Genomic DNA, 115343 nt, shown 5'->3' on the forward strand with positions numbered 1-115343 from the left:
CGCCGAACTGGGTACGCCCGCTCCAGGCAACGATGCGATGGAACTGCGAGACCTGTTCGGGCGTAGAAAAACGCGGTTCGCCGCGCGCCTGCTGGGTGCGGTACTTGCACAGATAATTGGCGCGCCCTTTCAGCAGCGCGCTGCGCAGACCGATGCCCAACGCGGCACGTACGCGCGGCAGATCGCGATGGAACAACTGGTCCTGCAGCGCGCGGGTGCCGGTCGAGATGATGGTCTTGAGCCCGGACAGCAGCACCGGCACCAGATAGGCGTAGGTCTTGCCGGTCCCGGTGCCGGCCTCGGCCAACAGCACATCGCGCTGCTCGAACGCCTCGGCGATGGCGCCGGTCAGGCGCAACTGCGCAGCACGCGGCGCAAACGCATCGAGCTCACGCGCGAGCGCCCCGCCCTCGCTGAGCGCCTCGATGCTGGCAGTGGCAAGTTGGGACATGGGATCGAACGGATGCGGGACACAGAAGCGCGACAGCCTAGCGCGTGCGCAGTGATGCTGCCGGAGTTGCGCTTTATGGATTGCGGACAAGCGCCATTGCGCCAGCAACAGCCACCTACCGTGCCTGCATCACCTCAGACGGCCTGCATAACGCAGCGAGCAGCATTCACATCGGCAGAGGGCAGCGTTGCAACCACCGCTGCGCGGCAGTGACACCAGCCGCACCAAGCGCCGACCGCGCCCGCCTGGCGGTGAGCGCAGTCGGCTTGATTACTGCAATCAGTACCGCTTCACACCAGGCACCGTGCACCCGGCAATCTGCACCTTGGCCGAGGCGGCATTTTCTTTTTCGCCACGGGCAATCCGCGACTGCTCGATGGTGGCCCAGTGACGACGGCACAGCGGGCCGGTCTTGGAACCCAGTTCGATGGCCTGTTTGGCAAAGCGCTCGGCGGCCGGCCAATCGGCTTGCAGCACGGAAATTTCCGCACGCTCCTGCAGCACGGCCGGGTCGCCGGCGACCAGACCCAACGCCTGATCCAGTGCTGCAGCGGCGCCGGCCAAATCGCCAGCCTGGCGCTTGGCCTTGGCGGTCTCGCGCAGATCGTCCACCTGCGGGTCGCGCAGCGGCTGCACCGACAGCTCGGTGTCGTCGACGCCGGCCTCGCGTTCGATCAGCAACAGCCGCTGTGTCGGGGTGGTCGGGTCCACAGGCGCCGGCGGCGGCGGCGCGGGCGGCGCACTGACGCAGGCAGACAGCGCGGCAAGCACGCCGAAAAGGGCAAGGAGGCGGTGCAGTCGGTTCATGAGGTCACTCCAATTCAATGCGCGGGCGGGGGCGAGGCAGGCGCTTGCGCGGGTTCTTCCGGCTTTTTGTCCAGACCGAAGAAGCGGCGCCAGCCACCCCCGCCGGATTGTTCGGCAGGTGCTGCAGGATCGCCGGGCGCGCCTTCGATCGACGGTGCATTGCCGGCACACGGGGCGTAGGCCGGCGTGAACCCGACCACGAACGGGAACTGGCGCGCGCCCGGGCAGCCGGGGTCGGTCACGCCGGTGCCGGCCGCATCCACCCACTGCCAATCCAGGCCCTTGCCGCTGACCTTCAACGGCGCACTCGGCAGCCGCGCGAAGATGCTAGACCACACCCGCATCGCGCCGGTGGCGCCGTACAGGCCGGTCTGCTCGTTCTGGTCGTTGCCCATCCAGATCACCGCCAGATGGTCGCCGGTATAGCCGGCATACCAGCTGTCGCGGCCGTCGTTGGAGGTACCGGTCTTGCCGGCCGGCGAAAGCCGCCCCAGGCCATCGCCCAGCAACTGCCGTGCGGTACCGCCGCTGACCACCTGCTGCAGGGCGATGCTGATCAGGTTGGCAGCCACCGAGTCGCCCTCCTGCGCCGGCGCCGGGGTCTTGTCGTAGCGCTTGAGCAGCTTGCCCTGCGGATCGAGCACACCGCGCACCGCATGCAGCGGCTGGATCTCGCCCCCGGCGGCCAGGAACTGATACAGCTGCGCCATGCCGTACGGGCTCTGATCGGTGGCACCGAGGATCAGCGAGGGATTGGTGTCGGCCTTGATGCCAGCCAGCACCTGGATCAGTTGCGCGATGCGCTCCGGGCCGACCTGCATGCCCACGCGTACCGTGGCCTGGTTGTAGGAATGCGCCAGCGCATCGATCAGCCGCACCGTGCCGTGACTGCGGTTGTCGGAATTGCCCGGCGACCAGGTCTTGCCACGGCTGAGCTGCACCGTCACCGGCGCATCGTCGACCCAGCTGGACAGCGCCCAGCGATCCGGCGAGGCCAATGCCAGCAAATACACGAACGGCTTGAGCAACGAGCCGACCTGCCGCTGCGCCTCGACCGCGCGATTGAAGCCGGGCTTGGCCACATCGCGGCTGCCGACCACCGCCAGCACGTCGCCGTTATGCACGTCGGTGAGCACCAGGCCGGCCTGCAGCGGCGGGCGCTTCTTGTTGTCCAGCCGCTTGATGGTGCCGGTCACTGCGCCTTCGGCGTACGCCTGCGCGGACGGCGACATGCCGGTGAGCACGCTCATGCCGGCGCCTTGCAGCACGCCTTCCGGGTAATCGTGCGCCAGCTGGCGCCGCACCAGATCCACATAGGCCGGGAAGCGGTTGGCGGCGACCAGACCGGGCTCCTTGGGCACGCCCAACGGCTCGGCCAGTGCGCGCTTGTATTCGGCCGCGTCGATCAGGTTGTTTTCGTGCAGTTTGCCCAGCACGAAATTGCGTCGATCCAGCGCCCGTTCCGGGTTGCGTCGCGGGTCGTAGTAGGACGGTCCCTTGACCAGCCCGATCAGCAAGGCGATCTGTTCGGTGGTCATCGAGTTGAGTTCGCGGCCGAACCACAGCTCCGCGCCCGAGGACACGCCATGGATCGCTTGCCCGCCGCGCTGCCCCAGATACACCTGATTGAGATAGGCCTCCAGGATGGTGCGCTTGTCGTAACGCGCCTCCATGATCACCGCATACAGGATTTCGTTGAACTTGCGGGTAACCGTCTGTTCCTTGCCGATACCGAGCAGGCCGCTGCGTGCCAGCTGCTGGGTCAAGGTGCTGGCGCCCTGGCGCACCTGGCCGCCGGAGCGCGCCATGATCCAGGCCGCACGCACCATGCCGCTGAGATCGATGCCGTGGTGGCTGTTGAAGTCGCGGTCCTCGACCGCCTGCAGGCCGGTGACCAGCAGCTCAGGCACTTCTTCCATGCGCACCAGGCGGCGCTCTTCCTGCTTCTGCCCGTACAGCGTGGCGATGCGCGCCGGATCCAGACGCGCGCTTTTCAGCGCCTTGCGGTCGCCGGCATCGCGCAGGCTGGCCACACGCCCACCGGAGAGGCTGACTTCCACGCGCTTCGCGGGCACGCGCCCGTCCACATCGATATAGCCGCGGCTGGCGATGGTGAAGCGACTGCCGTCCTGCTGGTAGGTGCCGGCCAGCTTGGCTTGCCCGTCGTCACGGTACGAGGCTGCATCCAGCTCGGTCTTCAAGGTGGCCGCATCCAGCGCATCGCCGGGCACCAGCACCAACGGCCGCCCGTACACGCGGGTTGGGATCTGCCAACGCAGCTCGCCAAAACGCTGGGTGACCTGCTTGTTCAGATACACCGTGTAGGGAATCAGAAAACCAAGCGCCAGCGCGAATGCCGCAAAGGCCCAGACAATCAGCCTGCGTTGCCAGCGGGAGCCTTGCTCGTTGGTGTCGTCCTCGAAATCGTCGGGAGCGTCGTGGTCGTCGTGGCGTCGGGGCACAGGGATGCGAGAATGTAGAGTCCGGCGAGTCTAGCGCAGCGCTGTGGTGGTTGTGGTCAGCCGGACCCTTTGACTTAAGCTGGAGTTTCAACGCGATGTCGATGTCCCTGGCCGATGCACGCTATCTGTTCAATCGCGTGCTTGGGCTGATCCACCGCAGCGTGGCAAGCATGCGCACACGCGGCTGGCGCGCCACCTGGCAGCGCATTCGCGTGCACACGCAGGCGCCGCCGGTCGCGCTAGGCACGCCGCTGTGGTTGCCGGACCCCGCACCGTTTGCCGCGTTTGCGGTGCCGCATAGCGCCACGCCGCGCGTGACGCTGGTGATTCCGGTCTACGACCACATCGCACACACGCTTGCCTGTTTGCGTGCGCTGGCCGCACATCCACCGCAGCTGGATGTGGAGATTGTGGTGGTGGACGACGGCAGCAGCGATGCCACCGAAGCGCAGCTGCCGCAGGTGCAAGGGCTGCACTACCACCGCCGCGCCAGCAATGGCGGTTTCATCGCCGCCTGCAACGACGGCATCGCACTGGCGCGCGGCGACTACGTGGTGCTGCTCAACAACGACACCATTCCGCAACCCGGCTGGCTGGATCGGCTGATCGACACGTTCGCCCAGCATCCCACCGCCGGCATGGTCGGCGCGCAACTGGTGTATCCGGCCGGACGCCTGCAGGAGTCCGGCGGCGTGGTGTTCGCCGATGGCAGCGCCTGGAGCTATGGCCGCTTCGAATCGGCCGACGATCCGCGTTACGCCTATGTACGTGCGATGGACTATTGCTCGGGCGCGGCGATCGCGCTGCCACGCGCGTTGCTGCAGACGCTGGGCGGGCTGGATCGCCGTTACATGCCGGCGTACTACGAAGACACCGATCTGGCGTTTGCGGTGCGTGCGGCCGGGTATCGGGTGCTGGTGCAGCCGGCCAGTGTGGTGGTGCATGACGAAGGCACCAGCAACGGCACCGACACCCGCACCGGGGTGAAGGCGTATCAGGTCCGCAATCAAGCCGTGTTCGCCGAAAAATGGCTAAAGGCGCTGGCAATGCAGTTGCCGGTCGGCGCCGTGCCTGCGCCTGCGCTGCTGCATCGCAGCCAACGCCAGGTACTGATCCTGGACGAGAGCGTGCCGCAGCCGGACCGCGATTCCGGCTCGTTGCGGCAGTTCAATCTGATCCGCCTGCTGTGCGAAGAAGGCGCGCATGTGGTGTTCGTGCCCACCCGCCGCGAACACGCCGGGCGACACACGCAGGCACTGCAGCAACTGGGTGTGGAAGTCTGGTACGCGCCGTTCCTGGAGGGCATCGGCAGCTGGCTACGCACACATGGCGCGCGCTTTGCGGTGGTGCTGCTGGTACGCCATCACGTTGCGCATGCCTGCCTGCCGTTGTTGAAGCAGTACGCACCACAGGCGCGCACCCTGTTCGACACCGTCGATCTGCATTACCTGCGCGAACGCCGCGGCGCCGAGTTGGCCGGCGATGCCAACCTGTTGCGCGCGGCAGAACGCACCCGCCTGCGCGAACTGGAGATCATGGCCGCTACCGACGTCACGCTGCTGGTCTCGGCGGCCGAACAGACGCAGCTGCAGGCAGACGCACCGCAGATCCGCACCGCCCTGCTCTCCAATCTGCATGAAGTGGCCGGTAACGGTCATCCCTTCGCGCAACGTCACGACCTGGTGTTCGTCGGCGGCTTCCGGCATCCGCCCAATGTGGATGCGGTGCAGTGGTTCATCAGCGCGATCTTTCCGCAAGTACGCGCGCAGTTGCCGGACGTAATCTTCCACTGCATCGGTGCGGATATGCCGGAGGCACTGAAGCTCTTGGCCGACGAGTGTCCGGGCGTGCAATTGCACGGACATGTGCCGGATCTGGTGCCGTATATGGACACTGCGCGCATCGCGGTGGCGCCGTTGCGCTTCGGCGCCGGCGTCAAGGGCAAGATCAATCTGAGCATGGCGCATGGGCAGCCAGTGGTCGGCACTACCTGCGCAGTGGAAGGCATGCATCTGCGCGATGGCGAAGATGTATGCGTAGCGGATAACGCCGACGCCTTCGCCGCTGCGATCGTGCGCCTGTATCAGGATGCAGCGCTGTGGCAGCGACTGGCCGACAACGGTTTGCGCAACGTGGCGCAGCATTTTTCGCTGGATGCCGCGCGTAGCACGGTACGCGCGTTGTTTATCGAGGCTTGAGTTGCCTGCCACTGGCGTGCGTGCCTTGGTACACCCGCGCTGCCAGCGTGGGCCGGGCACATAGCGGGAGTTGGGGGGGGCGAAGCCGCCACTCCCTGCGTGCCGCTCAGGCATCGCGCTCGAGGAAGCGCCGTCAAAATCGGCCTCCACCTCAACGCTGCTCAGCTACCGCCTTGACCCGGCGCGTGAACTCGACCAATTCCGGCAGCCCCGGATCCAGCTGACGCGCCTCGTCCTGCGCGCGCCGCGCGAACGCCGCATCCTCCTGCCCCAGGCGCTCGCTGCCCACCGCAATCCAGCGCTGGGCCAGACGTCGGCGCCCCCCGATCAGCGCCTCGCCGTTCGGTGTGAGTGCCTGCCACGCATCCAGACAACCGCGCGCGGCACGCAGACGGTTGTTGCGCAACTCGTCCTCAAAACAGCGCTGGCTCGCCGGCGCCACCCGTGCAGCGGCCTGCAGCACGCGCGGATCACGCGGTGCCAGCGCCTGCGCTGCTCGCACCGCATCGTAGGCACTGGCGCCAGGAGGGGTCATCCATTGCTGCTGCGCTTCGGCATCTGTCACCCGTTGCAGCAGCGCGCGCAGACGGCGCTCGCGTGCACCACGCGACAAACCGGTTTCGGGACTGCGCTGTGCATCGCGCGCGCGCGCAATCGCCTGTTCTGCCTGCGCGATCGATGCAGCGCCCGGTACCAAGGCGCGCGCCTCCTGCAGCGATTGCAGTGCAGCGTCGAAGTGGAAATCCGCCGCCTGCCGGCTGGCCTGCGCCGCGTATTCGCTCGCGACCTGATCGAGCCCGCGACGCGCCGCGGCGTCGTCTGGCTCGGCCGCCAGCACGGCGTTGAAATCGCGTGCGGCCGGCGCCAGGCGACCACGCCGTAACAAGCCTTCCGCACGTTGACGGCGCTGCTCCAGTACGCGGTGGTAATGGCCTTCGGTCAGCGGTACATCGGCATGTCCGGCGTCGTAGCGCTTGGCAGCGGCCAGCAACATCCCAGCATCGCCGAGCGCATCGCGCGACAGTGCATGGCGGGCCTGCGCCAGCAGATCGGTCAGGGCATCTTCGCGCCCTTCCAAGGCATCGGTGCGGTCCGGCGCCAGGGTCAGGATGCGTTGGTACAACGGCAATGCACTGTCCGGCGTGCCATCCAGGCGTCCTTCTTGCTGCGCGGCCACGGCCTGCGCGAACAGGGCATCCAACCCGGCGCGACGTGCCTGCAACGCGCGCAAGCGCAGCGTGACTGGCGCGATCTGCGCTTGCGGCACTTCCAGCGCAGTCGCCAGCGCCAGTGTGCGTTGCGCTCCGGCGGCGTCCCCGGCCGCAATTGCCGCACGCGCCTGCACCACTGCGGCGGCACCGGTACGCGCCAGTCCGGCACGGGCTTCGCTGCGATCGCTATCCAAGGCGAGCGCGGCAGCAAACAGTTCGCGCGCGCCATTGCCATCGGCGGCACTGAGTTGGCCGCGCGACAAGGCTGCATTGCCCCGTTGCAGCAACTGCTGGATACGCGTATCCGGCCACAGCCAATCGGCCAGCGGCTTGCGCACTACGATCGTGGTCAACAGCAGGCATGCGCACAGCACCAATGCCACGCGCCATAGCACACGGCTGCGCAACGGCGCCCAGAGGCGGGGCGATCTGGCCCAGCGCGGAAGCGGGAGCATGCGGTGGCGTCCATCCTTGGCGCGACCTGACGGGGACGCGTTCACCCCGCTATGGTAGCCGGCCGCTGCGAAGACGATGTGCGCTTCGGGATTCGGGATTCGGGATTCGGGATTCGTCAGGCAAGCACACCTTGCTCGCTGTATGCCGCCTGTTCAAATCGATTGGCGCTGGCGAGGTGTGCGGCACGCCTAGCCGAGTCGCCGTACCTCGCTCACCCCGGGCAAGGCATCCAGCTTGCCAAGCAAGCCGGACAGCTGGTCGTAATCGCTGACCTTCAAACGCAAACGCAGTTGCGCGCGGCCGGTGTCGCGCACGTTGTCGCTGTTGATCTCCAGCACATGCGCGTCTTCCTGCGCGATCAGGTTGGTGATGTCCTTGAGCAGCCAGCGTCGGTCGACCGCGCGCACCTGCACATCCACTTCGTAGCCGCTGCCGGCCTGGCCCCACTCCACCGGCAGCACGCGCTGCGGATGCGCCGCCGCCAGCCGCGACAATGCCGCGCAATCGGTGCGATGCACGGTAATGCCGCGGCCGCGGGTCAGATAGCCGGCGATCGGCTCGCCCGCCACCGGCTGGCAGCAGCGCGCCAGCTGCACCAGCAGATTGCCCACGCCCTGCACGGTGAACTTGGATTTGCCCAGGCCCTCGCGCCGCGCGGTGGGCCGTGGCGGCGCCGGTACCGCAGGCTGCGAGGCGGCGCGCTCGGCTTCCAGCAGCGCACGGCTGACCTGGTTGGGCCCGGTATCGCCCAGTGCCACCTGGATATACAGATCGTCGATGTTTTCGGCGTGGAATTTACGCGTCGCCACACTCAGATCGGAGTGCTGCAGGCCAAGGCGCTTGAGCTCGCGATCCAGCAACTCCTTGCCCGCGTGCACGTTGCGCGCGCGGTCGAGCTTGTGGAACCAGGCGCGCACCTTGTCGCGCGAGCGCCCGCTGGCCAGGAATCCGTTGGACGCCAGCAACCAGTCGCGGCGCGGATCGGCTTCCTTGGCGGTCATGATCTCCACGCGGTCGCCGCTGCGCAGCCGGTAGGTCAGCGGCACGATGCGATCGTTGACGCGTGCGCCGCGGCAGCGATGCCCCACCATGGTGTGCACGTGATAGGCAAAATCCAGCGGCGTGGCGCCTTGCGGCAGATCGATCACCTCGCCCTTGGGCGTCAGCGCATACACGCGGTCTTCGATCAGCTCGGCATCCAGCGCACCGGCCAGCTCGCCGTGGTCGCCCTCCTGCACCTGCTCCAGCAGCTGGCGCATCCACAGGATCTTGCGGTCGAACGCCTTCTCGGCACCCTTGCCGCCCTCTTTGTACTTCCAGTGCGCCGCAACCCCGAGTTCGGCCTGCGCGTGCATCTCGTGGGTACGGATCTGGATTTCGATCGTGCGCCCTTCCGGGCCGAGCACTGCCGTGTGCAGCGAGCGATAGTCGTTGGCCTTGGGCCGGGCGATGTAGTCGTCGAACTCGCTTGGCACCGGTGCCCACAGCGAGTGCACCGCCCCCAGGGCGGCGTAACAGGCGGCCACGTCGTCGACCATCACCCGCACCGCACGGATGTCGTATAGCTGGTCGAACGACAGGCGCTTTTTCTGCATCTTCCGCCAGATGCTGTAGATGTGTTTGGGCCGCCCGCTCACTTCCGCACGCAGGCCCTGCTGGGTCAGCGACGTCGACAAGGTGCGCTTGACCGTTTCGAGATAGCGCTCGCGCGCCACGCGGGTTTCGTCCACCTCGCGGGCGATGCGGCGGTAGGTGTCCGGCTCCAGATGCCGAAACGCCAGGTCTTCCAGCTCCCACTTCACCTGCCAGATGCCCAGCCGGTTGGCCAGCGGGGCGTGGATGTCGCGAGTGAGCTGGGCAAGCGCGCGGCGTTGTTCTTCGCTCAGGCGGTCGGCCACGCGCATGCGCGCCAACTGCCGCGCCAGCAGGATCGGCACCACCCGCAGGTCGTGGATGATGGACAGCAGCAGCCGCCGCAAGCCTTCGCTGTTGCGCCCGGCCTCGCGCCCGGCATGCAGCGCCCAGACCTGGTCGGCCGCATCCAGCCCATCGAGCAAACCTTCGACCACCACACGTCGTTCGGCCGGTTGCCATGGCAGGCTCGCGACCACGCCGCGCAATGCGGGCAGATCGAACAACAATGCAGCGATCAAGGTAGCCTCATCGGCCGCCAGCAACGCCAGCGCATCCAGCGTGTCGGCAAGCAGCGCCCACGGCACGGCATCGGCTTGCGCTGGCGGCACGTTCTGCCAGGCCTGCGCCAATGCATCGCGCAAGGCGGGCGCGATCGACGCAATGGCAGGACGCTGCAGCACGGCATGCAGGCGGTCGAATGAGGAACTGGTCACAGCGGTGGACACGGGCGTGGGCAACAACAATGGTCTGACAGCTACGGTAACGTGCGCGTCACCTTCTCCACAACGCGCAATCGCAGCGCAGCCACGGAAATCCGGTGCCTTCGCGCTTATGCCCGGTTCACCCGCCAACGCCTTGATTCGCAACCCCTCTGTGCGGAATCCGACGCGGTTGCGCCCACGAAATCAGCTTCGTCGACGGCTTTTTACATGCCCTTTACAATTCAGCCAAACCGGCTGCCTATGCTCCCTTGGCGTGGTCGCTGCCCAGTGCTGCGGCAACGTCATTCCAACCAACTGCGAGGTAGCCGATGAAGACCTGGAAGAAGCCTGTCGTTCGTGAAGTCAATTGTGGCGCCGAGATCAACTGCTACGTCTCCGGCGAATTCTGAGCGCACCTGCCGCCCTTCCTCCCGATGCATGACCGGCAGTCGCCGGCAGATAGGTAACAGTTCTCCATGCGCATCATCGTTCTGGGATCGGCGGCCGGCGGTGGGCACCCGCAGTGGAATTGCCACACCCCCGCGAGTCAACGGGCGTGGCAACAAACAGACGGTGCCCAACGTCGTACCCAGGCCAGTATCGCCGTCAGCGCCGACGGCCAACGCTGGGTGCTGATCAATGCTTCACCCGATTTCCGTCAACAAATTCTCGCAACGCCTGCACTTTGGCCGCAGCACGGTCTGCGCCATTCGCCGATCGAAGCGGTGCTGCTGACCAGCGGCGAGATCGACCATATCGCAGGGCTGCTGTCGATGCGAGAGAGCCAGGCGTTCTCGCTGCATGCCAGCAGTCGTGTGCTGGATCTGCTTGCGCAAAACCCTATCTTCGATGCGGTCAATCCGCAGTATGTGCAGCGTCAGCCATTCGCGCTCGACACGCCGTTGTCGCTGCTGGGCCTGCAGCTCACGCCATTTTCGGTGCCCGGCAAGGTGCCATTGTTCATGGAATCGCGCAGCGGTGGCGACCTGGCCGGCTCCAACGAAGAAACCCTCGGGTTGACCATCGATGATGGCCAGCACCGCGTGCATTACATTCCCGGCTGCGCGGCGATGACCGATGCCTTGCGCGCGCGCCTTCAAGGCGCCGAACTGGTGTTCTTCGACGGCACGCTGTGGCGCGACGACGAGATGGTGCAACTGGGCATCAGCCGGAAGACCGGCCAGCGCATGGGCCACATGAGCATCGACGGCCCAGACGGCAGCATTGCCGCTTTCGCCCCGCTGGAGGTGGCGCGCAAGATCTTCATCCATCTCAACACCACCAATCCCGTGCTCGACATCCACTCGCCGGAGTACGCCAGCGCGCGTGCCAGCGGCTGGGACGTCGCGCACGACGGCCTGGAGATCACCCTGTGACCGCCCTGCTCACCCCGGACCAGTTGGAAGCGGACCTGCGCGCCATCGGCGCACGTCTGTACCACGACCAGCATCCATTCCACGCGCTGCTGCACGACGGCAAGCTCGATCGCGGCCAGGTCCAGGCCTGGGCGCTGAACCGCTTCGAATACCAGCGCTGCATTCCATTGAAAGACGCCGCGATTCTGGCGCGCATGGAAGATCCGGCGCTGCGGCGGATCTGGCGTCAACGCATTCTCGATCACGACGGCAACAGCCCCAGCGATGGGGGCATCACGCGCTGGCTGCACCTGACCGACGCGCTGGGCCTGGATCGCACACTGGTTGAATCCGGGCGCGCACTGCTCCCCGGCACGCGCTTCGCGGTGCAGGCCTACCTGCAGTTCGTGCGCGAAAAAAGCCTGCTCGAAGCGATCGCCTCCTCGCTGACCGAGTTGTTCGCCCCCAACATCATCGGCCGGCGTGTGGCTGGCATGCTCAAGCACTACGAGTTCGTCTCGCCCGAGGCGCTGGCCTACTTCGAGCATCGCCTGACCGAAGCGCCGCGCGATTCGGATTTTGCGCTCGACTACGTCAAGGAGCACGCCACTACCGTCGAGAAGCAGGAACTGGTCAAGGCCGCGTTGTATTTCAAGTGTTCGGTGTTGTGGGCGCAGCTGGATGCCTTGCACGTGGCCTACGTCACCCCTGGCATCGTGTGGCCGGATGCGTTCGTGCCCGAGCGCGACGCAAGCCGAGCAGCTGCGTGAGCAGCATCACCCGCGACAGCCAGCCAGCCCTGCGCGCGGGCGTGCGCCTGCAGCACGACCGCGCACGCGACCAGTGGGTGCTGCTGGCGCCCGAGCGCGTGGTCGAGCTGGACGAGATCGCGCTGGTGGTGGCGCAGCGTTACGACGGCGTGCGTTCGCTGGCGCAGATCGCGCAGGAACTGGCTGCCGAATTCGACGCCGACGCGGCAGACATCGAGATCGATGTGATCGAACTCACCAACACCCTGCATCAGAAGCGTTTGCTGCGGCTATGACCGTCGCCCCGCCGCCACTGTCCGTGTTGCTGGAGCTGACCCATCGCTGCCCGTTGGCGTGCCCGTATTGCTCCAACCCGATCGCACTGGCAGCGCTGCGCGAGGAAATGGACACCGCCGGCTGGCGCTCGTTGCTGCAGCAGGCCGCCGACATGGGCGTGCTGCAGGCGCATTTTTCCGGTGGCGAACCGATGCTGCGCAAGGACCTGCCCGAGCTGGTGGCGCATGCGCGCGCGCTCGGGCTGTACAGCAATCTGATCACCTCCGGCGTGGCCGGCGGCGAGCCGATGCTGGATCGATTGCAGGCTGCCGGACTGGAACACGTGCAGTTGAGCGTGCAGGACGTCGACCCGGCCGGCGCCGACCGCATCGCCGGCTATCGCAACAGCTTGTCGAAGAAGCGCGACTTCGCTGCCGCCGTGCGTGCGCGCGGCCTGCCGCTGACGCTCAACGCGGTGCTGCACCGTCATAACGCCGAGCGCGTGCCGGGCATGATTGCGCTGGCGCTGGAATGGCAGGCAGAGCGCATCGAAGTGGCGCACACCCAGTACTACGGTTGGGGTCTGCGCAATCGCGCCGCGCTGATGCCCAGCCGCGAGCAACTGATGGCCACCATTACTGCGGTGGAAACCGCACGCCGCGAGCTTGGCGACCGCCTGGCGATCGACTTCGTCACCCCCGATTACTACGCCCGCCAGCCCAAACCCTGCATGGGCGGCTGGGGCCAGCGCTTCGTCAATATCTCCCCGCGCGGCGATGTGCTGCCCTGCCATGCGGCCGAAACCATCGAGGGCATGCGCTTCGACAATCTGCGCGAGCGCTCGCTGGCCGACATCTGGAACAACGGCGAGGCGTTCGTGCGCTTCCGCGGCACGGCGTGGATGCCCGAGGTGTGCCAGGGCTGCCCCAAGCGCGAGATCGACTGGGGCGGCTGCCGTTGCCAGGCCCTGGCGCTGGCCGGCGATGCGGCCACGCTGGACCCCGTGTGCGAACGCTCGCCGGTACATGCCGAGGTGCGCGCGACCGCCGAACGCGAGGCCGCTGCGCCCGCACCTGAGTTTGTCTACCGCCGTCCCGAACGCGCTGCGCGCGCGACTGTAGCGACGGTAGACGAGGAGTAATTCACAGCAGCTTGGGCCTTTTTGCGCATCTGCCTGCCACCTCTCCATGCGGCGTGAAAAGGCCTGGAGCTTGTGGAGGCGAACACCAGCAGCGCGCGCCGTAGGCCAGGCTGCACGATGCGCTCCAGCGTCTACACTAGCGGCCTCTTCGTCTTCCGGATCGCCTCCATGTCGCTCGCGCGCCGCATTCCCCTGCTGGTCTGCCTGACCTTCGCGTTGACCGCTCTCCCGGCCCTGGCGCAGCGCGCCGTGCAAGGCGATCTGCAATCGCAGATGAGCGCCGAGCAGTTCAAGGCAGCCGGCCTGGACAAGCTCAATGCCAGCGAGTTGGCCGCGCTCAACGACTGGCTGCAAGGCAAGGTCGCCAAGGAAGCGGCCGTGGTGGTCGAACAAGCCAAGGAAGCCGGCCGCCAGGAAGTGATCGTCAAGAACCGCGGCTTCTTCGATTTCGGCAGCAAGGAGCCGATCGAAAGCACGATCGTTGGCGAGTTCAAGGGCTTCTCCAAGGGTCGCGTGTACACCCTGGCCAATGGTCAGGACTGGGAACAGACCGACGCCGCCAGCTTGGCCGGCGTTCGCAAGGATGCGCCCAAGGTCAAGATCAAGCCCGGCCTGGTCGGCGTGTGGTATCTGCAGATCGAGGGCTACAACACGCCTGCCAAGGTGCGCCGGGTCAAGTAAACGCGGCTGACTTACGACAACGCCGTCTTGTCCAAACAGGCTTGCGGCTACAAACACGGTCCACCGACAAACAGGCGCTACCCCGGTTGGGGAGCGCCTGTCCTGTTTGCGCATTGAAGTCCGCACAGACACCTCCAAAACCGCCTGTTTCGCGCTTGAGTGCGTCAACAAGATCGATCCAACCCGACTGATCCATTGACATCGTTGTCACCAACTCCTACACAGGCCCGTACTCGCCACGGCATCGGACGATCGGCGAACCCTTGAGGATTGAATGTGGCTGCGACCTCGCGCTCTGCTCACGCTGCTGTCTTGCCCGCTTGCCCCGCTGCCACCGGCTTCATCGCCGCCGATGTCGGTGGCACGCATGTGCGTGTCGGCCACGTGGCGTATGCGGGCAACGCAGCGATCGAGCTGTCGCACTACCGCACTTATCGCGGCAGCGAGCACGCCAGTCTGGAGGCGATCCTCGGCGACTTTCTGCAGCAGGTGCGTGGTGTCGATGCGGTGGTGATCGCCAGTGCCGGTGTCGCACTGGACGATGGCAGCTTCATCAGCAACAACCTGCCGTGGACGATTTCGCCAAGCCAGGTGCGTCACGCGCTTGCAGTGCGCAGCGTGCATCTGGTCAACGATTTCGAAGCGGTCGCCTACGCCGCGCCACAGATGCAACAACGCGCCGTGCTGCAGCTCAGCGGGCCGACACCACGGCATGCGCGGGCTGCAGGCCCGATCCTGGTGGTCGGTCCCGGCACCGGGCTTGGCGCGGCGGTGTGGATCGATGCCAAGCCTCGTCCGATCGTGCTCGCCACCGAAGCTGGCCAGGTCGCGTTGGCCAGCACCGACGAGAGGGAGCTGCAACTGCTGCGGATTCTGCTGCGCGGCCAGCCCTATCTGCCCCTTGAGCATGTGTTGTCCGGCCCCGGTCTGCTCAATCTCTACAACGCCGTGTGCGCACTGCACGCGGTGCCGCCACGCCATCGCCTGCCTGCCGCGATCACGCATGCAGCGCTGCACGAAGACGATGCGGTGGCGCTCGAGTGCCTGCACTGCTTTTGCGCATTGCTGGGCAGCGCGGTCGGCGATATGGCGCTGGCCTACAGCGCTGCCGGCGGCATCTATCTGGCCGGCGGGATCCTGCCGACGATCGGGCAGTTTCTGGCCAACAGCACTTTTCGCGAACGTTTTTTAGCCAAGGGAAACATGCGTGCGCTGCTCGAGCGCATCCCGGTCAAGCTGGTCGAGCACGGGCAGCTGGGCGTGCTCGGCGCGGCCAACTGGTATCTGCAACAACACGTCCACGTGTCGTAAGCGATTCACCACGCGTTTGTGCTCCCCGCAAGACGCGCGACATCAAGACCCGCATCCGGCGAGCTGTCGCTCGCCGTCCATCCCTGTGCGTGATGAGGAGAGACATCATGAAATACAGCACCACCCTGCTGTCCAGCGCGATCGCATTGTCGTTGGCATTCGCGGCGCAAGCCCAGGACAACGGTGACCCGCAAGCCACCGACCTGGACGCCGTGCAAGTCGTCGGCATCCGCGCGAGCCTGGAAAAATCGCTCGACACCAAGCGCAATAACACCGGTATATCCGAAGCGATCACCGCCGAAGACATCGGCAAGTTTCCCAGCACCAATGTGGCCGAAGCGCTGTCGCAGATTCCCGGCGTGACCCTGGACCGCCGCTTTGGCCAGGGCGAACGGGTCAGCATCGACGGCACCGACCCCAGCCTCAATCTGTCGTTCCTGGACGGGCATCCGGTGGCGCAGGCGATCTGGTTGTACGGCGAGCAGCCCAGCCGCGGATTCGATTACACCTTGCTGGCACCGCAGATTCTGGGGCGTGTGGAAATTCTCAAATCCTCCGAAGCGCGTCTGACCGAAGGCAGCCTGGGCGGCACCGTGTTGATGCACACACGGCAACCGCTCGATCTGGAGGTCAACGAGGTCGCCGCCTCCATCGGCTACAGCTACAGCGCGCAAGCCAGCCAGGGCAACCCGAATGCGGCACTGCTCTACAGCTGGAAAAACGCCGCCGACACCTTCGGCATCGCGGTGTCGGCGCAGCATTACGAAGAACGCGTCGACCGCCGCGGCATGGAAGTGTTCGGCTACGCGCCGGCCAGCAGCTTCGCCAATGCGGCAGGCGACGTACCTGCCGACGCGGACGTGCCCAATTCGATCAATGCGGCCTGGTTTCAGCAGGATCGCGAACGCGACAGCGCGGTGGTCAACCTGCAACTCAAGCCCAGCGACGCGCTGGAGTTCAACCTCAGCGGCCTGTACATCAACGAGAACTTCGACAACTACAACCAGTCGATGTACAGCTTTCTGACCTGGAATCCCGGCACGGTGGCGGCAGTGGATCAACTCGGCGGGCTGCGCAATGGCGTGGTAACCAGCGGGCATTCCAGCGCCAATGCCGACCCGCTCGGCGGCACGGTGATCTACGACAACAACGTGCGCGAATCGGAAGTGACCACCAAGGGCCTGGACCTGCGCGGCGCATTTCGCGGCGACGGCTGGGGCTTGAACGGGCAGCTCGGCCAGAGCAGGTCGGAGAACAAGGACCTGTCGCAATACTTCATCGAGCCGTTCTACAACGGTGGCTTCAGTTGGGATACGCAGCGTGGCATTCGCTTCGACGATCCGGCGCGCGCGCGCGACCCGGCCAACTGGGGATCGGCGGGTGGCTGGTTCGGCAATAACGGCATCTTTTCGACCGAAAGCAAAGACACCTATGGTCAACTGGATCTCGCTGTGCAGTTCGATAGCGTGTTCAATCAGTTGCTGCTGGGCCTGCGCCACGGCAAGCACGAGGAACGCTTCGCGCTCAATGTCTATGGCGGCGTCACGCCTGGCACGCTGGCCGATGTGGGCACGATCGGGCTGACCGATCTGCAGGACTTCTATCCCGATCATGGGCAGCATGTGCAGGCAGGTCGCAACAATGTGCTGAACTGGATCCGCAACAGCCCGGTGGACTACGGCGCGCCGGACCCATCCAGTTATCTCAACAACACCTGGGCGCTGCAGCAGACCAATGATGCGGCGTACGCGCAGTTGAATTTCTCCGGCGGCGGTCTGCGCGGCAACCTCGGGCTTCGCTATGTGGACTCCAAGACCGAAGGCAGCGGCTTTGTCTACAGCGGCACGCCGTCGCTGCTGAATGCCGACAGCCTGTGGCAGACCCGCACGCGCAAGCAAGACTTCCTGCTGCCTTCGCTCACGCTGGCCTACGAGGCTGCAGACGACTGGGTGTTTCGCTTCGCTGCGGCCAAGGTGATCGCCTGGGCGCCGTACAACCAAATGGTCAACAACAGCTTCCTCAACGACACCACGCTGACCGGCAGCGGCGGCAATGCGGAACTGTCGCCGTACGAATCGTGGAATTTCAACCTGTCGGCCGAGTACTACTTCGCGCAGCAGTCGGTGGTGGCATGGTCGGTGTTCTACAAGAAGATCGACAACTACATCGACACCAGCGCCAGCGTGGAGCGCCAATACAACGCGCTGCGCGACACCGCCCCGCAGAGCTGGGCGCAACTGGTCGGCAGCAATGGCTGCAGCGCAGATGGCTACTGCGATTACAGCATCCAGCGGCCACGCAATGCCGGCGACGGCAAGGTCAAGGGATTCAATATCGCGTTCCAGCAACCGTTTGGCGACAGCGGCTTTGGCCTGACCACCAATTACACCTACGCCAATGGCGAAAACAACACCGGCGATGCGCTGCCTTACCAATCGCGCAACAGCGTTGCCTTCAGCCCGTACTACGAGAAAGGCCCGCTCAATGCACGGCTGACCTACAACTGGCGCGACAGCTACCTGGCAGGCGGCTACGTGGCCGGTGCGGCACCGGCAAGCGTGGATGACTACGCCGAACTCGGTGCGAGTGTCGGCTATGCGTTCAGCCCGAACTGGTCGCTGCAAGTGGATGCGCAGAACCTGTTGGACGAGGAGTACCTGCAGTATCTCGGCGACAAGCAACATCTGGCCGGCCGCTACAAGAGCGGGTGCCGCTATATGGCGAGCCTGCATATGAAGTTCTGACGGCATGACCAAAGCCCGGGCGCAGCGTCAGCAAGCTGCGCCCGGGCAGCATGGACCAATCCACGCGGCGGGCTCCAGGTATGCCGCTCGCACCTGTCTGACAAGCGCTCAGCAGGTTTCTAGAGGCGTCATGTGGCTGTCTGCGCTAGCCGCTCCGATGCGATCTGTCGGAGCGGCCAGTGGATGTCGATCCGCATGGATCAGCGCGTCTGGTGATCGCCTCGACCCAGGCGGATCCGGCACCATTCAACCGCGCAACGCAGCCACCCGCTGCGACAACTTTTTCGCAGACACGCCCGACTTGGCACCCAGCTCCTGCGCGAACACCGAGACCCGCAACTCTTCCAGATCCCAGCGCAGCGACTCCCACTCCGGGCGCTGCTGCAAGCCACGTGCGGCCGCATCGCCCAGCGCATCCACGAACGGTTTGAGTTCGAGCATGCGGGTCTGGTCGCGAGCCGGATCGCGCTTGGCCCGCTCGGTGCGCAGGATCATCGCCTTGAGATAACGCGGATAGTTGGCCAGCGCCTCGGCCGGGGTCTCGCGCAGGAAGCCGGCATGCACCAACGCGCGCAACTGCTGCTCCATATCATCCAGATTGCCGCGCGCCCAGCCCATCAACGGCGCTTCCAGCAAGGGCTTGAGTTCGGCCACGGCACCGAGAATGCTTTCGGCCAGTGTCAACCGCTCCATCGCCTCGCCGAACAGGCGCTTGGTCGCATCGTCGCGGCGTTGCGCAAATGCACCCGCGTCGCGAATCGCGCCCAAACCGTCCGCCAACACCGCATTGAGCGCGGCATCGACAAGATCGCCGCGCAGCCGCTCCTGCGACTCGATCGCCGCGTACAACAACCCGGTTTTGGGCGACACCGGCAGCTGCTTGCGCGCCTGCTTGATCTTGTCGGCAAGCGCGATTTCCAGCAGCCGGCGCACGCCGCGCGGATGCGCCTGGGCCGCTTCGTTGCGGTCGGCAAAGATACGCAGCGCTGCGTCGTCGCCCTGATCCACCAACGCCGGATACGCCGGCACACCGGCCTCGCCCGACACCTGTTCGGGGATCGGGGTGGCCGGGAAATCGCGCAAGCCCTCGGCAGCCAGGGCGCGGCCCGCACGTGCGGCAAACGCCTGCCCCGCACGCTCGCCAAAGCGTGCGCGCAACCCGTCCAGATCGCGCGACTCGGCCAGCACCTTGCCGTCGTCATCGCGCAGGCGCAGGTTCATCAGCAGATGCGTGTCCAGCGCCTCTTCGTCGAAATCCAGCGCCGCCACCTGCGTGCCGGTGGCCTTGCTCAGAAAGCGCGCCAGCTCGCCACGGATATCGTCGGCCGAGGCAATGCTGTAGGCCTCGTAGAACGCGCGCCCGAAATCCGGCGCCGGCACATAGTTGCGGCGCTGCGCCTTGGGCAGGCTGCGAATCAATGCCGATGCCTTGTCCGCAACAAAACCCGGCGCCAGCCACGACAGCCGCGTCGGATCCAGCGCATTGAGCAGATGCAACGGCACATCCAGGGTGACGCCGTCATCGATGGCCCCCGGCTCGAAGCGGTAATGCAACGGCAGCCGCGCATCGCCCAGCGGGAAATACTTCGGAAACCGGTCGGCCTCGCTGCCTTCGCCCGGCAGCAGATCGTTCAACGACCAATGCAGGCTGCGGCGTTTGTCCGGCGGCAAGGTTTTCCACCACGCATCCAGGCCGCTGGCCGAATGCAGTTCCGACGGAATGCGATCCAGATACCAACGTGCCTGCCACTCTTCGTCGGCCACGATGCCGGCGCGACGCAACTTGGCTTCTTCTTCGCGCGCCTGCTCCAGCACCTTGAGGTTGTCTGCCACGAACGCCGCACGCGTATTGATTTCGCCCGTTACCAGGCCCTGACGCACGAACAGGTCGTGCGCCGCGGCCGGGTCGATCTTGCCGAAATGCACCGGCTTTTTCGGCGCCAGTACCAGCCCGAACAGGCTGATCTGCTCGGAGGCGACCACCTGCCCCTGCGCACGCGACCAATGTGGGTCGAAATGCTTGCGCGCCAATAGATGCGGCAACTCGGTAATCGCCCAATCCGGCTCGATCGCGGCATTGGTCATGCCCCACACTTTTTGCGTGTCCAGCAGTGTGGCGGCCAGAATCCACGGCGGCGGTTTGCGCGCCAACGCCGAGCCGGGGAACGGCACGAACCGGCGTTGCCGCGCGGCGAGAAAATCGCCTTTTTCGGTGCGATGGCCGATCTGCGTCGGCAGGCCGGCCAACAGTGCGCGATGCAAGGCCTGATACGCCGCAGCGCGTTCGCGCTCGCTGGTGCGTGCCGATACTTCAGCGGCCTCGGCCTGCTTGTTCGCAGCTGCAGAGGTGGTGCGTGCAGGTGGCGCACTTGGCTCCGGCCTGCCTTCGCGCGCCAGACGCGCGGCGCGATGCAACTGCCCGCGCGTGGGCCGGTTGGCATTGTGGCCATCCTCGCGCGGCGGTGCGCTGGCACCGGCCAGCAGCGGCGCCATCATCACCCCGGCCGGCTCTTCGCTCCAACCGAGTTCTTCGCACAACAGGCGTAACTGCCGATGCAGTTCGCGCCACTCGCGCATGCGCAAAAAACCCAGAAAATGTCGATTGCACCAATCGCGCAATTTGGACTGGGTAAGCTCTTCATGCACCTGCCGGTACGCCTCCCACAAGCGCAGGATGCCGACGAATTCCGAGCGCGCATCGGCAAACAGCGCATGTGCGTTGTCGGCGGCCTCGCGCGCTTCGGGCGGGCGCTCGCGCGGATCCTGGATGCCCAGGAAGGAGGCAATGACGATCATCTCGCGCAGGCAGCCGTGCTGCTGCGCGGCCACCAGCATGCGCGCCAGTTTGACGTCCACCGGCAGGCGCGCCATCTGGCGGCCGGTAGCAGTCAGGCGGCGCTCGCCATCGATTGCGCCCAGCTCCAGCAGTTGCTGCCAGCCGTCGGCCACTGCACGCTCGTCAGGCGCTTCCAGAAACGGAAAATCCTCGATCCGCCCCAGGCCCAGTTGCAGCATGCGCAGGATCACGCCCGACAACGACGCGCGCCGGATCTCCGGGTCGGTGAACGCCGGCCGGGCGGCAAAGTCGGCTTCGGCATACAGGCGGTAGCAGATGCCCTCGGCGATGCGCCCGCACCGGCCCATGCGCTGGTTGGCGCTGGCCTGCGAAATCGGCTCGATATGCAGCCGGTCCAGCTTCTGACGCGGGCTGTAGCGCTTGATGCGCGCAAAACCGGGGTCCACCACATAGCGGATGCGCGGCACCGTCAGCGAGGTCTCGGCCACATTGGTCGCCAGCACCAGGCGTCGACGCGGGCCCGGATTGAACACCCGGTCCTGATCCTGCGCAGACAGCCGCGCGTACAACGGCACCACTTCGGTCTCGCGGTACTTGCGCCGCTCCAGCGACTGATGCGCATCGCGGATCTCGCGCTCCCCCGGCAGGAACATCAGCACATCGCCACGCGGGTCGATGCGGGTGATCTCATCGATCGCCGCCACGATCGCATCGTTGACGGTGCGCTCGCCATCGCGGCCGTTGCCTTGCTCGCCGTCGCTGTCATCGCCGGCCTCGCCTTCGAGCGGGCGGTAACGCACCTCCACCGGAAAAGTGCGGCCTTCCACATTGATCACCGGCGCATCGTCGAAATGCCGCGCGAAGCGCTCGGTATCGATGGTGGCCGAAGTCACGATCAACTTGAGGTCGGAGCGCTTTTGCAGCAGCTGCTTGAGATAGCCGAGCAGGAAGTCGATGTTGAGGCTGCGCTCGTGCGCCTCGTCCACGATGATGGTGTCGTAGGCCGACAACCAACGGTCGCTGGCGATCTCCGCCAGCAGGATGCCGTCGGTCATGAACTTGATCCGCGAATCTTCGCCAACCCGGTCGGTGAAGCGCACCTGGAAGCCCACCGTGGTGCCCAACGGCGTCTTCAACTCCTCGGCCACGCGTGCAGCCACCGTACGTGCGGCGATCCGGCGCGGCTGGGTGCAGCCGATCATGCCGGCCGCCCCGCGCCCGGCCGCCAGACACAGCTTGGGCAGCTGGGTGGTCTTGCCCGAGCCGGTTTCGCCGGCAATGACCACCACTTGATGATCGCGGATCAACGCGATGATGCGCTCGGCCTCGCGCGCGATCGGCAGTTGCGTGTCCAGCGTGATGGCGGGCTGCTGCTCGGCGCGCGCCTTGCGCTGCGCCTGCGACGCCGCCAGCGCTTGCTCGAAGGCCTGACGCAGCTGCACGTTGCCGGGTTTGCCTTGCCAGCGCGACCACAGGCCTAGCAAGCGGCCCCGGTCGCGGCTCATGCCGCCATCGACGGCGCTACGGCGCTCGCGCAAGGTGGTGGCCAGGTCGGTATCGATAGCGCTCATTGATGAAAAAATGTGAAAGATTGAATGACGAGTGATCCTTTAGAGTGACTATTGTGACCCGATATCTGTTCCCTCAGGAGGACCATTCCCATGTCCAAGAAAAAGAACGCCAACAAGCCCGTCGTCATCATTGACGGACCAGACGCCTTACCGGTTGCCGCCGCATCGGCCCCGCACATCGATATCGGGATCAAGGACGGCGATCGCAAGAAGATCTCCGACGGTCTGGCCCGCTACATGGCTGACGCCTTCACCTTGTATCTGAAGACCCACAACTTCCATTGGAACGTCACCGGGTCGATGTTCAACTCGCTGCACACCATGTTCGAAACCCAGTACACCGAGCAGTGGGCCGCACTGGACGAAGTGGCCGAGCGCATCCGCGCCCTGGGCTACAACGCGCCGGGCTCCTACAGCGAGTTCGTTGCCCTGACCTCGATCCCGGAAGAGCAGGGATTGAGCGACAGCGCCGACTGGCGCGAGATGGTGCGACAGCTGGTCAGCGGCAACGAAGCGGTCTGCCGCACCGCACGCAAGGTGTTGGGCACCGCCGACGACGCCGGCGACGACCCGACCGTGGACCTGCTGACCCAGCGCCTGCAGACCCACGAAAAGTACGCGTGGATGCTGCGTTCCTTGTTGCAGTAAACCCTTCGGGCTTCGCCCCCTGCGGGTTTGCCCAAGGTTGCGCCGTTGGCGAAACCTTGGGCCCCTGCTCAATTGCCTGCCACACCCCGCGCCTTCGGCGCGCCCCCTGACTCAGGGGGCTATTGTTGGTCGGGTTCTCGGTGAGGGAGCTCTTGGTGGACGAGTTAGGCAGCGCTCAGTTCGGGTATTCGTCTCTGCCGCGTGATCAGCATGGACCCTCAGGCAGCAAGCCCCTCTCCCCGGGAGAGGGTTGGGGTGAGGGTAAGGAGCGAAGCCCAACTGGCCCAGCTCCACGTTCGGCCTTCTGCAATCTCCCGCGCAGCACGCCCCACACCCAGCGACTCGCATCAGCAGTCGTAGGCGCCATCACATCGCGGCGATTCCTGACCCGTCATCGCGCACCATCGCCGGCATGAGACCAACCAGCGCTTGACCCGCGCGGTATCCTAGACCGATGTCTTCCCCCGCCCACGAACTGCTCAGCCGCGTCTTCGGTTACGACGACTTCCGCGGTCCTCAACAGGCCATCGTCGAACACGTTGCCGCGGGTAACGATGCCCTGGTGCTGATGCCCACCGGTGGCGGCAAGTCGTTGTGCTACCAGGTGCCTGCGCTGTTGCGCGATGGCATCGGCATCGTGGTCTCGCCGCTGATCGCACTGATGCAGGATCAGGTCGACGCCTTGCGTCAGCTCGGCGTGCGTGCCGAATTCCTCAACTCCACGCTGGATGCGGAAAACACCCAGAGGGTCGAGCGCGCCTTGCTCTCGGGCGATCTGGATCTGCTCTACGTCGCGCCAGAGCGCTTGCTGACGCCGCGCTTCCTGTCCTTGCTGGAGCGCAGCCGCATCGCGCTGTTCGCCATCGACGAGGCGCATTGCGTCTCGCAATGGGGCCACGACTTCCGCCCCGAATACCGCCAGCTCACCGTGCTGCACGAGCGCTGGCCGCACATCCCGCGCATGGCTTTGACCGCCACCGCCGATCCACCGACCCAGCGCGAGATCGCAGAACGCCTGGATCTGGTCGACGCGCGCCACTTCGTCAGCTCCTTCGACCGCCCCAACATCCGCTACACCGTGGTGCAGAAGGACAACGCGCGCAAGCAATTGCAGGAATTCCTGGGACGTCATCGCGGCTCGGCCGGCATTGTCTACGCCATGTCGCGGCGCAAGGTCGAAGAAACCGCGCAGCAGCTGTGCGCGCAAGGCTTCAACGCCCTGCCCTACCACGCCGGTTTGCCGGCCGAGGTGCGTGCGGAAAACCAGCGCCGCTTCCTGCGCGAAGACGGCATCATCATGACCGCCACCATCGCCTTCGGCATGGGCATCGACAAGCCCGACGTGCGCTTCGTGGCGCATGTGGATCTGCCCAAATCGCTGGAAGGCTACTACCAGGAAACCGGCCGCGCCGGCCGCGATGGCGACCCGGCCGAAGCCTGGCTCTGCTACGGCCTGGGCGACATGGTGCTGCTCAAGCAGATGATCGAACAGGGCGAAGCGGCCGAGGAGCGCAAGCGCCTGGAGCGCGCCAAGCTCGATCACCTGCTGGGCTATTGCGAATCGATGCAATGCCGTCGCCAGGTGCTGCTGGCCGGCTTCGGCGAGACCTATCCCAAGCCCTGCGGCAACTGCGACAACTGCCTCACCCCGGCGGCCGCCTGGGATGCCACGGTGGCTTCGCAAAAAGCGCTCAGTTGCGTGTACCGCAGCGGGCAGCGCTTCGGTGTAGGCCACCTGCTCGACATCCTGCGCGGCAGCGAGAACGAGCGCATCAAGCAGCTCGGCCACCACCAGTTGAGCACCTACGGCATCGGCCGCGACCTGGACGAGCGCACCTGGCGCGGCGTGTTCCGTCAGTTGGTGGCCGCCAGCCTGCTGGAGGTCGACAGCGAAGGCCATGGCGGTCTGCGCCTGACCGACGCCAGCCGCCAGGTACTCAAGGGCGAGCGCCAGGTCATGATGCGCCGCGAGAACCCGGCTGCCGGACGCGAGCGGGAGCGCGGCACGCAACGCACCGGCCTGCCGGTGCAGCCGCAGGATTTGAGCTTGTTCAACGCCTTACGCGGCTTGCGCGCAGAGCTGGCCAAGGAACAGAACGTGCCGGCGTTTGTGATCTTCCACGACAGCACGCTGCGCAACATCGCCGAACAACGCCCCACCAGCATCGATGCGTTGTCGCATATCGGCGGCATCGGTGGCGGCAAGCTGGCCCGCTACGGGGCGCAGCTGATCGAGATCGTGCGCGAACAAGGCTGATGCAACGGCGTGTGTCATCGGCATACCAACGCCGGCACAAAAATCCGCAAGATCGACAGCGCGCATTCAATCAGCCGTTGCTAGTTTCACAAGGCGATCTGGCACGCGCTGTCAGTCCCTCATGTAGAGTCCACTCGATGAAACGCAGCCTGCTTCTCCTGGCCACTCTGTTTGCCGCTGGCGGCGTGCTCGCCCAGGCAGGCGACGGCAGCGCCGAGCCGGTCACGGCGCGCTCGCTCGATCTGAGCATTCCGCAGGCACCGGTGCAGTACCGCTCCGATCCCGAGGTCCCCACCGATCCGCCAGGCACCTTTTACGGCGACAAAAGCGGTCCCCAGCCTGCGTTGAGCCGACCCAGTGCCGCCGCCATCGCCGCCGAACGCGCCGAGCAATGCCAGGGCAAGCTGCATGGCGCAGTCGAAACCGGCATGGGCTACGCCAGCCGCGGCGGCAACAGCAACTGGCAAGCGGTCAATCTGAATTCCTGCAAGACCTATTACGACGACGACGGCAAGGCGCACCAGATTGGCGTCAGCATCAGTGTCGGACGTGGCGAAGGCCCGATTTTCGGCCCGCGTTATGGGCCTGGCGGCTACGGTCCCGGCCCGTTCGGCTGGTAACTATACGGCCCCGTCTGCGTTGACGGAGGGTTCACCCCTGCATCGCTGAGAATGCGGCTTGCCTTACGAGACGCGCTCATGTCACAGAACAAGGAACGGCCGGTTGTCTTCGTCGTCGAAGACGGCGATGGCACCCGACAACTCAGCTGCCTTGTGCTGGAGAGCTATGGGTTCACCTGCCGCAGTGCAGGCTCGGTCGAAGAAGCGCTGACCCTGATCGAAAGTGACCCGCGCATCGACGTGCTGTTTTCCGATATCCACTTCCCCGGCGGCCTGACCGGCGTGGATCTGGCGGTCAAGACCGCGCAGGCGCCGTACAAGCTTCCGGTATTGCTCACCTCCGGCCTGGCGGTGGAGTACGTGGAAGAGATCCTGCCGGACGGCGTGGCCTTCCTGGAAAAGCCTTACACCCCCGAGCAATTGTTGACCGCCATCCGCAGCGTGATGGCCAAACACCGGGTGCTTCCCACCCCGGTGGCCTGACGTCGGCCGCCGCCACTGGACGGCGGCCCACAATCCCGGTATGAAATGCCAGCCGTCGCGCCATGCGCCGGTCACGGGGATTGATCAACACACGCGTGTGCCTAAGGATGCGGCGCCATCGCCCGCCTGGCACGCTCGTGCTTTCACGCCAGGGGAAAACATGAAACATCTAGTGACCGCAGCCATCACCATGGTTGCGTTGAGCGGCTGCGCGACGGTACTGAACGATGCGACCCAGCCGATCCGCATCGATACCAAGACCGCCGACGGGCAGACCATTTCCGGCGCGGATTGCGCCATCAGCAACGACAAGGGGCGCTTGACCCTGAAGTCCGGCCAGACCGCGCAGGTGCACCGCTCCTCGCACGATCTGGATGTCACCTGCGTATTGCCTGGTCAGCGCGATGCGTCCGGCCGCTCCATCTCGCGCGCCAACATGGGCATCTGGGGCAACATCCTGATCGGCGGTGCCATCGGCGCCATCGTCGATCACAGCAAGGGCACGGGTTACACCTATCCGAGCTGGATCCAGCTGGTGTTCGGGCAGACGCTGAGCTTCGACCGCCATCGCGAAGACCGCGGCCAGCCATTGCAGGGCGAAAATGCGCAAGGCGTTGTGGTTGCAGCGAACGCCGGTGCGAACGGCAACGCCCACAGCGGAGCCGTCACTTCGCCGCTCGCCACAGAGCTTGCTGCACCGGCGCAGACACATGCTGCAGCACCGCCCGCCGCTGCCTCTGCGTCCACCGCCTCACCCGCACGTGCAGCGATGTCGACCGAGTCGGTGGTGGCACGCGCACAAGGCATCAGCACCGGCTTGAGTTGCGGGCAGGTGCAGGCCAACAGCGCCACGCGCTTCAGCGCTACCTGCAGCAGCGGCAGCACGGTGCAGATCGACTGCTCCGGCTTTCGCTGCACACCCACCTTCCGCTGACGGCACAGGCTGCGCTCCGTGGCGAGCGCAGCCTTGGCGCTGCATGACCTTGGCGCTGCATGTTTGTGTGCGAGCATCGTTCGCCGACGTATCCAGACGCTGCAGGGTCTGCTTGCCGAGCTGCGTCAGACAGTTCGATTAGGCACCAACAGCCATACGTCCATCGCACGACTGGGCACAACTGCAGCACGCAGAAAAACGTCCTGGCCCCACGCATACGTCGTATTTCACGCGATCAAGCACGCCGCTCGCTAGGCTGGTTCGAATGCAGCGCTTTGCTGCCAAAGAACTCAGGAGATCCCCATGGGCGACAACTCGTTTCTGTCACCGGCTTTCATCATCTTGGTCGTTGCGATCATCGGCGTGGTTTTCTGGCTGGTGACGCGTGCCAAGAAAAAGCGCAACAAGAAGTAAGCGACCCGGGCATCGGTTCGAAGGCAGCGAGTCGTCGCATTGCCTGCAGGTTGCCGCCAGCGTTGAACGCAAGCGGCACACTCAAAAACGCTCGCCCGCCGGCAGGTAGCGCCATTCGCCGATCGCCAGTTTGCCCAGCGAGATGCGGCCCACGCGCAAGCGCCGGATGCTCACCACGTCCAGCGCGACTTCCTTGCACATGAAGCGCAGTTGCCCGGGCTGCACATGTTTGATCGCAAAGCGCAGCCGCTCTTCGTTCTGCCAACTCACCTTGCACGGCGACAGGCTGCGCTGCTGATAGACCAGGCCATGCGCAAGCCGCGCCATGCCGTAGGGGCGCAGCTCGCCGCTGACTTCCACCAGGAATTCCTGCTCGATGGAGGTTGCATCGGCGCTGAGCCTGCGTAGCACGCGGCCATCCTGGCTCAGGACCAGCAAACCGCTGGCCTCGTCTTCCAGCGGCAACGGCGCGCTCAGACGCAGGAAATGCCGTTTCAGGACGCGCACGTTGGCCTGATCCAGACTGCTGCGCGCGGCCGGCACGGCCAACCCCAACGCGGCCTCGGCCGTCATTCCAGCAGGCTTGTGCAGCAGCAACGTGGCTGGCTCGGCAGGCGCAAGCACCGCATCGGCTGCCAGCGTCACCTGCGGCGCGGTGGTCAATGTCTGCGGCTCCTCGACCACCACACCGTCCACGCTGACCCAGCCGCCTTCGATGTACTGCTGGGCCTCGCCACGCGAGCAGCCGAACAGCGCAGCAACGCATTTGTCGAGACGGATCGGTTCGGACATCGGACGAGCTCAGCATCAGGGCACGGCAGTGTACGTGCTGGGTCCGTGGATGCGCGAGGTTGGCCTCACTGGCGCGGCGCTGAGGCTCTACCAGCAACTGGCGGTCCGTCGGCATCCATGTGAACGCCAACGAATCAGCGCCGTCACTGGGGTAGCCATGCAGGCTTCGCCCGGCACGTTGCTGCCATCGCGCTTCTGCCGCGCCCGACAAAATGGGAAACTGGGCGCTCACACAGGAGATTGCAGATGTTCATCAAATTCGGCACAACCCGGATCCGCCTTGCCCATATCTCCGTCGTCAACGACCCGTTCAACGCCGGCGAGAGCTTCGGTTCGTATTGCCACTCGGTGCGGGTCGGCCTGATCTCCGGCGACGAGGTGTTCGCACGCTTCAACAACGAGGCCGATGCCGAACAGCTTTACGCCAACGTCCTTGCCGCGCTGGAGAGTTGAGCGCAAGACAACACCCATCGCGCCATGCTTGCTGCGCGCGACGGCGCGATGCATCAGTGGCTCGCTAAAAAGTAGCCGGTACAGGCCGGCTCGCGATGTGCACGGGCAGGCTGCTCTGCTGCCCAACATCAACCGAATCGCTCGCGGCATTGATGCATGCGCAGCAATCCTGCGGTTCTCATCCGCCCATACCGCACACGTCAGCGAACTCGACCATTCGTCAGTTCCAATCGTTGGCTGTGCGCGCTGCGTTATCCACTTCAGCGCGTCGGTAAAACGTCGGAAAATCGTCCTGCCATTGGCACGCTTCGATCCAGCAATGACGCATTAAACAAGGCGCTTTTTGTGGGATGTCAGGCAACGGCGGACAGCTGTCGGGAAATTTCTTCCACGTCATGAATCCGTCATAAGCATTTCCAAATACAAGCCTTTAGCTCCTCACTCTCCGGCCGCTAGCTGGGCAAGACGCTTGAGTGGATGCACCCCGCATTCACTGAGCCCTTCAGCTGCACAACCTGGATGCGGTGATGAACCAATATCTGCAACACCTCAATGTCGGCCGCCGCTTGGGCGTGGCCTTCGGCATCTTGATCTTATTGTCCGGCCTGCTTGTGGCAACCGGCCTGGTCACCATGTCCACCGCCCGTCTCGAGTTGGACACCATCGTCAACAACAACATGGAGCGGATCAGACTCTCCACCGACATGCTGGACGCCAACACCAACGTGGCGATCGGCCTGCGCGACATCGTCATGGTGTCTGGCGATGCTGCCAACCGCAGCGCAATGGAGATGATCGAAAGCAACCGCGCCCGTTATAAGGCGGCGCACGATGCGCTGGCGGCCATGCCGAGCACCGACGGCGAAAAGAACGCGCTCAAGCTGGTGCAGGAAAAACGCGACATCTCCGTCAAGTACAACAACCAGATTCTCGAATACGGCATTCATGATCAGAACCAGGAGGCGCAGGCGCTGTTGCAGGGCGCCGCCGCGGTGGCGATGAATGAACAACAAGCCGCCATTCGCGCCAACGCAGCACTGGAAAGCCGCCTCAGCAAACAGGCCTATGCCGCAGCGGTGGCATCGATGCATCGCGGCAAGGTCACGCTCGCCAGTGGCGGCATTGCCGCGTTGGCCATCAGCGCCCTGCTTGCGTGGATGATCACGCGCAGCCTGACCATGCCGCTCAGCCAAGCCACCCGCACTGCCGAGGCCATTGCCGCCGGCAACCTGCAGAACGACGTCCACACCACCGCTACCGATGAAACCGGCCGCCTGTTGCAGGCAATGGACAAGATGCAGTTGCAGCTGCGCAACCTGATCGCCGCGCAGACCGACATGGCCAGGCATCACGACAATGGTCAGATCAGTTTCCGCATCGATGCCTCGGCATTCCCCGGCGATTACGGGCGCATGGCCAACGACACCAATTCGCTGGTCGCCTCGCATGTGGCGGTGCAAAACGATCTGGCCCGCATCATGGGGCGTTACGCCATCGGCGAACTCTCCGAAGACATGCAGCCACTGCCGGGCGAAAAAGCCGCTTTCAGCGACACCATGTCGCAGGTCAAGCTCAATCTGTCGGCGATGAATCACCAGATCAAGCACCTTGCCCAGTCGGCCGCCAATGGCGACTTCACAGCGCGTGGCGATGTCGAGCGTTTCCAATTCGATTTCCGCATCATGGTGGAAAGCCTCAATCATCTGATGTCCACCGCCGATGGCAATCTGCAGTCGCTATCGTCGTTGCTGCAGTCGATCGCCTCTGGCGATCTCACCGCACGCATGAGTGGCGAGTTCCGCGGCGTGTTTGCCCAGATGCGCGACGATGCCAACGCCACCGCCAGCCAGTTGGCGCAGATCGTCGGCAACATCCAGCAATCGGCGGTCTCGATCAACTCGGCTGCCAGTGAAATCGCTGCCGGCAATCAGGACCTGTCGCAGCGCACCGAGCAACAAGCGGCCAACCTGGAAGAGACAGCTGCCTCGATGGAAGAGCTGACGTCCACCGTCAAACAGAATGCAGAGAGCGCACGCGAGGCCAATCAGCTCGCGATCGGCGCCGCACGCGTGGCATCGCAAGGCGGCGAGGTGGTGGGCAAGGTCGTCCAGACCATGACCGGTATCGAAGCTTCGTCCAAAAAGATTGCCGACATCATCAGCGTCATCGATGGCATCGCGTTCCAGACCAATATCCTGGCCTTGAACGCAGCGGTGGAAGCCGCGCGTGCCGGCGAACAGGGACGCGGCTTTGCAGTAGTGGCATCGGAGGTGCGCACGCTCGCACAGCGTTCGTCTGGCGCGGCCAAGGAAATCAAGAGCCTTATCGACGATTCGGTGCAGCGTGTGGCCGAAGGCTCGGCGTTGGTGCACAGCGCTGGCAAGACCATGGGCGATGTGGTGGCCAGCGTGCAACGTGTGACCGACATCATGAGCGAGATCTCTGCGGCCTCGCAGGAGCAGTCCGCCGGCATCGAGCAGGTCAACCAGACCATCACGCATATGGACGAGGCCACCCAGCAAAACGCCGCGCTGGTGGAAGAAGCCACGGCCGCCGCACGCTCGATGGAAGAACAGGCTGTGCAGCTCACCGACGCGGTGGCGATCTTCAAGATCGATGCACGGCAGGCAAGCCAGGCACAGACGCGCGCCGCAGCACCGGTCGCGCATCTGTTGAACAAGGTCCGTAGCGCCTGAGGAATTGGGCGGTGAAATCAACGCCGCCCTCAACAGCGTCGTCGGCGTGGTTCCACTGACGACGCTGGCTGGGGCTTGCATAGATCCGCCCCCGGAATGTCGTCTACGAAAAGCGTCTGGCAAGGCGCTTTTCGTTGTTTCCGACCGTTTAAACCGCGGCCACGCAGATCACGTCCACGACTGCAGGCCTGATCAGCTGCTAGGCGCGCAGCAGCTTGCTATGGCCCTTGCCCTGATGCTCTGGCAGCACGAAGACATCGCCCAGATATGCAACCGTTGCGTAATCGGAAACCACCCGCGCGAACGCCACCTGAGCGCACTCCACAAACCCGCCAAAGCACAGCGAGTTGGCGATGGAGCGCTGCAGCAGCGACAACGGGATGTCCCTGGCCCACGTGGTGTGCTGCGACAGATAGCGGTGGATCATCGGCACATCGAGCTCGGACGTGTCGGTGCTAATGCGCAACGGCGGCATGACAGTGACTCCAGTCATAGGGGGGGGGGGCGTCAGAGTAGCGCAGCATGCGATGGCAGCAGCAACAAGGCGCACAGCACCAGCATGAACACCGCGATCGATGCGTCCAGTACGCGCCATGCGCGCGGATCACGAAAGGCCGGCTGCAGCAAACGCGCACCATATCCCAGGCTGGAGAACCAGGTAACACTGGCAAGGCACGCACCCGACGCAAACGCCCAGCGCAGCTGGCCTGGATAGCGCGCAGACACGCTGCCCAGCAGTACCATCGTGTCGAGATAGACGTGCGCATTGAGAAACGTGAATGCCAGGCAGGTGAGCATCGCGCGCTGCCAAGCCTGCGCGTCGCTTGCTGCCGGTGCCAGTGCTCCCTTGCCGTGCCAGGCCCTGCGTGCAGCCAGGATTCCGTACGCCGCCAGGAACGCAGCGCCGGCATAGCGAAGAACTTGCAGCACGTCCGGCCACTGCTTCACCAACGCACCGATCCCGGCGACGCCCAGCACGATCAGCACGATATCGCCGGCTGCGCAGATCAGCACGATCAGGCCCACATGCTGACGCTTGAGCCCCTGCCGCAACACGAACGCATTTTGTGCCCCGATCGCAATGATGAGACCTGCGCCAGCGATCAAGCCGGCCGCTGCTGCCTGAACGAACATATGCATCTTCCGAGAACCAGGTCTGCATCGTGACCGCAGCGAGCGATTCAGGAAAACTAAATATTCTGTAGGCTAGTTAGAAATTCTAATCCAGCAAGGAGATGCCATGGATCTGCTGCATCCACAGCTGGCGGCGTTCGCAGCCGTTCTGGAAGAAGGCAGCTTCGATGCAGCTGCGTATCGGCTGTCGGTCACTCCCTCGGCCATCTCGCAGCGCATCAAGGCACTCGAAGACCGGCTTGGCCAGGTACTGGTGATACGAAAAGCACCCTGCCGCCCCACCCCGGCGGGTGAACGCCTGTTACGTCGGGCAAGACCGATGCAGGTACTCGAAGCCGAGGCAATGGCCGACTTCCTGCCCGGCGACGGCGCAGCTGGACATCCACGCACCATTGCCATCGCCGTCAACGACGATTCACTGCAGACCTGGTTCCTGGCTGCACTGGCGTCCTTGCATCAAACGCATGGGTTTCTCTTCGACGTCCATGTGGACGACCAGGACCACACCCTGGAATTGTTGCGTGCGGGCACCGTGCTTGGCGCCGTCACCTCGGAGCGCAAGCCGCTGCAAGGCTGCAATGTCGACGCATTGGGTGTGATGCGTTACCACGCCATCGCATCGGCCGCCTTCGTTGCAAGGTATTTCGCGCAGGGTTTCAACGCTACGGCGCTGACGCGTGCGCCGATGCTGGTCTTCAACCGAAAAGACACGCTGCAAGCCCGCTTCGTCCGCCGCATCACGCGCGCGCAGGTGGCGCCACCGGTGCACTATCTCCCCACCTCCACCGGCTTCGTCGAAGCTGCAGCGCGTGGACTTGGATGGTGTCTGGCCCCGGACTCGATGGTCGTTCCGGCAGTCCGGGACAAGCAGGTGGTCATCATCGATCCCACGCGCTGGCTCGATTTGCCGCTGTACTGGCAACGCGCGGCAGTGCGCTCAAGCGCCTTGCACCATCTCGGCCAGGCACTGAGTAAGGCGGCAGCTGCCAGTTTGCTGGGCGGCAGGCAGTAGCTTTTGCTGTCGCGTGCACCCGCACGATGCCTCGATCCGGCAAAGCGTTATTCACTCGCTTTGGCTGACCTCGGCAATTTTCAAAAGCGCGGACTAGCCGGCGCTTGTCTGCTGCAGCAGCGCCAATGCGGCCTGCAGATCACGCAAGTGGAAGGGCTTCTGCAAACCGTGCCGATGCTGGAATTTCTCGGGGATGCCACCCACAGAATAACCAGTCACGAAAATATACGGCACTCCGCGGGCATCCAGTTCCTCGGCGATCGGAAAGGAATAGCTGCCGCCAAGATTGACGTCCAGCAACGCCAGATCAAGATTCCCCTTCTGCACTTCCTCAAGCCCCGCATCCACGTCTCCCACCGTCGCCGCGATCTCGTATCCCAGTTCGATCAAGCAGTCTTCCAGCAGCATGGCAACCACGGATTCGTCTTCGACCAACAAGACGCGCCCGGTCACGTGTGCGCCTCGACCAGCTCGGCCGGCAGCGGCATGCAGACACGGAACGAAACGCCCGCAGGGTCGAAAACGAGTTCGACATCGCCCTTGAGGTCGTGCTTCAAACCACGCTCCAGCAATCGGGAGCCGAAGCCTTTTCGCGTTGGTGGGCGGACGGCCGGCCCGCCGCGCTCCTGCCAGACCAGTTCGAGCTGCGCGTCTGCATCCTGCATTCTGCGTTCCCACGCGATCAGCACGCTGCCTTCCGGAACAGACAGGGCGCCGTGCTTGAGCGCGTTGGTACACAGCTCGTGCAGCGCCATCGATAGTGCCAACGCCCGCCGAGGATCGAGCCGACATGATTGGCCCTGCAGCGCGAAGCGCACGCCATCGTGCGATTCATACAGTGCGGCAGCATCGCGGGTCAGCTCGAGGATATCGGCACTGACCCAGTTCTCGCGGGTAAGCGTGTCATGGGCTCTGGAGAGCGCCAGCAGACGCGCATCGATCTTTTCTTGCGCATCCGCAAGGCTGGTCGCGTTATTGAACGACTGGCGAGCCAGCGACTGCACCATGATCAGCGAATTGTTGACGCGATGATTGAGCTCGTTGATCAACAACTGCAGGTGCTGCTCATGCTGCTTGTGTTCGGTGATGTCACGCGTGGCGCCAGCGATCGCCTCCACCTCGCCATCAGGCCCGAAGACCGGTGTAAAGATGTACTCGTACACACGCAGGCCCTTGGTGGTATGCGGAAACGGCACCTCGCCTCGCAGCGGCTGGCCGGTCGCCTTCACCTGCTCGATTTCGGTATCGTGCATTGCCGCATGCCAGGGCTCGTAGCCAATTTCAAGGCAGGTCTTGAGGTGCGCCTCTTCCCAGCGCATCCCCCACATCGTCAACAATGCCTCGTTGGCGTAGATAAAACGATGCTGGATATCGAACACGTACAGAAGGTCCGGAGTCGCTTGTAACAGCGCCTTGTAGATACGCGATTTCGCGGCGTCTTCCTGCTGGTCGGCCATCACGTCATGGACTCCGGATTCGACCCGCACAATAAACCGCTAACCGTGAACAAAAAATCATGCGGCCGCCACTGCAACGTTGACTGGATGGGCCGTGTGGCGATGTGGAATCCAGGAATCCGGGAATCCATGCAGTGTCTCTTTCAGCGGTATAGCGTCAATAAAAAGGCGCTCAGGACATTCAAACCCCAGGCCTCGACCGGATGCCAGAACTCCTTGGCAGGACCATGCGGCAATAGCGCGCTGTCGCCGTGCAACGCCGACCCTGCTAGCCTCTCCGCTTCCGTTGTTACAGCCTGATCCGTCATGAAAAAAGCCGTAGTTCTGTTGTCCGGTGGCATGGATTCCGCCGCCGTCGTCGCGCTCGCGCAGGAACAGGGCTTTGCCGTGCACGCCCTAAGCGTGCGCTACGGCCAGCGCCACACCTCCGAACTGGACGCGGCCGCACGTGTGGCCACCGCGCAAGGCGTCATCGCCCACAAGGTGGTCGACGTGGACCTGCGCAGCATCGGCGGCTCGGCGCTCACCGCCGACATCGACGTGCCCGATGCCGGCGGCGACGGCATTCCGGTTACCTATGTGCCTGCGCGCAACACCATCATGCTGTCGCTCGCGTTGGGCTGGGCCGAGGTGATCGGCGCCGACGACCTGTTCTGCGGCGTCAACGCGGTGGACTATTCGGGCTATCCCGACTGCCGGCCCGAGTTCGTCCGCGCCTTCGAAGTGCTGGCAAATCTGGCCACCAAGGCGGGCGTGGAAGGCGCCGGCCTGCGCGTGCATGCGCCGCTGCAGTTCCTCAGCAAGGCCGATATCGTCCGCGAAGGCGTGCGCCTGGGCGTGGACTTCGGCCTCACCGTCTCCTGCTACCGCGCCGACGCCGACGGACGCGCCTGCGGCCACTGCGACGCCTGCCGCCTACGCGCCGCCGGCTTCGCCGACGCCGGCATCCCCGACCCCACCCACTACGCCATTTCGTCTTGACGCCGGTGTAGGGTAGAATGCGCACCCCGGCGCACTGCCGGGACAGTGGGCCGTTAGCTCAGTCGGTAGAGCAGAAGACTTTTAATCTTTTGGTCGATGGTTCGAATCCATCACGGCCCACCAATCAAATCAGTCACTTGAAGAGCGCCTAAGGCGCTTTTTTTGTGCCTCCGGAAAACTAAACCGGTTCCGTGTCTAGCGCCGGCCGCATGCATCGCGCATCCGCGCGAGGATCAACAGGCGAACTCATGGTTTGTCGCCATTCAAGCCGCAGACAAGGTCCTTCAAGCCATCAAAACCTGAAACACCGACAGGTCCGGTCATACGAATATCTCAGCCGACGCCCCTGCGCCCATGCAGTGCAGGCCTCGGCAGCGATCAGCCAGGGCCACATCAAACGCGAATTCACAAGCCGCACCACGTTTCCTATCGTTGCTGGCTCAACGACACGCGAGCGCAACGCCATGACCAACATCGACAAAGCCGGAACGTTTCTCCTGGGTGACCGTCAGGTCACCCGCGTCGGCTACGGCGCAATGCAGCTTGCCGGCCCTGGCGTGTTCGGCCCGCCCAAGGATCGCGATGCGGCGTTGGCGGTGCTGCGCGACGCCATTGCGCTGGGCGTCAACCATATCGATACCAGCGATTTCTACGGGCCGCACATCACCAATCAGCTGATCCGCGAAGCACTGCATCCGTATCCGCACGATCTGACCATCGTCACCAAGATCGGTGGAGCGCGTGGCACGGATGGAGCGTGGCTGCCGGCTTATTCATCGCAGGAGCTGGTCAAGGCCGTGCATGACAACTTGCGCAACCTGGGCCTGGACGCGCTGGACGTGGTCAACCTGCGCGTGATGTTCAAGGCCCAGGAGCCGGCAGAAGGCTCCATTGCCGAGCAGTTGGAGACCTTGGTCAAACTGCAGCGCGATGGCCTGGTGCGGCATATCGGCATCAGCAACGTCACTGCAACGCAAGTGGCCGAGGCGCGCGCCATCACCGACATCGTCTGTGTCCAGAACATGTACAACATCGCGCATCGACACGACGATGAAATTATCGACGCGCTCGCACGCGACGGCATCGCTTACGTGCCGTTCTTCCCGCTTGGCGGCTTCTCGCCGTTGCAATCGTCCACGCTTGCCGCTGTTGCCGAGCGCCTGGCCGCAACCCCGATGCAGGTGGCACTGGCATGGCTGCTGCAGCGCTCACCCAACATCCTGCTGATTCCGGGGACGTCGTCGGTGGCGCATCTGCGCGCGAATCTATTTGCAGCAGAGCTGAAACTTCCGGCCGATGCCGTCGACGAGTTGAACCAGATCGCGGCGTAAAAACGCGGGCGATTGCGTCTTGGCAAGCGGCGCCTGACAACCGGGCTTCAGCGCCCTGGTTCGTCGTTCCACAGCAACTTGTGCAACTGCATCTGGAACCGCACTGGCAGACGATCGGCAACGATCCAGTCTGCCAGCTGCCGAGGCGTCACTTCGCTTTTGCTGGGCGAAAACCACACCGTGCAGCGACGGTCCAGCGCATGCGCGGCGACAATCTCGCGCGACCATTCGTAATCGGCGCGGCTGCAGATCACGAATTTGATCTGGTCGCGCGCGGTCAGTAATGGCAGGTTGTCCCAGCGGTTGCGCTGTTCTTCGCCGGAGGCGGGCGTCTTGATGTCCACCACGCGCGAGACGCGTGGATCGACTGCGGATACATCCAGTGCACCAGAGGTCTCCAGCGAGACATCAAGGCCGGCGTCGCACAGTTTCTGCAGCAGCACCAGGCAGCGCTTCTGCGCCAACGGCTCGCCGCCGGTCACGCAGACGTGGCGCACGCCGTGGCTGGAAACCTCGGCGACGATCGCATCGATATCGTGCCACTCACCGCCATGGAAGGCGTAAGCGGTGTCGCAGTAGTGGCAGCGCAGCGGGCAGCCGGTCAGGCGCACGAATACGGTCGGCCAACCGGCAGCCTCGGCCTCGCCTTGCAACGACAAAAAGATTTCGGTGATCTTCAATCGCGGCAATGGCGATTGGACGATCTCGCTGGGGACGGCGGCGGCGTTCATAGGCAAAGTATGCGCCGCGCCCGAAGGCGCCGACGCGCGGGCTCAGCGCAGTTGCTGGCCGAGACGGATGGACTGCAGGCGTTCCTGGGCGACACGCGCCGCATCGGAGCCGGGATACTGCGAGACAACCTGCTGCAAGGTCTGCTGGGCTTCGTCGTTCTTGCCTTCGCCATACTGCGACAGGCCGAGCTTCAACAAGCCGCCAGCGGCCTTGTCATGCGTGGGATAGCGGCCGACGAGATCGCGAAACTGCGCCTCGGCCAGCTGAAAATTTCGGGTGGCGTAATAGCTTTCGCCCAACCAATACAACGCATTGGGGGTGTAAACGCCGTTCGGATAGAGCTCCAGAAAGCTCAGGAACAGTTGCGACGCATCGTCGTACTTGCCGTTCTTCAACGCATCGAACGCCACGTTGTAAGCCGTGCGTTCTTCGTTACTGACGGTCAGCGTGCCGGAGTCGCCATGCACACTGGGCGGCTTCTCGGAAGTTGCCGCCGCTGCAGGCCGCGCGGCCGGAGCCGGGGCTGGGGTGACGCTGCCGGCAGCCGGTGGCAATGGCGGCGTTGTTGCACCACCTGCACCTTCCAACCGATTCAGACGCCCGTCCAGGTCCAGATACTGGTCCTTGGACTGTTGTTTGAGTTGTTCGTTGTCGTGCTGCAGCTGTTCCACCGTCGCTCGCAATCCCTGCAGGTCAGAACGCGCCTGCTGTAGCTGATTGAGAAGATCGTTGTTGGCCTGACTGTTGGCCTGCTGCTGCTCGAGAACGGCAACACGATCAGCGAGACTGGCTCGCTGCGCGTAAGCCGGCGCGGCGACCACAAGGGCCGCCGCGACGAACAGAGATGTCACTCGAAAGCGCATCGCTTCTTACTGAGCCGTGTACACGATTTCGACGCGACGGTTCTGCGACCAGCAGCTTTCGCTGGTTTCGGTGCAGACCGGACGCTCTTCACCGTAGCTGACGACGGTCAGCTGGCTGGCGGAACCGCCAGCAGCCTGCAGCGACGAGGACACGGCATTGCCGCGACGCTCGCCCAGGCCCATGTTGTACTCACGCGAGCCGCGCTCGTCGGCATTACCCTGCAGGGTGATGCGCGAGGAAGGACGGTCACGCAGGTACTTGGCGTGGCAAGCCATGATGGCCTGGAATTCCGGCTTCAGGGAGTCCTGATCCAGATCGAAGTAGACAACGCGCTGGCGCAGGCAGGCATCGGTATCCAGGTCGCCCGGGCCGTACAGGCCTGAGGTTGCCGGGCCGGTGGGAACGGAGGAACCGGTGGTGGTGTCGGTCGGAGCAGGCGGAGTTTCCTTCACCTTTTTCGAGCAACCAGCCAGCACGGCAACAGACAGCAGGGAGACAAGCAAGACGCGGGTGGACTTGTTCATGGGATACCTATGGTGGCTCCTGGGCCAATGGGGTTTAACGCAGCGAAATATTAACATTAATGCGCGGTTCGGTAAGGCCCCCATGCGGGTTCTCTTACATCACCATCGGCCAGGACCAGACGCTGGCGGACCCGAGCGTCGGAAGAGACGGCATACAGCACGCCCCGGCCACCCTCGCGAGCGGCGTACAGAATCATGCTGGCGTTGGGCGCGAAGCTCGGGGATTCGTCCAGCGAACCCGGCGAGATCGTGCTCCAGCTGGGCGAACCCAGGCTGCGATCCATCATGGCGATACGGTAGGTATTGCCGCTGCCCTGCGCCACGGCGACCTTCTTGCCGTCGAACGAGACGCTGGCAGTGGCGTTGTAATTGCCCTGGAAGGTCACGCGGTTGGCGCTACCGCCGCTTGCAGCCACCTGATAAATCTGCGGGCGACCGCCGCGATCGGAGGTGAAGTAGATGCTGCCGCCATCCGGCGCCCAGGTCGGCTCGGTGTCGATGCCGAAGTGGTTGGTCAGCTGGGTTAGCTGCTTGCTGCCCAGATCCATCACGTAGATCTCCGGGTTGCCGCTGCGCGACAGCGCCAGCGCAAGGCGACGGCCATCGGGCGAGAACGAGGGTGCACCATTGATGCCGCGGAAGCTGGAGACCAGTTCACGCGCACCAGTGGAGATGTCCTGCAGATAGATCGACGAATTGCCGCGCTCGAAGCTCACATAGGCCAGCTTCTTGCCGTCCGGGCTCCAGTTCGGCGACAGCAACGGCTCGGCAGAACGCACGATGGTCTGCGGGTTGTAGCCATCGGAATCGGCCACCATCAGCGCAAAACGCATCGAACCGCCGCTACCGCTGGCAGTGACATAGGCAATGCGGGTCCAGAACGCGCCACGCACGCCGGTGATCTTTTCGTAGATCGCATCGGCCATCTGATGCGAGACATCGCGCATCGCATTGGCGCGTGCGGTCATCGCCAGGCCAAGCAGGCGTTCGCCCTTGGCCACGTCGAACAGTTCGTACTCGACGCGGTAAGCGCCTTCGCCGGCATCCATCACGCGGCCGACCACGATGTAGTTCTGCTTGAGCGTGCGCCAGGTCTGGAACTGCACCTCGGTCCCGCGGGTCGGCTTTTCGACGATCTGCGCGGCCGGCAAGGTCCGGAACTGACCGGAGCGGTCAAGATCGGCGCCAACCACGGCCGCCACATCGGTCTGCGGCGCGGTGCCGGAGCCTTGGTAAGCCATCGGAATGACAGCGATCGGCGTAGCCGAAGCGCTACCGCCGACGATATCGATAGTGAGCCCCTGCTGCTGCGCGAGAGCACTCAGCGGAAGCAACAAGGCGGTCAGGGCAGCTAACCAACGCAGCGGTTTTTTCATGGACGGCTCGGATCGGGCAGGAAAAGTGTGCAAGAGATACCAATCAACGAGTGAACATACTCGCAATCGTGAACGAGACAGCGTGAAAGTGGAGCGAGTGGCCGCAGACAGCACGACACCTCTGTATTGCCAACCGACCGCTCGTCCAGACCGGCCGTTACTGATCCTGCGCAGTGAACACAAAGGTCAGATTGCGCTGGAACACCGATTCGTAGCCGCGATACGGCAGCGGCTGTGCGCTCAACACGGCGGCCTCGATCGAGCGTTGGCCGGCCTCGTCGTACGGGCAGCCCGGCGCGACCTTGGCTTCCATCACCTGCCCGCCCGGCAATTGGCGGATGTTGATGGTGCATTTCTGACCCGGCGGCACCGACGGCGGGCGCACCCACTGCCCCAACACCTTCTGCTGGATGGCCGCAGCGTACTTGGCCGACAGATCGGTATTGGTACCGCCCTGCCCTGCCGTCGGCTGTGCGGTGGCAGCGGCGGCCGAAGATGCCTGTTGCGCACGTGCAGCGGCCACCTGGCGCAGCTTCTGCTCGGCCAGCGCAGCTTCCTTGGTGGCCTGTTCGCGCTGCCGGCGGATATCGGCAATCTTCTTCTGGCGTTCGGCATCTTCGGCCTGCTGTGCGGCAGCCTGCTTCTTCTTGGCGTCGGCCTCTTCCTGCTGCTTGGCCAGGCGCAGCTTCTGCTCGGCCTCTTCCTGGCGTTTGCGCTCGGTGAGGTCGATCTGCTCCTGGCGACGCTTGGCTTCCTGTTCCTGCTTGGCCTTTTCCGCCGACAGCGCGAGTGCGTCGACGCGCTCCTGATCGACCTTGTCCGGCTGGGCCACGCGCTCCTGTGCCTGCGCCTGTTGCGGCGTGGGCGCATCCTGCGGGCGTGGCTCGGGGATCGGCTGCGGTGGCGGCACGCTTTCTTCCGGCGCCGGTTCGGGCACCGGTGCAGGCGGCGGCGTCTCCACCGGGGTCGCCTTCAACGCCTGCCGCGCAACGCGCGCTTCGGCTGCGGACACGTCCAGCGAGGCTTCCATGCTGGGATCGCCAGCGGCCGGTTCTACCGAACGTTCGGGTGACCACAGCCAGCCGGCGATGAACACCAGCGCGACCAGCACATGCACGACCAGGGCCAAAGCGACCGGTCGGAACCAGCCATCCTCGCGCGCGGTCTGGGTGGGGAGTGCGTCAGCGTGCATCGCTACCTGCAGCACCGCCAGAGTCGGAAATCAGGCCGACCTTTTCGACCTTGGCCTGCTTGAGCACGTCGATGGCGTCCATGATCTTCTGATACGGCGCGGCGCGATCGCCGGCCACCACCACGCGTGCCTCTTTGTCCTGGGCCACGATGGCGGCCAGCTGCGCCTGCAGCGCGGCCACGTCCATCGCCTGCGGCTTGCCCTTGGGCAACTGCAGTGCGAGCTGGCCGTCGGCGGCAACCACCACCACGATCGGGTCCTGCTTGCTCTCCAGCGCCTTGGCGCGCGAGCTCGGCAGGTTGACGTCGGTGCTCAGGGTCAACAGCGGCGCGGTCACCATGAAGATGATCAACAGCACCAGCATCACGTCGATGTACGGCACGACGTTGATGTCGGATTTGAGCTTGCGCTTCTTACGGCGGGAAATACTGGAAATCATCGCGACACGTTCCTATTTAATCCCCCGCACATGGATGTGCGGGCTCTTGCGAGGGACTCGCCCATCCGATCCCTCGCACATGCGTGTGCGCACTGTCGCGAGGGCCTTGCCCATCCTGTCCCCGCACACGAAGGTGCGCGCGTCTGCGAGGCACTCGCATGCAAGCCGGCTGTTGCGAGGCAGCGGCATCACTCGTCGGCGCCGGCCTGGCGCTGCAGGATCGAGCTGAACTCGTCGGCGAAGGTTTCGTAACGCACCGACAGCCGTTCCACGCGGGTGGTGAAGCGGTTGTAGGCCCACACCGCCGGAATCGCCACGAACAGGCCGATGGCGGTGGCGAACAAGGCTTCGGAAATACCCGGTGCCACGGCAGCGATACCGGCCTGCTCGCCGCTGCTGACCATGTCGTGCATGGTCACCATGATGCCGAACACGGTGCCGACCAGACCCACATACGGCGCGGTGGAGCCGATATTGGCCAGCAATTCGAGATTGCGCTCGAGCTGGTCGACCTCGCGGGTGAAGGCGGTGCGCATGGCGCGCTGGGCGCCTTCCAGCTGCACCCGGCCATCCAGGCGACGGCGATCGCGCAGGCGCGAAAATTCGCGGAAGCCGCTTTCGAACATCGACTCCAGACCGCCGACGGTGCGGTTGCGATCGGTGGCCGAGGCATAGAGCTTGGCCAGATCGGCGCCGGACCAGAAGCGGTTTTCGAACTCGTCCGCCTCGCGGTTGGCCTGCTTGAAGGCGCGCGCCTTGCGGAAAATGATCACCCAGCTGATGAACGAGCCGATCAGCAGCAACAGCACGATGATCTTGACCGGGATGCTCGCCCGCAGGATCAACTCGACATAGTTGATGCCGCTGTTGTGCGCCACGCTGGCGGTCTGTGCCGCAGCGGCGGCAACGTCCTGCGGTAGTGCTTCCACTACCGTGTCCTGCAGGGCCAGGAGCAATGCAATCGACATCCGTTTGTTCCTCAGTCTTCTGATTCTGTGGTTTCTAAAGCTTTCAACACATCGTAGAGCGCATCGTCCATCCCGCGCGGACGGAAGTCGCTGGCACCGAGTGCGGCAATGCGCACCTGCGCGGTCAGCAGCACTTCACCCTCGCGACGCACCGACTGCGCGAACAGCAGGCTGGCACGTTTGCATCTGAGCAACACCGCCGACACCGACAGCGCGTCGTCGAGCCGGGCCGGTTTGAGGAAATCCAGTTGCATCGAGCGGACCGCGAACACCAGATCGTGCTGCTGGCGCAGGCGTTCCTGCCCGTAACCGGCCGCGCGCATCCACTCCGTGCGCGCACGCTCCATGAAGGCGACGTAGCGCGCGTGGTAGACCACCCCACCTGCGTCGGTATCTTCCCAATACACGCGTGTCGGCCAACTGAATCGGGGATCAACCGACATCCTCGTCCTCCACGAACAGGTCCGGTGCCGGCGCGGCCTTGGGCTTGAGCCCGAGGTGGCGATAGGCCTTGTTGGTCGCCATGCGCCCGCGCGCGGTACGGATCAGAAAGCCCTGCTGGATCAGATAGGGCTCGATCACGTCTTCCAGGGTGCCACGTTCTTCCGACAGCGAGGCGGCCAGCGATTCCACCCCGACCGGGCCGCCGTCGAAGTGATCGACGATCACCCGCAGCATGCGCCGGTCGAGCTCGTCAAAACCTTCCGGGTCGACCTTGAGCATCTGCATCGCTGCCTGCGCCACCGGCAGATCGATATGACCGGACGCCTTGACCTGGGCGAAGTCGCGCACCCGCCGCAGCAGCCGATTGGCGATGCGCGGGGTGCCGCGCGCGCGGCGTGCGATCTCGGCGGCGCCATCGGGCGTGCAGTCGATGCCCAGGATTGCGGCAGAGCGGATCACGATGCGGGTCAGCTCTTCCGGCGAATAGAACTCCAGCCGCTGCACGATGCCGAAGCGGTCGCGCAATGGCGCGGTCAGCAGGCCGGCACGGGTGGTGGCACCGATCAGGGTGAACGGCGGCAGGTCGATCTTGATCGAGCGCGCGGCCGGGCCGTCGCCGATCATGATGTCGATCTGGAAATCTTCCATCGCCGGATACAGCACTTCTTCCACCACCGGCGAGAGCCGGTGGATCTCGTCGATGAACAGCACGTCGTGCGGTTGCAGGTTGGTCAGCAGCGCGGCCAGATCACCGGCTTTTTCGATCACCGGGCCGGAGGTCGAACGCAGGCTCACCCCGAGCTCGTTGGCGATGACATGACTGAGCGTGGTCTTGCCCAGGCCCGGCGGGCCGAAGATCAACACGTGATCCATCGCTTCGCCACGCGCCTTGGCCGCCTGGATGTAGATATCCATCTGCTCGCGCACCGGCTGCTGGCCGAGATAATCGGCAAGTCGCTTGGGGCGGATGCTCGCATCGGCGGCATCGTCTTCGCGGGTGGCGCTGCTGGCGATGATGCGGTCCATTGAAAAGCCGGGAATGGGGAATCGAGAATGGGGAATCGAGCGGACAATAGTAGCGGTTACCGGCACGGCTGGTGCCCTTTTCAGCCGCCGCCGAGTGTCTCGGGCTGGCGCAGGCCGTTGCTTTTCCTATTCCCCATTCCCGCCTCCCGATTCCCAAGGCCGCGACGCTGTCGCGGCCTCAGATCTCGACCTGCGCGCCCAACTCCACCAACCGGTTGCCGGGGATGCGGAAGAAACCTGTCGCCGGGGCGGCGTTGCGATGCATCAGCGCGAACAACTTGTCGCGCCAGATCGGCATGCCGCGGTTGGCGCTGGCCACGATGGTCTCGCGGCTGGCGAAGAAGGTGGTGTCCATCGGGTCGAAATGGATGCCGCCCTGGTCGCAGGAACGCATCAATGCCAGCGGCACGTCGGGGGTTTCCATGAAGCCGAAGCGCACGTAGACGCGATAGAACTCGTCGCCGATCGATTCGATCTGCAGGCGCTTGTCGGCCGGCGCATACGGAATCGGCAAGGTATCGACGTTGAGGAAGATGTTGCGCTCGTGCAGCACCTTGTTGTGCTTGAGGTTGTGCATCAGCGCATGCGGCACGACCATCGGGTCGGCGGTGAGGAACACCGCCATGCCCGGCACGCGCGCCGGCGGGGCCAGCATCAGGCCCGGCAAAAAGCTGTCGATGCGGATACCGTCCTTGCGGATTTCCTCGCGCAGCAGCGCACGGCCACGGCGCCAGGTGCGCATCAGGGTGAACACCACGATGCCCAGCGCCAGCGGGAACCAGGCGCCCTGCAGCAACTTGGCGCCGTTGGCGATGACGAAGGCCAGCTCGATGATGAAGAACACCACGCACAGCGGCAGCACCCAGTTGCGCCAGCGCGGCCACAACGAGCGCGCCACCAGCGCCAGCAGCAAGGTGTCGATCAACATGGTCATCGACACCGAGATGCCGTAGGCCACCGCCAGATTGGTGGAGCTGCGGAAGATCAGCACCAGCGCGATCACCATCACCATCAACAGCCAGTTGATGCCGGGCACATAGATCTGCCCGATGGTGGTGCGCGAGGTGTGCTTGATCAGCATGCGCGGGATGTAGCCCAGCTGCATCGCCTGGCGCGCCACCGAATACGCACCGGTGATCACCGCCTGCGAGGCGATCACCGCCGCCAGCGTGGCCAGGATGATCATCGGATACAGCGCCCAGCCCGGCACAGCCTCGAAGAATGGGTTCTTCAGCGCCGACGGATGATTGAGCACCAGCGCGCCCTGGCCCAGGTAATTGAGCAGCAGCATCGGCAGGACGAAGAAATACCAGCCGTGGCGGATCGGCTTGGCGCCGAAGTGGCCCATGTCCGCATACAAGGCTTCGCCACCGGTCACGGCCAGCACCACGGCGCCGAGAATGAACACCCCGTGCCAGCCATGCTCCATGAAGAAGCGGATCGCCCACCACGGGTTGAAGGCCTTCATCACTTCCGGCGCATCGACGATGTTCCAGATGCCGATCGCCCCCAGCGACAGAAACCACAGGCAGGTGATCGGGCCGAACACCTTGCCGACCTTTTCGGTACCGAAGCGCTGCACCATGAACACCACCAGCAGCACCACCACGGTGATCGGCACGATGAAGGGATGCAGGCTGGGCGCGGCGATTTCCAGGCCCTCCACTGCGCCCATCACCGAGATGGCCGGGGTGATCACGCCATCGCCGAAGAACAGCGAGGCGCCGAAGATGCCCAGGATGCCGACCACATACGCCGAGCGCGACCCGTTGCGCATGGTGCGCTGGGTCAGCGCCATCAGCGCCATGATGCCGCCCTCGCCCTCGTTGTCGGCGCGCATGATGATGGTGACGTACTTTAGCGTCACCGTGACCATCAGCGCCCAGAACGCCAGCGACAGCACGCCCAGCACGGTGTCGTGATCGCTGGTCAGCCCGTAGTGCGGCGAGAACGCCTCCTTGAGGGTGTACAGCGGACTGGTGCCGATATCGCCGAAGACGACGCCGATGGCGCCGATGACCAAGGCCATATGGCTATTGGCAGGCGCATGGCCGTGGCCAGCTGCGGGAGTGGGGGTCTGGGACATGAAGTGGGCAGGGTATCGCCAAGTGGCGTGAAGGAGAGGAAGACAGCGCAGCCTAGCGGAGCGCGGCCTGGAGGGCCTTGCGAATGACCGTGGCGACTTCGTCGCCTTCTGCCCCGGCCTCGCGTGCCATGCGTGCGGCCTCGGCCGGCTTGTAACCCAGTTGCTGCAAGGCCACCGTGGCTTCGGACACCGCATCCGGGCCGAGCTGGCCGGTGATCGGCGCACCGCTGCTGAAGTCGGCGGCGCGGTCGCGCAGCTCCACCACCATGCGCTCGGCGGTTTTCTTGCCGATGCCGGGGATGCGGGTCAGCGCGGTGATGTCGCCGCTGGTGATCAGGCGGGCGAACTCGTCCACGCTGACCCCGGACAACACCGCCAGCGCGATCTTGGCGCCGATGCCGGTGACCTTCTGCACGTCGCGGAACAGCCTGCGCTCGCCTTCGCGCAGGAACCCGTACAGCGACACGCTGTCTTCCTTCTGCGCGTAGTGGGTGAACAGGATCACGTCGCGCCCGACATCGGGCAGGTCGTAGAAGGTGCTCATCGGCGCCTCCAGCTCATACCCCACCCCGCCCACATCGATCACCAGCCACGGCGGCTGCTTGTAGGCCAGGATCCCGCGCAGGCGGCCGATCATTGGGCACCGCCTTGGCGGTGCCGGGAATCGGGAATCGGGAATCGGGAATCGCAAGAGCGCTCGCTGCCCTGGACTCTGCTGTTGCTATTCCCGATTCCCGATTCCCGATTCCCGATTCTCATTTCTTGCGGCTCCAGGCCTGTTGGGTATTGACGCCCAGGCGTTGCGCGGTGGCGCGCACGTGGGCGTGAGTGATGGCCACTGCCAGTGCGTCGGCGGCGTCGGGCTGCAGCTTGCCTTTCAGGTTGAGCATGATGCCGACCATGTGCTGGACCTGCACCTTGTCCGCCCCGCCCTTGCCGACCAGCGCCAGCTTGATCTCGGTGGCAGCGTACTCGTGTACCGGCAGGTCGCGCAGCACGACCGCGCAGATCGCCGCACCGCGCGCGTGGCCGAGCTTGAGCGCCGAGTCGGCACTCTTGCCCATGAAGACCTTTTCGATCGCCACTTCCTGCGGCCGGTAGGTGTCGATCACCTCGCCCAGCCCGTGCAGCAGGCGCTTGAGCCGCTGCGCAAAGTCGCCCTCGCCCAGCAGCACCAGCGGCGCGTGATAGACATGCCGGCTGCGACCGCTCTCGTCGATGTCGATGACGCCAACCCCGGTGCGCTGGGAGCCGGGGTCGATGCCCAGGATGCGGGTCATCGAGGGGCCGGGAATTGGGAGTCGGGAATCGGGAATGGGTAACGCGGCCTCCTGGCGTGCTCGACGCTGCCGAGCAATGCAGGATGCGGCTGTTTCGATTCCCGATTCTCCATTCCCAATTCCCGGCGCTTACGCGCCGAGCGCCGCTTGATCGACGTTCGAATACACGTCCTGCACGTCGTCCAGGTCTTCGAGCATGTCGAGCAGCTTGCGGACCTGCACGGCGGTGTCGCCGTCGACGGCGATGTCGTTTTCGGCGCGGAAGGTGATCTCCGCATGCACCGGCTCCAGGCCGGCGGCGGCGAGCGCCTGCTTGACCTGAGCAAAGGCGTCCGGGGCAGTCAGCACGTCGATGGCGCCGTCTTCCGGGTAGACCACCACGTCGTCGGCGCCGGCTTCGATCGCCGCGTCGGTGAGGGTGTCCTCGTCGGTGCCGGCCGCAAAGCTGAGCACGCCCAGGCGCTTGAACATGAAGGCCACCGAGCCGTCGGTGCCCATGTTGCCGCCGCACTTGCTGAAGGCATGGCGCACGTCGGCCACCGCGCGCACGCGGTTGTCGGTCAGGCAGTCCACGATCACCGCCACGCCGCCGGGGGCGTAACCCTCGTAGCGCACTTCCTCGTATTCCACGCCTTCCAGCTCGCCGGTGGCTTTCTTGATGGCGCGCTCGATCACGTCCTTGGACATGTTCGCCGACAAGCCCTTGTCCACCGCCACGCGCAGGCGCGGGTTGTTGGACGGATCGCCACCGCCGCCGCGCGCGGCCACGCTGATCTCGCGGATGATCTTGGTGAACATCTTGCCGCGTTTGGCGTCGGAGGCGTTCTTGCGGCCTTCGATGGAGGGGCCTCTACCCATGGGTGATTCCAGACTGGCTTGGATGACAGGGCGCGGATTTTACCTGATTGCTCGCCCGCACCGGGGCGGCAGCGTTCAGTGGCGGACTCAGTGGCGAAATCGGCCGGTCCGCAGGAAGCTCAGCGCCTGCTGCGCGGCCTCGGGCGAGCGCAACACACCGCTATGGCTGGCGGGCACCACGCAATGGTCGCGCAGCCCGGGCAGGCGGGTTTCGGCCAACGCCACGGTGCCGTCCGAGCCGCCGTCCAGCGGCGCCAGCCAGCGCCCGACCCCACGCGCCACATTGCCGGCGACCTGACCGATCTCGGCCTCGCCCTCCCATTGCACAAACCCTTGCTGCAGCAAGCTCGCGCTACGCCCCAACGCCCACTGCCCGCCACGTTGGGCCAGGCCGCGCGCGGCGGCGCTGCCGCATAACGGCGAGCCCAGACAGACCACGCGGCGTACCGGCAGCTCGGGCGCGGCGCGCAGGGCCTGCAACGCCATCAGCCCGCCCAGGCTGTGACAGACCAGCAGTTGCGCGCCGGTCGTCTGCAGGCGTTCGATCAGCTGCGGTACCGCATGCGCGGGGCCGCCGAGCACGCTGGCGTAGCCGAACAGCGCAGGCGCCAGGCCCTCTGCACGCAGGCGACGCGCGAGCGGCAGCAGCCAGTGCGCGGTATTCCAGATGCCGTGCACCAGCAGCACGTCGGCGGTGGCGGTGGTCGGTGCAGTGCGCGCAGTGCGTCTGGATGCAGCTGGAAATGCAGAGGAACTGCTGGGCATCAGCAAGGTTTCCAGGACGTGGCGCGCGATCGCCGGGCTGCTGCGGACGGCGCCTGCATGCGCTCAGTCGGCCGCGACGATCGGCTTGCGGCGCAGGATGTGCTCGCGATCGACAATCTTGCCGACCGGGAAGTCGTACTCCCCGACTTTCTCGAATCCGTAGCGGGCGTAAAAGCGTTGCGCGCCGAAATTTTCCGACCACACGCCGATCCACAGCGTGCGTGGGCCGTTGCGTTCAAGCCATTCCATCGTGGTTTCGAACAGGCGGCTGCCCCAGCCGCTGTTCTGGTAGTCCTTCAGCAGATACAGCCGCTTGAGCTCTCCATCGCCGGGGCGCACGTCTTCATGCGGCAGCCCGCACGGCCCGGCGGCGGCATGGCCGACCAGCAGGTTGTCCATCTCCAGCAGCCAGATCGCGTAGTCCGGATGCGCCAGCACGATGCGCGCGCGCTCGACCGCATAGGTCTCTTCGAGAAAACCGCGCAGGTCTTCTTCCGGATACAGATGCCCGAAGGTTTCGGTAAAGGTTTGCGCGGCCAGCAGCGATAACGCTTCGGCATCGTCCGGTGTGGCGCGGCGGATGCGGGTCATGCGGAGCCTCTCGTGCCATGTGGACATGGCAGCTTCTCGCATGCAGATGCGCTACCGCAAGCGGGGATTGGGGATTGGGGATTGGGGATTGGGGATTGGGGGATTGGGGGAATCGGGAATCGGGAATCGGGAAGCGGGAAGCGGGAAGCGGGAAGCGGGAAGCATCTGCGATGCGTGGATTCCGCGTGTGCAGGATTCGGCGTGGGCGCTGACGGGTTCAACCAAGCGCGCACGACCGGCTCCGCATGGCACCGCGCAGGAAAGATAAACACTGCGAGGGATGGCTATCTACTTGCGGAGCTCAGGCGCGCTTGGGACGGATCTACAGGACGCACTGCCGCCGGTGATCGGCGGCGGCTGGACGGCGGTGCCCCGTGCGCAACACCCAGCCCTGGCGCTAACGGTTCCACCAAAGCGCGCAGCGCTGGCTGCGCTGGGCGCCTTGTACAGATGACCACGCACACGGCATGGCCATCTGCTAGCCCAGGTCAGACCTGCTTCGGCCGCACCTGCACGTGCACTTCGGCCAGCTGCTCGGCCGGGATCGGCGACGGGGCGTCGGTCATCAGATCCTGCGCGCCAGTGGTCTTGGGGAACGGGATCACGTCGCGGATCGATTCGGTGCCGGCCATCAATGCAGCAATGCGGTCGATGCCGAAGGCGATGCCGCCGTGCGGCGGTGCGCCGTAGTTCAGCGCATCCAGCAGGAAGCCGAACTTGGCGCGCGCTTCGTCGGCGCCGATGCCAAGCAGCTCGAACACCGCGCTCTGCATGTCCGGGCGATGGATACGGATCGAGCCGCCGCCGATTTCATTGCCGTTGAGCACCATGTCGTAACCGCGCGAGACCGCCGTGCGTGCGTTGGCGCGCAGGTCGGCGATGTCGTCCACGGCCGGTGCGGTGAAGGGGTGATGCAGGGCCACGTAGCGCTGCGCCTCCTCGTCCCATTCGAACATCGGGAAGTCGGTGACCCACAGCGGCGCCCAGGTGTCGGCGACCAGCTTGAAATCCTTGCCGGCCTTCAGACGCAATGCACCCATGAAATCGGACACGGTGCTGTAGCCGCCGGCACCGAAGAACACGATGTCGCCGTTGCCGGCACCGACGTGCGCGAGCAGCGCAGCAAACGCCTCTTCGGAGAAGAACTTGGCGATCGGCGAGCTGACTTCGCCGGTTTCCGACAGCTTGATGTAGGCCAGGCCCTTGGCGCCGTATTTGGCGGCGTGCGCGGCGTACTCGTCGATCTGCTTGCGCGACAGCGCGGCACCGCCGGGGATACGCAGCGCGGCCACGCGGCCGTCGGCATCGTTGGCGGCGGCGGTGAACACCGGGAATTCGCTGGACTCGACCAGCTCGGCCACGTCGACCAATTCCAGCGCGATGCGCAGGTCCGGCTTGTCCGAGCCGTAGCGACGCATCGCCTCGGCCCAGGTCATGCGCGGGAACTGCGCGGCCAGATCGACGTCCACCACTTCCTTGAAGATGGCGCGGATCATGTCTTCGACAAAATCCTGCACGTCGCGCTCGCGCACGAAGGCGAACTCCATGTCGAGCTGGGTGAATTCCAGCTGGCGATCGGCACGCAGCGCTTCGTCGCGGAAGCAGCGCGCGATCTGGTAGTAACGGTCGAAGCCGGCCACCATCAGGATCTGCTTGAACAGCTGCGGGCTCTGCGGCAAGGCGTAGAACTCGCCCGGATGCATGCGCGCCGGCACCAGGAAGTCGCGTGCGCCTTCCGGGGTGGCCTTGGTCAGGATCGGGGTCTCGATGTCCTGGAAATCGCGCGCATCCAGATGCCGGCGCAGCGCCTGCACCAGCTTGATGCGGGTGCGCTGCATGCGCTGCATCTCCGGGCGGCGCAGGTCCAGATAGCGGTACTTCAGGCGGGTTTCTTCGCCCGGATTTTCGTGCGCGTGGAACGGCAGCGGCGCGGCCTTGTTGAGGATGGTGATACGCGTGGCGATCACTTCGACCTTGCCGCTGCGCAGCTTGTCGTTGACCGCATGCCGCGCACGCACCACGCCTTCGACCTGCAGCACGTCCTCGTAGCCCAGGCTGGCGGCCACCGGGAACACCTCGGCGTTCTCGGGTTCCACCGTCACCTGCACGATGCCTTCGTGGTCGCGCAGGTCGATGAAGCACACGCCGCCCAGGTTGCGGGCCACGTCGGTCCAGCCGGCGAGAGTGACGGTTTGGCCGATCATGGTCTCGTCGACCAGGCCGCAGAAGTGGGTACGCATCGAAAGCTCCGCTGAAAACCCGACACAGGACAGCGCCGGAGAGCCGGATATTCTGGGGCCGGCGGGCGACAGGAGCAAATGCGCAGGCGCTCATGGTCGCTTAAGTCGCCGCCCGGCTGAATAGGCGCAACGCCCCTCCCGCACCAAGGACGACACGATGCTGCGCACTGCCCTGCTGCTCTCCGGCTTCGGCCTGATCTCCCTGACCGGCCTGCTCACCAGTGCCCCTGCCGCAGCGCAGGACCGCGGCTGGAACGGCCCCAGCATCACCTGCTCCAGCAACGACAACCGCCGCCGCGAGTGCGATACGCCGTTCCGCGGCCGCGCGGTGCTGGTCGAAAACATCTCCGGCACGCGCTGCATCGAAGGCCGCAACTGGGGCAGCGACCGCGGCCGCGTGTGGGTGGACAACGGCTGCCGCGCGCGCTTTGTGGATGGCCGCAACGGGAGCGGCGGCTGGGGCGGCAACAACGGCGGCGGCGCTGGCGGGGTGGCCGGCACGGTGCGCTGCGAGAGCAACGACCAGCGCCAGAAGATCTGCGATACCGGTTGGCGCCGCGCCATGCTGGTGCGCCAGCTCTCCAACACGCCCTGCGTGGAAGGCCGCAACTGGCGCCAGGACGGGGGCCGGATCTGGGTGGACGACGGCTGCCGGGGCGAGTTTGCGCAAGCGCGCGGTGGCGGTTGGGACCGTGGCGATGGCGGCTATGGTGGCCGCGACGAGCGCCCGCGTAACGATTACGCCATCAGCTGCGCCAGCGACGACCGCCGCCTGCGCACCTGCGCCTGGGATGGCCGCTACGGACGTCCGGTGCTGACCCGCCAGTTGTCGGACACCCGCTGCGAAGAGGGCCGCAGCTGGGGTTACGACGAGCGCCGCGCGACGGTGTGGGTGAATGACGGTTGCCGGGCGCGGTTCGAGGCGCGTTGAGTCGGCGCGCGGGCCGGTCCTGGATCCGGATCGGCCTGGGCCCTCCACCTGTCATCGATCGATTGGCGGATGACACGCGTTCCCGGCGGGATCGTGCGCTACCGCGACTCCGCTTGATCAGGTCTCCAGCTGGAGACGCTCGTCTTGAAACTCAGACGATGCCGACTGCCCGGCCAATCGACCGGCTCAACTTCCCCAAGGCGCGGGCGGCAAAGCAACCGGCTGGGCGAGATCGAATTCGACCCGGAACATCCGCCCGCCTGGGCGACTCAGTTCGTAGACGACGCTGCGGCCGGGCTGGATTTCCATCGCCCAGGTATTACTCAGCGAAGCGGTCGAGCCAAGGCGTTTGAATAGCGCGATGGAGTCGGCATCGACCGGGAATTCCTGTCGGTTCGCGCTGCCTGCATCGATGGTAGCGCCGCCGTATTGGGTCAATGCGTCCGCGCTGCCGTCGGCATGGCGATGATCGTGCTTGAGGCGCAGGCCGTTCCCGGTGCGCGTCAGTACCCAGGTGCGCGAGTGGTCGTCGCCCACGTGAAACGGCACGCGCAGTTCGCGTGCAGGGTCGTCGCAGCCGCGCACATGCATCAGCAGCGGCTTGCCGGCAAAGGCGCTCGGTGCGGTGGATGCGGGCGTGTCGACAAGCACGCGGCCAGCGAAGGCCTGACCGCAGTGCACGGCGAGCGCGGCCAGGAAGCGGTCGGCGGACACGGCGCTCATCGGTGTGGGCGACGTGGCAGACGTGGACTTGGACCTGGAAGAAGTGGCGCATCCGCTCACGGCGGCGACCAGCATCAGCAACGTCAGCCCAGGAGCGATCAACGAAACAAGGCGAGCAGGCCGCTTGATCACTGCGCCAAGCTTCATGCCGCTCTCCGGCCTGCGCGCCCGGCCGTGGATCATGCCGGATCGGCTGGCTTGGACGCGGGCTTGGACGCGGGCTTGGCAGCGGGTTTGCTCTCGGCGGCTGCGGCCGGCTTGGCCTCGCCACCGCTGCTGCTCTCGGTGAGGTTTTTCTTCTTCTCGCCCGCCGACTTGAAGTCGGTTTCGTACCAGCCGCTACCTGACAGGCGAAACGAGGGCGCGGTGATCTGGCGCTTGATCGTGGCCGCCGCGCAGGCCGGGCAGGTCTGCGGATCGGGGTCGGCCATCTTCTGCAGGCGGTCGAAGGCGTGACCGCAGGTAGTGCACTGGAAACCGTAGATGGGCATGGCAGGATCAGCTGATGACGATGCAGGGGCGCAGATTCTAGACGGATGCGGGCAAGCCGGTGCAGGGGGCTGTCTGGGCGCTGGCGCGTGGGGCCTTGTTGCAGGCAACAAGCATCGATCAATCGTCGCTTTGTCACACCTGCACGCTGACGCGCACGTTCAACGCCGCGGTTGCCGCCTGCAGATGCAAACGCCAACTGCACATACCGAAGTCTCTAGCAAACGTGACGAGTCGTTATCAGGTCAGCTGGATTGCGCGGAAGACAGCGTTCGTCCTGCAGCGCGCAGACAACCGGCACGTTGCGCCGACTTGACGACCACCAGCGACTGCCGAGAGCCGTAGAGATGAACCAATTGAATCAGCCTGCACCACACGTTTCGATCAAGCCGCCACACAGCGGCCTGCTACACTCGAACACGTGATCGACGCGCCTTTTCCCCCACAAGAGCCGCATCCATGTTGCGACTGACCGCCTTATTGCTGGGCGTGGCCCTGTTGCTGACCGGCAGCGGGCTGCTCGGCACCTTGCTTGCCGTGCGCGGTAGTCAGGCCGGCTTCGATGTGCGTGCGCTGGGCCTGATCATGTCCGGGTATTTTGCCGGCTTCTTTCTCGGCACCTTCTTCGCGCCGCCGCTGATTCGTCGCATCGGGCATATCCGTGCGTTTGCTTTTTATGCGGCATTGGCCGCCATTGCAGTGCTGCTGCATCCGATCTGGTTGAACGCGTGGGGCTGGGGATTGCTGCGATTGGTCACCGGCGCGGCCCTGGTCGGCCTGTACACGGTGATCGAAAGCTGGCTCAACGCCGAGCCGGATGCGCGCCGACGCAGCCGGGTGTTTTCGGTGTACATGGCGATCAATCTTTCTGCACTGGCGCTGGGTCAGATCCTGCTCACCGCCGGCGATGCAAGTGCGCCGGCGATGTTCACGCTGACGGCGATCCTGATCTGCGCGGCGGTGATGCCGGTGATGACCACACGATTGATTCCGCCCGAGGTGCCGCACGTGTCGCGTTTGCGCCTGAAAACGCTATACGCGTTGGCGCCGGTGGCGACCATCGGCGCGGGGTTGTCGGGCCTGGCGATGGGGGCGTTCTGGGGCTTGTTGCCGGTGTACGCCAACCGCATCGGGCTGGATGCCGATGGCGTGGCGATATTCATGCTCACCGCGATCATCGGCGGGGCGGTGTTGCAGTGGCCGATCGGGCGCATCAGCGATGGCCATGACCGGCGCATCGGCCTGGTCACGGTCAGTGTGCTGGCGGCCGGCATTGCGATTGCCGCCGCGGTGCCGATGGTGCAGTCGCAGACCACCATGCTGTTCATGCTGTTCTTCGTGTATGGCGGGCTGGCATTCTCGCTGTATCCGTTTGCGGTGGCGCATATGCTCGATTACCTGCCGCGCGAAGATCTGCTCTCCGGCTGCAGCAGTTTGTTGCTGGTGCATGGCGTGGGCGCGGCGATCGGCCCGGCCCTGGCCGGTGGCGCGATGCAGAAATTCGGCCCGGCAGCACTGCCGGTGTACTTCGCTGTGATGCTGCTGGCACTGGCCGGCTTCACGCTGGCGCGCCTGCTGCGCTTCACGCGCCGCCGCACCCATCCGATCTCCTTCCGCCCGATGCTGCGTACGACGCCGTCGGCACTGGAATTGATGCCTGAAACGCAGCAGACCGAAGCGGCGCCTCACACCCAAAATGGCTGACAGAACTGATCCGCCTTGGTCTATTGCAGAGCGGATGATCAGGGAATTTGCTGCGGGGGCTGATCTGCGGCTTGGCTGCAGGGCCCTTGCCCGCTCACCGTCGCGGGACACGCCGCAAGTACGTCCGTGTAGGCTCTTACGCGGCATCCATGCCGCGTAAGGTCCCGCGACGGTGGGCGGGCAAGGGCCGGTCGAGATGGTCGGTGTGCATGGTGCAAGCAGTGCATCGCGTGCTTCTAGCTCGCTAGCTCACACGCAGTTATGCGATCAGCATTGGCAAACCAAGGCAACTCGCGAGAAGGCCAGCCTTTTTAACCAGCTACCGACCAACTCTCTGGTGCGGTGTCCTCGCCGATTGCGGGACCGTGTGGCGGCATGGATGCCGCCACCGAGCCTACATGGACGTACTTGCGGCGTGTCCCGCGAGCGGCGAGGGCACCGCGCGCTCGACCAATCAGGCTTTTGACTGCAGCTAATGAATGACTCTGCGACTCAGATCTCGGCGGTCTTGCAAACAACGCGGCCTTGAAAAAATACCCAGACAACACCTACTCCTAGTCGTCCTGGCGGTGAGGCTACTCACCTGCACTTGGTGATCGCGGCCCCACCTGTAGCGCGGTCATCATCACGCAACGCAAGTGCGGGAGTCTTTGCAGACTCCCTCCCCGCTTGTTGGATTGCAATGGATTCGACGTCTTCATCGCGCATGCGCCATCCGGTCACGCTCGCGTTGCTGCTGGTTCCGCTCACCCTGCCCGCCTACGCCCAGCAGGTCCCGGATGGCGCAGCGTCCGGACCGGCCGCGGCCGAACCGAACAACACTGGCGAACAGGTGTCCATGCTGGATCAGGTGCAGGTGGTCGGCCAGGCGATGACGTATTCCAAGACCAATGTCAGCAAGGAAATGCTGGACCGCCAGTTCGTGCTCGGCAGCGTCAACGATGCGCTCAACGAACTGCCTGGCGTGGTCGTGACCGAGGCCGATGCGTTCGGCTCGTCGGACTGGGGCACGCAGATCAGCATGCGCGGCTTTGTCAGCAATCGCGATACGCAACAGATCGGCACCACGATCGACGGCGTGCCCAACGGCGGCTCGGCGTATGGCGGCGGCTCCAAGGCCAACCGCTTCATCGACATGCCGGATCTGGAAACGGTGGAGGTCAGCCAGGGCACCGCCGACATCGCCTCGCGCTCCAACGAAGCGCTGGGCGGCACCTTGAATTACCTCACCGGCGAGCCGCTGGAAACACAGCGCGTGCGCGTGATCGGCGGCATCGGCGACAACCAGGGGCGCAAGTATTACGCGCGCTACGACACCGGCGTGCTCGGCGGCAACACGCGCGCCTGGGTCAGCGGCTCGTCCGCGCGCAACGACGACTGGATCGATGGCAGCGGCCACACCAGCCGCGATCACCTGGCCGGCAAATTCGTCAGCAGCTTGGACAAGTGGACGCTCAGCGGCTATCTGTCGTACGACGATGCCGACGAATCCGAATACACCAGCGTGACGCCCGAGCAGTTCGCGCGAGATCCCGAACACGATCTGTTGACCGGCACGCTCACCGGCATTCCGTATCTGGACCAGAACTATCGCTCCGGCTCGCGCGCCCTGCGCAAGAACACGTTCGGCTATCTGCGCGGCGCCTTCGATGGCGGCAACGGCTTCAAGACCACGCTCACCGGCTACGCGCATCGCATGCAGGGCCGTGGCGACTGGATTCCGCCGTATCTGGTGGATGTCACCAACGACGGTGCGGGCGCGCCGGAATCCGAAGCGCGGGGCGGCAACACCGTGTATGCCGGCAGCGACCTGGGCAAGCTGTATTACCTCACTCCGGGCGGCGCAGCCGCGACGATGCTGGCCGGTTGCGCCGGCAGCGATGCGGTACCGGCCGAATCCAACCCGGCCTGCTATCCCGCAGGCTCGGTGCCGGTGCAGTCGTATCGCCACAGCCACTACGACAACCACCGTGCCGGCGCGATGGCCGATGTGGAGTGGCGCCACGACCTGGGCGCCATCGACAATACCGTGCGCGCCGGTGCGTGGCTGGAACGTTACGACCGCAGCGTCACCCGCGACTGGCATCGCCTGCTCAATGTGGGCACCAATATCAGCTTCGATCATCAGCCGTACTGGGTGCAGTTCAAGGACGACTACCAGACCGACGAGCAGATGTATTACGTGGAAGATGTGATGCGCTATGGCGCGTTCGCGTGGCGGGTGGGCGTCAAGCAGTTCTTCGTCGACCAGACCCGCGACCGCCGCATCGGCGATGCGCAGCATGTTGAATCGGATTCGCACTCCGACCCGCTGCTGTCGGCCGGCCTGACCTGGACCACCCCGGTGCAAGGGTTGGAAGCGTTTGCCGGTTACTCGCAGAATTTCGCCGCGATTCCGTCCGGTGTGCTCGGCGAAACCGACCCGGTCGTGCTGAGCCGCGTGCAACCGGAAACCGCAGACAACGTCGAGCTCGGCCTGCGCATCAGCCGCTGGCCGTTGACCGGCAGCGTGACGCTGTACGACATCCGTTTCGATAACCGCATCGTGTATGTGCCGGCCAACTTCGTCACCGGCATCGACTATCTCGGCGAAACCGATGGCGTGTACGAAAACTTCGGCGGCGTGCATGCGCGCGGTGTAGAGGCAGCGCTGGGCTATGGCTGGGACAACGGCTGGCGCATCAACGGTGCCTACACCTACAACAAGGCCGACTACCTGGGCAGCGGCGATGCCGCGCGCGATGCTGCGCTGGAGATCACGCCCGGCGCGCAGGTGATCGGCCAGCCGCGCAACACCTTGGTCCTGTCGGCAGATTGGCGCGGGCAGGCGTGGCGTTTCGGTGTATCCGGGCGTTATCTGGGCAAGCGCTATCTGGATGCCTCCAATCGCGCCGCACTCGATGGCGTGACCACCTTCGATGCGAACCTGGGGGTGGAACTGTCGCAACTGACGTCGCAGCTGCAGGGCCTGCAACTGGCGCTCAATGTCAGCAACCTCACCGACAAGCGTTATCTGGAAGGTGTGGACGGCAGCGACAGCGCGTTTATCGGCGCACCGCGTACGGTTGGTTTGACGTTGACGCTGGATCTCTAACTTAGCAGCACATGGCCGACGGCCTGCGGGGATAGGATTTCCAACGTGCGGGAGCGGATCGAGTGAAAGGCACGCCACTCGATCCGCTCCCCCGCATCCGTTCTTCCGCATGTGCAAATTGGCGTGATCGGCGGTTTTGCAAGCACGCAAGAGAACACACGCGCTGACGAGTTCGGTACGCTCGACCCGCCCCAGCGCAGACAGGATTGGAGTTCAAACCAGGTGACACGATGATCGATCTTCCCCGCCGCCGCGTGTTGCAGACCGGACTCGCCGGTGCCGCCGCCGCGCTGTTGCCACCCAGCATCGCGCGCGCCGCGGCCATCGCGCCGGACCGTCGCAGCGGCACGTTGGAAGACCTGCAGCATGTGGTGATCCTGATGCAGGAAAACCGCGCCTTCGATCATTACTTCGGCACGCTGCCCGGCGTGCGCGGGTTCGGCGACCGTTTTCCGATTCCTGCGCCGCCACTGCCGGGTGCGCCTGCACGCACGGTGTGGCTGCAGCCCAGCGAAGACGGTGGCCAGTGGCTGACGCCGTTTGCGCTGGATACTGCGGCGCAGTTCGGCTTCATGCGCGTGCAAGGCACTCCGCATAGCTGGGTGGATGCGCAACGCGCCTGGGACCACGGCCGGCTCGGCCATTGGGCCGCCGCCAAGCACAATCACGCGCTGGGTCATTACGTGCGCGCGGATATCCCGTTTCAATACGCGCTCGCCGACGCCTTCACCATCTGCGATGCGTACCACGCCTCGATCCAGACCGGCACCAACTCGAATCGCGTATTTTTGTGGAGCGGCGGCAATGACCCGCAAGCGCGCGCCGGTGGGCCGGTGATCGGTAACTCGCACGACAACTTCCCGGAGCTGGGTGGTTTCGCCGAGGCGTATCGCTGGACGACCTACGTCGAACATCTTCAGAAAGCGGGCGTGTCCTGGCAGATCTATCAGGACATGCGCGACAACTTCACCGACAACCCGCTGGCAGGCTTCGCGCCGTTTCGGCAGGCGTTCGGTGCTGCGCCGGGTCACGATGCGCAACTGCGCGCGCGTGGCGTGAGCACGCGCGATGTGGAGCAATTACGTGCCGATGTGCTTGGCGGGCAACTGCCGTCGGTGAGTTTCATCATTGCCGATGCGGCCGGCAGCGAACATCCGGATCCGTCCAGTCCTGCGCAAGGCGCGGCCTACACCGCACGCGTGCTGGATGCGCTGACTGCCGATCCGCAGGTATGGAGCCGCACCGCACTGCTGTTGATGTTCGACGAGAACGACGGCTTTTTCGATCACATGCCGCCGCCGGCGCCACCGTCGCTGGATCCGCGTGCTGCCGCCGGTTTTGCCGGTGCATCCAGCATTCCCATCGACGACGAGTACCATCGTCAGCCAGCACCCGGCGAGCAAAAAGTGGATCTACCGGAACTGCGTGGCCGCCCCTATGGCCTGGGCCCGCGTGTGCCGCTGTACGTGATCTCGCCGTGGAGCCGCGGCGGCTGGGTGGACTCGCAGGTGTACGACCACACCTCGGTATTGCGCCTGCTGGAACGTCGCTTCAGCGTGCCCGCACCGGAGATCACGCCATGGCGGCGTGCAGTCTGCGGCGATCTCACCAACGCATTCGATTTTAGTACCGCGGATGCGCGCCCGTTCATCGCTGCATTGCCCGATGTCAGCGCCACTGCAGCACGCGCGGCAGCGATGCGCGAGCACACGTTGCCGCCGCTGCCTGTTTCGTTGCAGGCGCCGCAGCAGCCATTCGGTGTACGGCGTTCGCGCGCAGTGCCGTATCGTCCGGCTGTGCAACTGACTTATGTGCAGGAGCGCGGCGACGTGGTGCTGCGCATGTCCAACAACGGTGCTGCGGTCGTGCTGCACGTCTACGACCGCTACGACCTGGCGGCGATTCCGCGTCGCTACACGCTCGGCAACGGCGCCACGTTGGAAGGCAGCTGGACCACCCACGATGGTCGCTACGATCTGTGGTTGCTCGGCCCCAATGGCTTCCATCGTCACTATCGCGGCGATCTGAGTGCAGCGCTACTGCTGGCCGATATCACGCAGGACGCCAACGATCCAGCCGCGTTGTCGCTCTTGCTGCACAATCCCGGCACCACCGCAGTGCAGGTGGCGTTGCAACCAGCGGCCTATGCGAATGCGCAGCCACGCGAGCAACTGACCGTGGCGCCGGGCAGCACCCAGCGACGCAGCTGGAAGGCCGCAGCGAGCTGCGGCTGGTACGACCTGTGGCTGAAGCAGGATGGTGCGCGTCAACGCCTGGCAGGTCGCGTCGAAACCGGCGCCGATAGCGTGAGCGATCCGGCGATGGGTGGGCCGGCGCAGTTGTATCAGACCGAATTGGCCGATGCGCCGGGATCTTGAGTGATCGATGCTGTGGCTTGACTGGATAGGCCGGATAGGCCGGACCGTCGATGTCGAGATCCTCCACTGCGGCCATGATCTCGTCGGCGCCTGTCGGCCGACAGGCTTTCGCGCACTTTGAGTATCGGTATCGCGCTTGATCAGGACTTAGAGCGGCTAACAAAACTACTTCACGCCACTCCACTGCAGGCCGGCTGATCTGCTGCCTGGCTGCAGGGCCCTTGCCCGCCCACCATCGCAGGACACGCCGCAAGTACGTCCATGTAGGCTCTTACGCGGCATCCATGCCGCGTAAGGTCCCGCGACGGTGGGCGGGCAAGGACCAGTCGAGATGGTCGTTATGCATGGTTTTAAACAAAGCAACCGATCAACTCTCTGGTGCGGTGTCCTCGCCGCTTGCGGGACCGTGTGGCGGCATGGATGCCGCCACCGAGCCTACATGGACGTACTTGCGGCGTGTCCCGCGAGCGGTGAGGGCACCGCGCATTCGACCCACTCAGCGTTTGATCTGAACTTTTGACTGCATCCAACGAGATGCGACCGACAAAACCACTGCACTCACTGACAGGCGCTCGCTAGGGTTTGTTAGCCGCTCTTAGTCACTGGCGTTAGTCACTGGCGTCGAAAAAACGCCCGCCGCGCTGCGTGCAGACGTGGCCTCGACGCGGAGTGCTGCAACTGCAGTCCGCTGCAGACACTGCGTCGACCTCCAACAGCCGACCACGCTGGTTCGCAGCTTGCAGATCGGCGATTCGATCGCGCTGTGAAACGGGCCGCTCCAGAGTCCGCCGCACACGCATCAAGCAGACACGTAGCTCGCCACTGCCTGCGCCACTGCCTTTAACGCCGCATCGCGCGCATCGCTGTCGACGTTGGCGCCATTCAAGTACGTGGTGAGCAGCAGTGGCGCCCTGCCCTCCGGTGGCCAGATGATGGCGATGTCGTTGCGGGTGTCGGTGCCGTTGCTGCCGGTCTTGTCGCCGATCTTCCAGTCAGGCGTGAGCCCCGCACGCAGGCAATCGTCGCCGGTACGGTTGTCGATCATCCAGTCGGTCAGCTGCTTGCGTGAGGTGGGTTGCAGCGCGTCGCCGAGTAGCAGCGTGCGCAGCGTGGCAGCCATCGCTGCAGGCGTGGTGGTATCGCGTGGGTCGCCGGCGGCGAACCGATTCATCTCCGGCTCGTGACGGTCGCTGCGGGTCTGGGTATCGCCAGTCCCGCGCAGGAAAGCAGTCAGGCCTTGCGGATCGCCGACCAGCGGGAACAGCAGGTTGGCGGCCGGGTTGTCGCTGTAGATCATCGTGGCCCGGCACAGCTCGGCCACGCTGAGCGAACCGCCGACATGGCGCTCGGTCACCGGCGCATGCGACAGCATGTCCGAGGCACGGATCTTGACCTGTTGCGCCAGTGTCAGCTTGCCCTGGTCCACCCGCTGTAATACTGCCGCAGCCAATACAAATTTGAAGGTACTGCACATCGGAAAGCGCTCGTCTTCGCGCTGCCCGAAGTGCTTGCCGGTGGCGCTGTCGAGCAGGCCGATACCCAGGCGGCCACCGGTGCCACGTTCGATCTCCGCCCAGCGTGCCCGCAGCAGATCGCCCGTTGGCTCGTGCAATGTCGCCACCCGGGAGAGCGGCCATGCGGATTTGGACGCAGCAAGCAACACACTCGCACCGGTCACGGACAGGAACTGCCGTCGGTTCAACATGGGGCCACCTCATTGGGAGAGCCCGCAGTATCGACGCAGGCGAAGCAGCCGACCATCGCGATGTTTCGATCCCAGGCATGAATTGAACTAATCTCTGCGCATGCCTCGGCCCCGCCTCCCGCTCAATGCCCTGCGCGCTTTCGAGGCTGCTGCGCGTCATCAGAACCTGACCCGCGCGGCCGGCGAGCTATGCGTGAGCCAGGCCGCGCTGAGCCACCAGATCAAGGCACTGGAACAGCAGCTGGGCACCAGCCTGTTCCACCGGCTACCGCGCGGAGTGGCGCTCACCGACGAAGGCGCTGCGCTGGCGCCGGTGTTGGGCGAGGCCTTCGATCGCATCGCTGCCACCCTGGAGCGCTTTGCCGATGGCCGCTATCGCGAGGTGCTCAGCGTCGGCGTGGTCGGCACCTTCGCCACCGGTTGGTTGCTGCCGCGTGTGGATGCCTTTCATGCGGCGCATCCGGAGATCGAGCTGCGTCTGTCGACCCACAACAACCGTGTCGATCTGGCCGGCGAAGGGCTGGATCTGGCAATCCGTTTCGGCGATGGCGACTGGCACGGGCAGATCGCCCATGCGCTGATGGAGGCGCCGTTTGCACCGGTCTGCGCGCCGGCAATGGCGCGCGCGTTGCGCACGCCGGCCGATCTGGCACAGGTGCAGTTGCTGCGCTCGTATCGACTGGACGAGTGGCCGCAGTGGTTTCGCGCGGCAGGTGCAGCCGAAGTCGCAGCGCGCGGTGCGATGTTCGATTCGTCGCTGACATTGGCCAGCGCCGCGGCGGCCGGTGCCGGGGTGGCGTTGTTGCCGCTGCCGATGTTTCGACAGGATCTGGATGCAGGGCGGCTGGTGTGCCCGTTCCCGATCCAGATCGACGCCGGGCGCTATTGGCTGACGCGGCTACGCTCGCGGCCGGAGAGTGAGGCTGGGCGAAGGTTGCTTGCTTGGTTATTGGTGGAGCAAAAGCTGGGCTGAGGTTGTGCGTTCGAGTGAGGCCTGCATGCGTGTACTCAAACAGAGCCATCTCTATTGAGATGGCTGTCTTCCGCCGTACCCTCACCCCAACCCCTCTCCCGCAGGGGGAGGGGCTTTAGCCCCCTTCTTCCTGCGGGAGAAGGGGGCGCGCAGCGCCGGATGAGGGTGCGGGCGCGCAGCGCACTTCCATCACTTTCGAGCTCTATGCATCATCGATCAACACACACCATCACCTCGGCCCCACCCTACGCGCCCTCTATCAACTCCATCCACGCCGCCTCTGCCGCCGACAACAACTGCGCGGTGGCCTCGCGATCGCGACCCAGCACGGCCATCTTTTCGCTGTCGGGGTAGTTGGCCGGATTGGCCAGTTGCCGGTCCAGTTCCGCCAATGCCGCTTCCAGCTCGCCGACACGCTTTTCGGCGCTGGCCAGCTTGTGCGGGTTGACGACCTTCTTCGGCGGCAGCGGTTTGGTCGGTGGTGGCGGGGTCGGGGCGACCTCGGCCAGCTTCTGCTTGGTGCCTTGCGCGGCCGGGCGGCTGCGCAGCCAGGCGGCGTATTCGTCCAGGTCGCCGGCGAACGGTTCGACCACGCAGTCGGCCACGCGCCAGAAGCTGTCGCAGACCAGGCCGATCAGATGGCGGTCATGCGAGACCATCACGATGGCGCCTTCGAAGTCGCTCAGCGCTTCGGCCAGTGCCTCGCGCATTTCCAGGTCCAGATGGTTGGTCGGTTCGTCCAGCAGCAGCACGTTCGGCTGCTGCCAGGCGATCAAGGCCAACGCCAGACGCGCGCGCTCGCCGCCGGAGAAACCGTCCACCACTTCGAACGCGCGGTCGCCGGCGAAGTTCCATTTACCCAAGAAATCGCGGAACGCCTGATTGGCGCCATCCGGCGACAGCTCGCGGAAGTGGTCCATCGGCGACTGGCCTTCGTGCAACGACTCCACCGTGTGCTGGGCGAAGTAGCCGATGCGCAGATCCGGATGCGCGCTGCGTTCGCCAGACAACGGCTCCAACTCGCCCACCAAGGTCTTGACCAGCGTGGATTTACCCGCGCCATTGGGCCCCAACAACCCAATCCGGTCGCCCGCTTCCAACCCAAACCCGACATCGTGCAACACGGTAATCGCATCGCTGGACCCACGCTTTTGCGATTCCCCATTCCCGACTCCCGATTCCCGCGGCGCAGCCGCATACCCGCAAGCCGCATGATTCAACCGGATCAGCGAAAACGGCAGCCGATTCGGCTGTGCGAATTCGATGCGGAATTCGCGCTCGGCGCGCACCGCTTCGGTACCGGCCATCTTGGCCAGCCGCTTCATGCGGCTCTGCGCCTGGCTGGCCTTGCTGGCCTGCGCCTTGAAGCGGTCGATGAAGCTCTGCAGATGCGCGCGCTCGGCCTGGCCCTTTTCGTGCGCGATCTGCTGCTGGCGCAGGTGTTCGATGCGCTGGCGTTCGAAATCGGTATAGCCGCCGACATACAGCTTGGCGGTGCCGCCGTGCAGATGCAGCGTGTGGGTGGCCACGTTGTCGAGAAACTCGCGGTCATGCGAAATCAGCAGCAAGGTGCCCGGGTACTTGAGCAACCACTGCTCCAGCCACAGCACTGCGTCCATGTCCAGGTGGTTGGTCGGTTCGTCGAGCAGCAACAGGTCGCTGGGCATCATCAGCGCGCGCGCCAGATTCAGGCGCACGCGCCAGCCGCCGGAGAACGAGGACACCGCACGGTGATGGGTCTCGGCCGGGAAGCCCAGGCCGTGCAGCAGCTTGCCGGCACGCGCTTCGGCGTCGTAGGCGCCAAGCTCTGCCATCTTCTGGTGCGCGTTGGCGACCGCTTCCCAGTCCTCGCGCGCGGTGGCCGCCGCCTCTTCCTGCAGGATGGCCGACACCTCGATGTCGCCACCGAGCACGAACGACAGCGCCGGATCGGGCAGCGAGGGGGTTTCCTGCGAGACGCTGGCGGTGCGCACCTTGCCGGGCAGGTCGACGTCGCCCTTGTCCGCTTCCAGTTCGCCCTTCACTGCGGCGAACAGGCTCGACTTGCCGGTGCCATTACGGCCCACCACACCGACGCGGTAGCCGGCATGCATGGTCAGGTCGACGTTGGACAACAGCAGACGCTCGCCGCGTCGCATGGAGAAGTTGCGCAGGGAAATCATTGATGGACAGTCCGATAGAACGAAAAGGAATGAGCAGATGAGCAGCATTCCTGCGACGCCATTCTAGCGTTAACGAATAATTAGCGCCTTCAGGCTGGACGCCGGCTTCATTCGCGATTGGCTTTTTGCGCCCAGACCCTGCCCAGTCTTGCTGGTCCTGCTTGGACCCTCGTTCGGAGTTGTCATGAATTACCCGTTGTCCACGCTCGCAGCCGCCGTCGTTGCGGCGCTGCTCGCCTCCCCCGCCCTCGCCCAGACCACCGCGCAGGCCACTGTCCCAGCTGATGCGCCCGCGAATACGCTCGATACGGTCATCGTCACCGGCACCCGAGTGTCCGACCGGACCGTGGCCGAGTCGCAGTCGCCGATCGACATCATCAGCGCAGAGTCGTTGCAGGCCACCGGCACCTCCGAGCTGGCCACCGCGCTGGCGCGTGCGCTGCCCTCGCTGAACTTCCCGCGCCCGGCGCTGAGCGACGGCACCAGCGCGATCCGCCCGGCGCAGTTGCGCGGCCTGTCGCCGGACCAAGTGCTGGTGCTGGTCAACGGCAAGCGCCGCCACACTTCCTCGCTGCTCAACCTCAACGGCACCATCGGCCGTGGCGCGGCAGCGGTGGATTTGAACACCATTCCGGTGGCGGCGATCGCGCGGGTGGAAGTGCTGCGTGACGGCGCCTCGGCGCAATACGGCTCCGATGCCATCGCCGGGGTGATCAACATCGTGCTCAAAGGCGCGGAAAAGGGCGGCAGCCTGCAGGCCGGTTTCGGCCAGTACTCGGCCGGCGACGGCAGCAACTACGAACTGTCCGGCGACACCGGCGTGGCATACGGCAACGAGCGTGGCTGGCTGCATGTGGCCGCCCAGCTCAATCAGCAGGACCCCACCGACCGTGCGCGCGCTTACGCCGGCGCCCCCAGCGCCTCGCAACCGGCCGTGGGCCAGAAGGCGTTCAAGATCGGCGACCCCGACGTCAACGCGCAGGCGGTGTCGGCCAATACCGAGTTCGCCTTCAGCGACAGCATCACCGGCTACGCCTTCGCCACCGCCAGCAACCGCGACATCACCTCGTTCGCGTTCTTCCGCGCGCCGGGCAGCAGCCAGAACATCCTGTCGGTCTATCCGCAGGGCTTCCTGCCGGAGATCCAGACCTACGCCAAGGACCGCTCGCTGGTGGCCGGCGTGCGCGGGTCCACGGCCAGCGGCTGGGACTGGGATGCCAGCTACAACTACGGCTACAACAAGATCGATTTCCACACCCGCAACACGCTCAACGTGAGCCTGGGCCCGACCTCGCCGACGTCTTTCTACGATGGTGCGCTGGAGACCACGCAGAACATCGTCAACCTGGACGTCAAGCGCGGTTTCGACTGGGGCTTGGCCTATCCGGTGACGGTGGCCTTCGGTGTCGAATACCGCAACGAGAAGTGGAATCAGTCGCCGGGCGAAGTGGGCTCGTATTTCCAGGCCGGCACGCTGGCCGGTGGCGCGCAGGGTTTTGGCGGATTTGCGCCGAGCGTATCGGGGCAGTATTCGCGTGACAGCTACGCGCTGTATGCGGATCTGGAAGCCGATTTCACCGACAAGTTCTCCGCCGGCCTGGCTGGGCGCTACGAGGACTTCAACGATTTCGGCAGCCAGGCCTCGGGCAAGTTGTCGGGGCGCTATGCCTTCACCGACAGGATCGCGTTGCGCGGCACGGTGTCTTCCGGCTTCCGTGCGCCGTCTCTGGCGCAGCAGTATTTCCAGTCCACCAGCACCACCTTCCTGGCCGGCAATCCGAACCCGTTCGAGATCCGCACCTTCCCCGCCGACAGCACCGTGGCGCGTGCGCTGGGGTCTGAGCCGCTGGATGCGGAAACCTCGCTGTCCTACAGCCTGGGCCTGGTGCTGCAGCCGACCGATGCGCTCTACCTTACCGTGGATGCGTACCAGATCGATGTGGACGACCGCATCGTGCTGTCGTCCAACCTCACCGGCACTGGCGTGCGTAACCTGCTCGAAGCGCAGGGCATCTTCGGCATCAACGGTGGGCGCTACTTCACCAACGCGGTGGACACGCGCACGCGCGGTGTGGACGTGGTCGGCAGCTACCGCTGGCAGCTGGCTGCCAGCAGCGTGGACCTGACCGCCGGCTACAACTATTCGGAGACCGAGGTGCGCAGCGTGGCCGCCAATCCGGCCGCGTTGTCGGCCAACGGGCTGAGCCTGGAGCGCATCGACCGCACCGAACGTGGGCGCATCGAAGAAGGCTTCCCGCGCGACAAGTTCCTAGTCAACGGCAGCTGGAACCTGGAGCACTGGACGCTGGCACTGGGTGCCACGCGCTATGGCAAATACAGCACACGCCCGGCCGCGGCGATCAACGACCAGACCTTCGGTGCCAAGTGGGTGGTGGATGCCTCGGCCAGCTACAAGATCGATCGCTGGACGCTGACCCTGGGTGCGGACAACCTGCTGGACGAATACCCGGACGAGAACAACTTCGCCAATTCCACCAGCGGGCAGTTTCCGTACAGCAACCTGTCGCCGTTCGGTTTCAATGGCGCCTATGTGTACGGCCGCATCAACTATCGCTGGTAACGCGGTGATCCAAGCTGCTGCCGTGTTGCCACGCGTTTATTGCTGACGCACGCCGCACGATTGCATCCTGACGCCTGACCACACGCCCCGGCTTGCCGGGGCGTGTGCGTTTGTGCCCGTTGTGCTCGCAACTTTTTGATACAGCCATCCAGATGTGGGCATCGATGCGCCGTGAAGAGCTGCCGGCGGCCGCGGTGGTATCAACAGCGCTTCCACCCTGCCGGAGCACCCAACATGGACGCAGCGCAGCTCTCACGCGGCCGTCTGATCGATCACCTGCACCTGGTCGTCCACGACCTGGCGGCGAGCCGACGTTTCTACCAGGCCGTTCTCGATGTGCTGGGCATTCCGATCGGTGGCGAAGGCGAGGGATTCTTCTGGGCCGACGAGCTGTTCGTGTCCGATCGCCACACGGTGGCGCAAGGCGTACTCACCGGCCGCCACCATCTGGCCTTCCAGGCACACGATGTCGCCGTGGTGCATGCGTTCCATCAGGCCGCCCTCGCCCACGGCGGGCGCGACAACGGCGCGCCGGGCGTGCGCCCGTATCACCCGAGCTACTACGCCGCCTTCGTGCTCGACCCGGATGGCAACAACATCGAAGCGGTATTCCACGGTCCTGCGCAACGCAGTGCCGATGCGGTGCAGATCACGTTCTGATGCAGAAGTTTCATATCTGGTATCGATGTCCATGATGGTGCAAGCAAGCGGCTGATACCGCAGGTCTGGTGCAAACAACGCATCACTTTGGTGCACGATGACAACGATGGCATTAGCACGCCATGCATGACAATTACATACGCAACGTAACCAAAATTTGACATGTGGTTACACGTGGTTAATGGTTGGGAACGCACCGCAGCTGCCGCAACGGACGCGGCCCGGGAAGGGGGCCCCTGCGATGCATCCGTTCCCCACTCGGAGTTGTCACCGCATGAATTGCAAGACCAGTCCACTCGCAGTTGCCGTTGTTCTTGCACTGTCGTTTTCCGCTTCAAGCGCATCCGCGCAGTCACAGGCTCCCACTCAGAAAACACTCGATACCTTGATCGTGACCGGCACGCGCGTGGCCGATCGCACCGTGGCCGAATCGGCATCGCCGATCGACATCATCTCGCCACAGGCACTGGAATCGACCGGCACCACCGAGCTGGCTACCGCGCTGTCACGCGCGATCCCCTCGTTGAATTTCCCCCGCCCGGCCATCTCCGACGGCTCGGACGCAGTGCGCCCGGCGCAGCTGCGCGGCCTGTCGCCAGATCAGGTGCTGGTGCTGGTCAACGGCAAGCGCTACCACAGCACTGCGTTGATCAACCTCAACGACACCCAGGGCCGTGGTTCGTCGCCGGCCGACCTCAATACCATTCCGATCGCCGCGGTGGAGCGCATCGAAGTGCTGCGCGACGGCGCGTCGGCGCAGTACGGCTCCGACGCGATCGCCGGCGTGATCAACATCGTGCTCAAGGGCAGCGGCGAAGGCGGCAGCGTCAACGGTCGCTACGGCAAGTACAGCGCCGGCGACGGCGAGCAGTACCAACTGTCCGGCGATGCCGGCTTCAGCTTCGCCGGCACCGGCAAGGTGCATCTGGCCGCGCAGGCCGGGCATTCGGATCAGACCAACCGCGCGCTGCCGTTCCAGGGCCGCGTGGAGCAGCGTTATGGCGACCCGGACATCGACCAGGGCGCAGTGTCGTTCAATGGCGAATACAGCCCCACCGATTACCTCACCTTCTACTCGTTCGGCATGGTCAGCCGGCGCGAAGTGCTGTCCAACGGTTACTTCCGCTTTGCCGGCGACAACCGCAACCGCCCGGAAATCTATCCGGACGGCTTCCTGCCGCAGATCTACAACGTCAGCAAGGACGTGTCGTGGGTGGGCGGGTTGAAGACCTCCACCGAAGGCGGTTTGAACATCGATCTGAGCTACAACTACGGCCAGAACAATCTCACCTTCGATGTGCGCAACAGCTTGAACAACAGCCTGGGGCTGGCCAGCCCCACCGACTTCCACGCAGGCACCCTGGAAGTCACCCAGAACGTGCTCAATGCCGACTTCACCAAGACGCTCGATTGGGGCCTGGCCTACCCAGTCACGCTGGCCTTCGGTGCGGAATGGCGCGGCGAGAAGTTCAACCAATCGCCCGGCGATGCGGCGTCCTCGGCCAATGGCGGCATTCCGTCGGCGGCCGGTACGCTGATCCCGGGCGCACAGGTGTTTCCGGGCTTCAAGCTCTCCGATGCCGGTTACTACAACCGCAACAGCCACTCGGCCTACGTGGACCTGGAAGCGGATCTGACCGACAAATTCTCGGCCGGTCTGGCCGGGCGCTACGAGAAGTACAGCGACTTCGGCGACACCGCCACCGGCAAGCTGTCGTTGCGTTATGCGTTCACCGACAAGGTGGCCGTCCGCGCCACTGCCTCCACCGGTTTCCGCGCGCCGTCGTTGCAGCAGCAGAACTTCCAGTCGATCGCCACCCAGTTCCTCAACGTGGCCCAGCCCAACGGCACGGTCACCGCGATCCCGTTCGAGATCGGCACCTTCCGTACCGACAACCCGGCCGCCATTGCGCTCGGCGCCGAGCCGTTGAAGGCCGAGGAATCCAAGAACTACGGTCTTGGCGTGGTGCTGCAGCCGATCGAAAACCTGTACATCACGGTCGATGCGTATCGCATCGAGATCGATGACCGCATCGTGCTCTCGGAGAACCTCACCTCCGTTGCGGCGCGCAATTATCTGCAGGCCAATGGCTTCCCGGGCATCGGCGGCGGGCGCTACTTCACCAACGCGGTGGATACCAAGACCCAGGGCGTGGATGCGGTCGGCACCTATCGCTGGAACCTGGACGGCGGCAGCGCAGAGCTCACCTCCGGCTACAACTACAACAAGACCGACGTGGAACGGATCGCCGACAACCCGGCTGCGCTGGAAGCGATCGATCCGGGTGCGGTACGCATCGGCCGCGCCGAACTCGGCCGTATCACCGAAGGCACGCCGCGCGACAAGTTCTTCCTGGGCGGCACCTGGTCGCCGGGCAACTGGTCGTTCACCGGCACCGCCACGCGCTGGGGCGAGTTCAGCACCTTCGGCACCAACGCCGGCAGCGATCAGACCTATGCGGCGAAGTGGACGCTGGACCTGGCCGCTTCCTACAAGTTGAACGACTGGAACTTCACCATCGGCGGCGACAACGTGCTCAACGAGTATCCGGACCGCCAGGAAGCCGGCCTGGGCACACGGACCTACCTGCCCTACAGCAGTGCCTCGCCGTTCGGTTTCAACGGCGCGCTGGTGTACGCCAACGTGAGCTACAAGTGGTAAAGCGCTGCGCGCTGGTCGGCAACGGCCAGCGCTTGTCTTGCCTCGCAAAACGCACCACACAGCGCTGAGGCGCTGCAGGTAAGTAACGCCGCAGCATCGCTCCCCCTCTTGCATCGATGCGCGAGGGGGAGATCAACGCTCTTCTTCAGCAAGGATGCGCAACGCAGCAGCATGGCTGCGTCACCGGCCGACGTCATTGCTGCACACGCCGTCTCCGCCACGCGGAACACATCTGGCGCGCAAGCACGACGGGCCACGCAGTACGCAGTCGCACTCCAGTCGCACTCCCCCGAGCAACACGCGCATTTCCTTCCTGCGTCCTTCATCCCCTTTGAGCCTTCATTCCCATGCACACCTCCAACGCACTTTCGCTTGCGATTTCGGTCGCACTCACCGTCTGCACGTTCGCCGCCAGTGCGCAGTCGCAATCGACCCAGCCGCAGAAAACCCTGGATACCCTGATCGTCACCGGCACGCGCGTGAGCGATCGCACGGTGGCCGAATCCGAATCGCCGATCGACATCATCACCGAGCAATCACTGCAGGCCACCGGAGCGACCGATATCGCCAGCGCGCTGGGCAAATTGCTGCCGTCGCTGAACTTCCCGCGCCCGGCGATCTCTGACGGTAACGATGCCGCGCGCCCGGCCACCCTGCGCGGCCTGTCGCCGGATGCGGTGCTGGTGCTGGTGGATGGCAAGCGCTATCACACCTCGTCGTTGATCAATTACAACCCGTACGTGGGCCGTGGTTCGGCACCGGCGGATCTGAACTCGCTGCCGATGTCGGCGATCGCGCGCATCGAAGTGCTGCGTGATGGCGCCTCGGCGCAATACGGCTCCGATGCGATCGCCGGCGTGGTCAACATCGTGCTCAAACATGGCGCCGATACCGGCAGCAATACCGTGTCGATCAACGGCGGCATCATGGACAAGGGCGATGGCGAGCAGAACGGCATCGACGGTTCGGTCGGCATACCCTTCGGCGGCAGCGGCGGCGATACGGCACCGGGCTGGGTGCGGCTGTCCTGGAACTACCAGAACACCATGAGCACCAATCGTGGCGAAAACACCAACCGCGCCACCACCGTGCCGGGCACGCCCAATCCGGGCGGTGTGCCGTATCAGCGCCATGGCGACCCGGCCTCCAACTTCTATCAGGGGCTGGCCGCCTTCGGTTACGAGTTCTCGCCGAACCTGGAACTGTACGGCCACCTCAGCATGAGCCGCCGCGAGGTCACCTCCAACGGCTATTACCGCGCGGCCGACAACACCGCGCGCAATGTGCAGGCGATCTATCCGAACGGCTTCCTGCCGCAGATCTACAACCCCACCAACGACCGCTCGGCGGTGCTGGGCCTGAAGGGCAGCACCGAGAGCGAATGGAATTGGGACGTGTCGGCCACCTACGGCAAGAACGACATGAACTTCAATATCCTCAACAGCATCAACACCAACCTGTACTACACCACCGGCAGCTCGCCGACCAACTTCAATTCCGGCGGCTTCGAAACCGAACAGGGCACGATCAACCTGGACGTCAACAAGTCCTTCGACTGGGGCCTGGCGTATCCGGTCAATGTGGCCTTCGGTGCCGAGCATCGCCAGGACCGCTACCAGATCACCGCCGGCTCGCCGGAGTCGTACTTCTTCGACCCCAACACCATCAATCCCGACGACGGCGCGCCGTATCCGGGCGGCGCACAGGTGTTCTCCGGCCTGGAGCCGACGGTGGCCGGCAAGTTCGGACGCCACAGCAATGCGGTCTACGCCAACCTGGAAGCGGACATCACCGACAAGCTGTCCGGCGGCATCGCCGGGCGTTACGAAAACTACAGCGATGCCGGCTCCACGCGTTCGGGCAAGCTGTCGGCGCGCTACGCCTTCAGCGACACCTTCTCGCTGCGCGGCACCATCTCCAACGGCTTCCGCGCACCGTCGCTGGCCCAGCAGAACTACGCCTCGGTGGTGACGCTGATCCAGAACGGCGAGCTGGTGCAGGTCGGTACCTACCGCACCTCCGACCCGGTCGCAGTGGCGCTGGGCGCCGGCCCGCTGAGCCCGGAGAAATCCACCAACTACGGCCTGGGCGGCGTGTGGCAGCCGACCGCCAACTTCACCTCCAGCCTGGACGTCTACCAGATCCGCATCTGGGATCAGATCCTGTATTCGGACCAGTTGCAGCTGGCGCAGCCGATCGGCCAGGTGGCTGCAGTGCAGTTCTTCGTCAACGGCGCCACCAGCCGCACCCGTGGCGTGGACTGGATCAACAGCTACCTGGCCGATCTGGGCAACTACGGCAAGCTCAATCTCAGTGCCAGCGCCAACTACAACAAGACCACCATTCTGGAGTTGTCCAACCCCAACTTCGGGCGCGCCAGCCAGGGCCTGCTCACCGATGCCACCCCGCGCACCAAGTACATGGCGGCGGCGGACTGGACGCTGGGCGGCTTTGCGCTCAACTTCAACGCCACCCGCTATGGATCGATCAAGCGCATCAGCGACCCGGTCGATGGCAGCCAGGACCAGACCTACGACGCGCGCTGGTTGTTGAATCTGGCCGCCAGCCAGACCTGGAACGCGTTTACCTTCACCGTGGGCGCGGACAACCTCACCAACCAGTATCCGACCAAGGCACAGTTGAACACTGCCTATGACGACCGCGCTGGCGGCCTGCAGTATTCGTCGTTGTCGCCGTTTGGTTTCAACGGGCGCTACTGGTATGGCCGGGTTACCTACCGGTTCTGAGTAGCGGCGCTTGATCGTAAAGTGCTGATCAAAAGTTCCGATCAGCACATCTATCACGCAAACACCGCCGAGCGATCGGCGGTGTTTGTCGTTTTGGGCATTCACAATGCACTTGAGACTCCATGGACGGATTCACGGCATGTCCCGCTAACGGTGAGGGCATCGTGCCCTCGACCAGCTCGGCTTAGGAACATCCAGACTCCGCTGAAGTTCAAGAGCTCGGTCGCCTTGAGAGGTAATCGAACGGTGTGGATGCGTCGGTTGTAGAGCGGATGATCTGCGGGTTTGCTGCAGGGTCCTTGCCCGCCCACCATCGCGGGACACGCTGCAAGTACGTCCCTGTAAGCTCTTACGCGGCATCCATGCCGCGTAAGGTCCCGCGACGGTGAGCGGGCAAGGACCAGTCGAGATGGTCGGTGTGCAGGGTTGCAAGCAGTAGACGCGAAGGCGGGTGTGGCCTACACGTTGCCGCCATCTGTGCAGTGTCCAGGAGGTTTCGTTGGCTGCTCTTGAACGCTCACCTCACCAGCAGGCAAGCAGCGCATCCACACCACGCAGGTTGGCGCGATCGTTCCAGCTCAACGCGTCGAGTTGCTGCAGGCGAAGTGCCGGCAGATGCTCGAGCAATGCGGCAAGCGCGGCTTCCATTTCGATCAACGCCAACCGATTGCCCAGACAGTGGTGGATGCCACCACCGAACGACAACGCGCGGCCCTGCTGGCGTCGGATATCCAGCACCTGCGGGTCGGTGAATTGCAGCGTATCGTGGTTGGCCGCGCCCAGCATCAGATACAACATCGTGCCCTTGGAAACGGCCACCCCATCGATCTCGAAATCCTGCAACGCGGTGCGCGTGGCGATCTGCACCGAGCTGTCGTAGCGCAGGCATTCGAGCACTGCATTCGGCATCAGGCTCGGGTTTTCCTGCAGCAGGCGCAGTTGCTGCGGATGCCGATGCAAGGCGACCAGCGCATTGCAGATCATGTTGGAGGTGGTTTCGTGGCCGGCGAAAAACAGCAGGATCACGTTGGAGACGATCTCCTCATCGCTCAAGCGGCGGCCCTCGTCTTCGGCCTGGATGAAACGCGAAATCAGATCCTCGCCGCCGTTGTTGCGACGTTGCTCGATCACGGTGTGGAAATAGGTTTCCAGCTGGATGAAGGCAGCGCTGGTGGTCTCCAATTCCGCAGGCGTCATCATGGGATCGAAGACTTTTGCCAGGGCGCTGGTCGCGTGACTCAGCGCGGTGACATCGGCTGCATCGATATCCAGCATCCGGCAAATGATGGCGATCGGCAGCGGAAACGCGAACTCGGTCAGCAGATCGCAGTGGCCCCTGGCTTGAAACGTCTCGATCAAGCTGGCGGCAGTGTCGCGGGCGATTTCGCGCATGGAGTCCATCTGCCGCGCACCGAAGGCCTGTGTCATCAATCCGCGCAACTGGGTGTGCACTGGCGGGTTGAGCAGCAGAAACATGCGGCTCATGCCCTGAAATAGCGGCATTTGCACTGCCGACTCGCCGTAGCGCAGGCGGATGCTTTCCAGATAATCGCGTCCCACCCGGCGATCGCTGAGCAGGCTGTCCACGATCTTGTAGTGGCCTGACATCAGTCGCCTTTCGGCCACCTGCACCAGCGGCCCTTCGGCACGCAAGCGTGCGTAGGTCGGATACGGATGGTGCCGAAAGACGGGTGTTGCGAAATCGCTGAGATGCATGGCCTGGCTCGTGTGGGGTCACCATCCGCAGATGGACGATGGGGGCTGGGGCGATAAGGACTTGGACGTGATGAAGAACGCAGGCTCTTCAACAGGAAATGGCTGATTGTCAGCGGCAATTGTCGGCCGACATCGCGCACGTGCCTTGCCCGGGCGCGAAGCCTTGTCGTCAAAGTTGATTCGGCGTTGCCTGTCTGTGCAGTGCATCTCGCTGTCACTGGCGCACGCACGCTCGTGCAGTCCACATGCCGCGCCCAACGCGTGCATCCGTTTGCGTGCATGCGCCACGTGTCGCATCGCGTTAATCAAGCGCTGTGTACTATGGGCGTCCGGCCAACCGGACCAGCAACGCGGTCCTGTTCCCCCCGCGCCGGACTCCAGCCATGACTACGCAATGCCCGCAGGCGATGCCCGGCGCAGTGCCGTTGGCTGGGTCGCCCTCGATGTTCTCGGACACTCTCACAACGGATTGGAATGCATCACGACACCAGCCTCATCGACATCATCGCCGTCGGCCTCGCGGTCGCTTTCGTGCTGGGCACGCTCGCACAGAAAGTGAAGCTCTCGCCGCTGGTCGGCTATCTGCTGGCCGGCGTCTGCGTCGGGCCCTTTACACCCGGCTTCGTGGCCGACCAGACCATGGCCAACCAGCTGTCCGAGCTGGGTGTGATGCTGCTGATGTTCGGTGTGGGCCTGCACTTCTCGCTCGACGATCTGATGGAAGTGAAATGGATCGCGATTCCGGGCGCGCTGGCGCAGATCGTGGTCGCCACGCTGCTCGGCTGGGCACTGGCCTGGAGCATGGGCTGGCCGTTGATGCATGGGCTGGTGTTCGGTCTGGCGCTGTCGGTGGCCAGTACCGTGGTGCTGCTGCGCGCACTGGAGGAGCGCCGCCTGCTGGAAACCCAGCGCGGCCGCATCGCGGTGGGCTGGCTGATCGTCGAAGACCTGGTGATGGTGATCGCGCTGGTGATGTTGCCGGCCTTGGCCGAGGTGCTGGGCACCGGCGCGCCAACGGCCGCGCATGACCGCGAATCCACCTCGCTGCTGGCCGCGCTCGGCTTGACGCTGTTCAAGATGGTGGCGTTCGTGGCGGTGATGCTGGTGGTCGGACGCCGGGTGATTCCGTGGTCGCTGGAAAAGGTCGCCGCCACCGGCTCGCGCGAGCTGTTCACCCTGGCCGTGCTCGGTATCGCGCTGGGCGTGGCGTTCCTGTCGGCCACGCTGTTCGGGGTGTCGTTCGCACTGGGCGCGTTCTTCGCCGGCATGTTGCTGAAGGAATCCGAGCTCAGCCACAAGGCCGCCAGCGATTCGCTGCCGTTGCGCGATGCATTCGCGGTGTTGTTCTTCGTGTCGGTCGGCATGCTGTTCGACCCGATGATCCTGGTCGAGCATCCGTGGCAGGTGCTGGCCACGTTCCTGACCGTGACCCTGGGCAAGTCGCTGGCCGCGTTCGTGATCGTGCGTGCGTTCGGCCACCCCACCGGCACCGCACTCACCATTTCCACCAGCCTGGCGCAGATCGGCGAGTTCTCCTTCATCCTGGCCGGGCTGGGCGTGCAGCTGGCGATCCTGCCGGAAACCGGGCGCGACCTGATCCTGGCCGGTGCGCTGCTATCGATCATCGCCAACCCGTTCCTGTTCTCGTGGCTGGACCGTTGGCAGGCCAGGCAGGCGCAGGACGCCCCGGCCAAGGTGGAGCCGGAACTGCCGCCCGGCCCGCCGCTGCCGCTGGACGGCCATGCGATCGTGATCGGCTATGGCCGCGTGGGCAGTGCGCTGGCGCAATTACTGCGCAGCCGCGGCGTGCCGGTGCTGGTGATCGATGACAACGGCGACCACGTGGCCAAGGCGCATGCGGCCGGCATTCCCGGCATCCGCGGCAGTGCGGCGGCCGACCGCGTGCTGGCCGAAGCGCGCCCGGAGCACGCCAAGATCGCGATTCTTGCGATCCCTCAGCCGCTGGAAGCCGGCGAGGCGCTGGCCAAACTGCGTGCGATCAACCCGTCGCTGACGCTGCTGGCGCGTGCGCACAGCGATACCGAGGTCAAGCACCTGCTCGAACACGGCGCCGACGGCGCCGTGCTGGCCGAACGCGAGCTGGCCTATTCGCTGGCCGAGATGGTGATGTCCACGCCGCCGTACCGAGCATTGCGCGTGCCGGCCTCGTAAGCTGCAGCGCAGCATCAGGCGACACCGTACGAACAAAAAACCCGCCGACGCTGTCTGCGGGTTTTTTATTGGCCGCCATCATTCAGTACGGAAAGGCCTGCCGCAGTGCCTTGATCAAACTGCGACCAGGGCACCACAAACCGCCCTCCAGACACACTTGATAATCATTCCCATCAAGAGCAGGATGAGCGCCCGTTTCCTTGGCGGCCTCATCCATGGCGTTTGCGGTTGGCGTTCTCAATGCGTTGCCAAGCGTGCAGCTGTGCGAGCTGCTGGGCCGGATCGGCTATGGCTTTGTGGTGCTGGATCTGGAGCATGTGCTGCGCGCGCCAGATGAGCTGGAACACGCCATACGCGCATGCGAGCTGTCCGGCTGCGAGGCCTGGGTGCGCGTGCCGGAGGTGGACGAGAAACTGATCGGCCGGGTGCTGGATGCCGGCGCGCGCGGGATCGTGATTCCGCGCGCCGAATCGGCCGCACAACTGGCTGATGCCATCGCCGCCGCACGGTTCCCGCCACTGGGCCGGCGCGGCATCACCGGCGGGCGTGTCACCGGCTTTGGCAACGTCGATCTGCCCAGCTACATCGCACGAGCCAATCGCGATATCCGCATCGTGCCGATGATCGAAAGCGCGGCTGGTGTTGCTGCGTTGCCCGAGATGCTGGCCGTGCCCGGTGTGGCGCTGGTGATGGAAGGCGCACTGGATCTTGCGCTGGATCTGGGCCTGGGCCCGCAACCGACCCATCCACAGGTGTGGGAGCTGCTGCTGCAACTGCATGCGCACTGCGTTGCGGCCGAGGTGCCGTTCTGCCCCAATCCGCGCACCGATGCGCAACGCGCGCACTGGCTGCAACAGCCCGATCTGCGCTGGCTGCTTGCCGGCGAAGACCGTGCGCTGATTCAACGCGCACTGCGCGCTCACCTGGCCACGTTCGCCGCACCCACTCCACCACCCGCCTGCAGGAGCACGCCGTAGATGTCGACGTTCCGTTTCCACGCCCTGGCCATCGCCATCGCTGCGATCACTTTGACCCTGCCGCAGTTGGCGTTCGCCATCGAGTCGCCGGATGTCGATGCCACCGATGCGCAAACGCCGATCCGCGCACTGGATGCGATCCAGGTGCAGGGCAGCCTGCTCGGGCGTTCCAAACCCGACGATGTGCAGCGCTATGCCGGCAGCCGCCAGGTGATCGATCGCGAACAGCTGCGCAACGGTGGCAACCGCTCGCTGGACGATGCGTTGCAACGCGTGCCGGGCATCAAGATCTTCGACGAAACCGGCACCGGCGCGTTGCCGCAGCTGATGCTGCGCGGCCTGTACGAAAGCCGCAGTGGCCGTTTGCAGGTGCTGGAAGACGGCATTCCACTGGCATTGGCACCGTATGGGCAGACCAGTCTGTCGCTGTTTCCGGTGGGGCTGAATCAGATCGACCGCATCGATATCGTGCGCGGCGGTGCGGCCGTGCAGTACGGGCCGAACAACGTGGGCGGGGTGATCAATCTGGTCAGCAAGGAGATCCCCAGCGCATGGAGCACCACGCTGGCGCACAAGGTCACCGCCGGTGGCCAGGGCCAGTTCCTGCAGGACAGCGCGCTCAGCAGCGGCGGCTATCTCACCGATAATTTCGGCCTGCAGGTCGACGCCAATCGTACCTACGGCGAGTACTGGCGCGCGCACAGCGATACAGACATCAGCAACCTGCGCGTGCGTGCGGAGTGGTGGCTGGACGACACCAAGTTGCTCAAGGCCAGCGTGCAGCGTTATCTGGTCGACATGGATCTGGCCGGCGCGCTCAGCCCGGACGATTATCGGCGCGACCCGCGTCAATCCACGCGCCCGCTGGACAGCTTCAATGGCCGCACCACGCGTGCATCGCTGAGTTATGAGCAGCTGTTTGGAGACTGGGGGCCGCTGAAGGATGTCCGGTTGTCCTGGACCAACTTCAGCGCGCGCAGCAGCCGCAACTTCATCGTCGGCATGCGCCAGGCCGCCACCGAAACCTGGCGTTCGGACCTGCCGCCGCAACTGCGCCAGACCGCACCGCGCGACTTCCGCGTGGTCGGCAGCGAGCCGCGGCTGAGCTGGAACATGGGCGATGCCGGTGGCGTGCGTCAGCAGTGGACCGCCGGTGTGCGCGCCGTGCACGAAGACATCGATTTTCTGGTCGGCAATCTGCGCCTGCGCGATGGCCTGTTCACCAGCGTGCGCGATTGGCAGTTCGAAGATCGCGCGTTGGCCGCGTATGTCAGCAACGCGATCACCCTGCCTGACGAACGTTTCACCATCACCCCGGGCCTGCGTTACGAGCGGCTGGATTCGCGTTATTTCAATCGGGCCACCGGCGTCAGCACACTCAACCAGACCCGCGATGTGTTGCCGGGTCTGACGGTCGGGTTTCAGGCCAACGCACAGTGGTTCTTCTATGCCGATGGGCAACGCTCGATGCGTGCGCCGCAGGTCACCCAGATCATCTTCGGCAACAATCTGGATGCCGAACTGGCCTGGAACTACGAGGCCGGCACGCGCTATCAGCCCAACGAGCGCACCCGCATCCAGCTCGGCGCGTATCTGATCGATTTCGACCAGCAGATCCAGCTGGACAACACCACGCGCGTGTTCCGCAACCTGGGTAAGACCCGTCATCAAGGCGGCGAGCTGGAACTGCAATGGAGCCCGGAGAATCTGCGTGCGCTCACGCTCAATGCAGGCTATGCGTATCTGGATGCGAGCCAGGAATCGGGCGCATTTCGCGGCCTTCGCGTGCCTTACACCTCACGCAATCAGATCACGCTGGGCGGCAACTACACGCTCGGTCGCACCACTGTCGCACTGTCGAGCTACTACTTCAGCAAGGCCTATAGCGACGCGGCGAACACCGTGCAGGAGAATGCGATCGCCTCGGTGGGCCAGTTGCCGGCCTACATGGTGTGGAACACGCAGGTAAGCCATACCCTGCTCGAACGCGATGGACAGAAATTCAGCGCGTCGCTGGCGATCAACAACCTGTTTGATCGGCAGTACTGGTTCCGCGGTGTGGATACCAGCCCGTGGGGCCGCCAGGCCGCGCCATCGCGCACCGTGACTGCCGGGCTGGAGTACACGTTCTAAGCCTTCCACCTGGCACCTGCCGTAGCGACCGACGTACAGGGGCGTCGGTGGTCTGACGGCAACGGCGTTCGCGCTGGCGAGCGCCGCAGACAACACGGCGTGCATGAGGCACGCCTCCCTGCCGCAGCATGCGGCATGCGATCACCGTATCGCAGGCCACCCAACGCCCCGCGGCGCCAGGCAGCCCGTTTCGATACCGGTTTTTCCACCGTCCTGTTGAACGAGAGCTGCCATGACTGCGACATCCGCTGCACCGTTGGTGATCCTCACCCATGTCTGCCATCCGGCCATCACCGAAGGCTTTCTGCCTGCCGCGCACGCGCTGGACCTGCCGGTGTGGCTGCTGACCGATCACCGACTCGATCACCTCAGCCATTTCCGCGAGCACCCGGCACACGCACCGCAGCGGGTGATCGAATGCGATGTGTTCAATCCGATCGGCGTGCTGGATGTGCTGCACGACGCCGATGTGTCGCCGCGCGCAGTGTTCAGCAACAGCGATCATCTGCAGACCAGCACCGCGCTGGTTGCCGCCGGTCTGGGCCTGCCGGGCAAGGATTGGCAGGTGTGCTACGCGGCCAAGAACAAGGCGGCGATGCGTCAGCGTTTACGTGCGCGCGGACTGCCATCGCCGTGGTTCTGCACGCTGGCGCCGGGCGCAGCGTTGCCGGCCGAGATTGCGTGGCCGGTGGTCGCCAAGCCGCGCGAAGGCGTCGCCAGCCTGGACGTGCGCCACTGCGCCGATGCCGTGCAACTGCAGGCCTATCTGGACGATGTGTGGCAACGCCATCCGCAGCGCACCGTGTTGCTGGAGGGCATGCTGGAAGGGGCGCTATTTACGCTGGAAACGCTGGGCGACGGCCACACGCTGCAGGCGCTGGGCGGCTTCAAGGTGCGCTTGTCGCCGCCGCCGCATTTCGTGGAATGCGAAGCGCAGTGGGATGCACGCGTGGACACGCCGGTGATTGCGCAGGCGCTGGAACAACTGCGCGCTTTTGGCGTGGGTTTCGGGCTGTGCCATAGCGAATTCATTCTTACCGCCAACGGCCCGGTGCTGGTGGAGATCAACTACCGCAGCATCGGCGACCGCCGCGAATTCCTGCTCGACAGCATGTTCGGCAAGCAGTGGTTCAACGCCGCGCTGGCGCCGCATCTGGGCCTGCCGCTGCCGCAACTGCGCAGCGATCGCGCACATGCCTTGCTGCGTTACTACGTCGCCGAGCAGGACGGCGAGTTGGTGGCCGCCAGCGAAGACCGCCGCCATCACACCGCGCACAGCGATGTGCAGTACCGGCGCATGCGCGCGCCGGGCGAACGCATCCGGCTGAGCCATTCCAACAAGGATTACCTGGGTGTGCTGAGCGCGCTGGCCAGCGATGCACAGGCGCTGCAACAGGCGGTGGTGCATGCCGAAGCGGGGCTGCAGTGGCGGATCGATGGCGCGGAGCTGCGCGCATGAGCAGTGCCGCCGACCAACGCTATATCGCCAGCCGCATCATCGATGCCTGCCTGCGCGAAGACCTGCGCGGGATCGCCACCCGTGGCAGCGCCGCAACGCCCGATGCAACGCTGCTGGCGATATGGACCGACCCCAGCCCGGTGGAAGGCTGGTGGCGCATCGCGCATCTGCCCGATGGCACGCTGTGGTTGCCGATCCATCGGCAGGGCTATCTGCAGGACATCAGCGCCTGTGGCGATAGCTGGATTGTGCAAAATGCTGACGGTGCGCATGTGGAACGCGGTGCGCAGGCCTGGCTGCAACGCATGAGCGCCCAGCTCGACATGGGCACGCAGCAGTTGCATCGCGCCTATGCCGAAGAAGCAGAATGCGCCGCTGCCCACCTCGGCCTGGCGCGCCAGGCCTTTGATGCACAGGCACCTGCGCTACTCAACGCGCTGCAGCATGCAGATGCGGCCGAGCGTGCGTATCGCTGCGATCAGTTGGCGAGCTATCGCGATCATCCGTTCTACCCGACCGCACGCGCCAAGGCCGGGCTGGATGCCTCGGAACTGCGCGATTACGCACCGGAATTCGCGCCTACCTTCGCGCTGCGCTGGCTGGCGATTCCGCGTGCGCAGGTCACCTGTACCAGCGCGTTACCGGCCGAGCTGTGGCCGGACTTCGCCACGCTGGGTCTGCCGCCCGAGCTGGCCGATACGCACATCGCCTGGCCGGTGCATCCGCTGGTGTGGGCGCGGCTGGAGCAGGACGGCTTCGCGCTGCCTGCAGGCAGCTTGCGTGCACCGCAGGCCTGGCTGGAGGTGCGCCCTACCCTGTCGGTGCGCACGCTGGTGCCGCTGCTGCATCCGCAGCTGCATCTCAAGTTGCCGATCCCGATGCGCACGCTGGGCGCGCTCAATCTGCGTTTGATCAAGCCCTCCACGCTGTACGACGGCCACTGGCTGGAACGTGCATTGCGCCGCATCGATGCGCTGGATCCCGCACTGCGCGGCCGCTGCGTGTTCGTGGACGAATCGCATGGCGGGCATGCGGGTGAGACGCGTCATCTGGCCTATCTGCTGCGGCGTTATCCGCCGCTGGGCGACGCTACGCTGGTGCCGGTTGCTGCGCTATGCGCGCTGTTGCCGGATGGCCGGCCGATGGCGATCCATCTGGCCGAGCGATTCATGCAGGGCGATGTCTTGCGCTGGTGGCGCGATTACACGGAGCTGCTGCTCGCCATCCATCTGCGCCTGTGGCTGCGCTACGGCATCGCACTGGAAGCCAACCAGCAGAACAGTGTGCTGGTCTACGCCGATGGCCAGGCGACGCGGCTGTTGATGAAGGACAACGACGCCGCGCGCGTCGCGCTGCCGCAGTTGCGCGCGCAGCTGCAGGACCTGGATGCGTTGGGCACGCTGCACGATGCGCGTATCGCGGTGGACGACCCGCACGCCCTGGCGCAGATGTTCTGCACCATCGTGCTGCAACTGGATCTGCAGGCGGTGCTGGAAGGTCTGGCCGAATGGCAGCCCGCGCTGCGTGCGCCGCTGTACACGCAGCTGCAGACGCAGTTCGCCCTGACGCTGGCGCAACTGGACGTCGATGGCATCGACACCAGCCCCGCGCGCCGCCTGCTGGCCGCGCCGCGGCTGCCGGTGAAGTACCTGCTCAGCGCCGGCAGCCTGCTCAGCAAACAGCTCACCGGTGCGAGCGACATCAACAAGTTCTACGGCGATAGCGCGCCCAATCCCTTCGGCGAGGCATTCGCTGGCGCGCAACACACGCTGCGTCGGCAAGCGGGCGCTCAGCGATGAAGCGTGTGCTGGGCCCGGTGCTGGCGGCGCACTACCTGGCCGCCTTTACCGCGTTGGGCATGCCGTTGTTTCTGCCGCAGGTATTGGCCGAACTGGCGCCGTCGGCAGCGATTGGCTGGAGCGGTGTGCTGTACGTGCTACCGACGCTGTGTACGGCGTTGACGGCAAGTACCTGGGGACGCCTGGCCGATCGCTATGGACGCAAGCGATCGCTATTACGTGCGCAACTGGGGCTCGCAGTGGGCTTTGCGATCGCCGGCTTCGCGCCGTCGCTGACCTGGCTGGTACTCGGGCTGATTGTGCAAGGCACCTGCGGCGGCTCGCTGGCGGCGGCCAATGCCTATCTTGCCAGCCAGCCGCAGGCCGGACCGTTGGCGCGTGCGCTGGACTGGACGCAGTATTCGGCGCGCCTGGCGATGGTCAGCGCGCCTGCGTTGTTGGGCCTGGCATTGGCGCTGGGCCCGGCGCAGTCGCTGTATCGCGCGCTCGCGCTGTTGCCGCTGCTGGCGTTCGCGCTGACCTGGCGTTTGCCGGCCGATCGGCCTGCGGTGCCGCCGACAGCTTCCACTGCGAAGTCGATGCCCTCCAGGCACGCAGCTGGGTCGGCGCAGTCGGCCTCACCACAGGCAACCACCACGGCCAGCGCACTGTGGCCTGCACTGATGATCGCGCAATTCCTGTTCTGCTTCGCGATGGTGGTGACCTTCCCCTACTTCATCCCGTATGCGCTGGCGCGCGGCGCCGGCCACGACGCGCTGGCCGGCCTGCTCTACAGCCTGCCGCATCTGGTCTATCTGGTGGTGCTGCCGTGGTGGCGTCGCGGCGATGGCGAGGCGTGGCTGGTGCCCGGCCTGGTGCTGTTCGCCGTGGCCTGCGTGTGGCAGGCGCTGTTGCACGACCCCATCGCGCTGGCAGTTGCGCGCGTGCTGTTCGGGTTCGGCATGTTGTTCGGCCTGCGTGGGCTCAACCGCAGCCTGGCGATGGTCGCCAGCGGACACGGCGCCGGGCGCTTGTTCGGTCGCTTCGATGCCTGCGGCAAATGGGCTGGCGTGTTCGCCGGTGCCGCTGCCGGCGCGCTGGCCCAGGCGGCCGGTCCTGCAACCCCTTTCCTGGCTGCCGCGCTGGCTGCGGCGGCCGCTGCGCTCACCGTTCTGGTGCGCTTCCCTTCGAGGAGATCCGCCGATGTCGCCGCACACGATGCATGACCCCTGGTACGACAGCATGGCCGACGCGCAGGCCTGCACCTGCTGGTTGAACTGCTACCTGCGCGAATTCGCGATTCCGCAGCGCGCAGTGGACTTCGATTATCGCGGGCTGGATCGCCCAGGCCCGCGCGTGGCCGAGCAGCGCTGGCTGCGCATCGCTCTGGGCGACACCGGCGCGCTGTGCGTGCGCATTGCCTATGCCGATCGCCTGGGCCGCTGCCGCTTCGCCTCCACGCCGTTTCTCAAGAGCGCCGGCCAACCGTGGCAGAGCCTGGATGCGCATGCCTTGGCGCGCTGCCTGCTGCAGTCGCTGGGCAGCACGCAGGCGGTCAATCCGGAACTGCTCGCGCAAAGCGCCAACAGCGTGGCGATCACTGCTGCGTTGTTGCGACAGGCACAAGGCACCTTGCCGACCGGTGAGGCGATGATCGATGCCGAGCAATCGATGCTGTGGGGGCATGCCTTGCATCCCACTCCTAAGAGTCGCGAAGGCATCGATCTTGCGCAAGTGCTGGCCTGCGCGCCGGAAACGCGTGCGGCGTTCCAGCTGTTCTGGTTCCGCATCGACCCACGACTCTTGCGCATGCAGGGCCGCGATGTACGTGCAACCTTGCAGCAGCTGTCCGGCAGCGAGGATCTGTATCCCTGCCATCCGTGGGAAGCGCAGCGGCTGCTCGACGACCCGCTGCTGCGCACCTTGCAGGCGCGCGGCGTGATCGAGCCGGTCGGCATGCTGGGCGATGCACTGCGGCCAACCTCCTCGGTGCGCACGCTCTATCACCCGGGACTGGATTATTTCCTCAAGTGTTCGGTACATGTGCGGCTGACCAACTGCGTGCGCAAGAACGCCTGGTACGAGCTGGAAAGCGCGGTCGCCCTCACCGAACTGCTGGCACCGAGCTGGCGTGCATTGGCGGTGCAGGTACCCGGCTTCGATGTGATGCTGGAGCCTGCGGCCACATCGCTGGAGATCGCGCAGCTCGACCCTGCGCTGCACGCCGCCGACCCGCTGGCAGCGCGTGGCTTGTCCGAGAGCTTCGGCATCCTGTATCGGCAGACCCTTCCTGCCGCGCAACGTGCGCGTTGGCAGCCGCAGGTGGCTGCCGCGTTGTTCACCTGCGATGCGCAGGGCAACAGCGTGTGTGCGGCACGCTTGCAGGCCTTGGGCAGCGCGCAGATGGATCGCCACACCGCCACGTTGCTGTGGTTCCGTGCCTATGCCGGCTTGTTGCTGGATGGTGTGTGGAGTGCCTTGTTCCAGCACGGCATCGCGTTGGAACCGCACCTGCAAAATACCGTGATCGGTTTTGCCGATGGCTGGCCGACACGGGTATGGATCCGCGATCTGGAAGGCACCAAGCTGCTCGCACACCACTGGCCCGCCACGCGTTTGCAGGGCGTGGGCGAGCGCGCACGGCAATCGCTGTACTACACGCCGGAACAGGGCTGGAATCGTGTGGCGTATTGCGCGCTGGTCAACAATCTGGCCGAGGCGATCTTCCACCTCACCGAAGGCGATGACGTGCTCGAAGCGCGCCTGTGGCACTGCGTCGGCGAGATCGCCGCACGCTGGCAGCAACGTCATGGCGCGCACGCCGCGCTGCAGGGCCTGATCGACGGCGCGCCGCTGCCCGGCAAGAACAATCTGGGCACGCGGCTGTGGCAACGCGCGGATCGTCAGTCCGATTACACCGCGCTGCCCAATCCCATTCCACACGTCGCGACCGCGCGCCAGGTGGCGGCATGAGCCTGCGCATCGATACCGCCGCAGTGATGGAGGCGTTGCCGCACCTGCGCGAACACAGCGATGGCCCGATCTGCGCCTACGTCTACGACCTGGCCGCACTGCACGCGCATGCGGCATGGATGCGCGCGCAATTGCCGGCCGAGTGCGAGCTGTTCTATGCGGCAAAAGCCAATGCGGAGCCGCCGATCCTGCGCACGCTCGCCCCGCACATGGATGGCTTCGAGGCGGCCTCCGGTGGCGAACTGGCCTGGCTGCATCGGCAACAACCGCAGGCCGCGTTGTTGTTCGGCGGACCCGGCAAGCTCGATAGCGAACTTGCCCAGGCCGCCGCGCTGCCCGACTGCACCGTACATGTGGAAAGCCTTGGCGAGCTGGAACGCCTGGCCGCCACTGCAGCGCAGGCCGGCCGCTGCGTGCCGGTGTTCCTGCGCATGAACATCGCCGTGCCCGGCGCGCAGAGCACGCGTCTGATGATGGGCGGGCAGCCCTCGCCGTTCGGCCTAGACCCGGACGATCTGGATGCGGCGATCCATCGGCTGCGTGCAAGCCCCTCGCTGCGGCTGGAAGGCTTCCATTTCCATCTGATGTCGCACCAGCGCGATGCCGGCGCGCAGCTGCACCTGATCGCCGCCTATCTGCACACCGTGCAGCAGTGGCGGCAACGCTACGGGCTCGGCCCGTTGCGGGTGAATGCAGGCGGTGGCTTCGGTGTGGATTATCTGGCGCCGGAATGCTCGTTCGATTGGGCCGGCTTCTGCGCCGGCTTGCCCGCGTTGCTAAGCGAACATGGCGACGCACTGCGTCTGCGGTTGGAGCCGGGGCGCTATGTCAGTGCCAGCTGCGGCTGGTATCTGATGGAAGTGCTGGACCTCAAGCGCAGCCACGGCGCCTGGTTTGCGATCGCCCGCGGCGGCACCCATCACTTCCGCACCCCCGCCGCGCAAGGCCACGATCACCCGTTCCATGTGTTGCGTGGCGCACGCGCGCCCGTGCTGCGCGACATGCCGGTGACGCTGGTCGGGCAGCTGTGCACGCCCAAGGACGTGCTGGCGCGCGACCAGCCTATCGCGGCACTGGCGCCGGGCGACTGCCTGGCCTTCCCGCTGGCTGGCGCGTATGCGTGGAATATTTCGCACCAGCAGTTCCTGATGCATCCACCGCCGCAGATGGTGTTTTTGCCAGCATTAACTGATTTATCGCTCAGTCCGCGAGAGGCGAAGACTTAGAACACAGAGCAGGCCAGTTGCTAAAGACAACAGTCAAGGCTCATGTAAAAACTCTCAAGCCAGCACGAAGACAGGGCATTTCTTCCTCAACCAACCTGGACTATTGGGAAGCCTGCTTTTTCACGATCGAACGGTAATCTTCAATTTGAGGATAAGATCTTCGTACCGTCAGATGCAGGAAGCTCTATGGACCGTGCAGCATGGTTGACTCAGGAAATCGAGCCCGAGGACAGAGGCTTGGAAATCGGACCACTCGATCGACCGATCGTGTCACATACCAGTCATGCAATTCAGTACGCAGACCATTTGGACCGGGTTGGCTTGATCAATAAGTACAGCGCACATGGCGGCGTCAACCCGCAGAGCATCCCTGAAATCGATTTCGTTATCGGAGCAAGTGGCCTGCTAGAGGCAGTCGGCGAGCACCGCTTTCGTTACTTCATTGCATCGCACGTGATCGAACACGTTCCAAATCCAGTCGGGTGGCTGAATGATATCCACGACCTTCTTGAGGACGGCGGGTGGGCGGCATTAGCAATTCCGGACCATCGCCAGTGCTTTGATGCACTAAGAACGCTAAGCACAGCTGGCGAATGGGTTGAGGCAGCACTAATCGGCCACCCACGCCCTTCACCGTCAAGAATATTTGATGCACTAAGCAATGAAGTGAGCGTCGATGGCGCCATTAGTTGGAATCATCATCCTGGCCTGGAGGAGATGCGCCTTAGCCGATCGCCAAGACGTGCTTTAGATATTGCTCGCCATGTTCTGGCAAGTGGCGAATACTTCGACGTGCACTGCTGGACGTTTACTCCTGAGTCTTTTTGTAATCTTATGCGCACTGTAGTTGCCGCGGACCTAATTCAACTCCATTTATTGGATATTACACCCCGCCGTGACAACGAATTCCTGGTGCGCCTTGGCCGCAACGACGCGATGTCCCAACTTGATCGGCGAGCGTCTTATCCTGCAAGTGGCGAGCGTTTCCGCAAATTACCCGAGGACTTTTGTGCAGCCCGCTACTATCGATTGAACCCCGACGTCGCTGCAGCAGGGGTCGATGCCAATGATCACTATGTCGAGTTTGGAGCAACCGAAGGGCGGGCATGGCGATGATCTTCCAGCAGGAAACCCGATAAGCCACTCACAATTGGCCGCTCGTGATCAGCGCCAACTTTGAGAACACGGAATTCATGTCTGCATATTCCATACTGCGCTACCGCACCCAAATGCGAAATAAAATCCACGAACTCGGCATACAACATTCGATTAGCGCCAAGTCACCTGGCTCAGCACACGCCACTGCGCCAACAGAAAGCAGTAGGTAAGCAGTAGGTAAGCAGTAGGTAAGCAGTGCCATTATGCCTTCAACCCGGCATATCACTCAGATGTACTTGTTACAACGCTATCGAACGATTCAACAATCTTCGTCAGCCTCTGCATGCGTTTGCACCGGTACCCGGATGTCTGCACGCAGCTCGCCCTCTGCCACTGTTTCCGGGTCGTCCAGGTAAAGGTAATGCAGCGGCGCATCGCGTAGCGCGTAGCCGCTGTCGGGTAGCCACTGCGCGAACACGCGGTCGAGCGCGTCTTCGATACCTGCATACGACCCTACATGACGCAGCACCGCGTGCGCGCCACCGTCGAGCTGGCGCAGGTGCAACGGCGCCGGCGGCGACAGTGCGGCGTCGAAGGCCATGCCGCATTCGAACAGGTGCTGCTGGGCCGGCACATCGCGGTGGCCGCTGAGCGGCAGGCCGATCAGTGACTGCAGCTGCTCGATCGCACCGACCCGCTCGGCCCAGGCGGCGATGCGGCCGAAACCACGGTCCAGATCGTCGAACGCGCCGCGCTGGCGTAGCACCACCACTTGCAGCGGATCGAGCACTTGCACCATCACCTGCAACGGCGCGCCGGACAGCTGCGACGGCATGGAGGGCGCGGCCAGTTGCTGCAGTTTCTGTGCCCGCAGCGACGGTGTATTGCGCAGCCTGCTCGGGCTGGCCTGCAACACGGCACGGAACGCGCGTGCCAGCGCCTGCGGGGTCTGATAGCCCACCGTCAGCGCCACCTCGGTCACCGAGCTTGCCTGCTCACCCAACAGATGCAGCGCATAACTCAGACGCAGCCGCGCGATGGTCTGCCCCAGGGTTTCGCCCGCCAGCGCGCGATAGACCCGGTGGAAATGATGCGGCGATTGCTGCGCCACCGCCGCCAGTGCAGCCAGATCCGGCAGCGGCTCGCCAGCGCGAATGCTGGCCTGCAGATGGGCCACAACGCGCTCGACGCTGCGTTGCCGATTGAAACTGAGGGAGGCTGCTGGCATGGACGATTCCTTGTTGGCGGCCCCAGCATCGCGCAGATCGGCGTGACGCGCGGTCCCGATCTTGCGCAGTGACGGCGACGCAATCGGCTGCGCTGCAGCCAGCCTTCGCACAGCGCGTTTGCCAATTCGATGGCGAACGAGGCGCAGCGCTACAGCGTGGGGGCGACCACTACTTCCCAGACGCCGGCGGTAGGCGTGCGCAGCTGCTGCCAGCCCAACGCGGTAAGCGGGCTGTCGAGCTGGCCGCGATAGCTGCGCTGGCCGGTATCGCCGTGTCGCAACACGCTGATCTGCGCACTCAGCCGTCGGACACGCCGGCTTCGGCGAAGGTGGCCATGCCGTTGTGCAGTGCGCAAGCGTGACGCAACAGCGGAATGGCGACGGCTGCGCCGCTGGCTTCGCCCAGGCGCAGGTCCAATTGCAGCAAGGGTTCGGCATCCAGCGCGCGCAGCAACGCGGCATGGCCGCGCTCCTGCGAGCGGTGCCCGAACAACAGCCATTCGCGCACGCCGCCATTGAGATGGGTGGCGACCAACGCGGCGGCCGTACTGATGAAGCCATCGACCAGCACCGGAATACCGGCCTGCGCGGCCGCGATATAGGCACCGACCAGGGCAGCAATCTCGAAACCGCCTAGCCGACGCAGTCGCTCCAGCGGCGTGGAGGCATCGGCATGCAGGGCCAGCGCGCGAGTGATCACGTTCGCCTTGTGCGCGATGCCTTCGGCATCCAGCCCGGTACCGGCGCCGGCCATGGCCTGCGGAAACTGCGAGAGCAGCGCGCAGCCAAGCGCGGCGGCAGCAGTGGTGTTGCCGATGCCCATTTCGCCGCCGACAAACAGCTGCGTATCGCAACTCCTTGCCTGCGCAATGCTTTCGGCGCCTGCGGCAAGGGCATCGCGCAACTGGGTGGATGTCATCGCCGGCTGCTCGCAGATGTTGGCGCTGGACGGCGCGATCCAGGCACGGCGCACACGCGGCAACTCGCCCGGGTCGTTGACCACACCCAGATTCACCACTTCCAGGCGTGCGCCGAGCTCGCGCGCCAGCACTGCAATGGCGGCACCGCCGCGGGCGAAATTGCGCACCATCTCGCCGGTGACCGCCTGCGGAAACGCAGACACGCCCTCGGCCGCGACGCCGTGGTCGGCGGCATACACGGCAATCCAGATCCGCTGCACGGTGGGGGATTCAGTGCGCTGCCAGGCCGCCAGTTGCACGGCCAGGTGCTCCAGCCGACCCAGCGCGCCAGGCGGCTTGGTCAGTTGTCCCTGCCGGGCCAGCGCCGCTGCCCGCACACGTGCATCCGGCACCGCACAGGCACCCTGGATCCAATCGATACTCACACCGCGTCTCCTTTCAGCACCATCGGCAAGCCGGCCACGACGAACACCACGCGCTCGCACTGTACCGCCAATGCCTGATGCAGCAGACCGGCCTCGTCCACAAACCGGCGCGTCGGTTCACCCAACGGCACGATGCCCTGCCTGGCCGCGTTGCCGACCAGCTCGATCTGCCCCGGCAACTGCGGCAGGATGCCGAGCAAGGCATCACGCTCGCGCACGAATACGCCGGCATCCGGATCGCCCAGCAGGTTGCTCAGCCACAGCGTGAAGCAATCCACCAGCACCCAGCGGTCGGGCGCGGCCAGTGCCTGCAAGCTGGCAGCCAGCGCGATGGGTTCTTCCACGTGCTGCCAGTGCGGCGGGCGTTGGCTGCGATGATGCGCGATGCAGGCGCGCATCTCTTCGTCCAATGGCGCGGCCGTCGTCCAGTTGCAGCGATGGCCTCGTCAACGCGGCGCCCGTACTGATGCCGCAGTGGATCGCGTAGCCGCTCACCGCCGCGTCGTTCGATGCAAGCCGCCCGTGCACGCGATGCAATGGCTTGTGCGGCTGCAGTGTGGCTCGCCCGACGGTGAGCACGGCCGGTGTGATCGCCGCGCTTACTGCGCTGCTTGATAACGCAGCGTCAGCAGATAATTGCGCCCCGGCTGCGCGTACCAGCGCGCGGTTTCATACTGGCGATCGAACACATTGTTGGCAGTGAGCGCCACCTTCCAATCCGCATTCACTGCATAACTCACGCGCAGATCCAGCAGACCGTAACCGGCCAGGCGCTCGGTGTTGGCCAGATCGTCGTAACGCTTGCCGGAGCCGAACAGGCTGGCACCGACGCCGAACACACCGAAGCTGCGGTCCGCATCGATACGGCCGCTCTGCCGCGCGCGCCGCGGCAACCAGTTGCCTTGATTGACGCCGCCATCGGCTTCCGGCTGCAACCAGGTCAACGCGCTGCGCACGGTCCAGCCAGCCAGCTCGGTGTCGTAACCGGCTTCCACACCGCGGATGCGCGCCCGGTCGATATTGTTCGGCTGCCCGAACGGATGCGCCGCATCCACCAACGACGCGTCGTAGGCAATCAAATCGTCGATGCGGGTCTGGAACGCGCTCAGCGTCCAGGTGCCCCAGTCGTAGTTGCCGCGCAGACCGAGCTCGGCGCTCTTGGAGGTCTCCGGCCCCAGTAACGGATTGCCGAAATCGGGGTAATACAACTCGTTGAAGGTCGGTGCCTTGAACGCGGTGCCGTAGCTGGCGGTCAGGCGCAGATGCTCGGCGAAATCCCAGCCCCACAGTAGGCTGCCGGTGGTCTTGCCGCCGAACTGGCTGTTGTCGTTGCGACGCAGGCTGGCCTGCAGCGACTGCGTGCCGAAGCTCTGCTGCCATTGCGCGAATGCGGCGCGGTCGATACGGCTGTCGGCATTGTAATTGTCGCTGCTGGCGATGGCATCGCGCTGCCAGTCGAAGCCGACCGTCAGCAGGCCAGCGCCGGCATCGATATCGGCCTGCAACGAACCTTGCTTGCGGCGGGTGTCGTAGGTGGATAGATACGCACCGTCGTAATACGCATCGCTCAAATCGGAACTACTGCCGATGCTGGCAGTGAGCTTGAGCGCATCGGCGGGTGCGTAACGCACACGGCCACCGACTGCCTGCTGCACGCCCTTGGACAAGTTGCCGCCGAAGGCCGAGCCGTCGTATTCGTTGCGGCTCTGCGCGCGCAAGGCATGCACGTCCGCATCCCACTGGCGATTGAAGCGCCAGCCGCCCTGCACGCTCAGCGAATCGTTGCGATAGCCATCGCGATCCGGATCGTAGTCGCTGGAGCTGGTGTCCAGATAGGCGTTGATGCCATCGGTTTCGTCATGCACCGCGTTGGCCGAATACCAGCCGCCGCGCTCGCTCAGATCGCCCTGACTGCGCCCGGCCACGCCCGCGCTGTAACGACGCGCGTTGTCGCTGCCGGCCGCCGCGCTGAAGGTGGGCACGAAGCTGCCCTGCGGGCGGCGGGTAAAGATCTGGATGACACCGCCCAGCGCTTCGGAGCCGTAGAGACTGGAGAACGGGCCACGCACGATTTCGATGCGCTCGATCTGCTCGATCGGCAGGTCCTGCAGCGCCGCGCCGCCCGAGGTGGCCGAACCGATGCGCACGCCGTCGATCAGCACCACCACCTGGTCGGACTCGGTGCCGCGCAGGAACAGCGAGGTCGGCTTACCCGGGCCACCGTTATTGGCCAGCGACACGCCGGCTTCGCCACGCAGCAGATCCTGCAGCGAGTTCACCTGGCGACGCTCGATCTGCGCACGGTCGATCACGGTGACCGGCGCCAGCGTCTGGTCCTGGGTCTGCGCGGTACGCGAAGCAGTGACCACGACCTGGTCGAGATCGATGGCGGCTTCGGCATGGGCGGCATCGGCCACACCAAGCGCGACGCAGATGGCCAGCACCGCACGGCGCGACGAAACGGAAGAAACGGACATCGATTGCTGCTCCTGGAACCGCGCATACCCGCGCGGGGGCAATGGGGCGGCAGGCAGCAACGGGCCAGGCGCCCGACGCCGCAGCGCCAGACGATCAAGGCCACGCCCACCGCGTGCCGGGTCAATTCCTCAAGGCCGGTCTCCGGGCTCGCGAGTGGAAGCTTGCGCCCCCGATGCCGCGCCTTCCCATGCGACTGCACAGTGGCGTAATGCGGCATCTGACCTCGCCCACCGTTGCGGGGGCAGCTCCGGAATTGCAGCTCGCCAAGGCGATGCGCGCACCGGATTCCCGTTTAAACCACCGGAACTCCGGCGGTCACCTCAGGGGCGCGCATGGTAGCAGGATTGTCGGGGGCGCCTCCGCAGTCAGCGGCAACCAGCCAAGCGCAGCGCCTCGCCACGCACCTTGATGGTGTATCCCCAATCCCTTCTCCCGCCCGGCGAAGGTGGCGCGCAACGCCGGATGAGAGTGCGGCTACTGAGAAATATTTGGTCAACCGTACCCTCACCCCAACCCCTCTCCCGACGGAGAGGGGCTAAAGCTGTCCTTCTCCCATTGGGAGAAGGTGCCCCGAAGGGGCGGATGAGGGCACGGGGCGAAGCCTCATGCCATGTATGGAAGCAGCGTGCTGGGGTTGCCCACATGTCCGCCACCGGGCTTCATCTCGCACATACGAGTGGGCTTCTCCCCCGTACCCTCACCCCAACCCCTCTCCCAGCGGGAGAGGGGCTTCAAACCACGCTTCATTGGCTTGTTCAAGATTTCTTGGTCATGGAGGCGACGTACCGAGGCGGCAGCGTGGCCGGGGATTGGCGGAGAGCGGCACACGGATGTGCCGCGCGGCGAGTCAGACAGGATGTCTGACCGAGCCGAGGAGCCGATCCCCGGCCACGCTGCCGCCCCTTACCGAAGCTAGTACCGGCGCAGGCATCGTGCTTCGCCATACCCTCACGCCAACCCCGCTCCGCGCCCCAGCCCGCGCCAGCAGCGCGGGCGCACCAAGACACGCGCGCCGGTGGCGCGCAAGTCGAGCCTTAGTGCCCCGCAATGCCAGCCGGAGAGGGCTAGCTCGTCCCTTCGCCTATTCCAACTCATAACCTCACGCGCCTTGCAGCGCCTGCTCCAGATCCGCCAGTAGATCGTCGATGTGTTCGATGCCGATCGACAACCGCACGGTGTCTTCGCTTACCCCGGCATGTTCCAGTTCCGCCGGGCCCAACTGCCGATGCGTGGTGGACGCCGGATGCGTCGCCAGCGACTTCGCATCGCCGATGTTCACCAGCCGCGTGAACAACTGCAGCGCATCCAGAAACCGCGCACCGGCCGTACGCCCGCCGGGCAGCCCGAAGGTCAACACACCCGAGCCATGACCGCCCAGATACTTCTGCGCCAACCCATGCTCGGGATGATCCGGCAGCGCGGCATAGTTGACCCACGCAACCCGCGCGTGCCCTTGCAGATAATTCGCAATCGCCAGCGTATTCGCGTTGATGCGCTCCATCCGCAGTGGCAGCGTTTCGATGCCTTGCAGGATCAAAAACGCATTGAACGGCGACAACGCCGCACCGGTGTTGCGCAATGGCACCACGCGCGCACGACCGATGTAAGCAGCATCACCCAACGCTTCGGTATAGACCACGCCGTGATAGCTCACATCCGGCTCGTTGAGACGCGGAAACCGCTGTTTGTGCGCGGCCCAGGGGAAGCGCCCGCTATCCACGATCGCCCCGCCGATGCTGTTGCCATGGCCACCCAGATACTTGGTCAGCGAATGCACCACGATGTCGGCGCCGAACTCGATCGGCCGCAACAACGACGGCGTGGCCACGGTGTTGTCTACGATCAACGGCACCCCATGCGCATGCGCCACCGCGGCCACGGCCTCGATATCGGTGATGTTGCCGCGCGGATTGCCGATCGACTCGACGAACACGGCTTTGGTACGTTCGTCGATCAATCCCGCGAAGGCCTGCGGATCGCGATAATCGGCGAAGCGCGTGCTGATGCCGAACTGCGGAAACGTATGCGCGAACAGATTGTAGGTGCCGCCATACAACGCACTGGAGGAGACGATATTGTCGCCAGCCTCGGCAATGGTCTGGATCGCATAGGTCACCGCGGCCTGCCCCGACGCCAGCGCCAACGCGCCGATACCGCCTTCCAGCGCAGCCACGCGTTGCTCCAGCACATCGTTGGTCGGATTCATGATGCGGCTGTAGATATTGCCCTGCACCTTGAGGTCGAACAGATCCGCGCCGTGCTGGGTATCGTCGAACGCGTAGGCGACGGTCTGGTAGATCGGCACCGCCACTGCACGCGTGGTCGGGTCGGGCGTGTAGCCGCCGTGCACGGCGATGGTTTCGGGCTTCCACTGCGGATCGGTCATGGCGCGGCTCGCTCTCGGACGGAGTGCCGACCATAGCCGGGCCGGCGCGCGCGATTGCAGACGAGCGGTAATGAGCTTATGCCGCCGTGTTGTGAGCGCAACGATGCGCCGCATGCGCCATCTACATCATGCGAACGGGCACTGCCTGCGCAGTGCCCGTTGGTTGTCTTTCAACCTTGGCTACCGATGCGGCACACAAGTACCCCAAACATCAGCCCTTGGTAAATGCCAGACGCCCACCCTCGACGCGCACGCGCACGGTGTCGCCGCTGAGGTAATGCCCGGAGAGGATCTGCTGGGCCAGCGGATTCTCCACCTGCGACTGGATCGCACGCTTGAGCGGGCGCGCGCCATACACCGGATCGAAACCGACATTGCCCAGCAATTCCAGCGCGGCATCGTCCAGATCCAGTTTGAGGCCGCGCTCGGACAAGCGCTTCTCCAGCCCATGCAACTGGATGCGCGCGATCGACTTGATCTGCGCCTTATCCAACGGATGGAACACCACGATGTCGTCCAGCCGGTTGATGAACTCCGGACGGAAATGCGCCTGCACCACGCCCATCACCGCCGCCTTCATCTGCGTATAGGCCTCGGCGCTGCCGTCGCCGGACAGCTCCTGGATCTGGTGCGAGCCCAGGTTGGAGGTCATCACGATCACGGTGTTGCGGAAGTCCACCGTGCGGCCCTGGCCATCGGTCAGGCGGCCATCGTCGAGCACCTGCAGCAGGATGTTGAAGACATCGGCATGCGCCTTTTCCACTTCGTCCAGCAGGATCAGCGAATACGGGCGCCGACGCACCGCCTCGGTGAGATAGCCGCCTTCTTCGTAGCCCACATAGCCCGGAGGCGCGCCGATCAGCCGCGAGACCGAATGCTTCTCCATGAACTCGCTCATGTCGATGCGGATCATCGCCTCGGTGCTGTCGAAGAGGAAGTCTGCCAGCGCCTTGCACAACTCGGTCTTGCCCACGCCGGTCGGTCCCAGGAACAGGAACGAGCCACTCGGGCGATTGGGGTCGGACAGGCCCGCGCGCGAGCGACGCACCGCATCGGAGACCACCTTGATCGCCTCGTTCTGACCGACCACACGCTGGTGCAGTTCGTCTTCCATGCGCAACAATTTGTCGCGCTCGCCTTCAAGCATCTTGTTGACCGGAATGCCGGTCCAGCGCGACACCACCTCGGCGATTTCCTCGGCGGTGACACGGTCCTGCACCAGCTTGAAGTCGTGATGTTCAACCTCGTTGGCCAGCGCCATCTGCTTTTCCAGCTGCGGCAAGACGCCGTACTGGATCTCGCTCATCTTGGCGTAGTCCTGGCGCCGTTGCGCGGCCTCCAGCTCCAGCTTGGCGTGCTCGATCTGCTCCTTGACCTTGGTGGTGCCCTGCAGCGCGGCCTTCTCGGATTTCCACAACTCGTTGAGGTCGTAGAACTCGCGCTCGAGCTTGTCGATATCGGTTTCCAGATCGGCCAGGCGCTGACGCGAGGCGTCGTCCTTTTCCTTCTTCAGCATCTCGCGCTGGATCTTGAGCTGGATCAGGCGGCGCTCCAGGCGATCGAGCTCCTCCGGCTTGGAGTCGATCTCCATGCGGATGCGCGATGCCGCCTCGTCCATCAGATCGATGGCCTTGTCCGGCAACTGGCGGTCGGTGATGTAGCGGTTGGACAAGGTGGCGGCGGCGACGATCGCCGGGTCGGTGATCTCCACGCCGTGATGCACCGCGTAGCGTTCCTTCAAGCCGCGCAGGATCGCGATGGTGTCTTCCACCGTCGGTTCGCCCACGAACACTTTCTGGAAACGCCGCTCCAGCGCCGCGTCTTTTTCGATGTACTTGCGGTATTCGTCCAGCGTGGTGGCACCGATGCAATGCAGCTCGCCGCGCGCCAGCGCCGGCTTGAGCATGTTGCCGGCGTCCATCGCGCCATCGGCCTTGCCGGCGCCGACCATGGTGTGCAATTCGTCGATGAACAGGATGATCTGGCCTTCGTTCTTGGACAGATCGCTGAGCACCGCCTTCAGCCGTTCTTCGAACTCGCCGCGGAATTTGGCACCGGCGATCAGCGCGCCCATGTCCAGCGACAGCACGCGCTTGCCGCGCAGGCCTTCGGGCACTTCGCCATTGATGATGCGCTGGGCCAGGCCCTCGACAATGGCGGTCTTGCCCACGCCGGGTTCGCCGATCAGCACCGGGTTGTTCTTGGTGCGCCGCTGCAACACTTGAATGGTGCGGCGGATTTCTTCGTCGCGGCCGATCACCGGATCGAGCTTGCCGCTCTCCGCGCGTGCAGTCAGGTCGATGGTGTATTTCTCCAGCGCCTGGCGCTGTTCCTCGGCGTTTTCCGATTGCACGGTTTCGCCGCCGCGCAGCTTGTCGATGGCAACCTCGATCTTTTTCTTGTCGCCTCCAGCAGCACGCAAGGCCACGCCCAGCGGGCTGGCATCGTCGGCCGCGGCCAGCACGAACCACTCGCTGGCGATGAAGGCATCGCCATGTTGCTGGGCCAGTTTGTCGGTCTGGTTGAGCAGGCGGTTGAGATCGTTGCCGATCGACAGGTTGCCTTCCTGACCCGACACCTTGGGCAGCGTATCCAGCGCCTCGCCCAGCCGCTCGCGCAGCAGCGGCACATTGACGCCGGCCTGGGACAGCAGCGGACGCGTGCTGCCGCCACTCTGATCGAGCAACGCGGCCAGCACGTGTACCGGCTCGATGATGTTGTGGTCGCGGCCAACGGCCAGCGACTGCGCGTCGGCCAGCGCCTGCTGGAACCGCGAGGTGAGCTTGTCCATCCGCATGGGAAAATCCTCTGAACTGGTGGCCGGTGTCTCCGGCGATACCGTGCAGATGCGGCTGCTGTGCGGGGTTTCAAGGTTTAGCGGGTGCGGCAAGTGCAGATGAGGGCCATCAAGCCCGGCTCACGCTGCTCGGCGTGGGGCTGCACGATGTTGGAGAAACGGGTTTGCCTTGCGCATTGGCATAGGCGTTGGCTTAGACAGACTCGGGCCGACGACCACCCTGCTAGACGATCCGCCGCAGTGGCACAGTGGCGTGCGTCGCAGCGCCCTGCCGCGCATCGACATCCTTGGCGTCCTCGGCGTTCTCCTTGGCCGCTGGCGCCTGCAGCTGCGCCGTCCCCAGCAAACGCGACAACACCTGCGCCTGGATTGCCGCCAAGGCCGGTGCACCTGGTGCGCGCGGATGCGGTACCGGCACCGCCAGATCCAAGCCAACCTGGCCGTGCTCGATCAGCACGATGCGATCGGCCAGCGCGCTTGCCTCGGCCACGTCGTGGGTGACCAGCACCAAAGTGAACCCGTACTGCCGCCACAGCTGCACGATCAGCTGCTGCATCTCGATACGCGTCAACGCATCCAGTGCGCCCAGCGGTTCGTCCAGCAACAACAGCCGCGGCCGATGTACCAGCGCACGCGCCAGGGCCACGCGCTGGCGTTGACCGCCCGACAACGTTGCCGGCCAATCGCCGCCGCGTGCGCCCAACCCCACCGCGTCGAGTGCGGCCTGCGCCTGGGCACGCCCGGCACGGCCCAGACCGAGCGCCACGTTGTCGATCACCCGCTTCCACGGCAGCAGCCGCGCATCCTGAAACATCAGCCGCACCGCGTCGCTCTGCGCAGACAACGACGCGTGCCCGCTAGCGACCGTGCCGGTATCGGCCGCTTCCAGCCCGGCGATCACGCGCAGCAAGGTGCTCTTGCCGCAGCCGCTGCGCCCGACAATCGCCACGCTGGCGCCGGGCGCGATGTCCAGATCGATGCCGCGCAACACCTCGACATCGCCATAACGCTTGCCGATCCAGTGCAAGGTCAGCGGCAGGCCGGTCTCGACCGCGCTCATCGGCGCAGCTCCGCACGCTGTTGCTGCGCCGGATGCCAGCCCAACCACCAGGCTTCCAACCCACGTGCAGCCAGATCGGCCAGCTTGCCGAGCAATGCGTACAGCAAGATGGCCACCACCACGATATCGGTCTGCAGAAATTCGCGCGCGTTCGTCGCCAGATAGCCGATGCCGGAACTTGCGGAAATCGTCTCGGCCACGATCAAGGTCAGCCACATCAAACCCAGTGCAAAGCGCAACCCGACCAGAATCGACGGCAACGCACCCGGCAACAACACATCGACAAACAGCTCCGGGCCACGCAAGCCGTAATTGCGCGCCATCTCGATCAGTGCCGGGTCCACGCTGCGGATACCGTGATAGGTATTGAGATAGATCGGGAAGAACGTGCCCAGCGCCACCAGAAACAACTTGGCGCCCTCGTCGATGCCGAACCACAGGATCACCAGCGGAATCAGCGCCAGATGCGGCACGTTGCGTAGCATCTGCAAGGCGCTGTCGAGCAGGCGCTCGGCCACGCGCGACACACCGGTGAGCAGGCCCAACGCAAAGCCAATGCTGCCGCCGATGGCCAGGCCTACCGCCGCACGCCAGCTGCTGATCGCCAGGTGTTGCCACAACTCGCCGCTTTGCACCAGCGTGACAGCCGCACGCAGCACCGCGTCCGGCGCAGGAAGAATGCGCTGCGGCAACCAGCCACCGGAGGCGGCGACCTGCCAGGCCACCAACAAGGCCAATGGCAATAGCCAAGGCACTAGTAGATTGCCCAAACGACGCGAGCGGGTACTCATTGCGGAACCTTGATGATGTGGCGACGCATCGCAACAACAGCGCGCATGTGCACGTTTGCGCGGGCCCTGCACCCATTCCCGATCCCGCTTGCGTTTGCATCTCTGGTCCCGCGCATCACTTGCCCGCCGCCTGTTTGCCCGCCGGCGATGCAACGGCAACCGCTGGCGCGTGCCACACCGCCGGCGCCACCAGCACCCGCTTGGGCAACAGGCGCTGTGCGTAGAACAGATTGGCGGTTGCCTGCTGCGCCTTGATGACCTCGGCGCTGAGCGGCTGCACGCTGGCCGGCGGGCGATGGGCCAGCGTGCGCTCGACCACCGCAGGCGACAGCCCGCTCACCTGCGCCAGCACGCGAATGCTGCCGGCGCGATCGCGCTCCAATAGTCCGTCGGCTTGATTGAGCTGCCCCATCACCTGCTGCACGAACGGGCCCCAAGCGCTGGCATAGCGCCGCGAAGACAGAAAGAAGCCGCCGGTCAATCCAAGCCCTTCGCCGTTGGCGAGCAGGCGCGCACTGCCATCCAGCGTCAAGGCCGAATACCACGGGTCCCAGATCGCCCAGGCATCCACCTGCCCTGCAGCGAAGGCTGCGCGTGCATTGGCCGGCGACAGATACAGCGGCGTGATGTCGCGCATGCTCAGACCCGACTTGGCCAACAAGCGCAGCAGCAGGTTGTGCGCGCTGGAGCCTTTCTGAAACGCCACCCGCTTGCCTTTGAGATCGGCCACCGTGCGCAGCGTGCTCCTGGCCGGCACCAGAATGGTCTCGGCCTTGGGCGTGGCTGGCACCCAGCCCACGTACACCAGATCGGCACCGGCGGCCTGCGCAAACAATGGCGGAATATCGCCGGCACCGCCCAGGTCGATGCTGCCCACGTTCAAGGCTTCCAGCAATTGCGGGCCGGCCGGAAACTCGATCCAGCTGATCTTGGTGCGCGGGAAGCGTTGTTCCAGCAAACGATGCTGCTTGGCCAGCACCAGGCTCGACACCGCTTTTTGATAGCCGATACGCAACTGCGCCGGCTCGGCCGCCCATGCGGGTTGCAGCCACGCGATGCTCGACAACAGCAACGCAACAAACACAACGCGGTAGCGCATCGGAATCCTCCTCATTGCCAATCGGTGGACGGTTTTTCCCAGAGGTTGACGCCACCCTCGACTGCAAATCGATCGATCTCGGCCAACTCTTCGACACTGAACGCAGGCGACTGCAAGGCCGCCACGTTTTCGATCAACTGCTCCGGGCGGCTGGCACCCAGCAAGGCCGAGCTCACGCGTGGATCGCGCAGCACCCAGGCCAACGCCAACTGCGCCAGACTCTGCCCACGCCGCTGTGCGATCGCATCCAGCCCGCGTGCGCGCTGCAGGTTGTCCTCGGACAGATGTTCCGGCCGCAGCGACTGCCCGCCCGGACGATTCACCCGCGCATCGCTGGGCACGCCATTGAGGTATTTGCCAGTCAACAAGCCCTGCGCCAACGGGGTGAACGCGATCACGCCGGCACCCACCTCGTCCGTGGCATCGAACAACTCCTGCTCGGCCCAGCGATTGAACAGGTTGTAGGCCGGCTGGTGGATCAGCAGCGGCACCTTCCACTCGCGCAGCAAGGCAGCGATCTCGCGCGTGCGCGCCGCCGAGTACGACGACACGCCCACGTACAAAGCCTTGCCCTGCTGTACCGCGCTGGCCAATGCGCCAGCGGTCTCTTCCAGCGGCGTGTCCGCATCGAAGCGGTGCGAGTAGAAGATATCCACGTAGTCCACGCCCAGCCGCTGCAGGCTCTGATCCAGGCTGGACAACAGGTATTTGCGCGAACTGCCGCCCTGCCCGTACGGGCCTGGCCACATGTCCCAACCGGCCTTGGTGGAAATGATCAATTCGTCGCGATACGGCTTGAAATCCTCGCGCAGCAGGCGGCCGAAGTTGATTTCCGCGCTGCCATACGGCGGGCCGTAGTTGTTGGCCAGATCGAAATGGGTGATGCCCAGATCGAAGGCGGTGCGCAGCAAGGCGCGCTGCGTGTCGATCGGCGTGCTGTCGCCGAAGTTGTGCCACAGGCCCAGCGACAGCGCAGGCAGGACAAGGCCGCTGCGGCCGACACGGCGGTAGGCGAGGCGGTCGTAGCGATCGGGATGTGCGAGATAGGTCATTCAGAATGTCCGGTAGATCAGCGTGCGCTGAAGCGATTGGCGGGGCGTGCCAGCCCCAGATGATCGCGCAACGTGCGCCCCGCATAGTCACGCCGGAACAGCCCGCGTCGCTGCAGCTCCGGCACCACGTGATTGGCGACATCGGCCAGGCCGCCGGGCAGATGCGGCACCAGCACGTTGAAGCCATCGGCTGCGTCTTGCTCGAACCAGGCCTGGAGCTCGTCGGCAATCTGCGTGGGCGTGCCGATCAGGCTGTAATGCCCGCGCCCGCCCGCGATGCGCCGACCGAGCTGGGCAATGCTCAGTTGCTCCTGCCCGGCCAGCTCGGTGAACAACTGCTGGCGACTGCGCTGGCCGGTTTCGGTGAGCGGCAATTCCGGCAACGGGCCATCCGGCGGATAGCCGGACAGATCGAAGTTGCCCAACATGCGCGAGAGCAGCGCGATGCCCACGTCAGGCTCCACCAGCTCCTGAAACTGCTCGAACTTTTCCTGCGCTTCGGCCTGGCTTTGCCCCACCACGACGAACACGCCTGGCATCACCTTCAGTGCATCGCGCGAACGCCCGAACTGTTCCAGCCGCCCCTTGATGTCTGCATAAAACGCCTGCGCCTTGGCCAGCGACGACTGCGCGGTGAATACCACTTCTGCGGTTTCGGCCGCGAGCGCACGCCCGGGCTCCGACGAGCCGGCCTGCACCAGCACCGGATGCCCCTGCGGCGCACGCGCGATGTTGAGCGGGCCGCGGACCTGGAAGTGCGCGCCGCGATGGTCCAGCACATGCAACCGCGCCGGATCGTAGTGCACGCCGGCGGCGGTGTCGGCGATAAAGGCATCGTCGTCCCAGCTATCCCACAGCCCTGCGACCACTTGCTGGAATTCACGCGCCCGCGCATACCGCTCGGCATGCACATAATGCGCATCGCGGTTGAAATTCAGCGCCTCGTCGGCGGCGTCGGAGGTGACCAGATTCCAGCCGGCACGCCCGCCGGACAGATGATCCAGCGAGGCGAACTTGCGTGCCACGTGATACGGCTCGTTGTAGCTGGTGGTCATGGTGGCGATCAACCCGATGCGCTCGCTCACCACCGCCAGCGCGCTGAGCAGCGTGAGCGGCTCGAACAGGCTGGAACGCGCCATCCGCGATGCCACCGGCCCGCCGGCCGCAGCCAGGCTGTCGGCGACGAATACCGCATCGAACTTGGCGGCCTCGGCAATGCGCACCATCTGCCGGTAATGATCGAACACCAGCGGATCGGCACTGGTGTGTGGATGCCGCCATGCGGCCACGTGATGGCCAGTGGCCATCAAAAACGCGCCGAGCGAAAGCTGACGTGCGGCGCTCATTGCAGCCTACCGTGGGTAACACCCGCACTGTTCAAATCGATATCGAAAACCATCACACGCATCGTCAAAAATCCTTGTGCAACTGCAGCCCGACATAGCGCTGATCGTCGCGCGGAACCAGCCGGTACACATTGCCGGTGGCATTGGCCAGCAGCGGTGCATACGAGCGGTCGCCGAGATTGCGGCCAAGCACTGCCACACGCCAGCCATGCACGTCATCGGCCAGCGCGATGCTGGCGTTCCAGATCGCATACGGGCCCTGGATGGTCTGCGGCGTCTGGCTGAGGTCGTACTGCACGCTGTCCTGCCAGCTCACATCGCCGTTGAATTCCAGCGCCAGACTGCCGCGTAACGGCACCCGGTAACCGGCGCGCAGATTGCCTTTCCAGTCCGGCGAAAACGGCAGCGGCCTGCCGTCGACATTGCAGTTGGCCGCTGCTGCGGTGGGGCAGGCAAAGCGCAGGATGCGCGCCTGCGTGTAGGCCAGCGATGCCGCCAGGCTGAGCCGCTCGGTGGGCCGATACTCCAGATCCAGTTCCAGGCCTTGCGTGCGCACCCGCCCGGCGTTGATCAAGCGCGTCACCACCTGCCCGGCCACGGTGTCGAAAAAGTTGGCCTGATAGTTGGCGTACTCGGTATGGAACAGCGCGACGTTCGCGCTGAGGCGATCGTCCAGCGCACGCGCCTTCAAGCCGAGTTCCCAGGCGTTGGAGGTCTCCGGCTTCAGCGCCGGCGTGTCGCGCGGCTGCATGTTGAAGAACACGTTGTAGGCCGGGCCCTTGTAGCCGCGCGAATAGGTGAGGTAACCGGTAGTCTGCGCATCAAAGTCGTATTGCAGGCCGGCGCGACCCGACACGCCGTTTTCTGCGGTGCTGCCGCTGCTCGCCGTGGAGGGCTGGATGCCGGTGACTGCGGCTGCGGAGCTGGACACGCGCCTATGTTGATAGTCGAGCGTGTCGCGGGTGAAGCGCGCGCCCAGCAACGCGCGCAGATCGGGCCGCCAATGCCAGGTGGCCTCGCCGAACGCCGCATACGTTTCTGCACGCGTTCCGTAATCGGCCACGCCCAGGTTGCTGGCGGTTGGCGTCGTCACCGTGCGGCGATAGGTTTCGTCGTTGCGCGCATGCAGGTAATACAGCCCGGCCACCGCTTCCACCGCACGGTCGCGCGGGGTCTGGATGCGCACTTCCTGCGAATACTGTGTGTAACCCAGATCGCCACGATCGTGCGAGGACGGAAACGCCGCGCTGCGTTGCGCAGTGCGATCGCCATCCTGGAACTGGGTGTTATCCCATTGCCGCCACGCGCTGATCGAGGTCAGCAGCGCCTCGCCGATGTGCTGATCCAGCTGCAGCGAGGCGCCCTTGTTGATGTCTTCCAGATGCGTGCGGTAATCGCTGTTGATCTGCCGGTTGTCGGCACTGGCAGTGACTGGCGCAAGGGCTGCGGCGAAGTCCGCACGCGTGCTGGCCACCACGACACCGCTGGGCGCGTCGCTGCGCGACTGCAGGTAGTCGGCGAGCAGCGTCGCGTTCAAGCTCGGGTTCGGGGTCAGGTCGAGCCGCAGCCGTGCGCCGGAGCGCTGGTAACCGTTGACGGTCTGTCCGTCGGCGACATTGCGCACATTGCCGCCGTACTCGGCCCACAACGCCGACACGCTGGCCTTGAGCAGCTCCGGCACCAGCGTGCCGCCGACACTGGCGCGCACGCGGTCTTCGTCGCCGCCACCGAAGTGCGCGTAATCCACATAGCCGCCGAACAGCTCCGGCGCAGGCTTGCTGACGATATTGAGCACGCCGGCCGAGGCGTTCTTGCCGAACAAGGTGCCCTGCGGCCCGCGCAGGACTTCGATGCGCTCGACATCGAGCAGATCCAGCGTGGCCTGGCCCGGCCGCCCAAGCACCACGCCATCGATCACCGTGGCCACGCTGGGTTCCACGCCCGGCGAGGTGGAGATGGTGCCCACGCCACGCAGGAACAACGAGGTGTCCTTGTTGGAGGCACCGGTGCGAAAGGTCAGGCTGGGCACCAGCGCCGGCAGGTCGGCCACGCTGTTGCGGTTCTCGCGCTCCAACGTGTCGCCCTGCACCACCGACACGGCCACCGGCACTTGTTGCAAGGTGGTTTCGCGGCGTGTGGCGGTCACCGTCACCGCGCCCAAGGTCTGCGCGGCGCGATCTGGTGTGGCCGCAGCCTCGCCCACTTCATCGGCCAGCACCGGCGTACATGCCCACGCCAGACTCCATGCCAACACCTGCGGCTTAGCCAACCATTTCGAAGCAGCGAAGATCCTTGCAGGGGTCCGGTGTCGCGCGGGCATGTATGTCCTTTCGTGGTGTCGGCTGTCTTGTGGCAGCGCTTGTGGATTTCGGTTGTTCGAGAGCGCAGTGCACGCACCGCGAACAGGGCGCAGCGCAGGCCGGGAAGGCAGTGCAATGCAATGCAATGCAATGCAATGGCGCATGCTGTTTGCAGCGGTGGCAAGCGTCAAATAACCAATGTTTAGGTGGTTATTCACTGACGCACCGCAGTGCGTGCGCATAGCCGGCGCCAAGTGCGCTCGAAGACCACCGATGCACAACATCGATTCAGTGGCGATAATGGCTCCATGGATGCACCCAAGCCCTGGCTCCTCTACCTGCTGCTGTGTCGCAACGGCAGCTATTACGCCGGCATCACCAACGATCTGGAGCGCCGCTTCCAGGCGCATCTGCGTGGCGCCGGCGCGCGCTACACACGCGCAAATCCACCACTGGAAGTGCTTGCCAGCCACCCGTATGCGGACCGCGCCGCCGCCTCGCGCGCAGAGTGGCAGCTCAAGCAGCAACCGCGCGCGCGCAAGCTGGCCTGGTTGCTGGCGCAAACGCACGACAGCACCGAGTCACAGCTCACTGACGCATCGATCACGCCCACCTAGCCATGTGTTTTCTACGCTGCACCGCCATCAATCGCGGAGCAGCGCGTGCACTATCAGCTCTACTACTGGACCGGCCTGCAAGGCCGCGGCGAATTCGTCCGCCTCGCACTGGAAGATGCCGGTGCCGACTACACCGACGTGGCGAGAGTGGAAGGCGATGAAGTGATGAATGCCTTTCTGGAAGGTCACCAGGCCGGCGCCCAGCCGTTCGCACCGCCCTTCCTCAAGGCCGGCGACACGGTGGTTGCGCAGGTCGCAGCGATCCTGCATTGCATTGGGCCGCAGCTGAAGCTGGTACCGGAATCGGATGCAGTACCCATCCAGGCATTGCAATTGCAGCTGACCATCACCGACCTGGTGGCCGAAGTGCACGATACCCATCATCCGATCGCCACCGGGCTGTATTACCAAGACCAGAAAGCCGAAGCGGCCAAGCGTGCCAAGGACCTGCGCGACAACCGCCTGCCCAAGTTCCTGGGCTACTTCGAACAGGTGCTGCAACAGGCCGGCGGCATCCATGTGCTGGGCACGCACTCGTATGTGGATCTGTCGCTGTTTCAGCTGATCAGCGGGCTGGAATACATGTTTCCCAAGCGCATGGCAACGCTGTCGACCGATCTGCCCGGCCTCAAGGCCTTGCAGCAGCGCGTGGCCGAGCGTCCGCGGATTGCCGCCTATCTCGCATCCGAGCGACGTGTGGCGTTCAACACCAATGGCATTTTTCGCCACTATCCGGAGCTGGATGCGGCGTAATCGATACGGCGGCGTCTCCTGCATCGCAACGCAAGTGGCACCGAAATCACCTGCTCCGATGCCGACGCAGGGCGCATGCCACCGCAGCATGCAAAGCCGCGTTCGGTGCGGCCTCATCCTTGCGTCGATCGCAAGCCGCCTCAACGTCCCTGCAGCAATGCCGTCCGAATTCGCTGCAACTGCACCTTCACCGCAGCGGCCTGCGCCGGCCCCAGCCGCAACACTGCTTTTTGCCCAACCGACAGCGCTTCCAGCGCAGGATCGACAAAGCGATAGCGACCGCGTTCGTCGCGCACCACCTTGATCGGTTGCGCCGGATCCGGCGTGCGTAACAGATGATCGATCACATCGATCACGCGGTCGTTGAAGTAACGATCCGGCGCGCCGAGATCGGCATATGCCTGCTGAAACAGCGGGTAGAAGCGCACATAGCTGCGCACCAACGCCTGCGCATCCACCTGGGTGAATGCCGCCACGTAAGGTGCATAACGCCCCGCATTGGCCTGATCGATCACAACAGCGCCGGCGGCATCGGCGACCTGCAACTCACCAGGCACCGGCTGCAGCACCGAGACACGGCGGCTGATGCTGGGCTGGGTGAGATTGTCGATCATCACCACAACGCGCTCGATCAGATGCTTGCGTACCACGATCGACAACGCGCCATCGTCCTGCACCAGGTCCAGCAATGCCTGCCAGGCAGCCGCATCGCTCTGTGCCAGCGCAGGAATCGCGGCGTCGGCGGCATCGGCCGAAGGCGCCTGCACCGGATGCCGTGGCCCGGCCGGCACGGGCGGCGCTGGAGTCACAGCGGCTGCCACAGCGCTTGCGGTCTGGCTGATCGGCGCAGGCAACGCGCCCGGCGCAGTGGATGACCCGCCAAACAGCCACCAGGCGGCACCGGCCACGATTGGCACCGCCAGCAGCCACGGCCAACGCGAAGACTTCGATTGCATCGTGAAACTCCTTACATCGACAACATCCATGGTGTGACCATGAGATGGCGCCGTGGTTCCATCGATTTAGTCGGTCGAGGGCGCGGTGCCCTCACCGCTCGCGAGACACGCCGTGAACCCATCCCTGGGGACTCGGTGGCGGCATCCACGCCGCCACACGGTCCAGCAATCGGCGAGGACACCGCACCAGACAGTTGGTCGGTCGCTTCTTTTTTTCTTTAAAAGCCATGCACACCAACACTCTCGACTGGTCCTTGCCCGCCCACCGTCGCGGGACCTTACGCGGCATGGATGCCGCGTAAGAGCCTACACGGACGTACTTGCGGCGTGTCCCGCGATGGTGGGCGGGCAAGGGCCCTGCAGCCAGGCTGCAGATCAGCCGCTCTACACCTGAATCTATCCGCGCTGTCTAACCACTCAAGACAACCAAGTTATCGAATTGTCGTGTCATGTGGATGCAGTCAAAAGCAGAGTCGATCGAGCGCGCGGTGCCCTCACCGATCCAGCACGTTGGTCGGTGGCCCAGGTAAAAGCATTCCCGATGCTCGACTTGCGTTGGGAAGATGACCGGACACACCGTTATCCAAACAACGCACTGATGCACCGCTTGCAACCATGAACACCGACATTCTCGACTGGTCCTTGCCCGCCCACCGTCGCGGGACCTTACGCGGCATGGATGCCGCGTAAGAGCCTACATGGACGTACTTGCGGCGTGTCCTGCGACGGTGGGCGGGCAAGGACCCTGCTGCCAAGCCGCAGACCGCAGGCTTCGGCTTCAGCTTCGGCTTATCCACATTACCTGGTCTCGGACCAGAACGCCTGGCGTTGCCGCATCAAGCAACAACGCCAGCCGTCTCATATGCGGGAAGTTAGGTGCGCCCGCCGCGCTCAGCTTGCGAAATCCAACCGCGCGTTCACCCAAGCTGCCACGATCGCGGCAGCCACCTGATCGGCCTGTGTCGCAGGCAGGCGCTTCTCGCGCACCAGCCACGCTGCCGTATCGGCACGCACCTTCGGCAGCAGCGCGCGCAGGGCCTTGCGTAGTGTCGCCGGCCAATCGCTGTCTTCCCCGTTCCAGGCCGCAATCGCCTTGTCCGGATCGTCGCCGTAGCGCTTGCGCAGTGCAGGCGTCAGATACAACAACGGCGACACCGACGCGCGTAGCGCGATGATTTTCCACTCGGCGTAACTGGCGTAGCGAATGGTGCCGGCATCCTTGCTCAAGGCCTCGATCAACCCGGCGAAGCCCGCATCCAGCTGTTTCCAGCTGGCCATTGCAAACAGACCGCCCGGCGGCTTGCAGATCGGCGCAAACCCGTCGCGTGTCGACCCATACAGCGAGCCGAACGCCTCGTATGCCGGCTCACCCACCGCAGCGAAGATGAAGCAATGCACGTAAGGACGCTGATCGCTGTCGTCGCGCTCGATCCACAAGCGTAGCAAGGTCAAGACGCGTTCCGGTGCCTGCATGGCAGGCATGCCATCCACATCGTCGAGCAACGACGCCGCAAACGTGTCGACCTTGCGCAACGCCTTGCGCGCACTCTCGAACCGCGCATTGGCCAGCGCTGCATCCACCCCCGCCGCAGGCACGAACTGATGCAAGTAAGCCAACCACGCCGAGGCCTGCGGCGTGTCGTAGCCCTGCAACTGGCGCGCCGCGTCGGCAGGCGCCGTAGGAATGCTGGCGATGATGCGATCCAATGCCTGTTGCTGTGCAGTCAGCGCCTTGGCCAGCACATCGGCTCTGGCCTTCAATGAGCGCTGCAGGCAATCGTCCAGCTTGGCGTCCTGCGCGCAGGCATTGCGCTGCCGCAGCCACGCCCGTTGCTGATCGCGCACGCTTGCCACCGAACTGCGCGGCGTAGTCTCCACCAGCGCCCGATAGGACTCGTCCAACTGATCGTCCAGATTGCCGAGCGCCGGCACCGCACACAGCCGTTTTTCGACCGCAGTGCTTGCCTGCTTGCAATCGAACGAGGCCGCCCAGGCGCCGCTTGCACCGAGCAACAGGGCGCCACCAACCACTCTCCGCACCGCAGCCGAGCGATAGTTCATTGCAACGCCTCCTTGCGTGCAGGCAGCAGCGACAGCAGCAACAACGTCACCGCCAGCGCGACATAGGCACCGACGAACTGCCAGCTGATCACCCGCGCCAACCCTTGCAGCGACCACGGCAGATAGATGCCGCCGCGCGGGTCCACCGAATGGATCAAGCCGAACAGCGTCAGGCCAGCGGCCACCAGCAGAAACACCGCACCGCGTCGCAGCCGGCCATCGATCATCGCCGCCACCGCGGCGATCCACAGCATCGCGGTGATGATGAAACCATTGCCCAGCGCGAAGATCACCGCCAGCTCCGGCAAGCCGTGACCATCGAGCTTGGTGGTCAGCGCACTCAATTGCTCCGGCGGGATCCAGCCAGGCGCCTTGATGGTCAGCAGGTACGCCACCGAAGGCAGAAAGCCCAACACCATCGCGCCCGCGTGATGCTTGGGCGTGGCCTGAAACGCCTGCGTGGTGATGTCGATCGACACGTACACGATGATCGGTGCCAGCACCGCCAGCGGCACCCATTGCACCAGCCCGCTGATCACACCCAGCATGCCGCCGATGCCGACGAACAACCCGGTCAGCAACGTATAGCCCGAACGCGCGCCCATGTGCTTGTACGCAGGCTGGCCGATGTACGGCGTGGTCTGCGCCACGCCGCCGCACACGCCTGCGACCAAGGTGGCGAAGGCCTCCACCAGCAGAATGTCGCGGGTGCGGTAGTCGTCGCCCGCCGCGCGTGCGCTTTCGCTGACATTGATGCCACCTACCACCATCAACAGACCGAACGGCAGCAGCAACGGCAGGTATGCCACCGTGGCCGGCAGTCCTTCGATAAAGCCCAGGTTCGGCAGCGGCAACACGATCTTCGGCGTCGCCCAGTCCGGCACTGCAAAACCCGGCGCACCCAGTCCGGCCAGTCCCAGCCCGTAATACAACGCGGTGCCGATGACGAAGGCGACCAGCACGCCGGGCAACTTGGTCGGCAACCGACCCTTGGCCAGCAGCACGTACAACAGCAGGCCCAAAGTGACAAAGCCGGCCACCGGCGAACGCAGGGTTTCCAGCAGCGGCAGCAAGCCCATCAGCACCAACGCGATGCCCGCGATCGAACCGAGCAGCGCCGCACGCGGCAGCGCGCGCGTGACCGCCTCGCCAGCAAACGACAGCACCAGCTTGAGCAGGCCCATCACCACCAGCGAGGCCATGCCGAGTTTCCAGGTGGCGATGGCGGCCGCTTGCGGATCCAGCCCCTGCGCCTTGAAGCCGACAAACGCCGGGCCGAGCACCAGCAGCGCCATGCCGATGCTGGTGGGCGCATCCAGGCCCAGCGGCATCGCGGTGACGTCGTCGCGCCCGCTGCGTGCGGCCAGCCGCCGCGCCATCAAGGTGTAGAGCAGATTGCCAACCAGCACGCCGAACGCGGTGCCAGGAAACATGCGTTCGAAGATCACGTCAGCGGGAAACTGGAATATCCCGATGAGCGCCATCGCGATGAAGCCGAGGATGGAGAGATTGTCGACGACCAGGCCGAAAAAGCCATTGAGGTCGCCGGCGACGAACCAGCGCGGCGATGCCGCAGTACGCGAGGAAGAG

At 64.9% G+C, this 115343-nt stretch carries 84 protein-coding genes, 1 tRNA gene, 4 pseudogenes and 1 riboswitch (2 of these 90 running past the window's edge); of the genes and pseudogenes, 40 read left to right on the forward strand and 49 right to left on the reverse strand.

The features are described from left to right. The 3 genes from yoaA to mrcB form a co-directional block, all read right to left on the reverse strand. Positions 1-451 carry the 5' end (the start) of a DNA repair helicase YoaA gene (gene yoaA / locus NYR97_RS01895; protein ID WP_316696366.1) on the reverse strand. 1556 nt of this gene lie to the left of the window's left edge, so 451 of the gene's 2007 nt are visible here — the first part of the coding sequence; its start codon is at positions 449-451; its stop codon lies beyond the left edge, outside the window. A gap of 279 nt (positions 452-730) precedes the next feature. Further along, complete coding sequence (locus NYR97_RS01900; RefSeq protein WP_006452755.1) at positions 731-1258, reverse strand: hypothetical protein; 528 nt, start codon at positions 1256-1258, stop codon at positions 731-733. A gap of 14 nt (positions 1259-1272) precedes the next feature. Continuing rightward, positions 1273-3720, reverse strand: coding sequence for a penicillin-binding protein 1B (gene mrcB / locus NYR97_RS01905; protein WP_205394073.1), 2448 nt, complete (start codon positions 3718-3720; stop codon positions 1273-1275). Positions 3721-3815: 95 nt separating this feature from the next. On the opposite strand from mrcB, the gene NYR97_RS01910 reads away from it, so the two are divergent. After that, positions 3816-5918 carry a glycosyltransferase gene (locus NYR97_RS01910; protein WP_316696369.1) on the forward strand — a complete coding sequence of 701 codons (2103 nt, stop codon included), beginning with the start codon at positions 3816-3818 and terminating at the stop codon, positions 5916-5918. 151 nt (positions 5919-6069) lie between these two features. Here the strand turns inward: NYR97_RS01910 and NYR97_RS01915 are convergent, their stop codons facing one another. After that, on the reverse strand, positions 6070-7584 hold the full coding sequence (locus tag NYR97_RS01915; protein ID WP_316696371.1) for a hypothetical protein: 1515 nt from the start codon (positions 7582-7584) through the stop codon (positions 6070-6072). 189 nt (positions 7585-7773) lie between these two features. Beyond that, positions 7774-9960, reverse strand: a complete 2187-nt coding sequence (locus tag NYR97_RS01920) for a RelA/SpoT family protein (RefSeq protein WP_043910891.1) — start codon at positions 9958-9960, stop codon at positions 7774-7776. A gap of 290 nt (positions 9961-10250) precedes the next feature. Between NYR97_RS01920 and pqqA the strand changes: the two genes are divergently transcribed. The 8 genes from pqqA to NYR97_RS01960 all read left to right on the forward strand — a co-directional run bounded on the left by pqqA (position 10251) and on the right by NYR97_RS01960 (position 18178). Continuing rightward, entirely contained in the window at positions 10251-10331 is an 81-nt protein-coding gene (pqqA, locus tag NYR97_RS01925; protein WP_002812057.1) for a pyrroloquinoline quinone precursor peptide PqqA, read from the forward strand. 66 nt (positions 10332-10397) lie between these two features. After that, on the forward strand, positions 10398-11297 hold the full coding sequence (pqqB, locus tag NYR97_RS01930; protein WP_316696373.1) for a pyrroloquinoline quinone biosynthesis protein PqqB: 900 nt from the start codon (positions 10398-10400) through the stop codon (positions 11295-11297). Continuing rightward, complete coding sequence (pqqC, locus tag NYR97_RS01935; RefSeq protein ID WP_316696375.1) at positions 11294-12046, forward strand: pyrroloquinoline-quinone synthase PqqC; 753 nt, start codon at positions 11294-11296, stop codon at positions 12044-12046. Before pqqB ends, pqqC begins: the two co-directional genes overlap by 4 nt. Then, positions 12043-12321, forward strand: coding sequence for a pyrroloquinoline quinone biosynthesis peptide chaperone PqqD (gene pqqD, locus NYR97_RS01940; RefSeq protein ID WP_316696376.1), 279 nt, complete (start codon positions 12043-12045; stop codon positions 12319-12321). Before pqqC ends, pqqD begins: the two co-directional genes overlap by 4 nt. After that, positions 12318-13442, forward strand: coding sequence for a pyrroloquinoline quinone biosynthesis protein PqqE (pqqE, locus tag NYR97_RS01945; RefSeq protein ID WP_316696377.1), 1125 nt, complete (start codon positions 12318-12320; stop codon positions 13440-13442). Before pqqD ends, pqqE begins: the two co-directional genes overlap by 4 nt. 168 nt (positions 13443-13610) lie before the next feature. Further along, entirely contained in the window at positions 13611-14123 is a 513-nt protein-coding gene (locus NYR97_RS01950; RefSeq protein ID WP_074058016.1) for a hypothetical protein, read from the forward strand. 276 nt (positions 14124-14399) lie between these two features. Next, the gene (locus NYR97_RS01955; protein ID WP_316696378.1) at positions 14400-15434 is read left to right on the forward strand and encodes a glucokinase family protein; all 1035 of its coding nucleotides are present in this window, start codon (positions 14400-14402) and stop codon (positions 15432-15434) included. A gap of 107 nt (positions 15435-15541) precedes the next feature. Beyond that, a complete protein-coding gene (locus NYR97_RS01960; RefSeq protein WP_316696379.1) occupies positions 15542-18178 on the forward strand; it encodes a TonB-dependent receptor in 2637 nt (878 codons plus the stop codon). A gap of 246 nt (positions 18179-18424) precedes the next feature. Here the strand turns inward: NYR97_RS01960 and hrpA are convergent, their stop codons facing one another. Then, positions 18425-22546, reverse strand: coding sequence for an ATP-dependent RNA helicase HrpA (gene hrpA, locus NYR97_RS01965; protein ID WP_316696381.1), 4122 nt, complete (start codon positions 22544-22546; stop codon positions 18425-18427). Between the two features lie 90 nt (positions 22547-22636). Here hrpA and NYR97_RS01970 point away from each other — a divergent pair, with 90 nt between their 5' ends. From NYR97_RS01970 to NYR97_RS01990, 5 genes are all read left to right on the forward strand, one after another. Then, the gene (locus tag NYR97_RS01970; RefSeq protein ID WP_006452768.1) at positions 22637-23194 is read left to right on the forward strand and encodes a Dps family protein; all 558 of its coding nucleotides are present in this window, start codon (positions 22637-22639) and stop codon (positions 23192-23194) included. A 454-nt stretch (positions 23195-23648) separates the two neighbouring features. Next, entirely contained in the window at positions 23649-25451 is a 1803-nt protein-coding gene (gene recQ, locus NYR97_RS01975) for a DNA helicase RecQ (protein WP_316696383.1), read from the forward strand. 137 nt (positions 25452-25588) lie between these two features. Beyond that, complete coding sequence (locus tag NYR97_RS01980; protein WP_316696385.1) at positions 25589-26071, forward strand: hypothetical protein; 483 nt, start codon at positions 25589-25591, stop codon at positions 26069-26071. Between the two features lie 78 nt (positions 26072-26149). Continuing rightward, entirely contained in the window at positions 26150-26554 is a 405-nt protein-coding gene (locus tag NYR97_RS01985) for a response regulator (protein WP_043910889.1), read from the forward strand. A 160-nt stretch (positions 26555-26714) separates the two neighbouring features. Continuing rightward, positions 26715-27488, forward strand: a complete 774-nt coding sequence (locus tag NYR97_RS01990) for a hypothetical protein (protein WP_232372286.1) — start codon at positions 26715-26717, stop codon at positions 27486-27488. Between the two features lie 495 nt (positions 27489-27983). On the opposite strand, the gene NYR97_RS01995 is transcribed toward NYR97_RS01990, so the two are convergent. Continuing rightward, positions 27984-28694: an rRNA pseudouridine synthase gene (locus NYR97_RS01995; protein WP_316696389.1), complete on the reverse strand. Its 711-nt coding sequence runs from the start codon at positions 28692-28694 to the stop codon at positions 27984-27986. 246 nt (positions 28695-28940) lie between these two features. Here NYR97_RS01995 and NYR97_RS02000 point away from each other — a divergent pair, with 246 nt between their 5' ends. Together NYR97_RS02000 and NYR97_RS02005 are read left to right on the forward strand one after the other, a co-directional pair. Beyond that, positions 28941-29147, forward strand: coding sequence for a hypothetical protein (locus NYR97_RS02000; protein WP_006448620.1), 207 nt, complete (start codon positions 28941-28943; stop codon positions 29145-29147). Between the two features lie 527 nt (positions 29148-29674). Next, a complete protein-coding gene (locus NYR97_RS02005) occupies positions 29675-31843 on the forward strand; it encodes a methyl-accepting chemotaxis protein (RefSeq protein ID WP_316696393.1) in 2169 nt (722 codons plus the stop codon). Between the two features lie 202 nt (positions 31844-32045). On the opposite strand, the pseudogene NYR97_RS02010 reads toward NYR97_RS02005, so the two are convergent. Both NYR97_RS02010 and NYR97_RS02015 read right to left on the reverse strand, forming a co-directional pair. Beyond that, positions 32046-32318: pseudogene (locus tag NYR97_RS02010) on the reverse strand (GNAT family N-acetyltransferase); the annotation flags it as partial. 32 nt (positions 32319-32350) lie between these two features. Next, a complete protein-coding gene (locus NYR97_RS02015) occupies positions 32351-32977 on the reverse strand; it encodes a LysE/ArgO family amino acid transporter (protein WP_316697961.1) in 627 nt (208 codons plus the stop codon). Positions 32978-33083: 106 nt separating this feature from the next. Here NYR97_RS02015 and NYR97_RS02020 point away from each other — a divergent pair, with 106 nt between their 5' ends. Continuing rightward, positions 33084-33989: a LysR family transcriptional regulator ArgP gene (locus NYR97_RS02020; protein WP_316696397.1), complete on the forward strand. Its 906-nt coding sequence runs from the start codon at positions 33084-33086 to the stop codon at positions 33987-33989. A 93-nt stretch (positions 33990-34082) separates the two neighbouring features. On the opposite strand, the gene NYR97_RS02025 is transcribed toward NYR97_RS02020, so the two are convergent. Together NYR97_RS02025 and NYR97_RS02030 are read right to left on the reverse strand one after the other, a co-directional pair. Next, entirely contained in the window at positions 34083-34442 is a 360-nt protein-coding gene (locus tag NYR97_RS02025; protein ID WP_210763086.1) for a response regulator, read from the reverse strand. Continuing rightward, positions 34439-35446: a sensor histidine kinase gene (locus NYR97_RS02030; protein ID WP_205394058.1), complete on the reverse strand. Its 1008-nt coding sequence runs from the start codon at positions 35444-35446 to the stop codon at positions 34439-34441. The genes NYR97_RS02025 and NYR97_RS02030 overlap by 4 nt, the downstream gene beginning before the upstream one ends. Positions 35447-35752: 306 nt before the next feature. Here NYR97_RS02030 and queC point away from each other — a divergent pair, with 306 nt between their 5' ends. From queC to NYR97_RS02045, 3 genes are all read left to right on the forward strand, one after another. Beyond that, positions 35753-36427, forward strand: a complete 675-nt coding sequence (gene queC / locus NYR97_RS02035; RefSeq protein WP_316696401.1) for a 7-cyano-7-deazaguanine synthase QueC — start codon at positions 35753-35755, stop codon at positions 36425-36427. Between the two features lie 47 nt (positions 36428-36474). After that, positions 36475-36550, forward strand: a tRNA-Lys gene (locus NYR97_RS02040). A 341-nt stretch (positions 36551-36891) separates the two neighbouring features. Next, entirely contained in the window at positions 36892-37758 is an 867-nt protein-coding gene (locus NYR97_RS02045; protein ID WP_316696403.1) for an aldo/keto reductase family oxidoreductase, read from the forward strand. Between the two features lie 47 nt (positions 37759-37805). Here NYR97_RS02045 and queE read toward each other — a convergent pair whose 3' ends face one another. The 16 genes from queE to aspS form a co-directional block, all read right to left on the reverse strand. Then, positions 37806-38489, reverse strand: coding sequence for a 7-carboxy-7-deazaguanine synthase QueE (queE, locus tag NYR97_RS02050; RefSeq protein ID WP_205394055.1), 684 nt, complete (start codon positions 38487-38489; stop codon positions 37806-37808). 42 nt (positions 38490-38531) lie between these two features. Continuing rightward, on the reverse strand, positions 38532-39353 hold the full coding sequence (gene ybgF / locus NYR97_RS02055) for a tol-pal system protein YbgF (RefSeq protein WP_316696405.1): 822 nt from the start codon (positions 39351-39353) through the stop codon (positions 38532-38534). A gap of 6 nt (positions 39354-39359) precedes the next feature. Then, complete coding sequence (gene pal / locus NYR97_RS02060) at positions 39360-39878, reverse strand: peptidoglycan-associated lipoprotein Pal (RefSeq protein ID WP_006452380.1); 519 nt, start codon at positions 39876-39878, stop codon at positions 39360-39362. A 56-nt stretch (positions 39879-39934) separates the two neighbouring features. After that, complete coding sequence (gene tolB, locus NYR97_RS02065) at positions 39935-41254, reverse strand: Tol-Pal system beta propeller repeat protein TolB (protein ID WP_023904815.1); 1320 nt, start codon at positions 41252-41254, stop codon at positions 39935-39937. Between the two features lie 157 nt (positions 41255-41411). Then, positions 41412-42446, reverse strand: a complete 1035-nt coding sequence (gene tolA / locus NYR97_RS02070) for a cell envelope integrity protein TolA (RefSeq protein ID WP_316696409.1) — start codon at positions 42444-42446, stop codon at positions 41412-41414. Then, positions 42436-42885, reverse strand: a complete 450-nt coding sequence (gene tolR / locus NYR97_RS02075) for a protein TolR (RefSeq protein ID WP_006452377.1) — start codon at positions 42883-42885, stop codon at positions 42436-42438. Before tolR ends, tolA begins: the two co-directional genes overlap by 11 nt. 188 nt (positions 42886-43073) lie before the next feature. Beyond that, positions 43074-43853, reverse strand: a complete 780-nt coding sequence (tolQ, locus tag NYR97_RS02080; protein ID WP_006452376.1) for a protein TolQ — start codon at positions 43851-43853, stop codon at positions 43074-43076. Positions 43854-43864: 11 nt separating this feature from the next. Further along, positions 43865-44296 (reverse strand): tol-pal system-associated acyl-CoA thioesterase, encoded by a 432-nt coding sequence (gene ybgC / locus NYR97_RS02085; RefSeq protein ID WP_205394051.1) that lies wholly within the window; start codon positions 44294-44296, stop codon positions 43865-43867. Beyond that, positions 44286-45323, reverse strand: coding sequence for a Holliday junction branch migration DNA helicase RuvB (ruvB, locus tag NYR97_RS02090; RefSeq protein ID WP_006452374.1), 1038 nt, complete (start codon positions 45321-45323; stop codon positions 44286-44288). The genes ybgC and ruvB overlap by 11 nt, the downstream gene beginning before the upstream one ends. 178 nt (positions 45324-45501) lie before the next feature. Then, positions 45502-47409, reverse strand: coding sequence for a potassium transporter Kup (locus tag NYR97_RS02095; protein WP_316696413.1), 1908 nt, complete (start codon positions 47407-47409; stop codon positions 45502-45504). A gap of 52 nt (positions 47410-47461) precedes the next feature. Further along, positions 47462-48046, reverse strand: coding sequence for a Holliday junction branch migration protein RuvA (ruvA, locus tag NYR97_RS02100; RefSeq protein ID WP_023904818.1), 585 nt, complete (start codon positions 48044-48046; stop codon positions 47462-47464). Between the two features lie 118 nt (positions 48047-48164). Next, positions 48165-48689: a crossover junction endodeoxyribonuclease RuvC gene (gene ruvC, locus NYR97_RS02105; RefSeq protein ID WP_316696418.1), complete on the reverse strand. Its 525-nt coding sequence runs from the start codon at positions 48687-48689 to the stop codon at positions 48165-48167. A gap of 129 nt (positions 48690-48818) precedes the next feature. After that, positions 48819-49547 (reverse strand): YebC/PmpR family DNA-binding transcriptional regulator, encoded by a 729-nt coding sequence (locus tag NYR97_RS02110; RefSeq protein ID WP_316696420.1) that lies wholly within the window; start codon positions 49545-49547, stop codon positions 48819-48821. An 87-nt stretch (positions 49548-49634) separates the two neighbouring features. Beyond that, positions 49635-50312, reverse strand: a complete 678-nt coding sequence (locus NYR97_RS02115) for an esterase/lipase family protein (protein ID WP_316696423.1) — start codon at positions 50310-50312, stop codon at positions 49635-49637. Between the two features lie 63 nt (positions 50313-50375). Continuing rightward, a complete protein-coding gene (locus NYR97_RS02120) occupies positions 50376-50903 on the reverse strand; it encodes a GNAT family N-acetyltransferase (RefSeq protein ID WP_316696424.1) in 528 nt (175 codons plus the stop codon). A 488-nt stretch (positions 50904-51391) separates the two neighbouring features. Continuing rightward, entirely contained in the window at positions 51392-53143 is a 1752-nt protein-coding gene (gene aspS / locus NYR97_RS02125) for an aspartate--tRNA ligase (protein WP_316696426.1), read from the reverse strand. A gap of 157 nt (positions 53144-53300) precedes the next feature. On the opposite strand from aspS, the gene NYR97_RS02130 reads away from it, so the two are divergent. Next, positions 53301-54074 carry a DUF3011 domain-containing protein gene (locus tag NYR97_RS02130; RefSeq protein WP_205394045.1) on the forward strand — a complete coding sequence of 258 codons (774 nt, stop codon included), beginning with the start codon at positions 53301-53303 and terminating at the stop codon, positions 54072-54074. Between the two features lie 186 nt (positions 54075-54260). On the opposite strand, the gene NYR97_RS02135 is transcribed toward NYR97_RS02130, so the two are convergent. Together NYR97_RS02135 and NYR97_RS02140 are read right to left on the reverse strand one after the other, a co-directional pair. Next, positions 54261-54944 (reverse strand): hypothetical protein, encoded by a 684-nt coding sequence (locus NYR97_RS02135; RefSeq protein WP_425613028.1) that lies wholly within the window; start codon positions 54942-54944, stop codon positions 54261-54263. Positions 54945-54976: 32 nt separating this feature from the next. Beyond that, positions 54977-55288 carry an FmdB family zinc ribbon protein gene (locus tag NYR97_RS02140; protein WP_316696429.1) on the reverse strand — a complete coding sequence of 104 codons (312 nt, stop codon included), beginning with the start codon at positions 55286-55288 and terminating at the stop codon, positions 54977-54979. Positions 55289-55745: 457 nt separating this feature from the next. Between NYR97_RS02140 and NYR97_RS02145 the strand changes: the two genes are divergently transcribed. From NYR97_RS02145 to NYR97_RS02155, 3 genes are all read left to right on the forward strand, one after another. Next, a complete protein-coding gene (locus NYR97_RS02145; RefSeq protein WP_316696431.1) occupies positions 55746-56990 on the forward strand; it encodes an MFS transporter in 1245 nt (414 codons plus the stop codon). Between the two features lie 682 nt (positions 56991-57672). Beyond that, positions 57673-60084, forward strand: coding sequence for a TonB-dependent receptor domain-containing protein (locus NYR97_RS02150; RefSeq protein ID WP_316696432.1), 2412 nt, complete (start codon positions 57673-57675; stop codon positions 60082-60084). Positions 60085-60314: 230 nt separating this feature from the next. After that, complete coding sequence (locus NYR97_RS02155; protein ID WP_316696433.1) at positions 60315-62462, forward strand: phosphocholine-specific phospholipase C; 2148 nt, start codon at positions 60315-60317, stop codon at positions 62460-62462. A 799-nt stretch (positions 62463-63261) separates the two neighbouring features. Here NYR97_RS02155 and bla read toward each other — a convergent pair. Further along, a complete protein-coding gene (gene bla / locus NYR97_RS02165) occupies positions 63262-64167 on the reverse strand; it encodes a class A beta-lactamase (RefSeq protein WP_316696435.1) in 906 nt (301 codons plus the stop codon). 100 nt (positions 64168-64267) lie between these two features. On the opposite strand from bla, the gene ampR reads away from it, so the two are divergent. Further along, positions 64268-65140 carry a LysR family transcriptional regulator AmpR gene (ampR, locus tag NYR97_RS02170; protein WP_316696437.1) on the forward strand — a complete coding sequence of 291 codons (873 nt, stop codon included), beginning with the start codon at positions 64268-64270 and terminating at the stop codon, positions 65138-65140. Positions 65141-65385: 245 nt separating this feature from the next. Here ampR and NYR97_RS02175 read toward each other — a convergent pair whose 3' ends face one another. Further along, positions 65386-67302, reverse strand: coding sequence for an ABC-F family ATP-binding cassette domain-containing protein (locus tag NYR97_RS02175; protein WP_316696440.1), 1917 nt, complete (start codon positions 67300-67302; stop codon positions 65386-65388). A 184-nt stretch (positions 67303-67486) separates the two neighbouring features. On the opposite strand from NYR97_RS02175, the gene NYR97_RS02180 reads away from it, so the two are divergent. The 4 genes from NYR97_RS02180 to NYR97_RS02195 all read left to right on the forward strand — a co-directional run bounded on the left by NYR97_RS02180 (position 67487) and on the right by NYR97_RS02195 (position 75952). Then, positions 67487-69883, forward strand: coding sequence for a TonB-dependent receptor plug domain-containing protein (locus NYR97_RS02180; protein ID WP_316696443.1), 2397 nt, complete (start codon positions 67487-67489; stop codon positions 69881-69883). 234 nt (positions 69884-70117) lie between these two features. Further along, positions 70118-70543, forward strand: a complete 426-nt coding sequence (locus NYR97_RS02185) for a VOC family protein (protein WP_205394035.1) — start codon at positions 70118-70120, stop codon at positions 70541-70543. Between the two features lie 274 nt (positions 70544-70817). Next, complete coding sequence (locus tag NYR97_RS02190; protein ID WP_205394034.1) at positions 70818-73205, forward strand: TonB-dependent receptor plug domain-containing protein; 2388 nt, start codon at positions 70818-70820, stop codon at positions 73203-73205. A 347-nt stretch (positions 73206-73552) separates the two neighbouring features. Then, positions 73553-75952, forward strand: a complete 2400-nt coding sequence (locus NYR97_RS02195) for a TonB-dependent receptor plug domain-containing protein (RefSeq protein WP_316696448.1) — start codon at positions 73553-73555, stop codon at positions 75950-75952. Between the two features lie 522 nt (positions 75953-76474). On the opposite strand, the gene NYR97_RS02200 is transcribed toward NYR97_RS02195, so the two are convergent. Next, positions 76475-77668: a cytochrome P450 gene (locus tag NYR97_RS02200; protein ID WP_316696449.1), complete on the reverse strand. Its 1194-nt coding sequence runs from the start codon at positions 77666-77668 to the stop codon at positions 76475-76477. Positions 77669-78142: 474 nt separating this feature from the next. Here NYR97_RS02200 and ybaL point away from each other — a divergent pair, with 474 nt between their 5' ends. The 9 genes from ybaL to NYR97_RS02245 all read left to right on the forward strand — a co-directional run bounded on the left by ybaL (position 78143) and on the right by NYR97_RS02245 (position 91502). Continuing rightward, positions 78143-79840 carry a YbaL family putative K(+) efflux transporter gene (gene ybaL, locus NYR97_RS02205; protein WP_316696452.1) on the forward strand — a complete coding sequence of 566 codons (1698 nt, stop codon included), beginning with the start codon at positions 78143-78145 and terminating at the stop codon, positions 79838-79840. A 215-nt stretch (positions 79841-80055) separates the two neighbouring features. Beyond that, entirely contained in the window at positions 80056-80817 is a 762-nt protein-coding gene (locus tag NYR97_RS02210) for an HpcH/HpaI aldolase family protein (protein ID WP_316696453.1), read from the forward strand. After that, complete coding sequence (locus NYR97_RS02215; protein ID WP_316696455.1) at positions 80818-82950, forward strand: TonB-dependent receptor family protein; 2133 nt, start codon at positions 80818-80820, stop codon at positions 82948-82950. It abuts the gene before it with no gap. A 232-nt stretch (positions 82951-83182) separates the two neighbouring features. Continuing rightward, on the forward strand, positions 83183-84409 hold the full coding sequence (locus tag NYR97_RS02220; RefSeq protein WP_316696456.1) for an ATP-grasp domain-containing protein: 1227 nt from the start codon (positions 83183-83185) through the stop codon (positions 84407-84409). Then, positions 84406-86208: an IucA/IucC family protein gene (locus tag NYR97_RS02225; protein ID WP_316696458.1), complete on the forward strand. Its 1803-nt coding sequence runs from the start codon at positions 84406-84408 to the stop codon at positions 86206-86208. Before NYR97_RS02220 ends, NYR97_RS02225 begins: the two co-directional genes overlap by 4 nt. Then, entirely contained in the window at positions 86205-87413 is a 1209-nt protein-coding gene (locus NYR97_RS02230; protein ID WP_316696461.1) for an MFS transporter, read from the forward strand. Before NYR97_RS02225 ends, NYR97_RS02230 begins: the two co-directional genes overlap by 4 nt. Continuing rightward, complete coding sequence (locus NYR97_RS02235) at positions 87391-89160, forward strand: IucA/IucC family protein (protein ID WP_316696462.1); 1770 nt, start codon at positions 87391-87393, stop codon at positions 89158-89160. Before NYR97_RS02230 ends, NYR97_RS02235 begins: the two co-directional genes overlap by 23 nt. After that, a complete protein-coding gene (locus NYR97_RS02240) occupies positions 89157-90386 on the forward strand; it encodes a type III PLP-dependent enzyme (RefSeq protein ID WP_316696464.1) in 1230 nt (409 codons plus the stop codon). Before NYR97_RS02235 ends, NYR97_RS02240 begins: the two co-directional genes overlap by 4 nt. 186 nt (positions 90387-90572) lie before the next feature. Continuing rightward, positions 90573-91502 (forward strand): methyltransferase domain-containing protein, encoded by a 930-nt coding sequence (locus NYR97_RS02245; RefSeq protein ID WP_205394023.1) that lies wholly within the window; start codon positions 90573-90575, stop codon positions 91500-91502. A 301-nt stretch (positions 91503-91803) separates the two neighbouring features. Here NYR97_RS02245 and NYR97_RS02250 read toward each other — a convergent pair whose 3' ends face one another. From NYR97_RS02250 to NYR97_RS02315, 14 genes and pseudogenes are all read right to left on the reverse strand, one after another. Beyond that, positions 91804-92712, reverse strand: coding sequence for an AraC family transcriptional regulator (locus tag NYR97_RS02250; protein WP_316696466.1), 909 nt, complete (start codon positions 92710-92712; stop codon positions 91804-91806). A gap of 59 nt (positions 92713-92771) precedes the next feature. Further along, a pseudogene (locus NYR97_RS22355) lies at positions 92772-93014 on the reverse strand (histidine phosphatase family protein); the annotation flags it as partial. After that, positions 93011-94057, reverse strand: a complete 1047-nt coding sequence (gene cobT, locus NYR97_RS02260) for a nicotinate-nucleotide--dimethylbenzimidazole phosphoribosyltransferase (RefSeq protein WP_316696468.1) — start codon at positions 94055-94057, stop codon at positions 93011-93013. The gene cobT and the pseudogene NYR97_RS22355, both read right to left, overlap by 4 nt. Continuing rightward, positions 94054-94479, reverse strand: a pseudogene (locus tag NYR97_RS02265) (bifunctional adenosylcobinamide kinase/adenosylcobinamide-phosphate guanylyltransferase); the annotation flags it as partial. The gene cobT and the pseudogene NYR97_RS02265, both read right to left, overlap by 4 nt. Next, positions 94463-94621: pseudogene (locus NYR97_RS02270) on the reverse strand (cobyric acid synthase); the annotation flags it as partial. The pseudogenes NYR97_RS02265 and NYR97_RS02270, both read right to left, overlap by 17 nt. A 35-nt stretch (positions 94622-94656) precedes the next feature. Then, positions 94657-96594, reverse strand: a complete 1938-nt coding sequence (btuB, locus tag NYR97_RS02275; protein ID WP_316696469.1) for a TonB-dependent vitamin B12 receptor — start codon at positions 96592-96594, stop codon at positions 94657-94659. 56 nt (positions 96595-96650) lie between these two features. Next, positions 96651-96873, reverse strand: a riboswitch (cobalamin riboswitch). A 761-nt stretch (positions 96874-97634) separates the two neighbouring features. Further along, the gene (locus NYR97_RS02280; protein ID WP_316696471.1) at positions 97635-98921 is read right to left on the reverse strand and encodes an O-acetylhomoserine aminocarboxypropyltransferase/cysteine synthase family protein; all 1287 of its coding nucleotides are present in this window, start codon (positions 98919-98921) and stop codon (positions 97635-97637) included. Between the two features lie 211 nt (positions 98922-99132). Further along, on the reverse strand, positions 99133-101718 hold the full coding sequence (gene clpB / locus NYR97_RS02285; RefSeq protein WP_205394018.1) for an ATP-dependent chaperone ClpB: 2586 nt from the start codon (positions 101716-101718) through the stop codon (positions 99133-99135). A 223-nt stretch (positions 101719-101941) separates the two neighbouring features. Next, positions 101942-102778 carry an ATP-binding cassette domain-containing protein gene (locus NYR97_RS02290; RefSeq protein ID WP_316696473.1) on the reverse strand — a complete coding sequence of 279 codons (837 nt, stop codon included), beginning with the start codon at positions 102776-102778 and terminating at the stop codon, positions 101942-101944. Further along, entirely contained in the window at positions 102775-103569 is a 795-nt protein-coding gene (ssuC, locus tag NYR97_RS02295) for an aliphatic sulfonate ABC transporter permease SsuC (RefSeq protein ID WP_316696475.1), read from the reverse strand. The genes NYR97_RS02290 and ssuC overlap by 4 nt, the downstream gene beginning before the upstream one ends. A 115-nt stretch (positions 103570-103684) precedes the next feature. After that, on the reverse strand, positions 103685-104668 hold the full coding sequence (locus tag NYR97_RS02300) for an aliphatic sulfonate ABC transporter substrate-binding protein (RefSeq protein ID WP_316696477.1): 984 nt from the start codon (positions 104666-104668) through the stop codon (positions 103685-103687). A gap of 11 nt (positions 104669-104679) precedes the next feature. Beyond that, entirely contained in the window at positions 104680-105720 is a 1041-nt protein-coding gene (mgrA, locus tag NYR97_RS02305; RefSeq protein ID WP_316696479.1) for an L-glyceraldehyde 3-phosphate reductase, read from the reverse strand. A gap of 17 nt (positions 105721-105737) precedes the next feature. Continuing rightward, on the reverse strand, positions 105738-107066 hold the full coding sequence (locus NYR97_RS02310; RefSeq protein WP_316696480.1) for an LLM class flavin-dependent oxidoreductase: 1329 nt from the start codon (positions 107064-107066) through the stop codon (positions 105738-105740). A gap of 64 nt (positions 107067-107130) precedes the next feature. Continuing rightward, positions 107131-109386, reverse strand: a complete 2256-nt coding sequence (locus NYR97_RS02315) for a TonB-dependent receptor (RefSeq protein ID WP_316696482.1) — start codon at positions 109384-109386, stop codon at positions 107131-107133. Positions 109387-109674: 288 nt separating this feature from the next. On the opposite strand from NYR97_RS02315, the gene NYR97_RS02320 reads away from it, so the two are divergent. Together NYR97_RS02320 and NYR97_RS02325 are read left to right on the forward strand one after the other, a co-directional pair. Then, complete coding sequence (locus tag NYR97_RS02320) at positions 109675-109983, forward strand: GIY-YIG nuclease family protein (RefSeq protein ID WP_316696483.1); 309 nt, start codon at positions 109675-109677, stop codon at positions 109981-109983. A gap of 45 nt (positions 109984-110028) precedes the next feature. Further along, positions 110029-110736, forward strand: coding sequence for a glutathione S-transferase (locus NYR97_RS02325; RefSeq protein WP_316696485.1), 708 nt, complete (start codon positions 110029-110031; stop codon positions 110734-110736). 140 nt (positions 110737-110876) lie between these two features. Here the strand turns inward: NYR97_RS02325 and NYR97_RS02330 are convergent, their stop codons facing one another. The 3 genes from NYR97_RS02330 to NYR97_RS02340 form a co-directional block, all read right to left on the reverse strand. Next, on the reverse strand, positions 110877-111692 hold the full coding sequence (locus NYR97_RS02330; RefSeq protein ID WP_316696487.1) for a DUF3014 domain-containing protein: 816 nt from the start codon (positions 111690-111692) through the stop codon (positions 110877-110879). 891 nt (positions 111693-112583) lie between these two features. Then, positions 112584-113753, reverse strand: a complete 1170-nt coding sequence (locus NYR97_RS02335; protein ID WP_316696489.1) for a lysozyme inhibitor LprI family protein — start codon at positions 113751-113753, stop codon at positions 112584-112586. Next, on the reverse strand, positions 113750-115343 hold the 3' portion of the coding sequence (locus NYR97_RS02340; RefSeq protein WP_316696492.1) for a SulP family inorganic anion transporter. It continues 8 nt past the right edge of the window; only the last 1594 of its 1602 coding nucleotides appear in the window; the start codon falls outside the window, past its right edge; the stop codon is at positions 113750-113752. The genes NYR97_RS02335 and NYR97_RS02340 overlap by 4 nt, the downstream gene beginning before the upstream one ends.

The sequence above is a fragment of the Xanthomonas hydrangeae genome (assembly GCF_032697525.1).
Classification (GTDB): domain Bacteria; phylum Pseudomonadota; class Gammaproteobacteria; order Xanthomonadales; family Xanthomonadaceae; genus Xanthomonas; species Xanthomonas hydrangeae.

What these genes read in the sequence shown, in the direction of transcription:
- NYR97_RS01900 (WP_006452755.1), bottom strand. Translation starts at nt 1,258, where the DNA reads ATGAACCGACTGCACCGCCTCCTTGCCCTTTTCGGCGTGCTTGCCGCG.
- NYR97_RS01910 (WP_316696369.1), top strand. Translation starts at nt 3,816, where the DNA reads ATGTCGATGTCCCTGGCCGATGCACGCTATCTGTTCAATCGCGTGCTT.
- NYR97_RS01915 (WP_316696371.1), bottom strand. Translation starts at nt 7,584, where the DNA reads ATGCTCCCGCTTCCGCGCTGGGCCAGATCGCCCCGCCTCTGGGCGCCG.
- pqqA (WP_002812057.1), top strand. Translation starts at nt 10,251, where the DNA reads ATGAAGACCTGGAAGAAGCCTGTCGTTCGTGAAGTCAATTGTGGCGCC.
- pqqB (WP_316696373.1), top strand. Translation starts at nt 10,398, where the DNA reads ATGCGCATCATCGTTCTGGGATCGGCGGCCGGCGGTGGGCACCCGCAG.
- pqqE (WP_316696377.1), top strand. Translation starts at nt 12,318, where the DNA reads ATGACCGTCGCCCCGCCGCCACTGTCCGTGTTGCTGGAGCTGACCCAT.
- NYR97_RS01950 (WP_074058016.1), top strand. Translation starts at nt 13,611, where the DNA reads ATGTCGCTCGCGCGCCGCATTCCCCTGCTGGTCTGCCTGACCTTCGCG.
- NYR97_RS01960 (WP_316696379.1), top strand. Translation starts at nt 15,542, where the DNA reads ATGAAATACAGCACCACCCTGCTGTCCAGCGCGATCGCATTGTCGTTG.
- hrpA (WP_316696381.1), bottom strand. Translation starts at nt 22,546, where the DNA reads ATGAGCGCTATCGATACCGACCTGGCCACCACCTTGCGCGAGCGCCGT.
- NYR97_RS01970 (WP_006452768.1), top strand. Translation starts at nt 22,637, where the DNA reads ATGTCCAAGAAAAAGAACGCCAACAAGCCCGTCGTCATCATTGACGGA.
- recQ (WP_316696383.1), top strand. Translation starts at nt 23,649, where the DNA reads ATGTCTTCCCCCGCCCACGAACTGCTCAGCCGCGTCTTCGGTTACGAC.
- NYR97_RS01980 (WP_316696385.1), top strand. Translation starts at nt 25,589, where the DNA reads ATGAAACGCAGCCTGCTTCTCCTGGCCACTCTGTTTGCCGCTGGCGGC.
- NYR97_RS01985 (WP_043910889.1), top strand. Translation starts at nt 26,150, where the DNA reads ATGTCACAGAACAAGGAACGGCCGGTTGTCTTCGTCGTCGAAGACGGC.
- NYR97_RS01990 (WP_232372286.1), top strand. Translation starts at nt 26,715, where the DNA reads ATGAAACATCTAGTGACCGCAGCCATCACCATGGTTGCGTTGAGCGGC.
- NYR97_RS01995 (WP_316696389.1), bottom strand. Translation starts at nt 28,694, where the DNA reads ATGTCCGAACCGATCCGTCTCGACAAATGCGTTGCTGCGCTGTTCGGC.
- NYR97_RS02000 (WP_006448620.1), top strand. Translation starts at nt 28,941, where the DNA reads ATGTTCATCAAATTCGGCACAACCCGGATCCGCCTTGCCCATATCTCC.
- NYR97_RS02005 (WP_316696393.1), top strand. Translation starts at nt 29,675, where the DNA reads ATGAACCAATATCTGCAACACCTCAATGTCGGCCGCCGCTTGGGCGTG.
- NYR97_RS02015 (WP_316697961.1), bottom strand. Translation starts at nt 32,977, where the DNA reads ATGTTCGTTCAGGCAGCAGCGGCCGGCTTGATCGCTGGCGCAGGTCTC.
- NYR97_RS02020 (WP_316696397.1), top strand. Translation starts at nt 33,084, where the DNA reads ATGGATCTGCTGCATCCACAGCTGGCGGCGTTCGCAGCCGTTCTGGAA.
- NYR97_RS02030 (WP_205394058.1), bottom strand. Translation starts at nt 35,446, where the DNA reads ATGGCCGACCAGCAGGAAGACGCCGCGAAATCGCGTATCTACAAGGCG.
- queC (WP_316696401.1), top strand. Translation starts at nt 35,753, where the DNA reads ATGAAAAAAGCCGTAGTTCTGTTGTCCGGTGGCATGGATTCCGCCGCC.
- NYR97_RS02045 (WP_316696403.1), top strand. Translation starts at nt 36,892, where the DNA reads ATGACCAACATCGACAAAGCCGGAACGTTTCTCCTGGGTGACCGTCAG.
- queE (WP_205394055.1), bottom strand. Translation starts at nt 38,489, where the DNA reads ATGAACGCCGCCGCCGTCCCCAGCGAGATCGTCCAATCGCCATTGCCG.
- ybgF (WP_316696405.1), bottom strand. Translation starts at nt 39,353, where the DNA reads ATGCGCTTTCGAGTGACATCTCTGTTCGTCGCGGCGGCCCTTGTGGTC.
- pal (WP_006452380.1), bottom strand. Translation starts at nt 39,878, where the DNA reads ATGAACAAGTCCACCCGCGTCTTGCTTGTCTCCCTGCTGTCTGTTGCC.
- tolB (WP_023904815.1), bottom strand. Translation starts at nt 41,254, where the DNA reads ATGAAAAAACCGCTGCGTTGGTTAGCTGCCCTGACCGCCTTGTTGCTT.
- tolA (WP_316696409.1), bottom strand. Translation starts at nt 42,446, where the DNA reads ATGCACGCTGACGCACTCCCCACCCAGACCGCGCGCGAGGATGGCTGG.
- tolR (WP_006452377.1), bottom strand. Translation starts at nt 42,885, where the DNA reads ATGATTTCCAGTATTTCCCGCCGTAAGAAGCGCAAGCTCAAATCCGAC.
- tolQ (WP_006452376.1), bottom strand. Translation starts at nt 43,853, where the DNA reads ATGTCGATTGCATTGCTCCTGGCCCTGCAGGACACGGTAGTGGAAGCA.
- ybgC (WP_205394051.1), bottom strand. Translation starts at nt 44,296, where the DNA reads ATGTCGGTTGATCCCCGATTCAGTTGGCCGACACGCGTGTATTGGGAA.
- ruvB (WP_006452374.1), bottom strand. Translation starts at nt 45,323, where the DNA reads ATGGACCGCATCATCGCCAGCAGCGCCACCCGCGAAGACGATGCCGCC.
- NYR97_RS02095 (WP_316696413.1), bottom strand. Translation starts at nt 47,409, where the DNA reads ATGTCCCAGACCCCCACTCCCGCAGCTGGCCACGGCCATGCGCCTGCC.
- ruvA (WP_023904818.1), bottom strand. Translation starts at nt 48,046, where the DNA reads ATGATCGGCCGCCTGCGCGGGATCCTGGCCTACAAGCAGCCGCCGTGG.
- ruvC (WP_316696418.1), bottom strand. Translation starts at nt 48,689, where the DNA reads ATGACCCGCATCCTGGGCATCGACCCCGGCTCCCAGCGCACCGGGGTT.
- NYR97_RS02110 (WP_316696420.1), bottom strand. Translation starts at nt 49,547, where the DNA reads ATGGGTAGAGGCCCCTCCATCGAAGGCCGCAAGAACGCCTCCGACGCC.
- NYR97_RS02115 (WP_316696423.1), bottom strand. Translation starts at nt 50,312, where the DNA reads ATGCCCAGCAGTTCCTCTGCATTTCCAGCTGCATCCAGACGCACTGCG.
- NYR97_RS02120 (WP_316696424.1), bottom strand. Translation starts at nt 50,903, where the DNA reads ATGACCCGCATCCGCCGCGCCACACCGGACGATGCCGAAGCGTTATCG.
- aspS (WP_316696426.1), bottom strand. Translation starts at nt 53,143, where the DNA reads ATGCGTACCCACTTCTGCGGCCTGGTCGACGAGACCATGATCGGCCAA.
- NYR97_RS02130 (WP_205394045.1), top strand. Translation starts at nt 53,301, where the DNA reads ATGCTGCGCACTGCCCTGCTGCTCTCCGGCTTCGGCCTGATCTCCCTG.
- NYR97_RS02135 (WP_425613028.1), bottom strand. Translation starts at nt 54,944, where the DNA reads ATGAAGCTTGGCGCAGTGATCAAGCGGCCTGCTCGCCTTGTTTCGTTG.
- NYR97_RS02140 (WP_316696429.1), bottom strand. Translation starts at nt 55,288, where the DNA reads ATGCCCATCTACGGTTTCCAGTGCACTACCTGCGGTCACGCCTTCGAC.
- NYR97_RS02145 (WP_316696431.1), top strand. Translation starts at nt 55,746, where the DNA reads ATGTTGCGACTGACCGCCTTATTGCTGGGCGTGGCCCTGTTGCTGACC.
- NYR97_RS02150 (WP_316696432.1), top strand. Translation starts at nt 57,673, where the DNA reads ATGGATTCGACGTCTTCATCGCGCATGCGCCATCCGGTCACGCTCGCG.
- NYR97_RS02155 (WP_316696433.1), top strand. Translation starts at nt 60,315, where the DNA reads ATGATCGATCTTCCCCGCCGCCGCGTGTTGCAGACCGGACTCGCCGGT.
- bla (WP_316696435.1), bottom strand. Translation starts at nt 64,167, where the DNA reads ATGTTGAACCGACGGCAGTTCCTGTCCGTGACCGGTGCGAGTGTGTTG.
- ampR (WP_316696437.1), top strand. Translation starts at nt 64,268, where the DNA reads ATGCCTCGGCCCCGCCTCCCGCTCAATGCCCTGCGCGCTTTCGAGGCT.
- NYR97_RS02175 (WP_316696440.1), bottom strand. Translation starts at nt 67,302, where the DNA reads ATGATTTCCCTGCGCAACTTCTCCATGCGACGCGGCGAGCGTCTGCTG.
- NYR97_RS02180 (WP_316696443.1), top strand. Translation starts at nt 67,487, where the DNA reads ATGAATTACCCGTTGTCCACGCTCGCAGCCGCCGTCGTTGCGGCGCTG.
- NYR97_RS02185 (WP_205394035.1), top strand. Translation starts at nt 70,118, where the DNA reads ATGGACGCAGCGCAGCTCTCACGCGGCCGTCTGATCGATCACCTGCAC.
- NYR97_RS02190 (WP_205394034.1), top strand. Translation starts at nt 70,818, where the DNA reads ATGAATTGCAAGACCAGTCCACTCGCAGTTGCCGTTGTTCTTGCACTG.
- NYR97_RS02195 (WP_316696448.1), top strand. Translation starts at nt 73,553, where the DNA reads ATGCACACCTCCAACGCACTTTCGCTTGCGATTTCGGTCGCACTCACC.
- NYR97_RS02200 (WP_316696449.1), bottom strand. Translation starts at nt 77,668, where the DNA reads ATGCATCTCAGCGATTTCGCAACACCCGTCTTTCGGCACCATCCGTAT.
- ybaL (WP_316696452.1), top strand. Translation starts at nt 78,143, where the DNA reads ATGCATCACGACACCAGCCTCATCGACATCATCGCCGTCGGCCTCGCG.
- NYR97_RS02210 (WP_316696453.1), top strand. Translation starts at nt 80,056, where the DNA reads ATGGCGTTTGCGGTTGGCGTTCTCAATGCGTTGCCAAGCGTGCAGCTG.
- NYR97_RS02215 (WP_316696455.1), top strand. Translation starts at nt 80,818, where the DNA reads ATGTCGACGTTCCGTTTCCACGCCCTGGCCATCGCCATCGCTGCGATC.
- NYR97_RS02220 (WP_316696456.1), top strand. Translation starts at nt 83,183, where the DNA reads ATGACTGCGACATCCGCTGCACCGTTGGTGATCCTCACCCATGTCTGC.
- NYR97_RS02225 (WP_316696458.1), top strand. Translation starts at nt 84,406, where the DNA reads ATGAGCAGTGCCGCCGACCAACGCTATATCGCCAGCCGCATCATCGAT.
- NYR97_RS02230 (WP_316696461.1), top strand. Translation starts at nt 86,205, where the DNA reads ATGAAGCGTGTGCTGGGCCCGGTGCTGGCGGCGCACTACCTGGCCGCC.
- NYR97_RS02235 (WP_316696462.1), top strand. Translation starts at nt 87,391, where the DNA reads ATGTCGCCGCACACGATGCATGACCCCTGGTACGACAGCATGGCCGAC.
- NYR97_RS02240 (WP_316696464.1), top strand. Translation starts at nt 89,157, where the DNA reads ATGAGCCTGCGCATCGATACCGCCGCAGTGATGGAGGCGTTGCCGCAC.
- NYR97_RS02245 (WP_205394023.1), top strand. Translation starts at nt 90,573, where the DNA reads ATGGACCGTGCAGCATGGTTGACTCAGGAAATCGAGCCCGAGGACAGA.
- NYR97_RS02250 (WP_316696466.1), bottom strand. Translation starts at nt 92,712, where the DNA reads ATGCCAGCAGCCTCCCTCAGTTTCAATCGGCAACGCAGCGTCGAGCGC.
- NYR97_RS02280 (WP_316696471.1), bottom strand. Translation starts at nt 98,921, where the DNA reads ATGACCGATCCGCAGTGGAAGCCCGAAACCATCGCCGTGCACGGCGGC.
- clpB (WP_205394018.1), bottom strand. Translation starts at nt 101,718, where the DNA reads ATGCGGATGGACAAGCTCACCTCGCGGTTCCAGCAGGCGCTGGCCGAC.
- NYR97_RS02290 (WP_316696473.1), bottom strand. Translation starts at nt 102,778, where the DNA reads ATGAGCGCGGTCGAGACCGGCCTGCCGCTGACCTTGCACTGGATCGGC.
- ssuC (WP_316696475.1), bottom strand. Translation starts at nt 103,569, where the DNA reads ATGAGTACCCGCTCGCGTCGTTTGGGCAATCTACTAGTGCCTTGGCTA.
- NYR97_RS02300 (WP_316696477.1), bottom strand. Translation starts at nt 104,668, where the DNA reads ATGCGCTACCGCGTTGTGTTTGTTGCGTTGCTGTTGTCGAGCATCGCG.
- mgrA (WP_316696479.1), bottom strand. Translation starts at nt 105,720, where the DNA reads ATGACCTATCTCGCACATCCCGATCGCTACGACCGCCTCGCCTACCGC.
- NYR97_RS02310 (WP_316696480.1), bottom strand. Translation starts at nt 107,066, where the DNA reads ATGAGCGCCGCACGTCAGCTTTCGCTCGGCGCGTTTTTGATGGCCACT.
- NYR97_RS02315 (WP_316696482.1), bottom strand. Translation starts at nt 109,386, where the DNA reads ATGCCCGCGCGACACCGGACCCCTGCAAGGATCTTCGCTGCTTCGAAA.
- NYR97_RS02320 (WP_316696483.1), top strand. Translation starts at nt 109,675, where the DNA reads ATGGATGCACCCAAGCCCTGGCTCCTCTACCTGCTGCTGTGTCGCAAC.
- NYR97_RS02330 (WP_316696487.1), bottom strand. Translation starts at nt 111,692, where the DNA reads ATGCAATCGAAGTCTTCGCGTTGGCCGTGGCTGCTGGCGGTGCCAATC.
- NYR97_RS02335 (WP_316696489.1), bottom strand. Translation starts at nt 113,753, where the DNA reads ATGAACTATCGCTCGGCTGCGGTGCGGAGAGTGGTTGGTGGCGCCCTG.